79 protein-coding genes (1 of these 79 only partly in view) are annotated in these 84,578 nt (G+C 72.9%); 26 read left to right on the top strand and 53 right to left on the bottom strand.

Going from position 1 to position 84,578, the window contains the following annotated elements; translation table 11 throughout:
- Nucleotides 1-205 precede the first annotated feature (205 nt).
- From ACFYYT_RS05590 to ACFYYT_RS05560, 7 genes are all read right to left on the bottom strand, one after another.
- Complete coding sequence (locus ACFYYT_RS05590) at nucleotides 206-1,825, bottom strand: ABC transporter ATP-binding protein (protein ID WP_351826148.1); 1,620 nt, start codon at nucleotides 1,823-1,825, stop codon at nucleotides 206-208.
- Nucleotides 1,822-2,814 carry an ABC transporter permease gene (locus tag ACFYYT_RS05585; RefSeq protein WP_351826147.1) on the bottom strand — a complete coding sequence of 331 codons (993 nt, stop codon included), beginning with the start codon at nucleotides 2,812-2,814 and terminating at the stop codon, nucleotides 1,822-1,824. The genes ACFYYT_RS05590 and ACFYYT_RS05585 overlap by 4 nt, the downstream gene beginning before the upstream one ends.
- A complete protein-coding gene (locus tag ACFYYT_RS05580) occupies nucleotides 2,811-3,794 on the bottom strand; it encodes an ABC transporter permease (protein WP_385365502.1) in 984 nt (327 codons plus the stop codon). Before ACFYYT_RS05580 ends, ACFYYT_RS05585 begins: the two co-directional genes overlap by 4 nt.
- A complete protein-coding gene (locus ACFYYT_RS05575) occupies nucleotides 3,791-5,527 on the bottom strand; it encodes an ABC transporter substrate-binding protein (protein WP_351826146.1) in 1,737 nt (578 codons plus the stop codon). The genes ACFYYT_RS05580 and ACFYYT_RS05575 overlap by 4 nt, the downstream gene beginning before the upstream one ends.
- 195 nt (nucleotides 5,528-5,722) lie before the next feature.
- Nucleotides 5,723-5,818 carry an Ms4533A family Cys-rich leader peptide gene (locus ACFYYT_RS05570; protein ID WP_351826145.1) on the bottom strand — a complete coding sequence of 32 codons (96 nt, stop codon included), beginning with the start codon at nucleotides 5,816-5,818 and terminating at the stop codon, nucleotides 5,723-5,725.
- A gap of 92 nt (nucleotides 5,819-5,910) precedes the next feature.
- Nucleotides 5,911-7,398 carry a DUF3152 domain-containing protein gene (locus ACFYYT_RS05565; RefSeq protein ID WP_351826144.1) on the bottom strand — a complete coding sequence of 496 codons (1,488 nt, stop codon included), beginning with the start codon at nucleotides 7,396-7,398 and terminating at the stop codon, nucleotides 5,911-5,913.
- Nucleotides 7,399-7,403: 5 nt separating this feature from the next.
- The gene (locus ACFYYT_RS05560) at nucleotides 7,404-8,402 is read right to left on the bottom strand and encodes an alpha/beta hydrolase (protein ID WP_351826143.1); all 999 of its coding nucleotides are present in this window, start codon (nucleotides 8,400-8,402) and stop codon (nucleotides 7,404-7,406) included.
- A gap of 134 nt (nucleotides 8,403-8,536) precedes the next feature.
- Between ACFYYT_RS05560 and ACFYYT_RS05555 the strand changes: the two genes are divergently transcribed.
- The 4 genes from ACFYYT_RS05555 (at nucleotide 8,537) to ACFYYT_RS05540 (ending at nucleotide 10,318) form a co-directional block, all read left to right on the top strand.
- Complete coding sequence (locus ACFYYT_RS05555; RefSeq protein WP_351826142.1) at nucleotides 8,537-8,752, top strand: hypothetical protein; 216 nt, start codon at nucleotides 8,537-8,539, stop codon at nucleotides 8,750-8,752.
- Nucleotides 8,753-8,899: 147 nt separating this feature from the next.
- Nucleotides 8,900-9,547, top strand: a complete 648-nt coding sequence (locus tag ACFYYT_RS05550; protein WP_351826141.1) for a TetR/AcrR family transcriptional regulator — start codon at nucleotides 8,900-8,902, stop codon at nucleotides 9,545-9,547.
- A gap of 124 nt (nucleotides 9,548-9,671) precedes the next feature.
- The gene (locus ACFYYT_RS05545; RefSeq protein WP_030764655.1) at nucleotides 9,672-9,899 is read left to right on the top strand and encodes a DUF3107 domain-containing protein; all 228 of its coding nucleotides are present in this window, start codon (nucleotides 9,672-9,674) and stop codon (nucleotides 9,897-9,899) included.
- A gap of 116 nt (nucleotides 9,900-10,015) precedes the next feature.
- Nucleotides 10,016-10,318, top strand: a complete 303-nt coding sequence (locus ACFYYT_RS05540) for a hypothetical protein (protein ID WP_351826140.1) — start codon at nucleotides 10,016-10,018, stop codon at nucleotides 10,316-10,318.
- Between the two features lie 122 nt (nucleotides 10,319-10,440).
- Here the strand turns inward: ACFYYT_RS05540 and ACFYYT_RS05535 are convergent, their stop codons facing one another.
- A complete protein-coding gene (locus ACFYYT_RS05535) occupies nucleotides 10,441-11,199 on the bottom strand; it encodes a ferritin-like fold-containing protein (RefSeq protein WP_351826139.1) in 759 nt (252 codons plus the stop codon).
- A 459-nt stretch (nucleotides 11,200-11,658) separates the two neighbouring features.
- Here ACFYYT_RS05535 and ACFYYT_RS05530 point away from each other — a divergent pair, with 459 nt between their 5' ends.
- The 3 genes from ACFYYT_RS05530 (at nucleotide 11,659) to ACFYYT_RS05520 (ending at nucleotide 14,862) form a co-directional block, all read left to right on the top strand.
- Nucleotides 11,659-13,656, top strand: coding sequence for a DEAD/DEAH box helicase (locus ACFYYT_RS05530; protein ID WP_388606991.1), 1,998 nt, complete (start codon nucleotides 11,659-11,661; stop codon nucleotides 13,654-13,656).
- Nucleotides 13,657-13,742: 86 nt separating this feature from the next.
- The gene (locus ACFYYT_RS05525; RefSeq protein ID WP_351826138.1) at nucleotides 13,743-14,618 is read left to right on the top strand and encodes an alpha/beta hydrolase; all 876 of its coding nucleotides are present in this window, start codon (nucleotides 13,743-13,745) and stop codon (nucleotides 14,616-14,618) included.
- A 91-nt stretch (nucleotides 14,619-14,709) separates the two neighbouring features.
- Nucleotides 14,710-14,862 (top strand): hypothetical protein, encoded by a 153-nt coding sequence (locus ACFYYT_RS05520; RefSeq protein WP_167456791.1) that lies wholly within the window; start codon nucleotides 14,710-14,712, stop codon nucleotides 14,860-14,862.
- Nucleotides 14,863-14,923: 61 nt separating this feature from the next.
- Here the strand turns inward: ACFYYT_RS05520 and ACFYYT_RS05515 are convergent, their stop codons facing one another.
- The 4 genes from ACFYYT_RS05515 to ACFYYT_RS05500 form a co-directional block, all read right to left on the bottom strand.
- Nucleotides 14,924-15,529, bottom strand: coding sequence for a MarC family protein (locus ACFYYT_RS05515; RefSeq protein ID WP_351826137.1), 606 nt, complete (start codon nucleotides 15,527-15,529; stop codon nucleotides 14,924-14,926).
- A 60-nt stretch (nucleotides 15,530-15,589) separates the two neighbouring features.
- Nucleotides 15,590-16,456, bottom strand: coding sequence for a PHP domain-containing protein (locus ACFYYT_RS05510; protein WP_351826136.1), 867 nt, complete (start codon nucleotides 16,454-16,456; stop codon nucleotides 15,590-15,592).
- Between the two features lie 367 nt (nucleotides 16,457-16,823).
- Entirely contained in the window at nucleotides 16,824-17,462 is a 639-nt protein-coding gene (locus ACFYYT_RS05505; RefSeq protein WP_351826135.1) for a DUF6758 family protein, read from the bottom strand.
- Nucleotides 17,463-17,545: 83 nt separating this feature from the next.
- Nucleotides 17,546-18,130 (bottom strand): suppressor of fused domain protein, encoded by a 585-nt coding sequence (locus ACFYYT_RS05500; RefSeq protein ID WP_351826134.1) that lies wholly within the window; start codon nucleotides 18,128-18,130, stop codon nucleotides 17,546-17,548.
- A 374-nt stretch (nucleotides 18,131-18,504) separates the two neighbouring features.
- On the opposite strand from ACFYYT_RS05500, the gene ACFYYT_RS05495 reads away from it, so the two are divergent.
- Together ACFYYT_RS05495 and ACFYYT_RS05490 are read left to right on the top strand one after the other, a co-directional pair.
- Nucleotides 18,505-19,629 carry a magnesium and cobalt transport protein CorA gene (locus tag ACFYYT_RS05495; protein WP_351826133.1) on the top strand — a complete coding sequence of 375 codons (1,125 nt, stop codon included), beginning with the start codon at nucleotides 18,505-18,507 and terminating at the stop codon, nucleotides 19,627-19,629.
- Between the two features lie 31 nt (nucleotides 19,630-19,660).
- Nucleotides 19,661-20,173, top strand: coding sequence for a hypothetical protein (locus tag ACFYYT_RS05490; RefSeq protein WP_351826132.1), 513 nt, complete (start codon nucleotides 19,661-19,663; stop codon nucleotides 20,171-20,173).
- A gap of 33 nt (nucleotides 20,174-20,206) precedes the next feature.
- Here the strand turns inward: ACFYYT_RS05490 and ACFYYT_RS05485 are convergent, their stop codons facing one another.
- Entirely contained in the window at nucleotides 20,207-21,055 is an 849-nt protein-coding gene (locus tag ACFYYT_RS05485; RefSeq protein ID WP_351826131.1) for a hypothetical protein, read from the bottom strand.
- Nucleotides 21,056-21,223: 168 nt separating this feature from the next.
- Here ACFYYT_RS05485 and ACFYYT_RS05480 point away from each other — a divergent pair, with 168 nt between their 5' ends.
- The 3 genes from ACFYYT_RS05480 to ACFYYT_RS05470 all read left to right on the top strand — a co-directional run bounded on the left by ACFYYT_RS05480 (nucleotide 21,224) and on the right by ACFYYT_RS05470 (nucleotide 24,377).
- Nucleotides 21,224-22,495, top strand: coding sequence for a magnesium transporter MgtE N-terminal domain-containing protein (locus ACFYYT_RS05480; RefSeq protein ID WP_351826130.1), 1,272 nt, complete (start codon nucleotides 21,224-21,226; stop codon nucleotides 22,493-22,495).
- Between the two features lie 97 nt (nucleotides 22,496-22,592).
- The gene (locus tag ACFYYT_RS05475; protein ID WP_351826150.1) at nucleotides 22,593-23,165 is read left to right on the top strand and encodes a DUF1003 domain-containing protein; all 573 of its coding nucleotides are present in this window, start codon (nucleotides 22,593-22,595) and stop codon (nucleotides 23,163-23,165) included.
- 42 nt (nucleotides 23,166-23,207) lie between these two features.
- Nucleotides 23,208-24,377, top strand: coding sequence for an Mrp/NBP35 family ATP-binding protein (locus tag ACFYYT_RS05470; protein ID WP_351826129.1), 1,170 nt, complete (start codon nucleotides 23,208-23,210; stop codon nucleotides 24,375-24,377).
- Between the two features lie 85 nt (nucleotides 24,378-24,462).
- Here ACFYYT_RS05470 and ACFYYT_RS05465 read toward each other — a convergent pair whose 3' ends face one another.
- The 5 genes from ACFYYT_RS05465 to sigE all read right to left on the bottom strand — a co-directional run bounded on the left by ACFYYT_RS05465 (nucleotide 24,463) and on the right by sigE (nucleotide 28,816).
- Nucleotides 24,463-25,176 (bottom strand): hypothetical protein, encoded by a 714-nt coding sequence (locus ACFYYT_RS05465; protein ID WP_351826128.1) that lies wholly within the window; start codon nucleotides 25,174-25,176, stop codon nucleotides 24,463-24,465.
- Nucleotides 25,177-25,288: 112 nt separating this feature from the next.
- On the bottom strand, nucleotides 25,289-25,735 hold the full coding sequence (locus ACFYYT_RS05460; RefSeq protein ID WP_351826127.1) for a sec-independent translocase: 447 nt from the start codon (nucleotides 25,733-25,735) through the stop codon (nucleotides 25,289-25,291).
- Nucleotides 25,736-25,856: 121 nt separating this feature from the next.
- Nucleotides 25,857-27,152, bottom strand: coding sequence for a S1C family serine protease (locus ACFYYT_RS05455; protein WP_388606987.1), 1,296 nt, complete (start codon nucleotides 27,150-27,152; stop codon nucleotides 25,857-25,859).
- Between the two features lie 225 nt (nucleotides 27,153-27,377).
- A complete protein-coding gene (locus ACFYYT_RS05450; RefSeq protein WP_385321473.1) occupies nucleotides 27,378-28,034 on the bottom strand; it encodes a zf-HC2 domain-containing protein in 657 nt (218 codons plus the stop codon).
- Nucleotides 28,031-28,816 (bottom strand): RNA polymerase sigma factor SigE, encoded by a 786-nt coding sequence (gene sigE, locus ACFYYT_RS05445; protein WP_351826126.1) that lies wholly within the window; start codon nucleotides 28,814-28,816, stop codon nucleotides 28,031-28,033. The genes ACFYYT_RS05450 and sigE overlap by 4 nt, the downstream gene beginning before the upstream one ends.
- A 167-nt stretch (nucleotides 28,817-28,983) precedes the next feature.
- Between sigE and ACFYYT_RS05440 the strand changes: the two genes are divergently transcribed.
- Nucleotides 28,984-29,646 carry a class I SAM-dependent methyltransferase gene (locus ACFYYT_RS05440; RefSeq protein ID WP_351826125.1) on the top strand — a complete coding sequence of 221 codons (663 nt, stop codon included), beginning with the start codon at nucleotides 28,984-28,986 and terminating at the stop codon, nucleotides 29,644-29,646.
- Nucleotides 29,647-29,788: 142 nt separating this feature from the next.
- Here the strand turns inward: ACFYYT_RS05440 and ACFYYT_RS05435 are convergent, their stop codons facing one another.
- Complete coding sequence (locus tag ACFYYT_RS05435; RefSeq protein WP_003966491.1) at nucleotides 29,789-29,956, bottom strand: DUF3117 domain-containing protein; 168 nt, start codon at nucleotides 29,954-29,956, stop codon at nucleotides 29,789-29,791.
- A gap of 332 nt (nucleotides 29,957-30,288) precedes the next feature.
- Here ACFYYT_RS05435 and ACFYYT_RS05430 point away from each other — a divergent pair, with 332 nt between their 5' ends.
- Nucleotides 30,289-31,092 carry an enoyl-CoA hydratase-related protein gene (locus ACFYYT_RS05430; RefSeq protein WP_351826124.1) on the top strand — a complete coding sequence of 268 codons (804 nt, stop codon included), beginning with the start codon at nucleotides 30,289-30,291 and terminating at the stop codon, nucleotides 31,090-31,092.
- Nucleotides 31,093-31,110: 18 nt separating this feature from the next.
- Here ACFYYT_RS05430 and ACFYYT_RS05425 read toward each other — a convergent pair whose 3' ends face one another.
- Entirely contained in the window at nucleotides 31,111-31,704 is a 594-nt protein-coding gene (locus tag ACFYYT_RS05425; RefSeq protein WP_351826123.1) for a DNA-3-methyladenine glycosylase I, read from the bottom strand.
- Nucleotides 31,701-32,063, bottom strand: coding sequence for a DivIVA domain-containing protein (locus ACFYYT_RS05420; protein WP_351826122.1), 363 nt, complete (start codon nucleotides 32,061-32,063; stop codon nucleotides 31,701-31,703). The genes ACFYYT_RS05425 and ACFYYT_RS05420 overlap by 4 nt, the downstream gene beginning before the upstream one ends.
- A 76-nt stretch (nucleotides 32,064-32,139) precedes the next feature.
- Here ACFYYT_RS05420 and folP point away from each other — a divergent pair, with 76 nt between their 5' ends.
- A complete protein-coding gene (gene folP / locus ACFYYT_RS05415) occupies nucleotides 32,140-33,000 on the top strand; it encodes a dihydropteroate synthase (RefSeq protein WP_351826121.1) in 861 nt (286 codons plus the stop codon).
- A 34-nt stretch (nucleotides 33,001-33,034) separates the two neighbouring features.
- Here folP and ACFYYT_RS05410 read toward each other — a convergent pair whose 3' ends face one another.
- Together ACFYYT_RS05410 and dapE are read right to left on the bottom strand one after the other, a co-directional pair.
- Nucleotides 33,035-33,793 (bottom strand): TIGR00730 family Rossman fold protein, encoded by a 759-nt coding sequence (locus ACFYYT_RS05410; protein ID WP_351826120.1) that lies wholly within the window; start codon nucleotides 33,791-33,793, stop codon nucleotides 33,035-33,037.
- Nucleotides 33,794-33,857: 64 nt separating this feature from the next.
- Nucleotides 33,858-34,937 (bottom strand): succinyl-diaminopimelate desuccinylase, encoded by a 1,080-nt coding sequence (gene dapE, locus ACFYYT_RS05405; protein WP_351826119.1) that lies wholly within the window; start codon nucleotides 34,935-34,937, stop codon nucleotides 33,858-33,860.
- An 86-nt stretch (nucleotides 34,938-35,023) separates the two neighbouring features.
- Between dapE and ACFYYT_RS05400 the strand changes: the two genes are divergently transcribed.
- Complete coding sequence (locus ACFYYT_RS05400) at nucleotides 35,024-35,992, top strand: hypothetical protein (protein ID WP_351826118.1); 969 nt, start codon at nucleotides 35,024-35,026, stop codon at nucleotides 35,990-35,992.
- 294 nt (nucleotides 35,993-36,286) lie between these two features.
- Complete coding sequence (locus ACFYYT_RS05395; RefSeq protein WP_351826117.1) at nucleotides 36,287-36,682, top strand: ATP-binding protein; 396 nt, start codon at nucleotides 36,287-36,289, stop codon at nucleotides 36,680-36,682.
- 84 nt (nucleotides 36,683-36,766) lie between these two features.
- Here ACFYYT_RS05395 and dapC read toward each other — a convergent pair whose 3' ends face one another.
- Entirely contained in the window at nucleotides 36,767-37,861 is a 1,095-nt protein-coding gene (gene dapC, locus ACFYYT_RS05390; protein WP_351826116.1) for a succinyldiaminopimelate transaminase, read from the bottom strand.
- 96 nt (nucleotides 37,862-37,957) lie between these two features.
- Nucleotides 37,958-38,290, bottom strand: a complete 333-nt coding sequence (fdxA, locus tag ACFYYT_RS05385; RefSeq protein ID WP_007266339.1) for a ferredoxin — start codon at nucleotides 38,288-38,290, stop codon at nucleotides 37,958-37,960.
- 116 nt (nucleotides 38,291-38,406) lie between these two features.
- Between fdxA and ACFYYT_RS05380 the strand changes: the two genes are divergently transcribed.
- On the top strand, nucleotides 38,407-39,405 hold the full coding sequence (locus ACFYYT_RS05380) for a GNAT family N-acetyltransferase (protein WP_351826115.1): 999 nt from the start codon (nucleotides 38,407-38,409) through the stop codon (nucleotides 39,403-39,405).
- A complete protein-coding gene (locus ACFYYT_RS05375; protein ID WP_351826114.1) occupies nucleotides 39,402-40,193 on the top strand; it encodes a transglutaminase-like domain-containing protein in 792 nt (263 codons plus the stop codon). The genes ACFYYT_RS05380 and ACFYYT_RS05375 overlap by 4 nt, the downstream gene beginning before the upstream one ends.
- 519 nt (nucleotides 40,194-40,712) lie before the next feature.
- Here ACFYYT_RS05375 and ACFYYT_RS05370 read toward each other — a convergent pair.
- From ACFYYT_RS05370 to ACFYYT_RS05270, 21 genes are all read right to left on the bottom strand, one after another.
- Entirely contained in the window at nucleotides 40,713-41,333 is a 621-nt protein-coding gene (locus ACFYYT_RS05370; protein WP_351826113.1) for a response regulator transcription factor, read from the bottom strand.
- The gene (locus ACFYYT_RS05365) at nucleotides 41,330-42,481 is read right to left on the bottom strand and encodes a sensor histidine kinase (RefSeq protein ID WP_351826149.1); all 1,152 of its coding nucleotides are present in this window, start codon (nucleotides 42,479-42,481) and stop codon (nucleotides 41,330-41,332) included. Before ACFYYT_RS05365 ends, ACFYYT_RS05370 begins: the two co-directional genes overlap by 4 nt.
- Before the next feature lie 29 nt (nucleotides 42,482-42,510).
- On the bottom strand, nucleotides 42,511-43,263 hold the full coding sequence (locus tag ACFYYT_RS05360) for an ABC transporter permease (protein WP_351826112.1): 753 nt from the start codon (nucleotides 43,261-43,263) through the stop codon (nucleotides 42,511-42,513).
- Complete coding sequence (locus ACFYYT_RS05355; protein WP_351826111.1) at nucleotides 43,260-44,210, bottom strand: ABC transporter ATP-binding protein; 951 nt, start codon at nucleotides 44,208-44,210, stop codon at nucleotides 43,260-43,262. Before ACFYYT_RS05355 ends, ACFYYT_RS05360 begins: the two co-directional genes overlap by 4 nt.
- 162 nt (nucleotides 44,211-44,372) lie before the next feature.
- On the bottom strand, nucleotides 44,373-46,208 hold the full coding sequence (locus tag ACFYYT_RS05350) for a hypothetical protein (protein ID WP_388606982.1): 1,836 nt from the start codon (nucleotides 46,206-46,208) through the stop codon (nucleotides 44,373-44,375).
- 358 nt (nucleotides 46,209-46,566) lie between these two features.
- On the bottom strand, nucleotides 46,567-46,950 hold the full coding sequence (locus ACFYYT_RS05345) for a DUF6113 family protein (protein ID WP_351828624.1): 384 nt from the start codon (nucleotides 46,948-46,950) through the stop codon (nucleotides 46,567-46,569).
- Nucleotides 46,947-47,843 (bottom strand): N-acetyl-1-D-myo-inositol-2-amino-2-deoxy-alpha-D-glucopyranoside deacetylase, encoded by an 897-nt coding sequence (gene mshB / locus ACFYYT_RS05340; RefSeq protein ID WP_351828621.1) that lies wholly within the window; start codon nucleotides 47,841-47,843, stop codon nucleotides 46,947-46,949. Before mshB ends, ACFYYT_RS05345 begins: the two co-directional genes overlap by 4 nt.
- Before the next feature lie 22 nt (nucleotides 47,844-47,865).
- The gene (locus tag ACFYYT_RS05335; protein ID WP_136213899.1) at nucleotides 47,866-48,060 is read right to left on the bottom strand and encodes a hypothetical protein; all 195 of its coding nucleotides are present in this window, start codon (nucleotides 48,058-48,060) and stop codon (nucleotides 47,866-47,868) included.
- A gap of 375 nt (nucleotides 48,061-48,435) precedes the next feature.
- Nucleotides 48,436-49,518: a dipeptide ABC transporter ATP-binding protein gene (locus tag ACFYYT_RS05330; RefSeq protein ID WP_351828618.1), complete on the bottom strand. Its 1,083-nt coding sequence runs from the start codon at nucleotides 49,516-49,518 to the stop codon at nucleotides 48,436-48,438.
- The gene (locus ACFYYT_RS05325) at nucleotides 49,511-50,485 is read right to left on the bottom strand and encodes an ABC transporter ATP-binding protein (protein WP_351828615.1); all 975 of its coding nucleotides are present in this window, start codon (nucleotides 50,483-50,485) and stop codon (nucleotides 49,511-49,513) included. Before ACFYYT_RS05325 ends, ACFYYT_RS05330 begins: the two co-directional genes overlap by 8 nt.
- Nucleotides 50,486-50,500: 15 nt before the next feature.
- Nucleotides 50,501-51,511, bottom strand: coding sequence for an ABC transporter permease (locus tag ACFYYT_RS05320; RefSeq protein WP_351828612.1), 1,011 nt, complete (start codon nucleotides 51,509-51,511; stop codon nucleotides 50,501-50,503).
- On the bottom strand, nucleotides 51,504-52,427 hold the full coding sequence (locus ACFYYT_RS05315; protein WP_351828610.1) for an ABC transporter permease: 924 nt from the start codon (nucleotides 52,425-52,427) through the stop codon (nucleotides 51,504-51,506). The genes ACFYYT_RS05320 and ACFYYT_RS05315 overlap by 8 nt, the downstream gene beginning before the upstream one ends.
- 30 nt (nucleotides 52,428-52,457) lie before the next feature.
- A complete protein-coding gene (locus tag ACFYYT_RS05310) occupies nucleotides 52,458-54,098 on the bottom strand; it encodes an ABC transporter substrate-binding protein (RefSeq protein ID WP_351828607.1) in 1,641 nt (546 codons plus the stop codon).
- Between the two features lie 107 nt (nucleotides 54,099-54,205).
- A complete protein-coding gene (locus tag ACFYYT_RS05305; protein WP_351828605.1) occupies nucleotides 54,206-55,144 on the bottom strand; it encodes a GNAT family N-acetyltransferase in 939 nt (312 codons plus the stop codon).
- Between the two features lie 300 nt (nucleotides 55,145-55,444).
- The gene (locus ACFYYT_RS05300; protein WP_351828603.1) at nucleotides 55,445-56,491 is read right to left on the bottom strand and encodes a dipeptide ABC transporter ATP-binding protein; all 1,047 of its coding nucleotides are present in this window, start codon (nucleotides 56,489-56,491) and stop codon (nucleotides 55,445-55,447) included.
- Complete coding sequence (locus ACFYYT_RS05295) at nucleotides 56,484-57,539, bottom strand: ABC transporter ATP-binding protein (protein ID WP_351828601.1); 1,056 nt, start codon at nucleotides 57,537-57,539, stop codon at nucleotides 56,484-56,486. The genes ACFYYT_RS05300 and ACFYYT_RS05295 overlap by 8 nt, the downstream gene beginning before the upstream one ends.
- A 13-nt stretch (nucleotides 57,540-57,552) precedes the next feature.
- The gene (locus ACFYYT_RS05290; RefSeq protein ID WP_388606978.1) at nucleotides 57,553-58,515 is read right to left on the bottom strand and encodes an ABC transporter permease; all 963 of its coding nucleotides are present in this window, start codon (nucleotides 58,513-58,515) and stop codon (nucleotides 57,553-57,555) included.
- Nucleotides 58,508-59,452, bottom strand: a complete 945-nt coding sequence (locus ACFYYT_RS05285) for an ABC transporter permease (protein ID WP_351828597.1) — start codon at nucleotides 59,450-59,452, stop codon at nucleotides 58,508-58,510. The genes ACFYYT_RS05290 and ACFYYT_RS05285 overlap by 8 nt, the downstream gene beginning before the upstream one ends.
- Nucleotides 59,453-59,547: 95 nt before the next feature.
- Nucleotides 59,548-61,170: an ABC transporter substrate-binding protein gene (locus ACFYYT_RS05280; RefSeq protein ID WP_351828594.1), complete on the bottom strand. Its 1,623-nt coding sequence runs from the start codon at nucleotides 61,168-61,170 to the stop codon at nucleotides 59,548-59,550.
- Nucleotides 61,171-61,618: 448 nt separating this feature from the next.
- A complete protein-coding gene (gene typA, locus ACFYYT_RS05275; protein WP_351828593.1) occupies nucleotides 61,619-63,523 on the bottom strand; it encodes a translational GTPase TypA in 1,905 nt (634 codons plus the stop codon).
- Nucleotides 63,524-63,858: 335 nt separating this feature from the next.
- Nucleotides 63,859-66,111 carry an ABC transporter family substrate-binding protein gene (locus ACFYYT_RS05270; RefSeq protein ID WP_351828590.1) on the bottom strand — a complete coding sequence of 751 codons (2,253 nt, stop codon included), beginning with the start codon at nucleotides 66,109-66,111 and terminating at the stop codon, nucleotides 63,859-63,861.
- A gap of 353 nt (nucleotides 66,112-66,464) precedes the next feature.
- On the opposite strand from ACFYYT_RS05270, the gene ACFYYT_RS05265 reads away from it, so the two are divergent.
- The 7 genes from ACFYYT_RS05265 (at nucleotide 66,465) to ACFYYT_RS05235 (ending at nucleotide 76,724) form a co-directional block, all read left to right on the top strand.
- Nucleotides 66,465-66,683, top strand: coding sequence for a hypothetical protein (locus tag ACFYYT_RS05265; RefSeq protein ID WP_351828588.1), 219 nt, complete (start codon nucleotides 66,465-66,467; stop codon nucleotides 66,681-66,683).
- A 100-nt stretch (nucleotides 66,684-66,783) separates the two neighbouring features.
- Nucleotides 66,784-67,608 (top strand): hypothetical protein, encoded by an 825-nt coding sequence (locus ACFYYT_RS05260; RefSeq protein ID WP_351828585.1) that lies wholly within the window; start codon nucleotides 66,784-66,786, stop codon nucleotides 67,606-67,608.
- A 1-nt stretch (nucleotide 67,609) separates the two neighbouring features.
- Nucleotides 67,610-69,514, top strand: a complete 1,905-nt coding sequence (locus ACFYYT_RS05255) for a fumarate reductase/succinate dehydrogenase flavoprotein subunit (protein WP_351828584.1) — start codon at nucleotides 67,610-67,612, stop codon at nucleotides 69,512-69,514.
- Complete coding sequence (locus ACFYYT_RS05250; protein WP_351828581.1) at nucleotides 69,511-70,287, top strand: succinate dehydrogenase/fumarate reductase iron-sulfur subunit; 777 nt, start codon at nucleotides 69,511-69,513, stop codon at nucleotides 70,285-70,287. Before ACFYYT_RS05255 ends, ACFYYT_RS05250 begins: the two co-directional genes overlap by 4 nt.
- 71 nt (nucleotides 70,288-70,358) lie before the next feature.
- Nucleotides 70,359-73,694 (top strand): protein kinase, encoded by a 3,336-nt coding sequence (locus ACFYYT_RS05245; protein WP_388606976.1) that lies wholly within the window; start codon nucleotides 70,359-70,361, stop codon nucleotides 73,692-73,694.
- 54 nt (nucleotides 73,695-73,748) lie between these two features.
- On the top strand, nucleotides 73,749-75,890 hold the full coding sequence (locus ACFYYT_RS05240) for a TPM domain-containing protein (protein WP_388606974.1): 2,142 nt from the start codon (nucleotides 73,749-73,751) through the stop codon (nucleotides 75,888-75,890).
- A gap of 105 nt (nucleotides 75,891-75,995) precedes the next feature.
- The gene (locus ACFYYT_RS05235; RefSeq protein WP_351828892.1) at nucleotides 75,996-76,724 is read left to right on the top strand and encodes a PspA/IM30 family protein; all 729 of its coding nucleotides are present in this window, start codon (nucleotides 75,996-75,998) and stop codon (nucleotides 76,722-76,724) included.
- Nucleotides 76,725-76,869: 145 nt separating this feature from the next.
- Here the strand turns inward: ACFYYT_RS05235 and ACFYYT_RS05230 are convergent, their stop codons facing one another.
- The 7 genes from ACFYYT_RS05230 to ACFYYT_RS05200 form a co-directional block, all read right to left on the bottom strand.
- Entirely contained in the window at nucleotides 76,870-79,485 is a 2,616-nt protein-coding gene (locus ACFYYT_RS05230; protein WP_388607143.1) for a SpoIIE family protein phosphatase, read from the bottom strand.
- 183 nt (nucleotides 79,486-79,668) lie between these two features.
- Entirely contained in the window at nucleotides 79,669-80,097 is a 429-nt protein-coding gene (locus ACFYYT_RS05225) for an ATP-binding protein (protein WP_351828942.1), read from the bottom strand.
- Nucleotides 80,098-80,262: 165 nt separating this feature from the next.
- Complete coding sequence (locus ACFYYT_RS05220) at nucleotides 80,263-80,673, bottom strand: (deoxy)nucleoside triphosphate pyrophosphohydrolase (RefSeq protein ID WP_351828895.1); 411 nt, start codon at nucleotides 80,671-80,673, stop codon at nucleotides 80,263-80,265.
- 27 nt (nucleotides 80,674-80,700) lie between these two features.
- Nucleotides 80,701-80,895: an SPOR domain-containing protein gene (locus ACFYYT_RS05215; RefSeq protein ID WP_351828897.1), complete on the bottom strand. Its 195-nt coding sequence runs from the start codon at nucleotides 80,893-80,895 to the stop codon at nucleotides 80,701-80,703.
- A gap of 160 nt (nucleotides 80,896-81,055) precedes the next feature.
- Complete coding sequence (locus ACFYYT_RS05210) at nucleotides 81,056-82,741, bottom strand: hypothetical protein (RefSeq protein WP_351828899.1); 1,686 nt, start codon at nucleotides 82,739-82,741, stop codon at nucleotides 81,056-81,058.
- Nucleotides 82,742-82,943: 202 nt separating this feature from the next.
- Nucleotides 82,944-83,696, bottom strand: a complete 753-nt coding sequence (locus ACFYYT_RS05205; protein WP_351828902.1) for a GntR family transcriptional regulator — start codon at nucleotides 83,694-83,696, stop codon at nucleotides 82,944-82,946.
- A 137-nt stretch (nucleotides 83,697-83,833) separates the two neighbouring features.
- Nucleotides 83,834-84,578: the 3' portion of a DUF4190 domain-containing protein gene (locus tag ACFYYT_RS05200; RefSeq protein WP_351828905.1), read on the bottom strand. The gene runs 416 nt beyond the window's last position; the window shows 745 of its 1,161 coding nt (coding positions 417-1,161); its start codon lies off the right edge, out of view — the gene reads right to left on this strand; its stop codon occupies nucleotides 83,834-83,836.

Genomic DNA, 84,578 nt, shown 5'->3' with positions numbered 1-84,578 from the left:
CACCCCATGTCTCCCCCCCCCCCCGGCGGGGCCGGGGGGGGGGCGGCCGGCCGGGCGCCCGCGGGCCAATAACTCGCGGGGTGGGGGGGGGGGGGGGGGGGGGGGGTGCCCCCCCCCGCCACCGGAAGGGGTGAAGAGTCGTAACTTTCCCGTACGGTTCGCGTTCGAGCACGCTAGAAAGGGGCTCCCCCGCGCCCGCGCGGGCCTACGCGAACACCTCCCGGCGCGCCGAGCGGCGCTCGGCGGCCAGCTCCGGGTCCAGGGCCGGGACGGCGTCGAGCAGCTGCCGGGTGTAGGGGTGGGCGGGACGGTCGTAGACCTCGTCCACCGGGCCCTCCTCGACGATCCGCCCCTGGCGCATCACGGCGACCCGGTCGCTGACCTGCCGGACCACGGCGAGGTCGTGCGCGATGAAGACGAGCGCGATGCCCGACTCCCGCTGGATCTCCGCGAGCAGGGCGGTGACCTGGGCCTGCGTGGTGACGTCGAGGGCGGACACCGGCTCGTCGCAGACGATCAGCGACGGTCCGGGGGCGAGCGCGCGGGCGATGCCGACGCGCTGGCGCTGGCCGCCGCTGAACTCGTGCGGGTAGCGGTCGTAGTGGGCGGGGTCCAGGCCGACCCGGGTCAGGAGTTCGCCCACCCGGGCCCGGACGGCGGCCTCGTCGCGCTGCCCGGCCGCGCGCAGCGGGTCGGCGATGGACTCGCCGACGCTGCGGCGCGGGTTGAGGGAGGAGACGGGGTCCTGGAAGACCATCTGGGCGCCGGGGGTGATGCCGCTGACCTCCGCGCCGCCCCTGCGGACCTGCCCTTCGCCGGGCTCCAGCAGCCCGACGAGCATCCGGCCCAGGGTGCTCTTGCCGCTGCCGGACTCCCCGACGATCCCCAGCGTCTCCCCGGCGCGCACCGTGAGGCTGACCCCGTCGACGGCGGCGACCCGGCGCCTGCCACGGCCGAACTCCCTGCGCAGCGCGCGGGCTTCGACGACGGGTTCGGAGCCGGTGGGGCGCGGCCGGGGGGTGCGGGGCGCGTCGAGCCGGGGCACGGCCGCGAGGAGCGCCCTGGTGTAGGGGGCGGCGGGCCGTGCGAGCAGCCGGTGCACGGGGCCGCGTTCCACCGCGGCGCCGTCACGCAGCACCAGCAGGTCGTCGACGCTGCCGGCCGCGACGCCGACGTCGTGGGTGACCAGGAGCAGTCCGAGGCCGCGTTCCTCGCGCAGTCCGTGCAGCAGGTCCAGGATCTGGGCCTGGACGGTGACGTCGAGGGCGGTGGTGGGCTCGTCGGCGATGAGCAGCCGCGGTTCGCAGGCCAGCGCCATGGCGATCAGGGCCCGCTGGCGCATGCCGCCGCTGAATTCGTGCGGCCGGGCCCGGGAGCGGCGTACCGCGTCGGGGATGCCGACCCGGTCCAGGACCTGGACGGCGCGGGCCCGGGCGGCCCGCCGGGAGGCGGCGGTGTGGATCCGGTACACCTCGGCGATCTGGTCGCCGATGGCGTGGTACGGGTCGAGGGAGCTGAGCGGGTCCTGGAAGACCATGGCCGCGACTCCCCCGCGCAGCGCGCGCAGTTCGCCCGGCCCGGCGGAGCCCACGTCGGTGCCGCCCACGCGGACGGCGCCGCCGAGCCGGGCGCCGGTGCCGCGGTGCAGTCCGAGCAGGGCGGCGGCCACGGTGGACTTGCCGCTGCCGGATTCGCCGACGAGGCCGAGGGCGCGGCCGGGTTCCAGGGTGAAGGAGACCCCGTCGACGGCGCGCACGTACGCGCCCGGGGCGCCGACGGGGAAGTCGACGGTGAGGCCGTCGACGTCCACGAGCAGGTCGGTCATGCCAGGGTCACCCTTCGGTCCGCTACGGCGTACAGCAGGTCGGCGATCACTCCGGCGATGACGACGGCGGCGCCGATGGTGAGGACGACGCCGACGACCACGGGCAGGTCGACGACGCGCACCCCGTCGATGAGGGTCTTGCCGAGCCCGGGGATCCCGAAGAGGGACTCGGTGAGCACGGCGCCGCCGATCATGGTGCCGAAGTCCACGGCGCTGAGCGCGATCACGGGTGCGACGGCGCCGCGCACGGCGTGCCGGGTGACCAGCGCCCGCTCCCCCACGCCGTAGGCGCGGAAGGTGCGGATGTGGTCCTCGGCGAGGGTTTCCAGGGTGGAACTGCGCGTGAGGCGGGCGTACTTGGCGCTTTCGAAGAAGCCGAGGGTGACCCAGGGCAGGAGCAGGTTCCAGGCCCACTGCTCGGGATCCTCACCGAAGGGCACGTACGTGGGGAACGGCAGCCACTGGAGGTAGGCGCAGACGGCCATGAGCAGCAGCAGCCCGAGGATGAAGACGGGGGTGCCGGTCGCGGCGAGGGTCAGCAGGGTCAGGACGCGCTCGGTGATCCCGCCGCGACGCACCGCCGACAGGAGTCCGGTGCCGACGCCGACGACGAGCCAGATCACGAGGGCGCCCAGTGCCAGCGAGAAGGTGGCGGGCAGCCGCTCCAGGAGCAGCTCGGTGACCTGCCGGTCGTTCTGGTAGGAGAAGCCGAGGCAGGGCGCGTCGCAGTGCAGCACCGTTCCGGCGCCGCCGGACTGGTCCCGGCCGGCCAGCAGCCCCTGGAGGAAGTGCAGGTACTGGGTGACGGTGGAGTCGTCGAGCCCGAGCTGTGCGCGGACCTGGGCGATCTGTTGCGGGTTGCATCGCTCCCCGCAGGCGAGGCGGGCGGGGTCGCCGGGGGCGAGGTAGAAGAGGGCGTAGACGACGACGGACAGGACGAGCAGGACCAGCAGGGCCCCGCCGAGCCGTTTGAGCACGAAGCGGGTCACGCGGAGCGCTCCTTCCTGGTGCCGACCCGCAGGCGCGAGCCCTCGCGCGGGTCGAGGGCCGTACGGACGCCGTCGCCGAGGACGGTGAAGGCGAGCACGGTGGCGAAGAGCAGTCCGGCGGGGAGCAGGACGTAGGCGGGGTCCGCGCGGAACCAGGTCTGCGCGCCGGACAGCATCTGCCCCCAGGACGGGGTGGGCGGCTTGACGCCGACCCCGAGGAAGGAGAGGGAGGCCTCGCCGACGATGTTGGACGGGATCATGATGGCGGCGTACGTGATGACGGGCGCGGCCAGCGAGGGCAGCAGTTCGCGGCGGGCGATGCGCAGGGTCCCGTTGCCCGACAGCCGGGCGGCTTCGACGAAGTCCAGGCCGCGCAGGGCGAGGGTCTGGGCGGCCACCATCCGGGCCGTGCCGCCCCAGCCGAGGAGGCCGAGGACGAGGACCAGCAGCAGTGGCCTGGGGAAGCCCGGCGGGACGACGGCGGTCAGCGCGATGGCGAGCACCAGCATGGGCAGGGCGATCATCACATCGGTGACGCGGCCGACGAGCGGTCCGACGAAGCGGTTGCCGAGGGCGGCGGCCAGTCCGGCGGCGAGGCCGAGGAGGACCTGGACGGCGGTGGCGCCGAGGGCGACGAGCAGGGAGATCCGGGCTCCGTAGAGCAGCCGGATGAACAGGTCGCGGCCGCTGCCGGGTTCGACGCCGAGCCAGTGGCCGGCGGAGATCCCGCCGAAGGGGCCGAGGGGGACCCCGCCGCGCGCGGAGTCGACGAGGTCGTCGTGGTAGGCGTTCGGGTCCTGGCCGGTGAGCTGGGCGAACAGGGGCGCCGCGAGGGCGAGGAGGACGAGGAGGGCCAGGACGGCGGCGGCGCCGACGGCGGAGGGCCGTCGGCGCAGGCGCCGCCAGACCTGGCCTCCGGCGGCCGCGGCCGGGGCGGTGGCCCCGGCCGCGGACACCGGTCGGCTGGTCAGCAGGCTCACTTGACCGAGACCTGCGAGATGTCGAGGACGCCGGTCCAGTCGCTGATGACGACGTTCTTGACGTCCTTGCCGACGAGCCGCTTGTAGACGGGGTGGAACAGCGGCACGTCCAGGGCCTGCTCGCCGATCTTCTTGTCGAGGGCGCCCCAGCGCTTGCCCGCCGCCGCGAGGTCGGTGAGCTTGGCGATCTCGTCGATCTCGGTGTTCACCGCCGGGTCGTTCAGCTGCGCGTGGTTGTAGTTGGAGCCGTTGGTGACGATCTGCCGGCCGTCGAAGATCGGGGCGAGGAAGGGGCCGCCGGAGGGCCAGTCGGCGCCCCAGCGGGAGAGGAAGAAGCCGGGTGTGTTCTTGACGTCCCAGCGCTTCTCGTTGAAGGCGTTGGTCTCCAGGCCCTCCAGCTTGACGGTGATGCCCGCCGCGGCGAGCGCCTGCTGGACGGCGGTGGCGATCTCGGGGCTGGTCTGCCGGTTCTGCGCGTTGGAGTGGGTCAGGGTGACGGTGAGCCCGTCCGGGAAGCCCGCCTCCTTGAGCAGTTCCCTGGCCTTGGCCGGGTTGCCCGTCTTGCCCGCCGGGAAGTGGTCGTAGGCGCTGTACCCGAAGGCCTCGCGCTCGGGCAGGAAGGTGGTGGCCGGCTCGGCGAGCGCGGAGCCGCCGGCCGCGTTGACCACGCTGGTGCGGTTGACCGCGTAGGAGATGGCCTGGCGGACCTTCGGGTTGTCGAAGGGGGCCACCTTCGGGTTGAAGGCCAGGTAGTTGACGTAGCCGAAGTGCCCGGTGCCGACGCGGGAGGCGAGCTCCTTGTTGTCGCCGACCTGGGCGAGTTCGGCCGGCCCCAGGTTGGTGTCGGTGGTGACGGCGGCGGCGTCGGCGCCGGAGCTGGTGGACAGCCGCTGGTTGATGACGGCGGCGTCGAGGCCGGAACGGACGTCGATCCGGTCCGGGTAGGCCTTGCGCTCCTCGTCGGTCCGGGGGTCCCAGTGCTCGTTGCGCTCCAGCAGCAGGGTCTCGCCGTCCCCGGTGTTCTTGACGACCTTGTACGGGCCGGAGGAGACGGGGTGCTCCTCGTACGTGGCGCCGGTGTCCTTGGCCTTGGGGACGGGGGCGAACTGCGTCTGGGTGGCGAGGAAGGGGAACTCGCCCTCGGGCTTGCGGAGTTTGAAGACGATGGTCTTCGCGTCGGGCACCACGATGGAGTCGAGGCCCTTGCCGCCGTCCTTGTACGGGCCCTCGTACGTCTCGCCGCCGACGAGCCAGTCGCGCAGGTAGGGGGCGCCGCCCGACAGCTCGGCGGCGAAGGAGCGCTCGATGCCGTACTTGATGTCGGCGGTGGTGATCGGGCTGCCGTCCTCGTACTTCAGGCCGTCCTTGAGGGTGTACGTCCACTCGGTGGCGTCCGCGTTGGGCTTGCCCAGGTCGGTGGCCAGGTCGGGGACCACCTTGGAGCCGGCCGGGCCGTCCTCGCGGTTGCGGGTGGTGAGCGTGCGGAACACCAGGGAGGGAACGTTTCCGCCGCCCGAGGTGTACAGGCGGGCGGGGTCGAAGTCGCTCTGCGGCTCGTTGTTGAGGACGGTCAGGGTGCCGCCCTTCTGCGGGGCGGAGCCGGGGGCCCCCGGCTTGCCGTCGGCCGAGGCCTTGCCGGCGCCGTCCTTGGGCCCGCACGCCGCGGCGCCCCCGGCCAGTACGAGGCTGACGGCGACCGCGGCCACACGGCGCGATATGTGGGACTGACGCATGGGAAAAGGGACCTCTCGGCGGGCAGCGGGATGCTGGATGCGAAGTGCGGGATACGGAAACGGCCGCGCGGAAGGCGGCGTTCGCCATCACCGGTGGACCTGCGCACCGAGAAGGAAAGGGGGCCGCGCCCGCGGGCGGAGGGGGGCCCGGGCGCGGTGGGACGGTTCGGAAACGGTCGCGCGCTCAGGCGGGCGTCAGCGACAGAAGATGTCGGCCACGCTGTGCGCGGCCACACCGAGGAGCGCCAGCTCTATGGCGGCGCTCGCGGAGGCGGTGTGGCGGTGCGACATGCGGAGAACGATTACCGATCAGCGGACGTGTTGTCAACGCGCGATCCGGCCCCTTGCGCGCACCCTCCGCGCGACCTCCGCGAGCCCTCCGGTCAACTTCCGGGATACACCCAGGGGTTGGGGAGGCAGTGGATGTTGTCGATGTCGAGGGACTTCGTCTGCTGCTGCATGATCGGGGCGAGCGCACCGGGGGTCTGGCAGCTGACGTGACCGTGGCCGAGCCGGTGGCCGACCTCGTGGTTGATGAGCATCTGCCGGTAGGCGAGCATCTGGTCCGGGCCGTAGGTCGGCGAACCCTGCGCCCAGCGGAACGCGTTGATCATCACGCGTTCGGTCGCGGCGGAGTCGCAGGAGACGTTGTCGACGGTGGTGTCCAGGCCGGACCTCGCGCACCAGGCGCCGGTGGTCCCGGGGCTGGCCAGGGTGATCACGAAGTCGACCTCGCCGCCCGGCACCCGTTCGAAGGTCATCGCACCGTTGTGGGCCCAGCTGCGCGGGTCGTTGAGGGTGCGCTGCACCGCCTCGGCGAACAGCTGCGCGTCCAGTCCCAGGCCCTGCTCCACGTCGACCCGGTAACGCACCCGCTTGCCCTGGCCCGGGGCGTTGGCCACGCCGGGCACGGTGTCGAAGAGGCCGGGCCCGGTGAGCTTCGCGTCGATCGGCAGCTGCCGCGCCATCTGCGCCTCGTACGTCTGCGGCACCGCGGGCAGGGCGGGCGGGGAGGCGAGGGCGGGGCGGCCGTCCGAGCGGGCCGCGGCGGACTGCCCGCTCAGGGAGCGGTCGGCGCCCTCGTCACCGGCGGCGCGCGCCCCAGCGGCGCCGGAGTCGCCCTCGGTGGCCACCTGCCCGGCCACGACGACGGCGAGCACGGTGGTGACGGCCGCCGCGGCCATCCCGGTGTACGTACGGATCCGCTTGCCGCGCCCGGCCGGGGGCCCTTCGGGGGCGACCGGGCCGACGGGCTTGCGGGGGCCGGGCACGCGGCGGTGGGAGCCGGTGGAGGTGAGGGCGTCGGCGCGGACGCCGGACGCGGGCCCGGGCCCGGGCGGCGGCGCAGGCGCCGGCGCGACCCGGGGGAAGCCGGCCTCGGGGGCGGGCGGGGCGGCGGTGGCGGTGGCGGTGGCCTTGGGGGCGCCGCGCCAGTCCCCGTAGACGGAGCCGGCTCCGGGGGCCGGGGCCGCTCCCCAGGCTCCGCCGGGCTCGCGCTGCTCGGGGTGCCCGCCGGGACGCTCGCCGCGCGCGCCGGGGCGGACCGGGGGGACGTAACCCCGGTGGACGACGGTGGGTTCGGCGCCGGGACGCGGGCCGGGGGCGCTCTCGCGGGGTCCGGCCGGCCGGGGCCCCTGCGGTGCGGGCCGGCCGGGGTGGGGCCGCACCTCGTACGGCTCGGGCGCGTGCGGCTCGGGCGCCTCCGGGCCGCTCCCGTACGGGCCGTCCCCGTACCGCCGGCCCGCGTACGGCTCGTCCGCGTACCGCTCGTCCGCGTACGGTTCGCCCCCGTACGCCGCCGGTCCGCCGTCGGCCGGCGGGCCGGGTTCCGGGCGGGCGGGGGCGGGGTCCTTGCGACTATGTCGTCCCACGGTCCTCAGCCTTTGCCGTCTTCTGTTCCTGTGCCGGCTTCGGTGTCCCGGCCGGTGTCGTGCAGCAGCTCCCGGAAGGCGGCGGCCACGACCTCGGGGTACTCCATCATCGCCACGTGTCCTGCCTCGGGCAGGCTCAGCAGCCGCGAACCCCGGAAGGCCGCGGCGGCCTTGCGCGCCATACGGTACGAGACCAGTTGGTCCCGGCCACCGTAGACCAACAGCGTGGGCGCGAGCACCCGTTGGGCCTGGCGCCACAGCCCGTGCTGCCCCCCGAGGGTGTACGCGTCGACGATCCCGCGCGAGGAGCGGGTCATCGCCTCCCAGAAGTACGGCAGTTCCATCCGCCGGCGCATCTCCTCGACGGCCTGCCCGAACCCCTCCTCCGTCACCCGTGCGGGGTCCCCGTAACAGAGCTGCGTCACCCCCCGGGTGCGCTGTTCGGCCGTCAGGCCCCGGGTGAGGCGCCCGAACAGAGGAGCCATGCCGGGCACGGCGAGCAGCGCGGTGGGCACGGCCGAGCGCTGCACGCGCAGCTCGGGCAGCGCGGGCGAGACGAGGGTCAGGGTGCGCACCAGGTCGGGCCGGACGGCGGCGATCCGGGTGGAGACGGCGCCGCCGAGGGAATTGCCGAAGAGGTGGACGGGGCCGCGGCCGGCGGCGTCGAGGTGGCGGATGACGGCGCGGGCGAGCCCGGTGACGGAGTAGTCCCGGTCGGCGGGCGGCGCCGACCAGCCGAAGCCGGGCAGGTCCAGGGCCTCGCCGTCGACGGTGTCGGCCAGCACCTCCATGAGGGCCGACCAGTTCTGCGAGGAACCGCCGAGTCCGTGGACGAACAGCGCGGGCGGCATGCCCTCCCGCACCGGTGGCCGGAAACGTACGTTCATCTCCAGGCCCGGCAGCGCGACGGTGCGCAGCTGCTCCCCCTCGGCCACCCGGGCGCCCCCCACCTGGGAGATCGGCTCGACGGTGGTCCGCACACCCGGCAGCTCGGTCGAAGACATGGGCCAATGTTACGAGACGATCACGCCCGCCCCCGGGTCATCGCTTGTGTTGGCGGTCACAAGACCACCTGGCGGCGTGTCCCGGATCCTCCTAGGCTCTTAGTGGGAACACGAGCGAAGGCGAGGGGAGAGGCATGACTGTCGACCCTGCGGAACCGGACAGCTTCCGGGAACGGCTTCGGGAGACGCCCAGCCCGGAGGCGCCGGAGGCGGATGCCGCCGAACAGGACACCGAGATCCAGCCGCTGGAGGACGACGCCCTCGACGGCCTGGAGACGCTCGAAGCCCCCGAGGCGGACGCCGCGGAACAGGCGCGAGTGGTTCCGCTGGACGAGGACGACTACCGCTGACCGCCGCTGACCAGCGGGTCCGCAGTGTCTCCGGGCGGTCCGTACCGCGAGAAAACTCGGCTTGAACCCACCAGATTCGGTTACCGAAAAGTACGATGGCGGCGCGGCGCAGAGCGCACTGTGTTCTTAGAGAAAGTGGGAGGCGGCGTGACAGCCATCGAGCAGACCGAGGCAGCGCGTCCGCGGGGCACGCGACTGCCGCGCCGGGCCCGGCGCAACCAGCTCCTGGGCGCGGCCCAGGAGGTGTTCGTCGCGCAGGGCTACCACGCCGCGGCGATGGACGACATCGCGGAGCGCGCCGGGGTCAGCAAGCCGGTGCTGTACCAGCACTTCCCCGGCAAGCTCGACCTGTACCTCGCGCTGCTGGACCAGCACTGCGAGGCGCTGCTGCTGGCGGTGCGCACGGCGCTGGGGTCCACCAGCGACAACAAGCTGCGCGTGGCCGCGACGATGGACGCCTACTTCGCGTACGTGGAGGACGAGGGCGGCGCGTTCCGGCTGGTCTTCGAATCGGACCTGACGAACGAGCCGGCGGTGCGCGAGCGCGTCGACCGGGTGTCGTTGCAGTGCGCGGAGGCCATCTCGGACGTCATCGCGGAGGACACCGGCCTGTCGAAGGACGAGTCGATGCTGCTGGCCGTGGGCCTGGGCGGGGTCTCCCAGGTGGTGGCCCGCTACTGGCTCTCCAGCGCGAGCCCGGTCGCCCGTGACACGGCGGTGGGCCTGCTGACCTCGCTGGCCTGGCGCGGCATCGCCGGGTTCCCGCTGCACGGCAGCGAGGGCGCCGAAGCGTGACCTGACCGGCGCTGTTCGCTGCGAGCGTGCCCGCCGCGAGCCGATCGTGTCCCCTCACCGGGCTAATGTGGACCGGGTACGGCGCGGCTGATCGCGCGAACCGGACCGTCGGAGGGACAAAGCCGTGGAGGTCAAGATCGGCGTGCAGCACGCACCCCGGGAGATCGTGCTGGAGAGCGACCTGAGCGCCGAGGAGCTGGAGGCCGTCGTCGCCGCCGCGCTGTCCGGCCAGTCGCCGCTGCTGAGCCTGACCGACAACAAGGGCCGCAAGGTCCTCGTGCCGTCGGACCGCCTGTCGTACGTCGACCTGGGCGAGCCGAGCGCGCGGAAGGTCGGTTTCGGCGCTCTCTGAGTCACCGGCAGAACCGAGAAACGGCCCGGCGGTTGTTCCGCCGGGCCGTTTCCGTTTCTTCCGCTTCGGGTAGGACCGCAGTGACCCGGTTTGCCCTGACGTAGGGGAGTGGTGTGATGCTGCTGATGGAGGCGCTCGGCTCCGGCCTGATCGGCCTCGCGCTGGCGGGCGCGGCCGTCCGCGTACTCGCCAAACGACTGCCGTCCACCAGAACAGTGCTGGTCAGCGGTGTGTCAGGGGCGCTCTTCGGGGCGTATCTGACGCATACGGCGCTCGGTCCGGGGCACAACACGCTGGCCGCCACCTTCCTGGGCGGCCTCGGTGTGTCGGCCGTCGTGCTCTCGCTGCTGCTGCGGCCCGCCGCGGGTTCCGGGAGAAGCTCCCGGCGGCCTCCGTTTTCGCTCCCGTCGCGTGGTTGAGCGGCGCTGGAGCGCGGCCCGGAGCGCGGCCTGAGTCCCGGTCGCGCGGCTACGACGACGGCCCCGGCCGCGGAGGGTTCCGCGGCCGGGGCCGTCGTCGTGCGCGAGGAGGCGGGGCGGGCTCAGGCCGCGAGGCCGAGGGCGGCCATCCGCCGGGTGTGGGCCTTGGTGATGCGGGTGAACATCTCGCCGACGGCCGCGAGGTCGAAGCCCGCCGCCATTCCGTCGACGCCGCCGACCAGCATGGTGGAGAGCGCGTCGCGCTCCGCGACCACGCGCTGGGCCTGCGAGAGGGCCTCGCCCATCAGCCGGCGGGCCCACAGCGCGAGCCGGCCGCCGCAGCGCGGGTCGGCCTCGATCGCGGCGCGCACCTTCTCGACGGCGAAGCCGCCGTGGCCGGTGTCGTCGAGGACGCCGACGACCAGGGCGCGGGTGTCGGTGTCGAGGTGGGTGGCGACCTCGCGGTAGAAGTCGCTGGCGATGGAGTCGCCGACGTAGGCCTTGACCAGGCCCTCTAGCCAGTCGGAGGGGGCGGTCTGGCGGTGGAAGTCGTCGACGCCCTTGGCGAAGGGCTCCATCGCGGCGGTCGGGTCGGTGTCGATCTCCGCGAGCCGACCGCGCAGCCGCTCGAAGTGGTGGAACTCGGCGGAGGCCATCTTCGCCAGCTCGGCCTTGTCACCCAGGGTGGGGGCGAGCTTGGCGTCCTCGGCGAGGCGCTCGAAGGCCGCGAGCTCCCCGTACGCGAGCGCGCCGAGCAGGTCCACGACGGCGGCCCGGTACTGGGGCGAGGCCGAGGCGGTCGCCCAGTCCTGGGCGGCGATGCCCTGCGCCCCGTCGGGTGTGCTGTCGTCGGCGGGAGATGCGTTTTCTACGGTCGACATGCTCCGCACAATAGCCCGCCGAAAGGCAGCACGAACCACCTGCTCAGTCCACGTAAACCCGCCTACCCGGTGAATTCACCCGACACACCTGCGCGATTCCGAGGTACAGTGGTAATGCGCCTGCCGAATACTCGGCGGGCGATCAGAATGAGGATGCCCGGTCGGTGGCCCGATCGGCTCCAACCCGACCGCCCTCGGTGCGGTGCGTACGTCCATGCGTACCACCTCCGCACGAGGGGCCCCCTCAGCGGCAGAAGCGCTTGAGCGAAGGCTAGTGGTCCCGCGCAGCTTCGTACGACCCTCCCGAAATCTGGGTGGGCGCAGTACTGCAAGCCCGGCACGGTACGACCCCCCTCGCCGCCTCGCGCCGCGTCTCACAGAAGAGGCAGCACCCTGACTACGTTCCGAGACCTCGGGATCTTTCCCGAGACGGCCGAGGCGCTTGAAGCCGTCGGCATCGTGTCCCCCTTCCCGATCCAGGAGATGACCCTCCCCGTCGCCCTTTCCGGCACGGACGTCATCGGCCAGGCCAAGACCGGCACCGGCAAGACGCTGGGCTTCGGCCTCCCCCTGCTGGAGCGGGTCGTCGTCCCCGCGGACGTCGAGGCCGGCCGGGCAACGCCCGCGCAGCTGACCGACGCGCCGCAGGCCCTCGTGGTGGTTCCGACCCGCGAGCTGTGCACCCAGGTCACCAACGACCTCCTGACCGCGGGCAAGGTCCGCAACGTCCGCGTCCTCGCCATATACGGCGGCCGCGCGTACGAGCCCCAGGTCGAGGCGCTCAAGAAGGGCGTCGACGTGATCGTCGGCACCCCGGGCCGCCTGCTGGACCTGGCCGGGCAGAAGAAGCTCGACCTCTCCCGCGTCAAGGCCCTCGTCCTCGACGAGGCCGACGAGATGCTCGACCTGGGCTTCCTGCCCGACGTCGAGCGGATCATGAGCTACCTGCCGGCCAAGCGCCAGACGATGCTGTTCTCGGCCACCATGCCGGGCGCCGTCATCGGCCTCGCCCGCCGGTACATGACGCAGCCGACGCACATCCGCGCCGTCTCCGAGGACGGCGAGGGCGCGACCGTCGCCAACACCACGCAGCACGTCTTCCGTGCGCACAACATGGACAAGCCGGAGCTCGTCTCCCGCATCCTCCAGGCCGAGGGCCGTGGCCTCGCCATGATCTTCTGCCGCACCAAGCGCACGGCGGCCGACATCGCCGAGCAGCTGGAGAAGCGCGGCTTCGCCTCCGGCGCCGTCCACGGCGACCTGGGCCAGGGCGCCCGCGAGCAGGCGCTGCGCGCCTTCCGCAACGGCAAGGTCGACGTGCTGGTGTGCACCGACGTCGCCGCCCGCGGCATCGACGTCGAGGGCGTGACCCACGTCATCAATTACCAGACGCCGGAGGACGAGAAGACCTTCCTGCACCGCGTGGGCCGCACCGGCCGCGCGGGCAAGAAGGGCATCGCCGTCACCCTGGTCGACTGGGACGACATCCCGCGCTGGCAGCTGATCAACAAGGCGCTGGAGCTGGACTTCCACGACCCGGTCGAGACGTACTCCACGTCCCCGCACCTGTACGAGGAAATGAACATCCCGGCCGGCACCAAGGGCATCCTGCCGCGCGCCGAGCGCACGCGGGCGGGCCTGAAGGCCGAGAACCTGGAAGACCTGGGCGAGACCGGCGGGCGCGGTGGCCGTGGCGGCCGCGGTCCGGCCGCCGCCCCGGTGGCCACCGAGGAGCGCCCCGCGCGCACCCGTACGCCGCGTCAGCGCCGCCGCACCCGTTCCGGTTCGGAGCTGGGCGCCGAGGACGTGGCCGCCGCCCCGGTGGCTCCGGCCGCCGAGGCTCCCGCGGTCCCCGCCGCAGCGCCGGCCGCAGCCCCCGCCGCTCCCGCCGACGACGAGCCGCGCCGCCCGCGCCGCCGCCGCAGCCGGGTGGGCGTCCAGGCCGCCGCCGCGGTCGCCGAGGCCGCCGTGGTCAAGGCCCCGGCCGTCGCCGAGGCGCCCGTCGCGGCCGCCGTCGAGGTCCCGGCTCCCGCCGTGGCCGAGGAGGCCCCGGCCCCGGTCAAGGCCCGCCGCACCCGGACCCGCAAGGCCGCGGAGGCGCCCGTCGCCGCTCCGGTCGCGGAGGCCGCCACCGTGGTGGAGGAGGCGCCGGTCAAGGTGCGTCGTCCCCGCAGGGTCGCCGCGCCCGCCGTGGACGAGCCGGACTTCCAGATGGCCCCGATGGTGGAGCCCGTCCAGGCGCGCCGCGCGCCGCGGGCCCGCAAGGCCGTGGCGGCCCCCGCCGCCGCGCCGGCCGCCGCCGTGGCCGAGGAGGCGCCGGCGAAGCCGAAGCGCACCCGGACCCGCAAGGCCGCCGACGCCGCCCCGGTGGAGGCCGCTGCCACCGCCGAGGCCGCTCCGGCCAAGCCGAAGCGCACCCGCACCCGCAAGGCCGCCGAGGCCGCGCCGGAGGCGTAGGACCCGTACGAGAACGGCCCCGGTCCCCTTTCGAGGGGGCCGGGGCCTTCTCGTTCCCCGGGCGTACGGGCCGGTAACCTCGGGCCATGAGCAAGCCGCCGCGCCTGACCCTGCCGCCCGCCGCCCGCGCGTACCGCCTGACGACCGCGCGCGGCGACTTCGCCGTGCACGAGGCGGGCGCCGCCCTGCGCGGCACCGCCCTGCTGGTCCCCGGGTACACCGGCAGCAAGGAGGACTTCATCGGCCTGCTGGAGCCGCTCGCCGCGGCCGGCTACCGGGTGGTCACCGTCGACGGGCGCGGCCAGTACGAGAGCCCCGGCCCGCGCGAGGAGTCCGCGTACGCCCTGGAGGAGCTCGGCCGGGACGTCCTGGCGCAGGCCGCGGCCCTCGGCGGGGGCCCGGTGCACCTGGTCGGGCACTCGCTGGGCGGTCTCGTCGCCCGCGCGGCCGTGCTGCGCGACGCCGCCCCCTTCGCCTCCCTCACCCTCATGAGCAGCGGGCCCGGCGCCGTCGCCGAGGAGCAGCGGGCGCGGACGAAGCTGCTCGTCGCGGCGCTGGAGGCGCTGCGGGAGACCCCGCCCGCCGACAGCATGCCGGCGGTCTGGGCGGCGATGCGGGCCCAGGACCCCGAGGACGTGGTGCCGGACGGGCCGGAGCTGGCGGAGTTCCTGCGCGAGCGCTGGCTGGTCACCGTACCGGAGCAGCTGATCGCGACAGGCCGGGTGCTGATCGAGGAGCCGGACCGGGTGGCGGAGCTGGCGGCGGTGCCGCTGCCGAAGCTGGTGCTGTCCGGCACGGTCGACTACGCGTGGCCGGTGCCGCAGATGGACGAGATGGCGGTCCGGCTGGGTGCTTCCCGGGTCCTGGTCGAGGGTGCCGAGCACTCCCCCAACGCGGAGAACCCGCAGGTCACGGCCCGTTCTCTAGTGAACTTCTGGGATTCTTCGAGCGTCGGTCGTTAGCTTATGAAAAAATTTCCTTAGCGTAGGGAATGTTTCATGTACCCCCTCCGTTGAACACTGTGCAAGGAGAACACCGACGAAGGGAGAAGCGATGCGCTTCGAGATTCTGCGCCTGAACGACGTCGACGGGTCCGCCGTGGACAGCACCGTCGTGGACGCGGCCTCCGTCAACCGGATCGTGCAGCAGGCCGCCGCGGTGGGCCAGCGCATCCTCATCCGACCGGCCGAGACGGCGTCCTCCTGATGCTTTCGCAGAAACGCCCCCGCACCGATGGTGCGGGGGCGTTCGCATGCGCGCGGCGGGTTCAGGCGCCGCGGATGACCTGGAGCACGCCGTTGATGATCTGCTGGACGGCGATGGCCGACAGCATCATGCCGGCGAGGCGGGTGACGAGGACGACACCGCCGTCCTTGATGATCCGGATGATCACCAGCGAGTAGCGCATGGTCAGCCACAGCACCACGTGCATGGCGATGATCGCGCACCAGACGGAGACCTGGCCGGTGAAGCCGTCGGCCTTCTGCACGGCCAGGATCACGGACACGATCGCGCCGGGGCCGGCCAGCAGCGGCATGCCGAGCGGGACGAGGGCGACGTTCACGTCCTTGGTCTGCTTGGGCTCGTCCGTCTTGCCCGTGAGCAGGTCCAGCGCGATGAGCAGGAGCAGCAGACCGCCCGCGATCATCAGCGCCGGTACGGAGACGTGCAGGTAGTCCAGGATCTGCTGGCCGCAGATGCCGAAGACGGCGATGACGCCGAAGGCCACGCAGACGGCCTGCCAGGCCATGCGGCGCTGGACCTTGGCGGGGCGCCCGGAGGTCAGGGCGAGGAAGATCGGCGTGATCCCCGGGGGGTCCATAATCACAAAAAGCGTGAGAAAAAGGGATCCGAAGACGGCGAAATCAAACACAGAGATGCCTTGCAGGTGAGGGGTGTGGCGAAAAAGGGGGGGAGGGTGTGGAGCGGCGCCTCAGGCGCGGGCGTCTCCACCGGCGCCGGGGACCGGGAAGGCCCCCGTGGCGCGGCGCGTGATCTCGCCGTAGATCTCGGGGTCGGTCGTGTACTCCCCGAGGCCGCAGGTCTTGCGGCTGCCGTGGTAGTCGCTGGAACCGGTCGTCAGCAGCCCGAGGTCGGCGGCCAGGCCGCGCAGCCGGGCGCGGGTGGCGGTGTCGTGGTCCATGTGGTCCACCTCTATGCCGTCCAGACCGGCGGCCGCGAGGGCGGCCAGGGCGCTCTCGGGCACGCACGTGCCGCGCTTGACGGCGGCGGGGTGCGCGAAGACGGTGACGCCACCGGCCGCCTTGACCAGGCGGATGGCCTCGAAGGGGTCCAGCTCGTGCTTGCCGGCGTAGGCCCGGCCGCCGTCGGCGAGCCAGTCGGCGGTGAACGCGTCGGACACCGTCGGGACGACGCCCAGCTCGACCATGGCGGTGGCGATGTGCGGGCGTCCCACGGAGCCGGCCCCGGCGATCCGGGCCACCTGCTCCCAGGTGATGTCCACGCCGAGCGCACGGAGCTTGCCGACCATGGCCTGGGCGCGCGGGGTCCGGTCGTCGCGTACGAGTTCCCGCTCGCGGGAGAGCTCGGGCTCCTCGGGGTCGAAGAGGTACGCGAGCAGGTGCATCCCGACGCCGTCGAGCCGGCAGGACAGCTCGGCGCCGGTCACGAGCGTGAGCCCGGCCGGGAGCGCGGCGATGGCCTCGGCGTATCCCCCGACGGTGTCGTGGTCGGTCAGCGCGACCACGTCCAGCCCCGCGGAAGCCGCGGCCCGCACCAGTTCGGCGGGGGTGTCGGTGCCGTCGGAAGCCGTGGAGTGGGTGTGCAGGTCGATGCGCACAGCCGGGCTCCAGGATTTCGAACGGACGAGGGGGACACTCCAGGATACCCACGCCCCACCCACCCCCGGCGCCCACGCTCCGCCCCCGCCGGGGTGGGACGCGGGGGCGGAGGCAGCCGTGCGGTGCGCCGTACCGGCGGAGGGGCTTCGAGGGGCGAGCCCCCGCAAACGCCCCGCAGGGGCCGGGCGGGCCCGCCCGCCGGACGCAGCGGCCACGCGGCCCGCAGGCAACGGCCGGGCCCGGGCCCTGGCCGGCGGCCCCGCCCGGCGGCCCCGCCGGACGGAGTCCGGCGCAGCGACGCGAAGCCCGGGAAGCGCGCCGGCGCTGAGCGGTGCGAGCGGCGCGTCAGAAAGGGAGGCGGCGCGTTCAGGAAAGAATGCGGGGGGTCAGGGCGCCGCAGGGGAGGAGTTCGACTTCGGAGCCCGCGTCGCGCAGGTCGGTGAGGACGAGTTCGTCGTACATCAGGAGCCCGGACTGCTCCGGCCAGACGATGGCCCACAGCCACAGCCCCCGGGCCTCGCCCGCGAACACGGCCCGGTCGTCCGGCGCCCCGCTGACGTGCCACAGCGGCGTCGGCCGACCCGCCGCGACGACCTTGGCGTGCGGCGGGGCGGAGACGTTGATGTAGGGGCCCGGGTCGGGGGCGTCGATGCCCGCGAAGCGGGAGCCGAGGCCGACGCCGAGTTCCTCGGCGACGAGCAGGAGCTCGCCGAGGCCGCCCAGCGGCCCGGGGCCCGAGCAGGCCACGGCGGTGGCGCGGCCCCCGCTGCGGTCGTCCCCGGCGGAGGCGACCCCGGTGAACAGCCATCCCACCGGCAGGGGCCACGGCATCCAGACGGGCACCTGGGCCCGGTTCACGACCACGCTGAGGCCCTCGACGCTGGGCGGGATGACCGGCTGCAGCGGATGGACGGCGCCGTGCACCGCGCACTGCCAGGAGTCGGCGAAAAGACCGGGCGCTCGGACCCGGCCACCGCACTTCGGGCAACTCGGTTCGCCCCTCATAGGAAGCACGCTCCTCCCCGCCCGGCGCCCCGTCAAGACACGATCACCCGTCCGGATGTCATCCGTACCCGCGGGCGCGGCGCTCAGTCCAGTGCGACGGCCGTACGCAGAGGGTCCCGCAGATCGGTGCCGCGCGCGAGCCAGCGTTCCTGGAGGGCCGCCGCGCCGTGCACCCGCTTCCAGGCGGCCTCGTTCGCCGTCATGGGGAGCAGGGGGAGGAAGCGGACCGGGTCCATGGGGTCGTCCAGCTCCAGGTCTTCGACGAGGCCGCCGGGCTCGGCGACGAGCACCGAGCTGAACGGCGCCCCCTCCCAGAGCGGTTCGCCCACGTCGAGCGAGGCGCCGGGGGCCACGATCAGCCCCTCCACCATCGGCGAGGCCGCCAGTACCGCCAGCGGCCGCAGCAGCTTGTCGGTCGGCGCCAGGCCCGCCCGGACGGTGAGCACCAGCTCGGCGCGCGGGCCGCGCACCGGGTCGGCGACGACGGCGGTCGGGTCGGTCATCGGATGTGCGGACATCCCGAGGGTCGCGTACCGGACGAGGTCGCCCTCGGCGAAACGGAGTACCTCGATGCGGTCGGTGCCCAGGAAGGTGACGGCGGCGCGGGCGTCGGGTTCACCGAACGCGCTGCGCAGCCGGGCCTCGACGAGGGCCAGAATTTCTGCCATGAAGTGAGCATAGAACTCGTATCAGCCGGGTAAAGGGCGGGTCTTGACCATCCGTCGGCTGATACTGTTGACAGCTGGTCGGGGCGACACGCAGAAGCGTTGGTTCAGTGCCCCGGCGACAGGACGTCCCCCACGGGGGACCGGCCGGAGGAGGTGGGGCTGCAATGGATCGAAGTCGATCGTGCAGTACCGATCGCTCTTCCGCTTCTGTGCAGGGCGTTTCGCGCCCCCTTTGATCTTCCGATCAGCAGAAGGGCGACGGCAGAACTTCGTCCTCCCGTCCTTTTCCCCCCGCCGCCCGGGCCTGCCCGCCCGCGCTCCCGGAGGGCCTCCCACCCGTACGGCCCGCAGCCGTGCGTGCGAAGGAGCCTGCCATGTCGATGCTGCCCTACCTCCGTGCCGCCGTCCGCCCGGCCCTGCGCCGGTCCACGCCCGTACAGCCCGGCTACGACACCACCCGTGACCCGTCCGCGAGCAGCGCGGTCGTCGACTGCGCCGTGTACCGCGACGGCCGGCGGGACGCCCGGGACCCGGGGCGCGGCTGTCTGACCCCGCGTGAGGCGATGCGCCGGGTGCGCGAGGACGGCGGCTTCGCCTGGATCGGCCTGCACGAGCCGACGGAGGCGGAATTCGCCGGGATCGCGGCCGAGTTCGGGCTGCACCCGCTCGCCGTGGAGGACGCGGTGCACGCGCACCAGCGGCCGAAGCTGGAGCGCTACGACGACACGCTGTTCACCGTCTTCAAGACGATCCACTACGTCGAGCACGCCGAACTCACCGCGACCAGCGAGGTCGTGGAGACCGGCGAGGTGATGTGCTTCACCGGCCCCGACTTCGTCATCACCGTCCGGCACGGCGGCCAGGGGTCCCTGCGGAACCTGCGCCACCGCCTCCAGGAGGATCCCGAGCTGCTCTCGCGCGGCCCGTCCTCGGTCCTGCACTCGATCGCCGACCACGTCGTCGACGGCTACATCGCGGTGGCCGCCGCCGTACAGGACGACATCGACGAGGTGGAGAGCGCCGTATTCGCCGCTCCCGCCAAGGGCGTCGGCCGGGGCGGCGACGCGGGCCGGATCTACCAGCTCAAGCGCGAGGTGCTGGAGTTCAAGCGGGCGGTCTCCCCGCTGCTGCGGCCGATGGAGCTGCTGAGCGAGCGGCCCATGCGGCTGGTCGACCCGGGCATCCAGAAGTACTTCCGCGACGTGGCCGACCACCTGGCCCGGGTGCACGAGCAGGTCGTCGGCTTCGACGAGCTGCTGAACTCGATCCTCCAGGCCAACCTCGCCCAGGCCTCCGTCGCCCAGAACGAGGACATGCGCAAGATCACCTCGTGGGCGGCGATCATCGCCGTGCCGACGATGATCTGCGGGGTGTACGGGATGAACTTCGAGCACATGCCCGAGCTGCACTGGCGCTACGGCTATCCGACGGTGATGGCCGCCATCGTCGGCAGCTGCTTCGTCATCCACCGGACGCTCCGGCGCAACGGGTGGCTGTAGCGGCGGGGGGCCGAGCCCCTAACCTGTCCGCATGACTCTCAGCACGCTCGATCTGGCCCTCGTCGAGGAGGCCTCCAAGAAGTCCGGCCTGATCTGGGTCCGGGGCGAAGGCGCCGACCGGGCCCTGTGGCACGCCTGGGTGGACGGCGCGGCGCACGTGCTCGGGGACGGGCCCGGTGAGCAGCCGTTCCCCGGTCTCACCGACGGCGCCGCCGCCGAGGTGACGGTGCGCAGCAAGGACAAGGGTGGCCGGCTCGTCGCCTGGACGGCTGCCGTGCGCGAGCTCGTGCCCGGCAGCGCGTCGTGGGAGGCCGCCGTCGCCGAGCTCAAGGGCAAGCGGCTGAACGCGCCCGACTCGGAGCGGATGACGGAGCGCTGGGCCCGCGAGTGCCGTCTGCTGCGCCTGGAGCCCGTCGCGGTGGCCGGTGAGCTGCCGGGCGGTTCGCTGGCCGCGGCCCCGCTGCCCTCCCCCGCGACCACCCGCAGGCCCGCTCCGGCGGGTCTGCCGAAGCTGCTGCTGAAGCGGAAGCGGGCCAAGGGCTGACGCGGGCCAAGGGCCAGAGCGGGCCGGGGGGCGTCAGCCGCTGCCCGGGTCGGCGCCCGATCCGGAGCCGGGGCCCGAACCGGCGCCCGATCCGGAGCCCGTGCCCTTCGACGGGGCCGGGGAGCCCGTACCGGTACCGGTGTCCTTGCCGTCCTTGGTGGTCGGCAGCTGGGAGCCGTAGTCCACGGTCTGGTCCTGCGCGGGCGCCTCCAGCGGGAAGGGCTTGCCCCATTCGGAGAGTTCCACCCGGCCCGCGCCGCCCGCGCGCTCCATCAGCAGCGGGTACGGGGTCCCCTCCAGGGACACCGTCAGCTTGCCGCTCTTGCCCGCGTCGGCCGTGACCGGCACCGCGCGCACGTGCCCGACGGTGGTGTAGGGGCCCTTGGTCAGCTTGCCCTGGAGCCCGAGCAGCCCGTCCAGCAGCACGTGCATGTCGGTGAACCCGCGGAACTGCTTGTACGAGGGATCGTTCTCGGGGACCTTCACGTACTTGTCGCCGAGCTTGCCCGCCGAGTCCGACTTCCCCCAGAAGGCCGCACTGGCCTTCAGGTAGAGCTGTTCGCCGACCCGCAGCAGCTGGAAGGTGTCGTGCTGGGACTTCACCTCGCCGGAGCCGCCGTCCGCCTTCAGGCGCATGTCGAGGGTGAAGGTCTTGCCGCCGGTGACCAGGGTGCCGGACAGGTGGACCGAGTTCGCCGCCGTCGCGGCCGCCTTCGCCTGGCCCTCGATCTTGTCCGCGCCGAGCTTGCCGACCCCGTTCGTGCCCTTGTCGGGGTCCTCCGCAGTGCCGCCGCAGCCCGTCGCGGTCACGGTGAGGCCCGCGCACAGGACGCCGATGAAGGCGGCCCGGCGCAGCCGTGCGGCAGGGGTGTAGGCGGTCACGGGCAGGTGCCTCTCTTCGGACGTCTGCGGGCAGCAGGCAGCGTACCCGCCCCCTTACGGGCTCCCGAGGGACCCCCGGGCGGACGGCCCCACCAGGACGCTTGCCCACGGCACGGGCTAGCCTGAGGCACGGCAGGACTGGTGATGGACGCTCTAGGAGGCGCTCGGATGGCTGCAGGCGCCCCGCGGATCTTCGTCTCGCATCTGTCGGGTGTGCCCGTCTTCGATCCCAACGGCGATCAGGTGGGCCGCGTCCGCGACCTCGTCGCGATGCTGCGCGTGGGCGGGCGGCCGCCCCGGCTGCTGGGTCTGGTGGTCGAGGTCGTCAGCCGGCGCCGGATCTTCCTGCCGATGACCCGGGTGACGGGCGTGGAGTCCGGACAGGTCATCACCACCGGTGTCGTCAACATGCGGCGCTTCGAACAGCGTCCGACCGAGCGGCTGGTCCTCGGCGAGCTGCTGGACCGCCGGGTGACGCTCGTGAGCACGGGCGAGGAGGCCACCGTCCTGGACGTGGCCATCCAGCAGCTCCCGGCCCGCCGCGACTGGGAGATCGACCGGATCTTCGTGCGCAAGGGCAAGGGGGGCGCGCTGCGCCGCCGGGGCGAGACCCTGACCGTCGAGTGGTCGGCGGTGACCGGGTTCTCGCTGGAGGAGCACGGGCAGGGCGCCGAGAACCTGGTCGCCACCTTCGAGACGATGCGTCCGGCCGACCTCGCCAACGTCCTGCACCACCTGACGCCGAAGCGGCGCGCCGAAGTGGCCAACGCCCTCGACGACGACCGCCTCGCGGACGTGCTGGAGGAGCTCCCCGAGGACGACCAGGTGGAGATCCTCGGCAAGCTGAAGGAGGAGCGCGCCGCCGACGTCCTGGAGGCGATGGACCCGGACGACGCGGCCGACCTGCTCTCCGAGCTGCCGGAGGAGGAGAAGGAACGGCTGCTGACCCTGATGCAGCCCGACGACGCCGCCGACGTGCGGCGCCTGCTGTCCTACGAGGAGAACACCGCGGGCGGCCTGATGACCACCGAGCCGATCGTGCTGCGCCCCGACGCCACGGTCGCCGACGCGCTGGCCCGCGTGCGCAAGTCGGACCTGTCCCCGGCGCTGGCGGCGCAGGTGTACGTGTGCCGCCCGCCGGACGAGACGCCGACGGGCAAGTACCTGGGAACGGTGCACTTCCAGCGGCTGCTGCGGGACCCGCCGTTCACCCTGGTCAGCTCGATCGTGGACACCGACCTGCCGCCGCTGCGGCCGGACGCCTCGCTGCCCGCGGTGACCAGCTACCTGGCCGCGTACAACATGGTCGCGGCGCCGGTCGTCGACGAGAGCGGCTCGCTGCTGGGCGCGGTCACCGTCGACGACGTGCTCGACCACCTGCTGCCGGACGACTGGCGGGAGACGGACTTCCATTCCGAGGAGGCCGTGAGTGGCCACTGAGCGGGGCCGCGGGGACGCGGCGCGCGAACGGCGCCGGGAGCGGCGCGAGCATGCCCGGGAGGGGCTCTCGGACCGGCTGGAGGAGGCGGCGGAACGGCTGCGCAACGAACGGCCGGAACGTTCCTCCGACCGGTCGAAGGGCGGCTCCGGCACGGCGGGCGCGTTCGCCCGTTCCCGCGTACGGCTGGACCAGCCGCGCCCGGCCCGCCGCAAACTGCTGCCCGAGTACGACCCGGAGGCCTTCGGCCGGCTGTCGGAGCGGGTCGCCCGCTTCCTCGGCACGGGCCGGTTCATCGTCTGGATGACCCTGGTCATCGTGCTGTGGGTGCTGTGGAACATCTTCGCGCCCGACCGGCTGCGCTTCGACCAGTACCCCTTCATCTTCCTGACGCTGATGCTGTCCCTCCAGGCCTCCTACGCCGCTCCGCTGATCCTGCTCGCGCAGAACCGTCAGGACGACCGCGACCGCGTCACCCACGAGCAGGACCGCAAGCAGAACGAGCGTTCCATCGCGGACACCGAGTACCTGACGCGGGAGATCGCGGCGCTGCGCATGGGCCTGGGCGAGGTGGCCACCCGCGACTGGATCAGGTCGGAGTTCCAGGACCTGATCAAGGAGATGGAGGAGCGGCGGCTGTTCTCCGGCGAAAGTGACGAAGGCGACCGCTGACGGGCTTTCCTGAGCCGAGCTACCGAGCCGTACCATCGGTGCATGGCTACCGACACAAGCTCCGCCGCCGACGCCGCCGCGCCCGAGCAGGACGCGATCCTGGACGCGCTGTCGACGGTGAACGACCCCGAGATCCACCGGCCGATCACCGAGCTCGGCATGGTCAAATCGGTGGAGATCGGCGAGGGCGGCGCCGTCGCCGTCACGGTCTACCTCACGGTGTCGGGCTGCCCCATGCGCGAGACCATCACCAAGAACGTCACCGAGGCCGTCGAGGGGGTCGCGGGCGTCACCTCCGTCGCCGTCACCCTCGACGTGATGAGCGACGAGCAGCGCAAGGAGCTGGCGACCACGCTGCGCGGCGGCACCGCCGAGCGCGAGGTCCCCTTCGCCAAGCCCGGCTCCCTGACCCGCGTCTACGCGGTCGCGTCCGGCAAGGGCGGCGTCGGCAAGTCCTCCGTCACGGTCAACCTCGCCGCGGCGATGGCGGCCGACGGTCTGAAGGTCGGCGTGGTCGACGCGGACATCTACGGCCACAGCGTGCCGCGCATGCTCGGCGTCGAGGGCCGCCCCACCCAGGTCGAGAACATGATCATGCCGCCGTCCGCGCACGGCGTGAAGGTCATCTCGATCGGCATGTTCACCCCGGGCAACGCGCCGGTGGTGTGGCGCGGCCCGATGCTGCACCGCGCGCTCCAGCAGTTCCTCGCGGACGTCTTCTGGGGCGACCTGGACGTGCTCCTGCTGGACCTGCCCCCGGGCACCGGCGACATCGCGATCTCCGTGGCGCAGCTGGTGCCGAACGCCGAGATCCTCGTCGTGACCACCCCGCAGCAGGCGGCCGCCGAGGTGGCCGAGCGGGCCGGCTCGATCGCCGTCCAGACCCACCAGAAGATCGTCGGCGTCGTCGAGAACATGTCGGGCCTGCCGTGCCCGCACTGCGACGAGATGGTGGACGTCTTCGGCTCCGGCGGCGGCCAGAAGGTCGCCGACGGCCTGACCAAGACGGTCGGCGCGTCCGTGCCGGTGCTCGGCTCGATCCCGATCGACGTACGGCTGCGCGAGGGCGGCGACGACGGCAAGCCGGTCGTCCTCTCCGACCCCGACTCCCCGGCCGGTGCGGCGCTGCGCGCCATCGCGGGCAAGCTGGGCGGCCGCGCCCGCGGCCTGTCGGGCATGTCCCTGGGCATCACCCCGCGCAACAAGTTCTGACGCGCAGCCGCGGGAAGCGGCCGCGACACGGAAGGGCACCGCCGGCCGGCGGTGCCCTTTCCCGTACCGGTCCGCCCGTGCGGGCCTACTCGTACGTGCCCAGGTCCTCGATCGCCGAGAACCCCAGCCCGTACGCGCTCATCCCGCGCCCGTACGCGCCCAGGTGGACCCCGCTCCCGGTGGAGCCGGCGAGCACCCAGCCGAACTCCGACTCGCGGTAGTGGAACGTCGTCGGCTCCCCGTCCACCGGCAGGGACAGCGTCGACCAGTCGGAGCCCGCGAGGTCGTCGGCGAGTTCCCAGGCGGCCTCGGTCTGCTGGTCCAGCCAGTCGTCGCGCAGGGTGTGGTCCATCTGCTGCGGCCAGCTGTAGGCCAGCAGGCCGGAGCCGGCCAGCCAGGCGGCCGAGGAGACCGAGGTGGCCTCCAGGACGCCGGTGCCGTCACCGCTGCGGCGCAGCGGATTGCTGGCCACCGTGATCACCACCGCGAAGCGTTCCTTCTCCCCCGTCGCGATCTCGCCGCGCACGGACGGCTCGTCGCCGTGGCCGGTCGAGCCGTGCTCCACGGTGCCGTCGGCGCCCGTGCCGACCTGCATGAGCCAGCGGGAGCCGGTGAAGGCCCCGTCCAGCCCGTACCAGGGGAAGTCCGCCTTCAGGTACCCCTCCGCCGCCCGGCGGGCCGCCGGGACGGGCGCGGTGGCCTCCTGGGCCTGCCCCGGGGGCTGCTGCTCGGTTTGCGGGGGTGCGTCAGGGGCGTCGGCGGGCTGTGCACCCACCCGGCTGCTGCGCGTCGTCTCCATCTGGCGGCCTCTCGTTCCGTGGGGTCCGGAACGGCCGGCCCCCCTCGGGCGTCCTGGGTCCGGACAGATGGAGGATAGCCATCCGAGTGCGGATCGCCGGGCAGGCGGTGGCTCAGGTGGCGTCGGCGTCGAAGGGGGTGCGCTGCTCCGGGGCCGGGGCGGCGGGCTTCTTCAGCAGGTCGGGACCGGTGGCGGCGGGCGCGGGGCCGGCGGAGGCGGCGGAGGCGGCGGAGGCGGCCTCCTTGCTGTTGACGGCGTCGGTGACGTCGTTCAGCTCCTTGCGGAGGTCGAAGCTGCTGCGGATCTCCTTGAGGTCCTCGTTCTCCGTGAGCTGCTTGCGGATGAAGTTCTTCGGGTTCAGGTCCTCGAACTCGAAGTCCTTGAACTCGGGGCCGAGTTCGGAGCGGATGTCCTGCTTGGCGCTGTCGGAGAACGAGCGGATCTTCCGGATCATGCCGGAGACGTCCTGGATCACCTTCGGCAGCTTGTCCGGGCCGAAGATGAGAATGGCGAGCACCACGATCGTGACCAGCTCGAGTGCGCCTATGTCGTTGAACACCTTGCCGCTCCTCGGCTCTTTCCACGTCCGGCCCGGACAACGGTACCCGGCGTTCCTTGCGGGCTCCTACGCCGGTGCGGGCCTCTTCCCGGATTCACCCGGGCGTCATGCGGTATTCGGGTCAGGAGCCGCTCGCCGAGCCGAGCACCACTTCCAGCGTGCGCTCCCTGCCGTCGCGCAGCGCGGTCAGGGTCAGGCGGTCTCCCGGACGGTGCGCCCTGATCTTGATGATCAGCTCGTCGCCGCCGTGCACGCGTACGCCGTCCACCTTGGTGATCACGTCCCCGGCCTTGAGCCCGGCCCGCGCGCCGGGGCCGTCGGCGACCACGGAGGGCTTGTTGTCCTCGCCCTTGGAGTCCACCCGGGCGCCGTCGCCCGCGTACTGCATGTCCAGGGTGACGCCGATGACGGGGTGGGTGGCGCGGCCGGTGCGGATGAGCTCCTCGGCGACCCGCTTGCCCTGGTTGACGGGGATGGCGAAGCCGAGGCCGATGCTGCCGCTCTGGCGGGTGGGGTCGGCGCCGTCGGCGCCCTTGTCGGCGCCGCGGATCGCGCTGTTGATGCCGATGACGTGGGCGCGGGAGTCCAGGAGCGGGCCGCCGGAGTTGCCGGGGTTGATGGGGGCGTCGGTCTGGAGGGCGTCGACGTAGCTGACGTCGCTGCCGTCGCCCTTGTCGCCGCCCGCCGTGATGGGCCGGCCGGTGGCGCTGATGATGCCCGCCGTGACCGTGTTGGAGAGGTCGAAGGGGGCGCCGATGGCCACCACCGGGTCGCCGACGCGGACGTTCTCCGAATTGCCGAGGGCCAGGGGGCGCAGCCCGCGGACGCCGGTGACCTTCACGACCGCCAGGTCGTAGCCGCCGTCGCGGCCGACCAGCTCGGCGGTGACGCTCTCGCCGGTGCTGAAGGTGACCGTTATGTCCTTGGCGTCGGCGACGACGTGGTTGTTCGTCAGGATGTGGCCCTGCTCGTCCAGGACGAAGCCGGTGCCGGTGCCGCCTCCGCCGCTCCCGTTGACGTGCAGGGTGACCACGCCGGGCAGGGCGGTGGCGGCGATGCCGGCCACGCTCTCGGGCGCCCGGCCCTTGCCGTCCACGGCGGCCTGCGGGAGCTCCAGGCGGGTGTTGCCGCGCCGTTCCGCGAGGATGCCCAGATAGCCGCCGACGCCTCCGGCGAGCAGGGCGATCAGGACGGCGAAGACCGCCGTCCGCAGGAGTCCGGGGGCGCGGCGGGGCCGGCCGAGGTCGACCACCTGGAGCGGGCGGTCGGCCCAGGGGTCGTAGCGCGGTCCCGCTCCGGCGTCCTCGGGTGCGGGCGCCCCCTCGGCGGCGGCCCCGGGGGACACGCCGGCCGGCGCCGGACCGTCGGGCCGGCTCCACCAGGTCGGGGCCGGACCGCTCTGCTGACTGTCGGACATGGACGCTCCCCGCGGGCCTGTCGCACCGCACGGCGGCGCATCTGCCGCAGATTCAACCAGGTGCCGAGCCCCGTCGGAGGCCAGGGGTGAGCGGAGCTCCCGGACCGCGCACGCCCTCCCGGGCCGGCCCGGGACGGCGGATCGCCGGGATCCGCCGGTCACCGGGCCCGGCCGGGGCCGGAGCCCCGGGTCCCGGGGGAAGTCCAGGGGACTCCGGGGGGCCGTTCAGCGGGCGAGCGAGACCGGCAGGGCGGTCGCGGGCACGGAGGGCGTCGCCGTGGGGAACGGCCCGGACGGGCCGAGGCTGGGCACCCCTCCGGGGCTGGGCAGCCGGTCGCGCACGACCGCGTCGGTCAGCGGGACCGAGGGCCCGGGCCGGGAGGCCGGAGCATCCCCCCGCGCGTTCGGCTCGACCCCGTCCATCGGCAGCGGGCCGCCGAGCGCGATCGCGGCCAGCGACACGGCTCCCGCCGCGACGAAGGCGAAGCGGCGCCGGGGACGGCCCACCTCATGGATGCGGAAACCCTCGCGCGGGGCGGCCGCGGCCGCGTACCCGAAGGAGGCGAAGGGATCGGCGCCCGGAGCTCCGGCACCCAGCGGCGGTCCGCCAGGGGGGCCCGGCGGGCCGACGGGCCCCTCGGGTCCGGCGCCCGGCAGGCCCTGGAGGCGCGCCAGCAGCCCCGCGGACAGCGGCGGCGGGGCGCTTTCGACGAACATGGTCTTCAGCCGGCGCTGCGCGTCGGCCTCGGCCTTGCACTTGGCGCAGGTCGCCAGGTGCGCCAGCACCCGCTCGCGAGCGTCGTGCTTCAGCTCCCCGTCCACCAGGGCGGCGAGCCGGTCGCCCAGGTGCTGTTCGGCGGGGGACGGACTGACTCCGCTCACTCGGCTCCGCCCTCTCCCCCGGCGCCCGGGGCGCCCACCGCCACGCCCGCCAGGGCGCGCTGCTCGGCGCGGGCCTCGGGGGACCGGTGCTTGAGCGCCTTGCGCAGGTGCGAGCGGCCGCGGTGGATGCGGCTGCGGACGGTACCGAGCTTCACGCCGAGGGTGGCGGCGATCTCCTCGTAGGACAGGCCCTCGATGTCGCACAGGACCACGGCGGCCCGGAACTCGGGCGCGAGGGTGTCCAGCGCCTGCTGCACGTCCGCGTCGAAGTGGGTGTCGTGCAGCACCTGCTGGGGGGACGGCTCACGGCTCGGCAGCCGCTCGGCGGCGTCGTCACCGAGGGCGTCGAAGCGGATCCGCTGCTTGCGGCGCACCATGTCCAGGAACAGGTTCGTGGTGATGCGGTGCAGCCAGCCCTCGAAGGTGCCCGGCGTGTACGTGGACAGCGAGCGGAAGACGCGGACGAAGACCTCCTGCGTCAGGTCCTCGGCGTCGTGCTGGTTGCCCGTGAGGCGGTAGGCGAGACGGTAGACCCGCGCGCTGTGCGTGCTGACGATCTCCTCCCATGTGGGAGGGGTCCACGCCTGAGCACCCGCATCGGCGGCAAAGGTCGCGGTGGTCGCGGTCGCGGTGTGGGCGGTGTGGAAGCGGTCAGCAATGTCGGTCACGGATTTCGGCTCACCAGCCGACCAGAAGAGACGTCTCAGAACGCCTCCACGATCCACAGGCGCAGCCGCACCTCCCCTGTCGGCTCTGGTGGTGTCCAGCGGAGCCCCTACCATAGCCACCCCTCCCGTCAGCTCTGGATAAGCCTTTTTGCAGTAACTTTGCACGGGTGTCGGGTCACCGGCCGCCGATCTGCCCGCTGCCGTCCCCTCTATCCCGCCTCTACCCCTCCCAACGCCCGGTCCCATCTGCGGGTTCCCGACGTCAGCGGATACAGTCACCGTTGCGCCAACTATGGGGACAGGAGAGGGTCATTAGCGGCAACCGGCAGACGAGCTGGGCGTTCGCCGACGCGTTTGTCGCCGAGGACGACGCTCTGCGATGGGCCCGCGACCGGTCCAGGGAAGCGGGCCTGCGGTCCGTCTCCCCCGGAACCGGGGCCGCGCTGCGCCTGCTGGCCGCCACCGCGGACGCCAAGGCGGTCGCCGAGATCGGCACCGGCACCGGGGTGTCCGGCATCCACCTGCTCCACGGAATGCGCCCCGACGGGGTCCTGACCACGGTGGATCCCGAGCCCGACCGGCAGGCCTTCGCCCGGCAGGCCTTCCGCGCGGCGGGCTTCGCCGGAAACCGCGCCCGCTTCATCCCCGGCCGCGCCCTGGACGTGCTGCCGCGGCTCGCCGACGGCGGCTACGACCTCGTCTTCTGCGACGGCGACCCGGCCGAGTCCCTGGACTACCTCGCGGAATCGTTGCGTCTGCTGAGACCCGGCGGCCTGGTGTGCTTCGAGGGGGTCTTCTCCGACGGCCGTACGGTCGACTCCGCGGCCCAGCCGGTGGAAGTGATCCGGGTCCGCGAACTGCTGCGCAGCGTCCGCGAGAGCCCGGCCCTGGAGGCGGCGCTGCTCCCGGTCGGCGACGGCCTGCTCTGCGCCGTCCGCCGTTAGGCCGTCCGCTGCCGGGCCCCGCGCCGCCGGCCGGTGCGGCCGTCCTCCGGGGCGGGGCGCCCCGGCCCCGGGCCCGGACGCAACACCGCCCCGGACGCTGGGAGCGGCCGGGGCGGTGCAGAGATCAGATGGTGCCGACGCTTCAGCCGACGACCTTCTTCAGGGCGTCACCCAGGGCGTCCGCTTCGTCGGGAGTCAGCTCGACGACGAGCCGACCGCCGCCCTCAAGCGGTACGCGCATGACGATGCCCCGCCCCTCCTTGGTGACCTCGAGCGGGCCGTCGCCCGTCCGCGGCTTCATGGCCGCCATGCTCGTTCCCCTTCCTGAAACCAGCTCATCGTCAGCCGACGGCCCCGTTCAGGCGCCTAGTACCCGGCATCGAACACATTGCTTCCCAGCCATTATCCCGCATGTCAGGACCCGATGACCAACATCGGCCGGGAACGCTTGCGCAACGCGCTCGGCCAAAACCACTCATTTCGGGGATCCGCCTGCGATACTTCGCCGCCGCTCCCGGGGCCCGGGCTCCGGTTCGTTTGACGCACATCACACACCCGCCCCCGGTCCCGTCCGCCATGCTGACCCTTGGACCGGCCGGTACCGGCCGGTAGCCAAGCCCGCGACGAAGGGGGACCCCCGCCATGGCCGACAGCGTGCTCTACGAAGTGACCGACGGACTCGCGACCGTCACGATCAACCGGCCCGACGCGATGAACGCCATGAACACGGAGGCCAAGGCAGCCCTGCGCGACGCGGTCACGGCGGCGGCCGCCGACACCGCCGTACGGGCCGTGCTGCTGACGGCGGCGGGCGACCGCGCCTTCTGCGTGGGCCAGGACCTCAAGGAGCACATCGGCAACCTCGCGGCCGACCGCGAGAACGGCTCCTCCCTGACCATGGACACCGTCGCCGACCACTACAACCCGATCGTCCGGGCGCTCACCGAGATGCCGAAGCCGGTGGTCGCCGCCGTGAACGGGGTCGCGGCCGGGGCCGGCTTCGGCTTCGCGCTGGCGGCGGACTTCCGCGTGGTCGCGGAGACGGCCTCCTTCAACACCTCCTTCGCGGGGGTGGCGCTGACCGCAGACTCCGGCGTCTCCTGGACGCTGCCCCGCCTGATCGGTGCCTCCCGCGCGAGCGACCTGCTCCTCTTCCCGCGCTCGCTGAAGGCCCGTGAGGCGTACGAGCTGGGCATCGCGAACCGCCTGGTGCCCGCGGAGTCGCTGCGCGCGGAGGCGGAGTCGGTGGCCCGCACCCTCGCCGAGGGTCCCACGGTGGCCTACGCGGCCCTCAAGGAGTCCCTGGCCTACGGGGCCTCCCGCACGCTCCCGGAGGCCCTGGAGCGCGAGGAGGAGCTCCAGGCCCGCGCGGGCGCCTCCGAGGACCACGCCATCGCCGTCCAGGCCTTCCTCGCGAAGCAGCCGCCGCGCTACCTCGGCCGCTGACCGCGGCCCGGCCCTCGCCTACGCCGCCGCCTGCGCCGTACGGGAGACGCAGCCCGCGAGGTGGTCGTTGACCAGCCCGCAGGCCTGCATCAGGGCGTAGGCGGTGGTCGGCCCGACGAAGCGGATGCCCGCCTTCTTCAGGGCCTTGGCCAGGGCCGTGGACTCCGGGGTCACCGCCGGGACGTCGGCGGTGGTCCTCGGGGCCCGGCCGGGCCGCTTCGGGGCGTGGGACCAGATCAGCTCGTCCAGCTCCCCGGGCCGCCAGCCCGCCAGCACCCTGGCGTTGGCGAGGGTGGCCTCGATCTTGGCCCGGTTGCGGATGATCCCCTCGTCCGCGAGGAGCCGTTCGGCGTCCGCCGGGCCGAAGGCGGCGACCTTCGCGATCTCGAAGGAGGCGAAGGCGCTGCGGAAGCCCTCGCGCCGGCGCAGGATCGTCAGCCAGGACAGCCCGGACTGGAAGGCCTCCAGGCAGAGCCGCTCGTAGAGCGCGTCGTCCCCGTGGACCGGCCTGCCCCACTCGGTGTCGTGATAGGCGACGTAGTCCGGCGTGGAGAGCCCCCACGGGCAGCGCGGCGCGCCGTCGGGTCCGGCGAGGAGCCCGGCGCCGCTCACCGCTCGTCCTTGCCGAGGTCGATCCCGTCGGCCGGCTCGGGGGCGGCGGCGGGCCGGGCGGCCTGCGGCGCGGCCGCGGCGGTCAGTTCGGCGATCCGCGCGTCGCGCTCGGCGAGCTCCGCGGCCAGCCGGTCGAGCACGTCGTCCACCTCGGCCATCCGGTAGCCGCGCGGCGCGAGCGGCAGCCGCAGGCCGTCGATGTCCGCCTGGACCACCGGGCGGCTCTCCGGCAGCGCGTCGGCCACCCGGTCCGGCTCGGCGTCGGGCAGGACGGCCTCCGTGCCCGCGCCGATCACCGCGAGGGTGACCGCGGCCACGACCACGACCAGCGCGATCAGCAAGAACCAGAACACGATCAACTCCCCTGAGAGACTCCGGCCACCAGGTTAAGGTCGCAGACGAGGCGAGCGGGTCGCCGAAGGAGGAAAGAGCGGGATGCTGCGACTGGGCAGGCGCGAGTTCGACACCCACGAGCCGGTGATCATGGCCATCGTGAACCGGACTCCGGACTCCTTCTACGACCAGGGCGCGACGTTCCGTGACGAACCCGCGCTGGACCGGGTCGAGCGGGCGGTGGCCGAGGGCGCGGCGATCATCGACATCGGCGGGGTCAAGGCGGGCCCGGGCGAGCACGTCGACGCGGCGGAAGAGGCCCGGCGCACGGTCGGCTTCGTGGCGGAGGTCCGCCGCCGCCACCCGGACGTGGTCATCAGCGTGGACACCTGGCGGCACGAGGTCGGCGAGGCCGTCTGCGAGGCCGGGGCGGACGTGCTGAACGACGCGTGGGGCGGGGTGGACCCCCGGCTCGCGGAAGTCGCCGCGCGCTTCGGGGCGGGCATCGTCTGCACCCACGCGGGCGGGGTCGAACCGCGCACCCGGCCGCACCGGACCTCGTACGAGGACGTGATGGAGGACATCCTGCGCGTCACGGTCGGGCTGGCGGAGCGGGCGGCGGCCCTGGGCGTCCCCCGGGAGTCGATCATGATCGACCCGGGGCACGACTTCGGGAAGAACACCCGCCACTCGCTGGAGGCCACCCGCCGCCTGGCGGAGATGACGGACACCGGCTGGCCGGTGCTGGTCTCCCTGTCCAACAAGGACTTCGTCGGCGAGACCCTCGACAAGCCGGTCAAGGAGCGCCTGCTGGGCACCCTGGCGACGACGGCCGTCTCGGCCTGGCTCGGAGCCCGGGTCTACCGCGTCCACGAGGTCGCGGAGACGAAGCAGGTCCTCGACATGGTGGCCTCGATCCAGGGCCACCGGCCCCCGGCGGTCGCCCGCCGGGGACTGGCCTAGGCCTGCTCCTCCGGATCCGGCCGGGCCGCTCGCCCTACTTGCCGACTTCCTTCGTCACCAGGGCGATGGCCTCGTCGACGTCGTCCGTGACGTGGAAGAGGTAGAGGTCCTTCTCCGAGGCCTTGCCCTGGGCGATGACCGTGTCGCGCAGCCAGTCGATCAGGCCCTTCCAGTACTCCGTGCCGAACAGCACGATCGGGAAGCGGGTGATCTTCTGCGTCTGTACGAGGGTCAGCGCCTCGAACATCTCGTCCAGCGTGCCGAGGCCGCCCGGCAGCACCACGAACCCCTGGCTGTACTTCACGAACATCGTCTTGCGGACGAAGAAGTAACGGAAGTTCAGCCCGAGGTCGACGTGCTGGTTGAGCCCCTGTTCGAAGGGGAGCTCGATGCCCAGGCCGACGGAGATCCCGTTCGCCTCGCGGGCGCCCTTGTTCGCGGCCTCCATCGCGCCCGGGCCGCCGCCGGTGATGACGGCGAAGCCGGCGTCGACGAGCGCGTGCCCGATCCGTACGCCCGCCTCGTACTCCGGCGAGTCCACCGGGGTGCGGGCCGATCCGAACACGCTGATCGCGGGCGGCAGCTCCGCGAGCGTGCCGAAGCCCTCGATGAACTCCGACTGGATGCGCAGGACCCGCCAGGGATCGGTGTGCACCCACTCGGAGGGCCCCGCCGAATCCAGCAGCCGCTGATCCGTCGTACTGCCCGCCTGCACCTGGCCCCGCCTGCGCAACACCGGCCCGAGCTGCTGCTCCTCGGGCCGACGGCCTGCCGAACCTCCGGGGTTGCCCATGATGTGCTCCCTCCTGCTGATCGTTGGATCAGGTTAGGCGCACGAAGGTGGCCGGAAGGGGAATTTACGAGGTCAGCCAGGCACGGAGTCGTTCTTCGCAGTGCAGGATGGCCTTCGTCTCGACGCGTTCGTCGACCTTGTGGGCCAGCAGGGCGTCGCCCGGACCGTAGTTGACCGCCGGCACGCCGAGGGCGCTGAAGCGGGACACGTCCGTCCAGCCGAACTTCGGCATGGCGCGGCCGCCGACCGCCTCCATGAAGGCCGCGGCCGCCGGGTGCGAGAGGCCGGGCAGGGCCCCGCCGGAGGAGTCGTCGACCTCGAACGCGTCGATGTCGCAGTCCGCGAAGACCTCCCGCACGTGCGCCAGCGCCCCGGCCTCGTCGCGGTCGGGGGCGTAGCGGAAGTTCACCGTCACCGTGCAGGCGTCGGGGATGACGTTGTTGGCGACGCCCCCCTCGATGCGGACGGCGTTGAGGCCCTCGTGGTACTCCAGGCCGTCGATGACGGGCTTGCGGGGCTCGTAGGCGGCGAGCTTCGCCAGGATGGGGCCCGCCGTGTGGATGGCGTTGGAGCCCATCCAGCTGCGCGCGGAGTGGGCGCGCTCGCCTCGGGTGCGCAGCAGGACGCGCAGGGTGCCCTGGCAGCCGCCCTCGACCTCGGCGTTGGAGGGCTCCAGCAGGACGGCGAAGTCGCCGGTCAGCCAGTCGGGGTGGGCTTCGGCGACCTTGCCGAGGCCGTTGAGGTCCGCGGCGACCTCTTCCTGGTCGTAGAAGACGAAGGTGAGGTCGCGGTTGGGCTCGGGGACCGTCGCGGCGATCTTCAGCTGTACGGCGACCCCGGACTTCATGTCCGTCGTGCCGCAGCCCCACAGGACGTCGTTCTCGTCCAGGCGGGAGGGGACGTTGTCGGCGATCGGCACGGTGTCGAGGTGGCCGGCGAGCACGACGCGCTCGGCGCGGCCGAGGTGCGTACGGGCGACGACGTTGTTGCCGTGGCGGTCGACGGTGAGGTGCGGCAGGCCGCGCAGCGCGTCTTCCACGAGGTCGGCGAGTACCTTCTCGTCGCCGCTCACGGAGGGGATGTCGACGAGCCGGGCGGTCAGCTCGGCAGCGTCCAGGGTGAGGTCCAGCTCGGATTCGGGCATGGAACCGACCCTAACCCCAGGGGTGCGCCGGGCCCGTGTCCGTCCGGACGATGGACGCGTCGTACGCCTCAAGTACGGTGGGCCGCGTGTCCGAGACCGATCGCTCCCGTCCCCGCCGCCGCAGGCCGCTCCGCGCGGTCCTGGCGCTGGCCGTCCTGCTCGCGGTGATCGGGTACTGCGTCGTGCAGCGCGCGTCCAACGGCGGTGGCACTCCGTACTGCACCGTCACGGCGACCGGCGCCGGAGCCGCGTCGGCGGGCACGGTGCAGTCGTACGAGATGACGCCCGAGCAGGCCTCCAACGCGGCGACGATAGCCGCGGTCGGGATCTCCAAGGGGCTCCCGGACCGGGCGGTGACCATCGCGCTGGCGACGGCGATGCAGGAGTCGGCGCTGCGCAACCTGGACCACGGCGACCGGGATTCGCTGGGCCTGTTCCAGCAGCGGCCGTCCCAGGGCTGGGGCACGCCGGCGCAGATCATGGACCCGGTGTACTCGGCGGGGATCTTCTACGACCGGCTCGCCGAGATCAAGGGCTATACGCGGCTCCCGCTGACGGTGGCCGCCCAGCGGGTGCAGCTGAGCGGCTTTCCGCAGGCCTACGCGAAGCACGAGCCGGACGCGACGGTCCTGACGGCCGCCTTCGGCGAGAGCGGCACCGCGGCCACCCTGACCTGCTCGGGCCCGGCCCCGGCGGCCGGGGACCCCGAGCGGGTCCGGGCGGAGCTGGCCCGGGCCTTCGGCAAGGAGGCGCTGGGCGGGGTCCGTGCCGGGTCGACGGCCGGCCGCTCCGGTGCGGGGGTCGCCACGGAGGCCGAGATCACCCTCCGGCTGAAGAAGGACGGCGGGCCGGTCGAGGCGCGCCGGGCCCGGGCGATGGCGCACTGGGCGGTGGCCCGCTCGGCGGACCTGGGGATCGGCCGGGTCTCGTACGGCACGTCGGGCTGGGTCGCGGGCGGCGAGGGGGGCCGCTGGCAGCCCCGCACCCCCGGCGGCCGGGACCCGCACGACGCGGCGCCGGACGAGGTCCGGATCTTCGTGACCCGCCGGGGCTGAGCCGGGCGGAGCCGACCCCGGCTGGGCTGCCGCGCGCGGGAGCTGCCGCGCGCGGCCCGGAGGCGGAGGAGGACCGCTCGCGCGTACGGGTCCTCACCCGTACGGGGGTGGCGGGCCGGCCGCGCGGGGGCGCCGGACACGGACAGAAGGCCTGGTGGGCGCACATCCGGTGCGTTTGTCGCGGAAGCCGATTAAACGATGCGTTGCCGATCCTTTACCCACCGGGTCCGCAACTCCACCCACCCCGGGAGCGGTTGTACACGGCGTACTCAGCCGCTACCGCTTAGGAGCATCATGTCCCTCCCCCTGACCCGCCGGATCGCCCGCGCCGCGCTTCTCCTCGCAGCCGGTACCGCTCCCGTGGTCGGTGCGGCCGGCGCGGCCAGCGCCGCGGGCCTGGAATCCGTACCGCTGCTGGGCGCCGTCACCGCACCGGACGCCTCCTCCGCCACCCAGGCCGTGGGTGCCGTCACGGAAGCCGTCCCGGCCGGCGCGACCCAGGCCGTCCCCGCCGCCGCTCCCGCCGCCGCGGTGGCGGGCGACGCGGGCGGCATGCTGGGCGGCCTGCCGGTCGCCGGGCAGCTGCCGGTGAAGGACCTGCCCGTGAAGGACCTGCCGGTGAAGGACCTGCCCGTCGGCCAGCTGCCGGTGAGCACCCTGCCCGTGGGCGGGCTGCCGCTCGGCGGCTGACCGCCGCGGAACACGCCGAAGGGGCCGGGAGCGCGAACTCCCGGCCCCTTCGGCCCGTTCGGGGCCGGCGGCCTCGTCGAGGCCTCAGCCCAGGCGCTTGACCGCCGCCGCGACCCGCTCGTCGGTGGCGGTGAAGGCGACCCGGACGAACCGCGCGCCGGCCTCGCCGTAGAAGTCGCCCGGCGCGACCAGGATCCCGAGGGAGGCCAGGTGCGCGACGGTGTCCCAGCAGGGCTCGTCCCGGGTCACCCACAGGTAGAGGCTGGCCTCGCTGTGCTCGACGCGGAAGCCGTGCGCCTCCAGGGCCGTGCGCAGCGCCTCGCGGCGGGCGGCGTAGCGGCCGCGCTGCTCCTGGACGTGGGCGTCGTCGCCGAGGGCGGCGACGACGGCGGCCTGGACGGGGGCGGCGGTCATCATGCCGCCGTGCTTGCGGATCTCCAGCAGCTCGCCGAGGACGTCGGCGTCACCGGCGATGAACGCGGCCCGGTAGCCCGCCAGGTTGGACCGCTTGGAGAGCGAGTGGACGGCCACGATGCCCTCGTAGGAGCCGCCGCAGACCTCGTCGTGCAGGACGGAGACGGGCTCGGCCTCCCAGCCGAGTTCGAGGTAGCACTCGTCGCTGAAGAGCAGGACGCCGTGCTCGCGCGCCCAGGCCACGATCCGGATCAGCTCCTCCTTGGGGAGGACCTTCCCGGTCGGGTTGGACGGGGAGTTGAGCCACAGCAGCTTCACGCCGGCCGGGTCGAGCTCGGTGGGATCGTCGTAGACCACGGCCTCGGCGCCGCACAGGCGTGCGCCGACCTCGTAGGTCGGGTAGGCGAGGCGGGGGTAGGCCACCTTGTCGCCGGCGCCCAGGCCCAGCTGGGTGGGCAGCCAGGCCACGAGTTCCTTGGAGCCGACCACGGGCAGCACGTTGCGGTGTCCGGCCGCGCTCGCGCCGAGCCGGCCGCGCAGCCAGCCGGTGATCGCGTCGCGCAGGGCGGGCGTCCCCCAGACCGTCGGGTAGCCCGGGGAGTCCGCGGCGCCGGTGAGGGCGCGCTGGATCAGCTCGGGGACCGGATCCACCGGCGTGCCCACGGAGAGGTCGACGATGCCGTCCGCATGGGCCGCCGCCGTGGCCTTGTACGGCTCCAGCTTGTCCCAGGGGAAGGCGGGAAGACGGTCGGAAACTGCGGCCACGGTGGTCTCTGCTCTCTCTGGGTGGCGGGTGAAACGGCTCGGTCCCGTGCGGCGTGGGTGCCGTACGGGACCGAAGGGCGCGTCTGCCGTGAACGGTCAGTGCTCGCCGGCGTTGATGTCGGCGGGCAGTGCGGCGACGAAGGGGTGGTCGCGCTCGATCAGACCGAGCTTGGAGGCGCCACCGGGCGAACCGAGCTCGTCGAAGAACTCGACGTTCGCCTTGTAGTAGTCCTTCCACTCCTCCGGGGTGTCATCCTCGTAGAAGATGGCCTCGACCGGACAGACCGGCTCACACGCGCCGCAGTCGACGCACTCGTCCGGGTGGATGTACAAGGACCGCTGGCCCTCGTAGATGCAGTCGACGGGGCACTCTTCGATGCATGCCTTGTCCTTGACGTCGACACAAGGCTCCGCGATGACGTAGGTCACGCTCTCGTTCCTCCTCGGTAGGGCTGTCCATTCGCGCGGGAGCGCGGCGTCGTCGATGCCCGCACCTAGTATCTCCGTTCCCGGGCACGATCCGAACAGGAGGGGCGGACAGAGCTGTGGAAATCACTGCCGGAGGACTGCTGGAGATCCGTATCACCAAGGCTGACGTGGGGAAACGAGTCTCTGTACGACGGGTGGAGGAGGGGGGTCGGGTACCCCCCGTCTTCATGGACACCGTCGGGGTTCTCACATCCTGGAACGAGGGTGTGCTCACGATCACACGCAAGGACGGCGTGTCCGTCCGCATCGCGGAATCCTTGCTGGTGGCGGGCAAGACCGTGCCCCCGGCACCGGCCCGGCGCAGGGGTCCCGCGGCCTCCTTCGAGGAGCTCGCGCGGATCACGGCGCGGGCCTGGCAGCCGCTGGAGAGCGAGGCCCTGGGCGGCTGGACCCTGCGGGCGGCCGACGGGTTCACCCGGCGGGCCAACTCGGTGCTCCCGCTCGGCGACCCGGGGATACCCCTGGACGAGGCGCTCGCGCGGGTGAGCGCCTGGTACGCGGAGCGCGGCCTGCCCGCGTACGTCCAGGCGGCGACGGGCGCCGTCGGCACGCAGGAGCTGCTCTGCGCGGAGCTGGAGCGGCGCGGCTGGGTCAACGAGGTCTCCGCGGAGGTCCGTACCGGGGCGCTCGCGCCGGTCGGCGAAGCGGCGGACCGGGCGGACGAGGCGGCGGTGTCGGCCGTGGCGCTGACCCGGGCGCCGGACGAGGACTGGCTGGCCCGCTACGGGAAGGTCCGGGATCCGGAACTGGCCCGGCGGATGCTGGTCGAGGGGCCGTCGGTGTGGTTCGCCTCCCTCGACGGCGGCCGGGCGATCGGACGCTGCGTGGTGGACGGGCGCTGGGCCGGCTTCGCGGCGGTGACGGTCGATCCCGCGCGGCGGCGGCAGGGGCTCGCCACGGTCGTGATGACGGCGCTGGCGCGGCGGGCGCTGGAGGAGGGCGCGTCGGCCGGGTGGCTCCAGGTGGAGACCGGCAACCCGGGCGCGCGGGCCCTGTACGACGGGATGGGCTTCGCCACGCACCACGCCTACCACCACTTCCGGGCCGCCCGGTGAGCGCGGCGACGCGGGAGCTGTTCGCGGCGGAGGCCCGCTCCGAGCGGCCCGACCTCGCGCGGCTGTGCCTGCTGCTGGCCGCGGAGGCCGACCCGGGGCTCGACGAGCGGGCCATGGACTGGGCGCAGATCGAGCTGGACCGGCTGGCGGGGATGCTGCCGTACGGGCTGCGGGGCGCGCGGGCGTGGGCCTCGGCGGTGACCGAGCTGTTGGGGGGCCGGATGGGCTTCCACGGCACGCCGGCCGACTACGACCGGCTGTCGTCCTCCCTGCTGCACGAGGTGCTGCGGCGCCGGCGGGGGCTGCCGATCCTGCTGTCGGTGGTGTGGCTGGAGGTGGCCCGGCGGGCCGGGGCGCCGGTGTACGGGCTGGGGCTGCCGGGGCACTTCGTGATCGGTTTCGGGGACCCGGAGGAAGGGGTCGTCGCGGACCCGTTCGCGGGCGGGGCCTCCTTGGGGGCCGGGCCGGCGGAACTGGCGGCGGGGCCGCGGACGCCCGCCCGGACCCTGGACATCGTGCTGCGGATCCTGAACAACATCCGGGTGTGGGCCTCCTCGCGGCCCGAGCAGTCGGGGGTCGCGCTGTGGGCGCTGGACCTGTCGCTGCTGCTGCCGTCGCATCCGGCGGCGCTGCGGTACGAGCGGGCGCGGCTGCTGGTGGAACGCGGGGCGTTCCGGGAGGGGGCGGGGGAGATGGAGGCGTACGCGGAGGTCATGGACGCGGTCGACGCGGACGCGGCGGCCCGCATCCGCGCGGAAGCCGTCTCGGCCCGCGCCCTCCTGAACTGACCCCCTCCTCCGGACGCGGGGGCCGTCTCCGGGGCCCCGCCCGCGCGGCCGGCCCTGACGGGCCGCACGGCCTCGGGCCGGGGCCCGGCCGGCGGGCGCGGGTGGGGTGCCGCTGCGCGGAGCCGTCCCCTACCCGCCCTTCCCCCGTTCCCGCCTCAAACGCCGGCGCGGCTGCAAACGGGGCGGCGCCCCCAGCTCAGAAAGCCGGGCCCGGGGCCGTGGCCCGGGCCCGGCCCAGGACCCGGAGCACGTGGAGCGGGCCCGGGGCGCAGGCCCGGGGCGCAGGCCAAGGGCGCAGGCCAAGGGCGCAGGCCAAGGGCGCAGGCCAAGGGCCCGGGCCAGGGGCGCGGATCGGGGGCCCGGACCAGGGGCGCGGATCGGGGCGCGGATCGGGGCGCAGGCCAGGGGCCCGGGCCAGGGGCCCGGGCCAGGACCAGGGCCCGGGGTGCGGATCGGGGCTGCGGCCCCGGCCCGGGGCGGGGGGCTACCCCCGCCCCGGGTATGGGGCGGGGGTGGGGGTCAGAGCCAGCCTTTTTCGCGGGCCACGCGGATCGCCTCCGCGCGGTTGCGCGAGGCGAGTTTCTGGATCGCCGTCGAGAGGTAGTTGCGGACCGTGCCCTGCGAGAGGTGCAGGCGGGCCGCCAGTTCGGCGTTGGTCGCGCCGAACTCCGCCGCCCGCAGCACCTCCCGCTCCCGGTCCGTCAGCGGGTTCGCGCCCTCCGCCAGGGCCGCCGCCGCGAGCGTGGGGTCGATGACGCGCTCCCCCGCCAGGACCTTGCGCACCGCCGCCGCGAGCTGCGCGGCCGGCGCGTCCTTGACCAGGAACGCGGAGGCACCCGCCTCCATCGCGCCGCGGAGGTAGCCGGGCCGGCCGAAGGTGGTCAGGATGACGATCTTGAGGGAGGGTTCGGCCCTGCGGAGCTCCGCCGCGGCTTCGATGCCCGTCATGCCCGGCATCTCGATGTCCAGGAGGGCCACGTTCACGTCGTGGCTCCGGGCCGCGGCCAGGACCTCGTCGCCCCGCGCGACCTGCGCCAGCACCTCGATGTCGGGCTCCAGCCCCAGCAGCGCGGCGAGGGCCTCGCGGACCATCGACTGGTCCTCGGCCAGCAGGATGCGGATCGGGGTGGCTTCGGTCATGAGGGCGATCCTAGGGGGACTCGGGCCAGTACGCGGAAGCCCGTCTTGCCCGCCGGGCCCGCCGACAGGCTGCCGCCGACCGCTTCCAGCCGTTCGGTGAGACCGGTCAGACCGTTGCCGGGGACGGCCCCGCCGCCCGCGCCGTCGTCGGTCACGGCCAGCTCCATCACCGGGCCGGCCAGCGTCTGGCTGGACGTCAGGGTGACGGTGCAGCGCTTGGCGCCGCTGTGCCGGACCACGTTCGTCACGGCCTCGCGCAGCGACCAGGCGAGGGCGGACTCCGTCTCCTCCGGCAGTTCCGCCGGGGTCCCGGCCGGCAGGTCGGCCACGACCCCGGCCGCGGTCAGCGCCGTCCGGGCGCCCGCCAGTTCGCCGGGCAGGGTCGGCCGCCGGTAGCCGCTCACGGCCTCCCGTACGTCGACCAGCGCCTGCCGGCAGACCTTCTCGATGTCGGCCACCTGGAGGGCGGCCCGGTCGGGGTGCTCCGGCAGCATCCGGCCCGCGAGCTCGCTCTTCAGCGTGATCAGCGACAGCGAGTGGCCCAGCAGGTCGTGCAGGTCCCGGGCCATCCTCAGGCGTTCCTCGTTCGCGGCGAGCTGCGCCACCGTGGCCCGGGCCTCGCGCAGCTCCATGGTGGTGCGGATCATCGCGCGGACCCCGACCATCGCGAAGCCGCCCATCAGGGCCGGGATCAGCAGCCCGGCCAGGTACTGGTCGCCGCCGGGCACGGCCAGGGCCGTCGCGGTGAGCAGGGCGGTGGCCCCGGGGACCGTCCAGCGGGAGTACTCCCCCGGCAGCGCGGCCCCGGAGGAGATGGACACGTAGACGAAGAGGACGAGCCACTCCCGGCCCAGGGTCAGGGACAGGACGGTGGCCTGCGCGGCGAGGACGGCCAGCGAGAGCAGCACCTTCGGGACGGCCACCTGGCGTCCCGTCCGCAGGACGAGGATCAGGTACCAGGCCACGAAGGCCGCGAGGCCGAGGGCGCCCAGGAGCCGGGCCCCGGTGCTGTGGCCGCCGCTGACCAGGTCGGCGACCGGGGCGCTGAGGTAGAAGAGCCACAGGCCCGTCCAGGTGAGCTTCACGATCTGGTGGCGCCGGGTCTCGGGGCGCACCCCGATGCGGACGCCGCCCGTCGCCCGGCCCATGTACTCGTCCTCGTGCACCGACACTGCCGTCACGCCTTCAGTGAGTCCTTGCGGTACAGCCAGGCGGCCGCACCGGTGAAGAGTACGAAGTACCCGGCGAGGATCGCCACGTCCCCGGCGTGCGGCGCACCGCCCAGCTCGATGGCCTGGCCGAGGCCCGCGTAGGCGTGGGTCGGCAGCCACTCGCAGATGTTCTGGAGCCACTGCGGGAAGTTCGCGGTGGGCATCCACAGGCCGCCGAGGATCGAGAGGCCGAAGTAGAACAGCATCGTGATCGGGCGGACGGTGTCCCCGCTGGCCAGGTAGCCGATGGCCACGCCCAGCGCGGCGAAGACGAGACTGCCGGCCCAGATCGAGCCGGTGAGGGCGAGCCACTGCCAGACCTCGAAGCGCACGCCCTTGGCCCCGGCGGCTACGGCGAAGACGACCAGGATGGCCGGAAGCGACAGCACGCCCGCGCTGGCGGTCTTCGCGAGGACGTAGCCGCGGCCGGGCAGGGCGGTCAGGCGCAGCTGGCGGACCCAGCCCTGCTCCCGCTCCTTGGCGATGCGTTCGCTGTTGCCCATCAGGACGGCGGTCAGGGCGCCGAAGGAGGCCATGGCGACCATGTAGAAGGCGGGCATCGTCAGTTCGGTGCCCATGACCTTCGTCTTGCCGGGCAGGGTGCCGCCCAGCATCAGGAAGAGGGCCGCCGGGTAGAGCACGGTGAAGAACAGGTACTTCTTGTTGCGCAGCGCGCGGGTGATCTCCAGCTTGACCAGCTGGTACGTTCCGGCGTTCATCGGGTGGCCTCCTCGGCCTCGGTGAGGGCGATGAAGGCCTGCTCCAGGCCGAGGCCCGCGACCTCCAGGTTCCGGGGGTACAGGCCGAGCGCGTACACGGCGTGGACGGTCGCGTCGGCGTCGCTCGACTGGAGCTTGACGGTGGCGCCGTGCCGTTCGAAGGCGGTCAGGCCCGGCAGGGCGCGCAGGGTCTGCTCGTCGGTGTCCGCGTCGAGGTCGTCGAGGTCGAAGGAGACCTTGCGGGCTCCGGCCTTCGCCTTGATCTCGGCGGCGGTGCCGTCGGCGAGGAGCCGGCCCTTGTTGAGGACGAGCACCCGGTCGGCGATGGCGTCCGCCTCTTCCAGGTAGTGGGTGGCGAACAGGACCGTGCGGCCCTGGGCGGCCTGCTCGCGCATCGTGGCCCAGAAGGCCTGGCGGGAGGTGACGTCCATGCCGGTGGTGGGCTCGTCGAGGACGATCAGGTCGTTGTGGCCCGCGGTGGCGAGGGCGAAGCGGACCCGCTGCTCCTGGCCGCCGGAGAGCTTGTTGACCTTCCGCCCGGCGATGTCGGCGACCCCGGCGCGGGTGAGGACCTCGTCCACGGGGAGCGGACGGGGGTGCAGGGCGCAGCCGAGCGCGACCAGCTCGCGTACGGTCACCTCCTCCATCAGGCCGCCGCTCTGGAGCATCGCGCCGACCCGGCCGGCCGCGAGGGCCTCGCGGGGGCTGGTGCCGAAGAGGCGGACCTCGCCGGAGTCGGCGGGGCGCAGGCCCAGCAGGAGGTCGAGGGTGGAGGATTTGCCCGCGCCGTTGGGGCCGAGGAGTGCGACGGTCTCGCCCGGGTGGAGTTCGAGGGTGAGGCCGTCGACCGCACGCACCTTGCCGTAGCTCTTGGTCACGTTCTGGAAGCTCACCACCGGGTCGTCGGTGGTGGCCGGGGCGGCGGGGTGCGCCGTCGTCGTCGTCATGTCCCAAGGTTCGCCCGTACGGGGGTGGGCCCGGCAGTGTCCTCGGTCGTGACTGCGGCATGACGGATGTCATGCCGTGGACATGACGCGAACACGCCGCGGCCCCTCCCGGATTCCGGGGAGGGGCCGCGGCGGGGGTGCGGGCGGCGCGAGCGCGGCGCGTCAGCTGGCGTTGGTGTCGATCGTCGCGGTCCGCTCGGCGGGGGTCTTGCCGAGGAGCGCCTTGCCGAGGGCGCCGACGACGTCCTGCGGGGTGACGGCGGTCTTCGCGCCGGTGCCCCGCGTGATCATGATCCCGTCGAAGGTGTTGCCGTAGGTCGCCTTCAGGGCCTCCAGGTCGTACTTCTCGACGAGGTGGCCGTTGACCGGGGTCATGCTGAGGATCTTGGGCAGGGACTTGGCGCCGAAGGGCAGGGACTTGGTGCCCGCCTTGACGATCGCGGGGCCGGACATCGCCGGTTCGGCGAACTCCTTCATCGCCCGGTCCAGTTCCGCCTGGGTGATGGTGGGTTCCCTGGTGGCGGTGGGCAGTTCGACGGGCGCCGCCTTGCCGGTGGCGACCAGCTCGCGGAAGGCCTCGGTGACCTTGGCGACGGAACCGTCGACGTCGAGGCTGGTGCCCGCCTTGCCGGGGACGGCGACGGGCTTGCCGGAGTCGAACTTGATGGTGCCCTCGGTGGCGGAGCCGGCGGTGCCGGCCAGTTCCTGGAGGGCGACGCGCAGCTTCTCCTCGTCGACGGGCATGACGGCGGTGGCCGTGCGCTCGACGCCGAAGAGCGAGCCGATGACGGTGACGGGGTTGTAGTCGCTGCCCGCCGCGTTGCGGACCGTGGTCTGGCTGTCGAGGGTCAGGCCGGCCTTCTCGGGCTTCAGCTCGACCTGCTTGCCGCCGACGCTGAGCTGGAGCGGGGCCGCGGCGCGGGCGCCGAAGGCGGCCTGGACCTTGGCGACGGCCTCGTCGCGGCTGCCGCCGATGTCCTGTCCGAGGACGGTGGTGCCCTTGGGGACGTCGGAGTGGTTCAGCAGCAGGCCGGCGCCGTAGGTCACGCCGCCGAGGAAGACGAGGGCGCCGCCGAGCAGGACCAGCTTGGAGCGGCCCTTCTTCTTGGCGGGCTGGGCGGACGTGGCGGGCTTGGCGGGCTTGGCGGGCTTGGCGGGCTTGGCGGGCTTGGCGGCCGCGGGCCGGGCGGCCTTGGCGGCCTTCTTGCCCGCCGGGGCCGGGGCGGGCACGGGGACGGTCTGCCGCGGCGGCTGCGGGCCGGGGGGCGGCGAGACCGGGCCGGGCACGGGGCCCGGGGTGTCCGGGGCCTCGGGTCCGGGCCAGCGCGGGGGCTCGTCGGCCCGTACGGGGACGGTCCCCATCGCGGGTCCGCCGGTCGGCCCGTCGGGTTCCGCGAAGGCCGGGAAGGCCTCCGTGACGGGGCCGCCGTCGTACGCCGGGTACGCGGGCGCGCCGACGCCGGGGCCACCGGGCACGGGGGCGGGCGCGAACCCGCCGCCGCTGCCGTGCGGGGCCGGGGCCGGGGGCTGCGGGTTCCCGGGCACGGGGGCGGGCGGTGCGAAGCCCGCGCCGGGGCCCGCCGGGGAGCCGTAGCCCGCGCCGGGCGGTGCGGGGGCCGGGGCCGGCGCGGGAGCCGGTGCCGGGGCGGGCTCGGGGGCCGGGGCCGAGGACTTGCGCGGGGCGAACCAGTTGCTGGCCGGCTCCGGCGCGCCGCCCTGGCCGGCCGGTGCGCCCGGCGCGGGCGGCCGGCCCGCTCCGGCCGGGGCCGGCGGGAGGGCCGGGGCCGGCGCGGCGGGCGGGGCCTGGCGCGCCGGGGCGGGGGCGGGTGCCTGCGCGGCGCCGTCCCGCTCCGGGGCGGGGGCGCCGCCCTTGACGGGCTTGCGCACGACCACGGGCGGGATCGGCCGCGAACCCGGGATGTTGATCCGGATCCGGGTCGTCAGGGTGGTCTCGGTCTTCGGCCCGTCGTTGTCGGGCGTGGACGGGTTCGACGTCACAGGGTTCTCCTCCGGGGCGGTCGTCGCGCCGGGCCCGGTCGGCACAGTCGTGGACGGCGGGCGGCCGGTTCCGTACGGCGGTGTACCCGAGGGGTAGGCGGCTCCACCGTGCCCGTGGGGCCCGGGGGACGAACTGTCAGTTTCACGACTCAAGGCAGGTTCTCCCGGTTGGCTCCGCCGCCCGTCATACCGTGCGCGGGCAGCTCGGCGGCCCGTCCACCATACTGGCCGCCGCCCGCGCGCAACTGTCCACCGGGAATCAAGGGTTCCTCTTCGCTCGCCGAGCCCCCGCTCCCGAGGGTGCGTCAAACCCCCGCAACCCGTCCCCGATCGGGGAACGGCGGAGTTCGGCCGGGCCTCAGCCGCGGGGCCGGGAGGCCGGAACCGGCCCCTCTAGGGCGCCGCGCATCGTGGCACAGATCACAGCGACCACACATCCCCCCAAAAGGTATGCGTACATACCGATTCCGGAGGAACCGAGCAGGAAGTCCCCTTCGGGGCGCGGGAGGCTGAGCAGGACGTAGGACAGGAACCAGCCGGCCGCCGCCGCCCCCACCCCGAGCCCCGTGCCGAGCGCGATGCGGGCGCCGAGGAAGAGGCCGGCCAGGGCCAGCAGTCCGAGCAGCAGCCCGGCCGGGAACCAGAGGTCCACCACGAGCCAGCCGGCCGCGCCGGTGAGCACGCCCAGGACGAACAGGCCGAGCAGCGCGGCGATCCGGCCGGGGGTCCAGGACGCGTTCACGCCTCCACCCCCGCGAAGAGGTCGCGCTCGCGGGTGCCGGCCGGCGCTCCCGGCCGGCCCGCGGCGAGTTCGTAGTACTCCCGGACGAACAGCGGCTGGGCCAGGTCGTTGGAGAGGGCGAAGAAGGGTCCGTCGACGGCGATCTGGGTGGCGTGCGCGCGCATCGCGGCCTCCTTGGCCCCGACCAGGCGGCCGCCCTCGTCGTCGCCGATCTCGGCGGTGATCCGCTCGTCGTCGACCACGCCGGGGACGTCGTCCAGGCTCGCGGTGCCGGGGAAGGCGGCCCCGGTGGCACGCAGGTGCGCGAAGCCCTCCTCCGCCACCGAGCGCGGGACCCGGTTCCAGTACAGCTTCGCGACCGCGTGCGGGGCGCCGAGCCCGGGGCGGTACGCGGCCTCGGCGGCCAGCTCCGCGCCGCGGGTGGCGACGCGGTGGGCCTGGATGTGGTCGGGGTGGCCGTAGCCGCCGTCGGGGTCGTAGGTGACGAGCACCTGCGGGCGCAGCTCCCGGATCACCTCGGCGAGGTACCCGGCGGCCTCGTCCAGGTCGGCGGACCAGAAGGCGCCGGGCCGGGTGTTCTGCGGGGCGCCCATCATCCCGGAGTCCCGGTAGCGCCCGGCGCCGCCGAGGAAGCGGTGGTCGGCGACCCCGAGCTCCTTCATGGCGGCGGCGAGTTCGCCGGCCCGGAAGGGGCCGAGCGCGTCGTCGCGGTCCGGCGCCAGGTGCGCCAGCTCCGCCGGGATGACCTCGCCCTCCTCGCCGAGCGTGCAGGTCACCAGCGCGACGTGGGCACCCTCGGCCGCGTACTTGGCCATGGTGACGCCGTTGTTGATCGACTCGTCGTCCGGGTGCGCGTGCACGAGGAGCAGACGACGGGCGGGAAGACCGTTCATGGGCCCAGCCTACGATCAGCGGCTACAGCTTGAGGCCACTGATCATGCTCGCCACGTTGGACGTGAGCTGGCTGAGCGTCGGAGCGATCGTCGAGCTCGCCAGGTAGAACCCGAGCAGCACGCAGACAAAGGCGTGCCCCGCCTTCAGTCCCGACTTCCGGACCAGAAGGAAGACGACGATCGCCAGCAGCACCACGGCCGAGATCGAGAGTGCCACGGCGTTTCACCTCCACGTCGAGCGGACATCGGTACGCGTACTCGTGCTCGGCGAAGTCATACCCACCGTGCGCTACGGATCATAACTATCCGTACCAGCGCATCGATCGAATTCCGGCAGCACGAGGGGCGCATGCCGCGCACGTACGGGGGCATACGGGGCCGTTCGGCGGGGCGCCGCGGCTCCCGGGAGCGCCGGAGGGGCCCCTACGGACGTTTCCCGGCCAGTCCGGCCGGTTCCGAACTCGGGGCAGAATCGGTCAAGTCACCCTAGCCCGAAGCGCGTTGAGGTGGCCGGAACCCGATCGGGGGCTCCCGGGCACGGTGGCGCAAAATAGCCGGTCGGCCGGCCGGGCTCCGGCACGCTCCCCCGGCCCTAGGCCCCCGCGTCCCGGGGCGGCGCACCCGCCGGCGGCGCGGGCGCACCCGGGGGCGGGGGCGCGGGCGGCACCACCTGCTTCTCGGCCGCGAAGTGACAGGCCGACGGATGGGCGGCCGGGCCCGAGGTGAAGACGGCCGGCACCGCCAGCAGCGGCACCTCGGTGGCGCAGCGCGCCTCCGCCTTCCAGCACCGGGTGCGGAAGCGGCAGCCCGAGGGCGGGTTCGCCGGGGAGGGGACGTCCCCGGACAGGATGATCCGCTCGCGGTGGGCGCGCGCCCCGGGGTCCGGGACGGGCACGGCGGAGAGCAGCGCCTGGGTGTACGGGTGGGTGGGGTGGTCGTAGATCTGGGTGTCGGTGCCGATCTCGGCGAGCCGGCCGAGGTACATGACGCCGACCCGGTCGGAGATGTGCCGGACGATCGAGAGGTCGTGCGCGATGAACACGTAGGAGAGGTCGAACTCGTCCTGGAGGCGGGCCAGCAGGTTGACCACCTGGGCCTGGACGGAGACGTCGAGGGCGGAGACGGGCTCGTCCGCGACGATGACCTCGGGGCGCAGGGCGAGGCCGCGGGCGATGCCGATGCGCTGGCGCTGGCCGCCGGAGAACTGGTGCGGGTAGCGGTTGATGTACTCGGGGTTGAGGCCGACCACGTCGAGCAGGTCCTGGACCTTGCGGCGCCGGTCGCCCTTGGGGGCCACCTCGGGGTGGATCTCGTACGGCTCCCCGATGATGTCGCCGACCGTCATGCGCGGGTTCAGCGAGGTGTACGGGTCCTGGAAGACCATCTGGATGTTGCGCCGGACGGCCTTCAGGGCCCGGCCGGACAGCTTGGTGATGTCCTGGCCCTTGTACGAGATCGAGCCGGCGGTCGGGCGTTCCAGGTTCACCAGCATCTTGGCGACGGTGGACTTGCCGCAGCCGGACTCGCCGACGATGCCGAGGGTCTCGCCCTGCGCGAGGTCGAAGGAGACCCCGTCGACGGCCTTGACCGCGCCGATCTGCTTGCGGAAGAGAATGCCCTGGGTGAGCGGGTAGTGCTTGACCAGGTCGCGGACCTCCAGGATGGGCTCAGCCACCGAGGCACTCCTTCCAGAAGAAGCAGGCGCTGGCCCGGTCCGGGGCGACCTCCGCCAGCGGCGGGACCTCGGCGCGGCAGGCGGCCCGGGCCATCGGGCAGCGCGGGTTGAAGGCGCAGCCGGGCGGGATGTGCAGCAGGTTGGGCGGCAGGCCCTTGATGGCGTACAGCTCTTGGCCCTTCTGGTCCAGGCGCGGGATGGAGTCGAGCAGGCCGCGGGTGTAGGGGTGGGCGGGGGCCCCGTAGATGGCGTGCACGGGCGCCGACTCGACGATGCGTCCGGCGTACATGACGGCGATCTTGTCGGCGACGTCGGCGACGACGCCGAGGTCGTGGGTGATCAGGATCAGGCCCATGTTGAGTTCGCGCTGGAGCTCGGCGAGCAGGTCCATGACCTGGGCCTGGACGGTGACGTCGAGGGCGGTGGTGGGCTCGTCGGCGATGATCAGGGAGGGTTCCAGGGCGAGCGCCATGGCGATCATGATGCGCTGGCGCATGCCCCCGGAGAACTGGTGCGGGTAGTCCCCCACCCGCTCCTTCGCCGCCGGGATCCTGACCCGGTCCATCAGCTCGACGGCCTTGGCCCGGGCGTCCTTGCGGGACATCCCGCGGTGGACCTCGTACATCTCGCCCAGCTGGGCGCCCACGCTGAGCACGGGGTTGAGGGAGGAGAGGGCGTCCTGGAAGATCATCGCCATCTCGGCGCCGCGGATCTTGCGGCGCTCGTCCTCCTTCATCTTCAGGAGGTCCTTGCCCTTGAAGAGGATCTCGCCGCCCGCGATCCGGCCCGGCGGCACCTCCAGGATGCCCATCACGGCCTGGGCGGTGACGGACTTGCCGGAGCCGGACTCGCCCAGCACGGCGAGGGTCTCGCCCTCGGCGACCGAGTAGTTCACTCCGTTGACGGCCTTGGCGACGCCGTCGCGGGTCTTGAACTCCACGTGCAGGTCGCGGACTTCGAGCAGCATCTCCCGACTCACTCCTCAGCGCAGCTTGGGGTCGAGGGCGTCGCGCACCGCGTCGCCGAGCATGATGAAGGCGAGCACGGTGATGCTCAGCGCACCGGCGGGATAGAGCAGCATGTGCGGGGCGTTGCGGATCTGGGAGGCGGCGTTGGAGATGTCGATGCCCCAGGAGACGGTGGGCGGGCGCAGGCCCACGCCGAGGAACGACAGGGTCGCCTCCAGCGCGATGTAGGTGCCCAGGGCGATGGTGGCGACGACGATGACGGGGGCGACGGCGTTGGGCGCCACGTGCCGCAGCATCATGCGGGCGTTGCCGGCGCCGAGGGCGCGGGCGGCCTGGACGTAGTCGTTCTGCTTGGCGGTGATCACCGAGCCGCGGGCGATGCGCGCGAGCTGCGGCCAGCCGAGCAGCACGATGAAGCCGACGACGGGCCACACGGTGGTGCTGGTGACCACGGAGAGGAAGACCAGGCCGCCGAGGATGACGGGGATGCCGAAGAAGATGTCGGCGACCCGGGAGAGCAGGGCGTCGCCCCACCCGCCGAAGAACCCGGCGAGCCCGCCGAGCAGCGAGCCGAGCAGCGTGGCGCCGAGCGTGGCGCAGACGCCGACGGTGATGGAGGCGCGGGCCCCGTAGACCGTACGGGTGTAGACGTCGCAGCCCTGGGTGTCGTAGCCGAAGGGGTGGCCGGGCTCGGGGCCCTGCTGGGACTTGGACAGTTCGCAGTGCAGGGGGTCGCCGCTCGCGATGAGCTGGGGCCAGATCGCGATGACGACGAGGAAGAGGATCAGCAGCGAGGAGATGAGGAAGACGGGGTTGCGGCGCAGCTGGTGCCAGGCGTCGGACCAGAGGCTGCGCGCCTTCTCGCGGGGGCCGCTGCCGGGCCCGGGTACCTTCTCCAGGCTCTCGGCCTCCTCCAGGGCGAGGTCTATGGCCCCTCCCTGGCCGGTGGGCGAGACCGCCTCGCGCGGGCGGGGGCCCACGGGGTCGTACCCGCCGGGGCCTTCGGGACGCTCAGGGTCAGGCATACCGGATCCTCGGGTCCAGGACCGCGTAGAGCAGGTCGACGAGCAGGTTCGCCAGCAGGAAGACGATCACGAGGATGGTCACGAAGCCGACCACCGTGGGGGCGTTGTTGCGCAGGATGCCCTGGTAGAGCTGGTAGCCGACGCCGTGGATGTTGAAGATCCGCTCGGTGACGATGGCCCCGCCCATCAGGGCGCCGATGTCGGTGCCGATGAAGGTGACGACGGGGATCAGGGAATTGCGCAGCAGGTGGCGGGTGACGACCCGGTGGCGCGGCAGGCCCTTGGCGGTGGCGGTGCGGACGTAGTCGGCCTTCACGTTCTCGGCGATGGAGGTCCGCGAGAGCCGGGTGACGTACGCGAGGGAGACGAGGGCGAGGACGATACCGGGCAGGATCAGCTCGCTGAAGGGGGCCTCCGGGGAGACGGTGGGCCGCACCCAGCCCCATTTGACGCCGAAGAGGTACTGGAGCAGGTAGCCGGTGACGAAGGTGGGCACGGAGATCACGACGAGGGTGAGGACGAGCACGGAGGTGTCGACGGACTTGCCCCGGCGCAGCCCGCTGACCACGCCGAGGGTGATGCCGACGACGATCTCGATGAGGATCGCGACGATGGTCAGGCGCAGGGTGACGGGGAAGGCCGAGGCCATCAGATCGGTGACGCTCTGCCCGTTGAAGGCCGTGCCGAAGTCCCCCTGGAAGATCTGCCCCATGTAGTGCAGGTACTGCTTCCACAGCGGCTGGTCGAGGTACAGGTCCTTGCGGATCCGGGCCGCGGTGGCGGGGTCGGGGGCCTTGTCCCCGAAGAGGGCCGCGACGGGGTCGCCGAGCGCGTACACCATGAAGAAGATCAGGAAGGTGCTGCCGATGAACACCGGGATCATCTGGAGCAGCCGCCGGATCACATAACGTCCCATGGACTGCTCCAGGATCGATCCGGTGGGGGGTCAGCTGACCTTGATCTGGTTGTAGACGGGGACGCTGAACTGGTTCAGGGCGACTTCGGAGATCCGCTCGGAGTGCCCGGCGCTGCCGTTCTGGTACCAGAGGGGGATGGACGGCATCTGCTCGGCGAGGATCTTCTCCGCGTCCTGGAACTTCCCGACCGCCTTGGCGGCGTCGCTCTCCTGGTTGGCCTCGTCGACGAGCTTGTCGAACTCCGGGCTGCTGAACTTGCCGTAGTTCGAGGAGGCGCCGGTGTAGTACAGCGGCTGGAGGAAGTTCTGGATCAGCGGGTAGTCGGCCTGCCAGCCCGAGCGGAAGGGGCCGGTGAGCTTGAAGGCGCTCTGCTGGTTGCGGAAGTCCGCGAACGTGCCGACGGGGTTGACGGTGCAGACCGGTCCCTCGCCGAGCGCGTTGTTGACGCTGTTGCAGACGGCGTCCATCCAGTCGCGGTGCGAGCCGGTGTCCACGTTGGAGGTCAGCGTGACCTTGCCGCCGGGCAGGCCGCCGGCCTCCTGGATGAGCTTCTTGGCGGCCACGGGGTCGAACTTGCAGGCGTCCCCGCAGGCGGTGGCACTGAAGCCGCCCTTGGCGCCGAGGGCCGGGGAGGTCCAGTCCTTGGCGGGGGTGCGGGTCTCGCGGAAGATCTGCTGGGTGATCTCGTCGCGGTTGATGGCCATCGAGATGCCCCGGCGGACCTTCTCCATGCCCTCCTTGGCCCACTGCGGGTCGTACAGCGGGAAGGTGAGGGTCTGGATGATGAGGGCGGGCTGGTTGATGTACCGGTCGCCGAGGTCGTTCTTGACGTTCTTCAGCTGCTGCGCCGGGATGTCGTCGACCAGGTCGAGGTTGCCGGAGATCAGGTCCGTGTACGCGGTGTTGTTGTCGGTGTAGACCTTGAGGTCGACGCCGCCGTTCTGCGCCTTGTCCTCGCCCGTGTAGCCGTCCCAGGCGCGCAGCTTCATCCCGGTGCCCTTGGTGTACGAGTCCACCGTGTACGGGCCGTTGCCGACGGGCTTGTTCAGCCAGGCGGCGTGGTCGGTGAAGAAGGCCTTGGGCAGCGGCGAGAAGGCCTGGTAGCCGAGGGTCTCGGGCCAGGTGGAGAACTTCGACTTCAGGGCGACGGTGAAGGTCCGGGCGTCCTTGACGACCAGCCCGGACATGGTCTTGGCCTTGGGCTCACCGGAGGCCGGGTGCAGGTCCGCGTAGCCGACGATGTCGGAGAAGAACGGCGAGTTGTTCTGCTTGTTGCGCACGTCCGCGCCGTAGTTCCAGGCGTCCACGAAGGACTGCGCGGTGACCGGCTCGCCGTTGCTGAACTTCCAGCCGTCCTTCAATGTGATGGTGAAGTTCTGGCTGTCCGTGGTGTCGATCTTCTCGGCGAGCATGTTCCTGGCCTCGCCGGTCTTCGGGTCGTAGCGCTTGAGGCCCCGGAAGAGCATGTCGAGGACCTTGCCGCCCTGCACCTCGTTGGTGTTGGAGGGCTCCAGCGGGTTCTGGGGGTCGCCCCAGGAGGAGCTGATGATCCCATCGGCACCGCCACCGCCACCGCCACCGCCGCTGTCGCTTCCGCCGCCGCAGGCCGTCGCCGCGAGGGCGACGGCCACCGCACATGCGGCCCACTTGGCGTGGGTGGCTCCGCGCATGGAGTGCCTCCTAGGGGTACCGGGACTCGCTTCGGGGCCAATGTCACCCCATGGGAGTCCCGGCACACCCCCGGTTCGACCGATTGCACCCCCGCGCCCCCCGGCTGTCACCCCTGCGAGTGCAAAGCCAGCTCCCAGGTGTCCACGGCGTAGTGCGGCCGCATGCCGTGCGCCTCGTAGAGCGCGAGCGCGCCGGTTTCGTTGGCGGTGTCCACCCCCAGGCCCACCGTGTCCCGGCCGCGGGCCGCGTAGGCGGCGAAGCCGTGGCGCAGCAGGAAGCCGCCGATGCCGCGGCCGCGCAGGCCCTCCCGTACGCCGAGGTGGCTGAGCCAGCCCATGCTGGTGCGGTCGTCGCGGGTCAGGAGCACGGCCGCGTCGCCCTCGCCGGGCAGGCTCGCGATCCACACCAGGGACCAGTCGAGGGCGCGGGCGTCGAGGTGGTCCAGCCAGGGCCCGTACGCGCGCGGGGCGTGGCCGAAGTGAGCGGCGAAGGTCTCCTCGACCAGGGCGTGGGCCCGGCGGCGGTCGGCCTCGTCGGCCCCGCAATGGCGCAGGACGAGGCCCGGGGGCGTGGCGGGCGCCGCGGCGTCGGCGGGGGTGAGCCGACGGGTCATCACCTGGTGGCGGCGCACGGTGCGGTAGCCGCGGCCGGTGAGGAGGGCGGGGTCGAGGGTGGGGGCGACGCCCAGCTGGATCCGCAGCCGCGGCCGGGCGGCCCCGGCGGCCATCGCCCGGGCGCGGGCCTCCATCAGCTCCAGCAGCCGCACGGCCGCCCCGGGCCGGCCGGGCAGGACGTAGTGGTCGCCGTCGATCCGGCCGGGCCCGGAGTCGTTCCAGACGAGGGCGTATGCGACGGGCCGGCCGCCCTGGAGGGCGAGCCAGGAGTCGGTGGCCAGGTCCACGCCGGGGTGGTTGAGATCGGCCTCCACGGTGCCGAGGTCGGTTTCGGGTCTGCCGATCTCGATGACGTCGACGGCGTTGAGCAGTGCGCAGATGTCCAAGGCGTCCCCGGGGCCGGCGGGCCGGACGGTCAGCGTGTCGGTCATCGGCCCACTCTCGGCCGCGCCCGGGGGCGCCCGCAAGCCGCGTTCGCGGCAGGCAGGGGGGGGGAACGCGCCGGGGGGGGCCCGGGGGGGGGGGGGCGCCCCCGCGGCCCCGGGGGGGGGGGGGGGCGGGGCGCCCCGCCCGGCCCGCGCGGGCGCCCGCCCGCGGGGGCCCGCCCCCGCGCGGGGGGGCGGGGGGGGCCGCGCGCGGGGGGGGCGGGGGGCGGGGGGGGGGGCCCCGGCGGGGGGGGCCCGGGGGGGGGGGGCCCCGGCCCGGGCGCCCCGGGATGCGTACGGAGGGGGTCAGACGGCCAGGACCGCCTTCTCCTCCGCGAAGTGGCACGCCGACTCGTGGGCGGCCGGGGTGTTCACGCCCTGGAAGCGCGTCGGGATCGCCAGCAGGGGCTCCTCCGTGGCGCACTTCTCCTCGGCCTTCCAGCAGCGGGTGCGGAAGCGGCAGCCCGAGGGCGGGTTGGCGGGCGAGGGGACGTCACCGGTGAGGATGATGCGCTCGCGGGCGTCGCGGACCTCGGGGTCCGGCACCGGCACGGCGGAGAGCAGCGCCTGCGTGTACGGGTGGGTCGGGTGCTCGTAGATCTCGGCGTCGGAGCCGATCTCGGCCATCTTGCCCAGGTACATGACGCCGACGCGGTCCGAGATGTGCCGGACGATCGAGAGGTCGTGCGCGATGAAGAGGTAGGACAGGTTGAACTCGTCCTGGAGCTTCCCCATCAGGTTGATGACCTGCGCCTGCACCGACACGTCGAGCGCGGAGACCGGCTCGTCGCAGATGATGATCTCCGGGTTGAGCGCGAGGCCGCGGGCGATGCCGATGCGCTGGCGCTGGCCGCCGGAGAACTGGTGCGGGTAGCGGTTGATGTACTCGGGGTTGAGGCCCACGACGTCCAGGAGTTCCTGGACCTTGCGGCGCCGGTCGCCCTTGGGAGCCACCTCGGGGTGGATCTCGAAGGGCTCCCCGATGATGTCGCCGACCGTCATGCGCGGGTTCAGCGAGGTGTACGGGTCCTGGAAGACCATCTGGATGTTGCGGCGGACGGCCTTCAGGGCGCGGCCGGACAGCTTGGTGATGTCCTGGCCCTTGTAGAAGACCTCGCCGGCGGTGGCCCGCTCCAGGTTCATCAGCAGCTTGGCGACGGTGGACTTGCCACAGCCGGACTCGCCGACGATGCCGAGGGTCTCGCCCTGGTACAGGTCGAAGGAGATCCCGTCGACGGCCTTGACCGCGCCGACCTGCTTCTTGAACAGGATGCCCTGGGTCAGCGGGAAGTGCTTGACGAGGTTGCGGACCTGGAGGATCGGCTCGCCCTTGGGCTTGGTGACCTCAGCCATGGATCTGCTCCTTCCAGAAGTGGCACGCGCTGCTGCGGCCGGGCAGCTCGCCGCCGTCGCGCTCGGTCACCTGGTGCAGGACCGGCACGTCCGTACGGCAGATGTCCTGCGCCTTGGGGCAGCGCGGGTTGAAGGCGCAGCCCGTGGGGATGTTCAGCAGGTTGGGCGGGAGGCCCTTGATCGCGTAGAGCTCCTGGCCCTTCTGGTCCAGGCGCGGGATCGAGTCCAGCAGGCCCCGCGTGTACGGGTGCGCCGGGCGCTTGTAGATCTCGTGGACCGGGGCGTTCTCGACGATCCGGCCGCCGTACATGACGGCGATCTTGTCCGCGACGTCGGCGACGACGCCGAGGTCGTGGGTGATCAGGATCAGGCCCATGTTCATCTCGCGCTGGAGCTCCGCGAGCAGGTCCATGACCTGGGCCTGGACCGTCACGTCGAGAGCCGTGGTGGGCTCGTCGGCGATGATCAGGTCCGGCTCCAGGGCCATCGCCATGGCGATCATGATGCGCTGGCGCATACCGCCGGAGAACTGGTGCGGGTAGTCACCCACGCGCGCCTTGGCGGCGGGGATCTTCACCCGGTCCATGAGCTCGACGGCCTTGGCCGTGGCGTCCTTCTTGGACATCCCGCGGTGCACGCGGAACATCTCGCCGAGCTGGGCGCCGACGGTGTGCACCGGGTTCAGCGAGGACAGCGCGTCCTGGAAGATCATGGCGATCTTCTGGCCGCGGATCTTGCGGAAGTCCTCGGCCGGGAGCTTCAGCAGGTCCTGGCCCTGGAACAGGATCTCGCCGTGCGGGATCCTGCCGGGCGGCATGTCGAGGATGCCCATGATGGCCTGCGCCGTCACGGACTTGCCCGAGCCGGACTCGCCGAGGACGGCGAGGGTCTCGCCGGCGTTCACGGAGTACGAGACTCCGTTGACGGCCTTGGCGACTCCGTCGCGGGTGTGGAACTCGACGTGCAGGTCGCGCACTTCGAGCAGGGGGGTCCCCTCCGGCGCCGAACGGGGCGCGGGGACGTTCGAGGTCTTGTCGATGATGGTCAACGTACGCCCTTCCTCAGCGCAGCTTCGGGTCGAGGGCGTCGCGCACCGCGTCGCCGACCATGATGAACGCGAGCACGGTGATGCTCAGCGCGGCGGCCGGGAAGAGGAGCACGTGCGGTGCCTGGAGCCAGCGCACGGAGGCGTCGCTGACCATCAGGCCCCAGGAGATGCCGGGGGGCTGGACGCCGATGCCGAGGTACGACAGGGCCGCCTCCGCACCGATGTACACGCCGAGGCTGATCGCGCCGACGACGATCACGGGGGCGATGGCGTTCGGCAGGATGTGGCGCATGGTGATGCGCATCGTGCCGGCACCGAGGGCGCGCGCCGCGACCACGTAGTCGTTGTTCTTGTTCTGCAGTACCGAGGACCGCATGATGCGGAAGATCTGCGGCCAGCCCAGGGTGGCGAGCACGACGGACACGGTCCAGGCGTTGCCCTTGCCCAGGCCCGACATGATCAGCATGCCACCGAGGAGCAGCGGGATGGCGAAGAAGATCTCGGTGAAGCGGGACAGGAGGCTGTCGACGATGCCGCCGACCCAGCCGGCCAGCAGACCGAGCGCGCCGCCGACGACGACCACCAGGGTGGTGGTGACGATGCCGACGATGATCGAGTTGCGGGCCGCCCACACCGTACGCGTGTAGACGTCGCAGCCCTGGACGTCGAAGCCGAACCAGTGGTCGGCGCTCGGCTTCTTCAGGGAGTCCTGGAGCTGGCAGGCCCCGGCGGTGAACGGGCTGTCCGGGGTGAACCACTGCGGAACGGCGGACAGCACGATCAGCAGCAGCACCAGCGCGGAGCCGATCAGGAAGATCGGGTTGCGGCGAAGGTCCGCGACGGCGTCCGACCAGAGGCTGGCCTCGCGCTCCTTCTTGGGCTTCTTGCCGGAGGGGGCGGCCGGTGCGCTCGTCGAGGGCGCGCCGGCGGTCGTGGTCTCGGTCAACTCATCCCCCACCGTAGTTGTCTCACGCATAGCGGATCCTCGGGTCGAGCACGGCGTACAGCATGTCCACGATCAGGTTGGCGACGAGGTAGACGATGATCAGGAGCGAGACGACGCCCACGATCACGGTGCCTTCCTTGCGGTAGACCGACTCGGCCAGCAGACCGCCGACGCCGTGGATGTTGAAGATCTTCTCCGTGATGACCGCGCCACCCATCAGCGAGCCGAGGTCGGCGCCGAGGAAGGTGACGATCGGGATGAGCGCGTTGCGCAGCGCGTGACGGGTCACGACACGGCGGCGGGGCAGGCCCTTGGCCGTGGCGGTGCGGACGTAGTCGGCGCGCATCGTCTCCATGAGGCTGGTGCGGGTCAGCCGCGCCACGTACGCCAGCGAGGTCGAGGCGAGCACCAGCGCCGGGAGCAGATAGGCGCGGATCCCGTCGTTCTCGTTGAAGGAGACGGGGAAGAAGTCGATGCCCCAGCTGTTCTTCAGCTGCACGCCGAGCGTCAGCTGGAGGATGAAGCCGCTCACGAAGACCGGGATCGAGATGACCAGGAGCGTGGAGAGGAGCACGAGCTGGTCGAGGAACTTGCCGCGGCGCAGGGCGGCCATGATGCCCGCCAGGACGCCGACGCCGGCCTCGATCAGGAAGGCCACGATCGCCAGGTTCATCGTGTAGGGGAACGCTTCGGTGATCTTGTCCCAGACGGAGCGTCCGGTCAGGGTCTCGCCGAAGTTGCCCTGCACCAGGTTGGAAATGTAGTTCCAGTACTGGGACAGGAAGGAGTCGTCGAGGTGGTACTTCTCCCGAAGCATCGCCGCGACGAGCGGGTCTGCCTTCTTCTCTCCGGCCAGTGCCTGAATGGGGTCACCGGGGAGCTTGAAGGACAGCCAGTAAATGAGGAACGTTGCACCGATCAGGACAGGGATCGCCTGTATGAGTCGGCGGATGAGGTAGCGGCCCATCAGACCTCCAGCAGAAGAACAGGGGGAAGGGGGCAGGCAGACGGAAACCTGATTCCGTCTGCCCGCCCCCGGGGTCCCCTAGTGAAGAGGGGGTGTTAGTTGAGCTCGACGTTCGCCAGGTCCATGCGGCCCTGGGCGTCGACCTCGACGTTCTTCACGGACTTGGAGTAGGCCGAAGAAGACATGTACGTGAACACCGGGATGTACGGAAGGTCGTGGATGACGATGTCATCGGCCTTCTGGTACAGCTTCAGACCCTCGGCGGGGTCGGTCGCCCTGTCGGCGTCCGCCATGGCCTTCTCGAACTCTTCGTTCTTGTAGTGGCCGTAGTTGGAGCCGTTCTCGATCGCGACCTTCGAGAAGATCGGACGGAGGTAGTTCTCCGCCGCCGGGTAGTCCATGGACCACGCCATGCGGAACGCACCCTTGTACTTCGAGGCGCCCAGGTCGTCGAGCAGCTCGCCGAACTTGGCGAACGGCTTGGCGGTGACCTCGATGCCGAGGTTCGCCTTCAGCTGGTTGGCGACGGCCTCGATCCACTCCTTGTGGCCACCGTCGGCGTTGTAGCCGAGCTCGATCTTGTTGCCGGGAACACCGCCGGCCTTGTCGAAGAGCTCCTTGGCCTTGGTCGGGTTGTACGTCCCGAACTCGCCCAGCGCGCCCTTGCGGTAGCCCGGGATGATCGGGCTGATGAAGTCGTCGGCCGGCTTGCGGGTGCCGTTGAAGATGGTCTTCGTGATGGCTTCCCGGTCGATGGCCATGGAGATGGCCTGACGGATCTCCAGCTTGCCGAAGGTCTCCGGGTTCTGCTCCAGCGGCAGGCCGAGGTAGCCGACGCCCGACTCGGGCTTGTAGATGTAGCGGTCGCCGAACTCCTGGGAGACGGAGGCCATCGCCGAGACGGGGAGCTTGTCGACGATCTGGATGTTGTCCGAACGCAGGTCGTTGTACGCCGTGTCCAGGTTGTCGTAGATCTTGAAGGTGACGCCGGCGAGCTTGGCGCGGCCCTCGGTCGGGTACTTGTCGTACCGCTTGACCTTGATCTGCTTGTTGTGGTCCCAGGCGCCGTCCATCTGGAAGGGGCCGTTGCCGATCGGGCTCTCGCCGAACTTCTTGGCGCCGTCGGTCTCGAAGGCCTTCGGCAGCGGGTAGAAGGCGTTGTAGCCCAGCATGGTCTTGAACTGGGAGAACGGCTCCTTCAGCGTGACGGTGAAGGTGCGCTCGTCCACGACCTTGAGGCCCTTGAGCTCCTTGGCGGTGGGCTTCTTGTCCTTGCCCGGGGCCAGCTCGTCGGCGCCGTCGATCTTCGAGAAGAACGGCATGCCCTCGGCGGCGTTCTCCTGGTTGGCACCCCAGTTCCAGGCGCGGACGAAGGACTGGGCGTCGACCTTCTCACCGTTGTGGAAGGTGAGGCCGTCCTTGACCTTGATGGTCCAGGTCTTCGAGTCCGTGGTCTCGATGGACTCGGCGGCGGCGAGCTTCGGCTCATTGGTCTTGTTGTCGTAGTCCACCAGACCGGTGAAGAGCGCGTGGAGAACCTCCGCGCCCTCCGACTCGGCGGTGTTCTGACCGATCAGGCCGTGCTGCGGCTCGCCGAGCACCACCGTGATGTTGCCGCCCTTGCCGCCGGCGTCGTCCTTGCTGGTGCTGCAAGCCGTGGCAGCCATCGCCACGATGACGGCACCCGCGACCCACTTGGCGCTCGTTGCTCCGCGCATGGGTATTTGCCTCCTCAGGAGTCACTGTCGATTCGTGAAGGACCCGGCTCCCGCTGACACCCCTGACAGCGAAATCCGGTCCCATCGTGTGTGCTCGTGAGTCGACGCTCCCCACAGCGTGTGACCCATTGACCCGAGCTCAATGGAGCCATCCTCAGGGACTCACAGACCGTAAACCACACTTAAGTGGTCTCGTTTTCACAACATCACCGCATGGCGAAAACCCGAAATCCGGACAAACGGATAGGAGACAGACACGTGCGAAACGGACGGTTAGCTCACCTTCCGGAGTGTCACGGTCGGAATGCGGACACTCGAGCACAACAATCCGCTTGACAAAAGCGAACAGCCCCTCCCACACCGGACCGGTGTGGGAGGGGCTGCTCTCGGACCTACGGCTCTCGGCCAGTGTCCGGTCGGAGTACGGCTCGCGTACCCGACTCGTCCGTTACTTGCCGGACTTGGCGCGCGACGCGGTGCGCGAGCGCTCCTTCTGGTCCAGGACGACCTTGCGGATGCGGACGGCCTCCGGGGTCACCTCGACGCACTCGTCGTCGCGGCAGAACTCCAGGGACTGCTCCAGGGAGAGCCTGCGGGGCGGCACCACGTTCTCGGTGTTGTCCGCGGAAGCCGCACGCATGTTGGTGAGCTTCTTCTCCTTGGTGATGTTCACGTCCATGTCGTCGGAGCGCGAGTTCTCGCCGACGATCATGCCCTCGTACACCTCGGTGCCGGGCTCGGTGAACAGGACGCCGCGCTCCTGGAGGTTGATCATCGCGAACGGCGTGACCGAACCGGCGCGGTCGGCGACCAGCGAACCGTTGTTACGGGTCACCAGCGGGCCGAACCACGGCTCGTGGCCCTCGTGGATCGAGTGGGCGATGCCCGTACCGCGGGTGTTCGTCAGGAACTCCGTACGGAAGCCGATCAGGCCGCGCGACGGGACGACGAACTCCATGCGGACCCAGCCGGAGCCGTGGTTCGACATGTTGTCCATGCGGCCCTTGCGGACGCCCATGAGCTGCGTGACCGCGCCCATGTGCTCCTCGGGGACGTCGACCGTCATGCGCTCGACCGGCTCGTGCACCTTGCCGTCGACGATCTGGGTGACGACCTGCGGCTTGCCGATGGTCAGCTCGAAGCCCTCGCGGCGCATCTGCTCGACCAGGATGGCGAGCGCGAGCTCACCGCGGCCCTGGACCTCCCAGGCGTCGGGGCGCTCGGTGTCGAGGACGCGCAGCGAGACGTTACCGATCAGCTCGCGGTCCAGACGGTCCTTGACCTGGCGGGCGGTGACCTTGCGGTCCTTGACCGCGGACTTGGCGTCCGCGCCCTTGCCGCTGCCGCCGCGGCCGACCATCGGGGAGGTGTTCGTACCGATGGTCATGGAGATCGCCGGCTCGTCGACCGAGATCAGCGGGAGCGCGATCGGGTTCTCCGGGTCGGCCAGGGTCTCGCCGATCATGATGTCGGGGAAACCGGCGACCGCGCAGATGTCACCCGGGCCGGCCACCTCGGCCGGCTTGCGGGTGAGCGCCTCGGTCATCATCAGCTCGGTGATGCGGACGTTGGAGATCGTGCCGTCACGCTTGATCCAGGCGACGGTCTGACCCTTGCGGAGCTCACCCTGCTCGACGCGCACCAGGGCGATGCGGCCGAGGAAGTTGTCGGCGTCCAGGTTGGTGACGTGGGCCTGGAGCGGCGCCTCGTCGTCGTACACCGGGGCGGGGACGTGCGCCAGGATGGTGGAGAAGAACGGCTCCAGGCTGTCGCTGTCCGCGGGGACGGTGCCGTCCTCGGGCTTGGTCAGCGAGGCGACGCCGTCACGGCCACAGGCGTAGACGATCGGGAACTCGATCTGCTCCTCGGTGGCGTCCAGGTCCAGGAACAGGTCGTACGTGTCGTTGACGACCTCGTCGATCCGGGAGTCCGGGCGGTCCGTCTTGTTGATGCAGAGGATGACCGGCATGTTCGCCTGCAGGGCCTTGCGCAGGACGAAGCGGGTCTGGGGCAGCGGACCCTCGGAGGCGTCCACCAGCAGGACGACGGCGTCCACCATCGACAGACCGCGCTCGACCTCACCACCGAAGTCGGCGTGGCCGGGGGTGTCGATGATGTTGATCGTGATGGGCGCCCCGCCGTCCTTGGGGTGGTACTTCACCGCCGTGTTCTTGGCGAGGATCGTGATGCCCTTCTCACGCTCCAGGTCGTTCGAGTCCATCATGCGGTCGTCGAGGTGCTGGTGGGCGGCGAAGGCACCGGCCTGCTTGAGCATGGCATCGACGATGGTCGTCTTGCCATGGTCGACGTGGGCGACGATGGCGACGTTACGGATGTCGTGGCGCGTGGGCACTTCGGCGCTTCTCCCGGGATCGTGGATGGCGTCGCGTACGGTCCGGCACGCGCGCCTCGACCGGGCGGAAAACCTGCCACGGCCTTACCCCATCCTACGTCGGTTGGCGGGAACCGCCTGCCGGGGGGTCTGTCAAGGGGCCGGACGACTGAGCGGGGCCGGGTTCGGGGTGGGGGTACCCGGCCGTGGACGGAGCCTGTGTTCATGCGGGTCAATGGGTGTTCACGACCTTGCCCGCCGGGGATCCGGCGGGCAAGGGACTTGAGTCACTTCTGAGGTAGTGACCCGCGGGTCAACCTGACAGGAGCCGCTTTTTCACCACATGTTCTCCGTGGCTACTTCTTCTTCTCGTCCTTCGCCGTGGGCGGCTTCTTCCAGCCGATGTCCTGGTAGCGGGGCGCTCCGAGGCCGAAGGCGCCGGCGTTGGCCAGGCCCGGCTTGGCGGCGACGAGCTCGGGGCGCTGGTAGAGCGGGATGGAGCCGGCCGCGGCCCAGATCCGGGCGTCCGCCTTGCGCATCAGCTCCCGGGCCTGCGCCTCGTCGAGCTCCCCGGCCGCCTGGTCGAAGAGCTGGTCGATGTGGTCGGTCCCGACCCGGGTGTAGTTCTGTTCGACCACGAGCGAGCCGTCCGCCGCCGGCTCCGGCTTGGCGAAGATGGGCCGGGCGTCGGTGGCCGGGAAGGCCGTGGCCGGCCAGGAGTAGAGCGCGAGGTCGTACTGGCCCGAGGCGACGTGGTCCTTGAAGAAGCTCTCGTCCGCGACCTTCTTCAGCTCGGTGGCGACCCCGATCTTCTGGAGCATCCGGGAGATCCGCTCGCCGACCGTGCGCAGCGCCTCCGAGCCGGGACCGGACGGCAGGACGAAGCGCAGGGTGAGCGGCTTGCCGTCCTTGGCGAGGACGGCGCCGGAGGTGCGGCCCGTCTGCTTGGCGGGGGCCGGGGCCGGAGTGGCGCGGGCCGGTTCCTTGTCGTCGGCGCCCTCCCCGTCGACGCGGCGCGCGGGGCCCTCGGGCAGGCCCTCCGGCAGGCCCTCCGGCAGGGCCGCGGCCGGCTGCGCGCCGTGGTCGGCCGGGGCGCCCGGACGCGCGGCGGTCTTGTGGGCGGTGGTGCGCAGGTCGCCGTTGCGGCCGTCGTCCTGGCCCACGATGTAGAGGCCGTCGTTGCCGGTGCCGGGGCCCGAGGGGGTCTTCGAGTCGTCCTTCTTCGTGCTCTCGTCGCTCTCGGAGCCCGCCTTGGCGCCCGGGTCGGTGAGCTTGCCGTTCTTGCGCCAGCCCGCGTCCGCGAGGAGGGCCTGCGCCGCCTGGGTGTCCTGACCGCCGAGGGCGTCGCTGTTGTCCGCGTACGCCTGCTGCCCGGCCAGCGCCAGGTGGCTGCCGACCGGCTGGGCGGGCAGGCCGAGCGGCTTGAGGACGATCTCCGCCAGCTCCTTGCGGTCCAGGGCCCGGGCCACCGCGCGCCGGACCCGCTCGTCGGTGAGCGGGCCGGAGGCCCCGTTCATGGCCAGCTGGGTGTACGCGGGCTCCAGCGACTTGCGGACGTCGAAGGAGCGCAGCGCCGACTGCTCCTCGGCGTACTTCTTCACGGCGTCCGCGTTCTTGTCGCGGCGCTCCTGCTCCTCCCGGGCCTTCGTCTCGTCGGCGCCGTGGGCCAGTGCCCAGGACAGGGTGGCCTGCGCGGGGGTCAGCGCGGCGGCCGGTCCGTGGGCTCCGTTGACCTGTCCGGCGTCGCGGTGGGCGAGGGCGATGCGGTCGGCGCCCGCGCGGTCGATCTCGGCCAGGTCGAGCTTCCCCTCGGCCAGCGCCGCCGGGCGGGCCGCGCGGGGCACCGCCGTCAGGACGAGGGTGTCGAGCTTCGCGGCCCGGCCCCACCAGCGCGGGTTGCGCGTCAGGGCCGCGGTGCCGGTCTTCTTGTCGATGGCGCCGAGTCCGAAGGGGCCGGCGGTGACCTTGAGGGTGCCGCGGGCGCCCTCGTTGAAGGCCTCCGGGGTGCCCATGACCTGCTTGGGGTAGAGCGGGCTGAACAGGGAGCGCCAGTCGGCGTACGGCTTGGCGAAGGTGACCTTGACCTCCAGGTCGTTCTTGCCGCGCTCGATCTTCTCGATCCGGTCGTACCCGGCGTTGCGGGCCGTCCAGTACGCCGAGTCCTTGCCGTTCAGCGCCCGCCACTGGGCGACGAAGTCGGCGGCGCCGATCTCCCGGCCGTCGCTCCACACCGCCTTCTGGTTCAGCTTGTACAGGACGACCTGCTTGGGCTCCCGCTCGACGACCTCGGCCTTCTCCAGGTAGTCGGGGTTCGCCACCGGCCGGCCCTTGGCGTCCAGCACGAACAGCTGCGGCAGGACCGCCCCCGCGATGCGGGAGGTGGTGGCGTCCGCGTCGGCCTGGAAGGTGTTCAGCGTCTCGGGGAGGGCGTCGACCGCCCAGCGCAGGACGCCGCCGTCGGCGACGCGGTCGCGGGCCGTCACCGCGATGTCCGGGCCCGCCGCGGCCGGCCCGCCCTCCTCGTCACCCGCCCCGCAGCCCGCGAGCAGCGGCAGCGCGAGGACTCCCGAGGTGAGGAGCGCCAAGGACCTGCGCGTTCTCTGGGTCATGGGTGGTACCTCCGGGGCGGGGCGTGGGCCGTGAAAGTGGGGGACTTGATCACGTTCGGCGGTATATGGAGCTGATCACACTGGTGCCGGGACCCACTGAAATAGACAGCCCGCCAAGCGCTCCGCAGCGGGAGCTCGCCACGCCGCGAACCCCACCCGTGCGGACCAATCCGGCTTGCGGACGGGCGGGAGTTCCCCCGGACGAGGGACGCGAGCGGGTCGGGAAGGGGCGCACGGTTCAAGCCCGCGCGCCCGCAATCGCTGCACGTCCCTTCACAACCGGGGACGGGAGGCGCGACACTGCCAGGCGCCCGTGAGCGTTGCCATCGCACCCGCGGAAGTGAGGTCATGTCATGTCCCTGCACGACGATCTGACGGCCGTACGACGCAATCTGAACGAGCTGGTCCGCTCGGTGGAGCGGCTGGAGCGGGACGTCGCCCGGCAGTCGCCGGCCGTCCCCGAGGCCGATCCGGCCCGGATGGTCTCCGTACCGGACACCCCGTACGACAGCTCCCTGTGGACGGACTCCGACGACGAGGGCCTCGGCGCGCGCGACCGGCGCGCCCCCTGACCCCGCCCGGCAGCGCCCGTCCGCGCACTCCCCATCGGGCCCGGCCGTCCGGCGGCCGCGCCTCCTGGGCCACCCCTCATCACTCCACCCGGAGTCCCCTTTGGCCACAGGCACGGAACCACCCCAGCAGCGGCCCGGCGGGGTCCACGGCCCCTCCCGGGCCGCCATCGCGGCCCGGCACCTGCGCACCGACCGGTGGTGGCTGTCGCCCGCCGGCACCGCGGCCGGGCTGCTCGCCTTCATCGCCTACTCGACGTGGCGGGCCTTCTCGAACGCCGACTACTACGCGGCCCCGTACGTCTCGCCCTTCTACTCGCCCTGCCTGGCGGAGAACTGCGCGACCATGCGCGGCGGCCCCAACCTCGACCTCTTCGGCAGCTGGTGGGGCCTGTCCCCCGCGCTGCTGGTCCTGGTCTTCCCGCTCGGCTTCCGGCTGACCTGCTACTACTACCGCAAGGCCTACTACCGGGGCTTCTGGGCCTCGCCGCCCGCCTGCGCCGTAGCCGAGCCGCACGCCTCGTACTCGGGCGAGACCCGCTTCCCGCTGATCCTCCAGAACGCGCACCGGTACTTCTTCTACGCGGCGCTGCCGGTCGCCGGGATCCTGACCTACGACACCGTGCTGACCTTCCGCGACGGGCACTACGCCTGGGGCCACATGGGCCTGGGCACCCTGCTCTTCCTCGTCAACATCGTGCTGATCTGGGCCTACACCCTGTCCTGCCACTCCTGCCGGCACATCATGGGCGGCCGGCTCAGGCACTTCTCCAGGCATCCGGTGCGCTACCGGCTGTGGGGCTGGGTGAGCCGGCTCAACACCCGGCACATGCAGCTGGCCTGGGCCTCCCTGATCAGCGTGGCCGCCTGCGACTTCTACGTGTACCTGCTGGCCACCGGCGCTTTCACCGACCCGAGGATCTTCTGACATGGCACAGGTGGAACGGCAGGGGTGGGACGTGGTCGTGGTCGGCGCGGGCGGCGCCGGGCTGCGGGCCGCGATCGAGGCCCGCGAGCGGGGCGCCCGTACGGCGGTGATCTGCAAGTCCCTCTTCGGCAAGGCCCACACGGTGATGGCGGAGGGCGGCATCGCCGCCTCCATGGGCAACGTCAACGAGGGCGACAACTGGCAGGTGCACTTCCGCGACACCATGCGCGGCGGCAAGTTCCTCAACCAGTGGCGGATGGCCGAACTGCACGCGAAGGAGGCCCCGGACCGGGTCTGGGAGCTGGAGACCTGGGGGGCGCTCTTCGACCGCACCCCCGACGGGAGGATCTCCCAGCGCAACTTCGGCGGCCACGAGTACCCGCGCCTGGCGCACGTCGGCGACCGTACGGGCCTGGAGCTGATCCGCACCCTCCAGCAGAAGATCGTCCAGCTCCAGCAGGAGGACTTCAAGGAGTACGGGGACCACGAGGCCCGGCTCAAGGTCTTCCAGGAGTGCACGGTGACGCGGGTCCTGAAGGACGGGGGGCGGGTCTCGGGCACCTTCTGCTACGAACGCGAGAGCGGCCGGTTCTTCGTCCTGGAGGCCCCGGCGGTGGTGCTGGCCACCGGCGGCATCGGGAAGTCCTTCAAGACCACCTCCAACTCGTGGGAGTACACGGGCGACGGCCACGCGCTGGCCCTGCTGGCCGGGGCCCCGCTGCTGAACATGGAGTTCGTGCAGTTCCACCCGACCGGCATGGTCTGGCCGCCCTCCGTGAAGGGCATCCTGGTCACGGAGTCCGTCCGCGGCGACGGCGGCGTGCTGCGCAACTCCGAGGGCAAGCGGTTCATGTTCGACTACGTCCCGGACGTGTTCAAGGAGAAGTACGCCGAGTCCGAGGAGGAGGGCGACCGCTGGTACGAGGACCCGGACCACAACCGGCGTCCCCCCGAGCTGCTGCCGCGCGACGAGGTGGCCCGGGCCATCAACTCCGAGGTCAAGGCGGGCCGCGGCTCGCCGCACGGCGGGGTGTTCCTCGACGTGTCGACCCGGATGCCGGCGGAGCGGATCAAGCGGCGGCTGCCGTCCATGTACCACCAGTTCAAGGAGCTGGCGGACGTGGACATCACCGCCGAGCCGATGGAGGTCGGCCCGACCTGCCACTACGTGATGGGCGGGATCGCCGTCGACTCGGACACCGCCGCCACCGCCGGCGTACCGGGGCTGTTCGCCGCCGGTGAGGTCGCGGGCGGGATGCACGGCTCGAACCGGCTCGGCGGCAACTCCCTCTCCGACCTGCTGGTCTTCGGCCGCCGGGCGGGGATGCACGCGGCGGAGCACGCCGCGGCCTGCGACGTCGCCCGCCCCGCGGTCTCCCAGGCGCAGATCGACGCGGCCGCCGCCGAGGCGCTGGCCCCCTTCCACGCCGCCGAGGGCGCGGAGAACCCGTACACGCTCCACCAGGAACTCCAGACCACCATGAACGACCTGGTCGGGATCATCCGCCGGGAGGGCGAGATGGCCGAGGCCCTGGAGAGGCTGGCCGCCCTGCGCGTGCGCGCCGCCCGGGCCGGGGTCGAGGGGCACCGGCAGTTCAACCCGGGCTGGCACCTGGCGCTGGACCTGCGCAACATGCTGCTGGTCAGCGAGTGCGTGGCCCGCGCCGCGCTGGAACGCACCGAGAGCCGGGGCGGGCACACGCGCGAGGACTGGCCGGCGATGGACCGGGAGTGGCGGCCGGTGAACCTGCTGTGCCGTCCGGCGGATCCGGCCCCCGCCGATCCGGCGGCCGGCCGGATCGTCCTCGTACGCACCCGTACCGAACCCATCCGCCCGGACCTGCTCGCGCTGTTCGAGAAGGACGAGCTGGCCAAGTACCTCGCCGAAGAGGAGATGTACGAGTGACGAGCTACGACGCACGCTTCCGGGTCTGGCGGGGCGACGCGGAGGGCGGGGAACTGCGGGACTTCACCGTCGAGGTGCACGACGGCGAGGTGGTCCTGGACATCGTGCACCGGCTCCAGGCGACACAGGCGTCCGACCTCGCGGTGCGGTGGAACTGCAAGGCGGGCAAGTGCGGTTCGTGCAGCGCGGAGGTCAACGGCCGCCCCCGGCTGATGTGCATGACGCGGATGTCCGTCTTCGCGCGGGACGAGACGGTCACGATCACCCCGCTGCGGGCCTTCCCCGTGGTCCGGGACCTGGTCACGGACGTGTCGTTCAACTACGCGAAGGCGCGGGAGGTTCCGGCGTTCGTCCCGCCGGAAGGGCTCGCGGCGGGCGAGTACCGGATGCAGCAGGTGGACGTGGAGCGCTCGCAGGAGTTCCGCAAGTGCATCGAGTGCTTCCTGTGCCAGGACACCTGCCACGTGGTGCGCGACCACGAGGAGAACAAGGGCGCCTTCGCCGGCCCCCGGTTCCTGATGCGGGTCGCCGAGCTGGACATGCACCCCCTGGACGCGGCCGCCGAAACCGGCCTCGACCGCAAGCGCGCGGCCCAGGATGAGCACGGCCTCGGCTACTGCAACATCACCAAGTGCTGTACGGAGGTCTGCCCGGAGGGCATCAAGATCACCGACAACGCGCTGATCCCGCTGAAGGAGCGGGCCGTGGACCGCAAGTACGACCCGCTGGTGTGGCTGGGCAGCAGGATCCGGCGGCGTTCCGGCCCCGAGTAGTTCCCTTCGCGGTACACAATGCCCCCTGGTGAGCGTCGACCGACGCGACGTCAGGGGGCTTCGCGGTGCGGGTGGGGGATCTACTGGCGGGCCGGTACCGGCTGGACCGGCGGCTCGGCGCGGGGGGCATGGGCGAGGTGTGGCGCGGCCACGACCTGGCCCTGGACCGGGCGGTGGCCGTGAAGGTGCTGCTGGACGCGGTGACGAACGAGGAGGTGATCGCCCGGTTCCGGCGGGAGGCCACCATCGGGGCGCGGCTCCAGCACCCGGGCATCACCGTCGTGCACGACGTGGGGCAGCACGAGGGCCGGCTGTTCATCGTGATGGAGCTGCTGTCCGGCGAGGACCTGGCGGCCGTGCTGGACCGGGAGCGGGGCGGGCTGGCGCCGGACCTCGCCGTGGAGCTGGCGGCGCAGACCGCCGAGGCGCTGGCCGCCGCGCACGAGCGGTCCGTGGTGCACCGCGACCTCAAGCCCCCGAACCTCTTCCTGCTGCCGGGCGGCCGCCTGAAGATCTGCGACTTCGGCATCGCGTACTCCGCGGACGCGACGGCCGGCTGGACGGTCACGGGACGGATCTTCGGCACGCCGCCGTACATGGCGCCGGAGCAGTGGCGGGGCGAGCGCGTGGACGCCCGGTGCGATCTGTACGCGCTGGGGTGCGTGCTGTACGCCCTGCTGAGCGGGGCGCCGCCGTTCGGATCGTCCGAGCCGCTGTACGTACTGATGCGGCGGCACGTCGAGGACGTCCCGCTGTCGCTGCGCGAGGCGGGGGTGGCGGTGGCGCCGGACCTGGACCGGCTGGTGCTGGCGCTGCTGGCGAAGGACCCGGCGGACCGGCCGGAGTCGGCGGCAGCCGTCGCCGAGGCGCTGCGCGCCCTGGTGGCCCCGCCGGGCGGCGCCGAGGAGTCCGGCCCGGGGGCTGCGCCGGGCCGGGAGCCCGCACCTCCGGGAACTCCGACGGACCGGGAGCGGCCCGCGACGGGCGGGACGCGGGGGCCGGGCGCCCCGGCGGGCGGCGAGCAGGGTCCGGGCACTCCGCCGGGCGGGACGCCGGATGCGGGTGCACCGGCGGGGGCCGCGGCGGACCGGGAGGCGGCCACGCCGCGCCCGGAGCAGCCCGCCACGGGCGGGGAGCAGGGCCCGGAGGCGTCGGTGGGCGGGGGGATAGCGGTAGGGGTGGGGGAGTTCGTGCGGGGGTTGCTGCGGGAGGCCGAGGGGGACCTCCGGGAGGCACCGCCCTCACCGGCGGCCCGCGTGGAGGTGCTGGCCGTCGCCGCCGACGCCGCCGCCCGCTTCGACGCCGGCCTCGCGCACCGGCTGCTCGCGGACGCCGAGCTCGCCGCCCGCAGCGACGGCGACAACGACGGGGCCCGGGCGGCGCGGCTGCTGACCGGGCTGGCCAGGGACGTCGCCCCGCACGCCCCGGCGCGGGCCGTACGGCTGCTGACCGAAGCCCACCAGGCCCTGTTCACGGTGTCCGCCGCCGACCGGCAGGCCCCGCTGCGGGCGGTGGCGGAGGAACTGGCCCGGCTGGCCCCCGAGCGGGCCGCCCAGCTCACCGGCTACCACTTCGCCGACGGCCCGGCGGAGAACCGGCTCCGGGCGCTGATCGCGACGGCCGTGGCCGCGGCCCGTCCCGAGGAGGCCGAGCGCCGGCTGGCCCGGATCCAGGACGCAGGGGCGCGCGCGGCGGCCACCTACGACCTGGTGCTCGCCCTCGCCCCCCGGGACCTGGACGCCGCGCTGCGGCTGAGCGAGCGGACCGGCTCCGCCGGGGCCCGGCTGCTGGTGCTGTGCCAGGTGGCCCGGGACCGCGCCGCGGCCGGGGACCCGGCGGGCGGGGCCCGGGCCCTGGAGCAGGCCGAGGCCGAACTCCCCGAGGTACTGGAGGAACGGGCGGCCTGGCTGCACGAGGAGGCCGCCCGCGAGGACGTCGCCGGGCGGCTCGGCGGGGCCGGGGCGGAGCGGCTGCGCACCCGCGCCGTCGCCCTGCTCGGACGCCGTCCCGGAACGGCGGGCGACGAGAAGGCCGACCACGCCCTGGCCTCCCTCGCCGCCGCCCGGGACCTGGTGGAGCAGGGCGCCCGGCCCGCGCTGGACCCCGTACGGGCCCGTACGCGGGCCGGGCGGGCCCGGGAGCTGCCCGATCCGGCCGACCGGGCGCGGGCGCTGGCCCGGATCGCTCGGGACTGCGTGGCCGCCGCGGACGCGCCCTGGCTGGCCGCGGTGGCGGACGACCCGGGCCGGGCCGGTGCGAACGCGGAGCAGGCGACGGCGACGGCGACGGCCGCGGCCGCGGACCGCCCGGCGCGGCCCCCGCGCGCGGCGGCGGACGGGCGCCGCTGGCGGACGGCGGCCCGCCCCGACGCCCTCTGCCCCGCCGGGGACGCCGTGCTCTGGCGGGCGGGGGCCGAGGTGGGGTGCGTCGCGGCGGACACCGGGGCGGCCCGCTGGAGCGCCTTCGCCGACGAGGGGGTGCCCGCGGCCCCCTTCACCGGCCGGCTCGCCGTGGACTGCGCGGCCGACGCCGCGTCGGTGTACGTGAGCGTGGCCGGGGCGGAGCCGCCCGCCGCCCGGCTGCTGGCGCGGGAGCCGCGCGACGGGCGGGTGCGCTGGTGGCGGGACTGGCCCGCGGCTCCCCGGCTCTACCCGGCCGGGGAACTGCTGCTGGCCGCCGTACCGGGCCGGCTGGCGGCGCTGCGCGCGGACAGCGGCGAGGAGCTGTGGGTCCGGCCCCTGGACGGGGACCCCGCCGATCCCGCCCGGTCCCTGACGGTGGCCGCCGACCGGCTGGTGCTCGGCGACGCGGCCGGGCTCCGGGGGCTGCGCCTGCGCGACGCTGCGCCGCTGTGGGCTTGGGCCCGTTCCGGCGAGGGCTTCACCGAGCGGGAGGTGCCGGGCGGCCCGGCCCGCACCGGCCCCGGCTTCGGCGGCGGTCTGGTCCACCTGCTGGACGCCGGGACCGTACGGGCCGTGCGCGGCGGCACCGGCGAGGAGGTCTGGAGCTTCGCGGCGGGCGTCCCGGCGCCCCGGCTGCTGGTCACGGGCGGGGCCGCGTACGTGGCCGGGCACCGCCGCGACCAGGGCGCCGACGTCGTGTGGGCGCTGGACGCGCGCAGCGGGGCGGTGCTCTGGCAGCGGCCGCTGGTGCGCCGCGAGGGGACGGACCCCGCCCTCGGGCTGCTCGGCGTCCGGGCGGGCGGGCTGACCGTGCTCGCCTCCCTGGGGGGCCGGCGCGGGCTGCTGGGCAAGGCGCTGCCGCCGTACGTGGCGGTGCTGGACCTGAAGACCGGCAAGGTGCGCGGGCAGTGGGAGGAGCCGGCCCTGGGGGCGGGGGACGTCCTGCTGGCGGGGGAGCTCCTGGTCCTGGCACGCCCCGAGCTGGCGGCGTACGCCCGACCCTGAGGGGGGCGCCGCCTCCGGGTGCGGGGCCCGATGTGCGCCCATACCCTCCGAAATGTGTACCCGCCGAGAAGCGAGACCACCAGAGGGCCCCGGGCCGCGCGCGGCGGACTGGCCCTCGCCGCCGTGCTGCTGGCGTTCGGCGGATGGGGCGTGGCGGCCGCGCCGCCCGCCCGGGCCGAGGATCCTGTCACCCTGTCCCGGCAGGGGCAGATCACCGACCGGGTGGGGGCGCTGGGCGACCGGAAGGCCGCCGTCACGGCCGCGTTGGACAAGCTCTACGCCGACCACAGGATCCAGCTGTTCGTCACCTACGTGCACGACTTCTCCGGCCGCTCCGCCCAGAGCTGGGCGGACGCCACCGCGCAGAAGAACGGGCTGGGCCAGAACGACGTGCTGCTGGCGGTGGCGACCGGGGCCCGCCAGTACGCCTATTCGGCCGATGTGGACTCCGGTTTCACCGAGGAGCAGCTCGCGACGGTCGCCCGTACCGCCATCGAGCCCGCCCTGAGGGAGAACGACTGGGCGGGCGCGGCGATCGGCGCGGCCAACGGCTACGGCGCGGTGCTGGGCGGGCTGCCCGTGCCGGTGCCCACGATCACCCCCGGGGAGAGCGATCCCGGCGGCGGGGGGAGCGGGGGGAGCGGGGCCGGGGACTTCGTCCTGCCGGTGGTCGCCGTCGGCGCGGCCGGGGCGCTCGGGGCGTACGCGTACACCCGCCGCAAGCGCGGCCGGGGCGGCGGTGGCGGTGGCGGTGGCGGGCGGGGCACGACGACCGCCCACCCGGGCTGGGACGGGCGGAGGGCGGAGCCGACGCCGCTGCCGGAGCTGGACGCGCGGGCCAAGGCGCTGCTGGTGGAGACCGACGACGCGGTCCGCACCAGCACCGAGGAACTCGGCTTCGCCTCGGCCCAGTTCGGCGACGAGGCGGTCGCCGGCTTCACGCAGGCCCTGGCGTCCGCCAAGGACGGGCTCACCCGCGCCTTCCGGCTGCGCCAGCAGCTGGACGACGCCTACCCGGAGGACGACGCGACCAGGCGCCGGATGCTGGACGAGATCGTGGCCCGCTGCACCGAGGCCGGCCGGCGGCTCGACGCCGAGTCGGCGGCCTTCGACCGGCTGCGGGACCTGGAGAAGAACGCCCCGCAGGCGCTGGCCACGGTGGAGGCGCACTTCCGGACGCTGACCGGCCGGACGACGACGGCGGAGGCGACCCTGACGGACCTGGCCGGCCGGTACGCGGACTCCGCGTCCGCCCCGGTGGCGTCCAACCCCGAACAGGCCAAGGACCGGCTGCTGTTCGCGACCACCCACCTCGGCGAGGCCCGGGCGGCCATCGACGCCGGGGACAACGGCAGGGCGGCCGTGCACGTCCGGGCCGCCGAGGGAGCGGTGGACCAGGCCGCGACCCTGGTCGACGCGGTGGAGCGGCGGGCCCGGGAGCTGGCGGAGGCCGCCGGGAAACTGACGGGCGCCCTCAACGAGACGGAGACCGACCTCGCCGACGCCCGGGGCCTGCTCACCGGCACCGCCGAGGGCTCCTCCACCGCCGACCTGCGCGGCCGGATCGGCCGGGCCGAGTCCGTACTGGCCGACGTGCGCCGGGAGGAGGCGGCCGGGCGCTACGACCCGATCGACGCCCTGCGCCGCATCGAGGAGGCCGACGCGGCCCTGGACCAGGCCCTGACCGGGGCGCGCGAGCGGGAATCGGGGCGGCAGCGGGCGGCGGCGCTGCTGGACCAGGCCCTGCTGTCGGCCCGCAGCGCGATCGGCGCGGCGACGGACTACGTCACCACCAGCCGGGGCGCCGTCGGCAGCCAGGCCCGTACCCGGCTGGCGGAGGCGCAGCGGCACCTGGAGCGCTCGCTGTCGCTGGCCGCGGCCGATCCGTCGGGCGCGCTGGCGGAGGCCCAGCAGGCCGACTCGCTCGCCCGGCAGGCGCAGCAGCTGGCGGAACAGGACGTACGGGCGTACCAGAACCCGTACGCCGGGCAGCGCTCCGGCGGCGGCCGGGGCGGGGCGGTGCTGGGCGGGATCATCCTCGGCGAGATCCTCCGGAACGGCGGGGGCGGCTTCGGCGGGGGCCGGGGCGGCGGCTTCGGGGGCGGGGGCGGGGGCTTCGGCGGTGGCGGCAGCGGCCCCGGCTCCTTCGGCGGGGGCGGCACCCGGGGCCGGATGGGCGGTGGCGGCCGCTTCTGACCCGCGCGCGGCGGCCCCGGCGCGCGCCCCCTCCCGTCCCCGTGAACCCGTGAACCCGTGAACCCCTCGACCTCTTGCCCTGTTGACCGTCAGGAGAGCCCCGTCATGAGCAAGCAGACCATCCTCGGCCGTGTCACCCAGCTCGCGAAGGCGAACATCAACGCGCTGCTGGACCAGGCCGAGGATCCGCAGAAGATGCTCGACCAGCTGATCCGCGACTACACGAACAACATCTCGGAAGCCGAGCAGGCGGTGGCGACCACCATCGGCAACCTGCGGATGCTGGAGGCCGACCACAAGGAGGACGTGGACGCGGCCGCCGAGTGGGGCGACAAGGCCTTCGCGGCCAGCCGGAAGGCGGACGAGCTGCGGGCGGCGGGTTCGGCGGCGGACGCCGACAAGTTCGACAACCTCGCGAAGGTGGCCCTCGGCCGGCAGATGCAGTCGGAGAAGGAGGCGAAGACGGCGGAGCCGACGATCGCCGCCCAGAGCGAGGTGGTGGACACGCTCAAGTCGGGCCTGGCCTCGATGCGCGACAAGCTGACGGAGCTCCAGGCCAAGCGGGACGAGCTGGTCGCCCGCGCCAAGACCGCGCAGGCGCAGAACACGATGCTGGACGCGGTGAAGAACATCGACGTCCTGGACCCGACCAGCGATCTGAACCGCTTCGAGGAGAAGGTCCGCCGCCAGGAGGCCCTGGCGATGGGCAAGCAGGAACTGGCCGCGTCCTCCCTGGACGCCCAGTTCGAGTCCCTGGAAGACCTCGGCAAGAGCGCGGAGATCGAGGACCGGCTGGCCGCCCTGAAGGCCGGCGGCCGGAACCGGGCGGCCTAGAGCAGGTCAGGGCGGCCCGGCGCCGCCGCCAAGCCGCCGCCGTCACAGTCCGGCGAGGAAGGTCCTCGGCCAGGTGTGCGAAGGAGGCCCCTTCGGACAGGTGCCCACGCTTGTATGGATCGGCGGGCCCCGGTCCCGTACGAGGTCATCCGTACATGCTCAGCAGTTGCTCCGCCGAGAGTTCGGTGACCACCACGTCCGGGCCGCCGGGCATCGGCAGGGGCAGCTCGAACCAGACCGTCTTGCCGCGGTGGGTGCGCCGGGTGCCCCAGCCGGCCGAGAGCAGGCCGACGAGCTGGAGGCCGCGGCCGCCCTCGTCGGTGTCCCGGGCACGGCGGCGCCGGGGCTGGGCCAGGTTCGCGTCCCACACCTCGCACACCAGGGTGCGGTCCAGCAGCAGCCGCAGCCGGATCTCCCCCTCCCCGTACCGCAGGGCGTTCGTGACCAGCTCGCTGACCAGCAGTTCCGTGGTGTCGAGCAGCCCCTCCAGACCCCACGCCGGCAGCTTCGCCCGGGCCAGTTCCCGGGCCCGGCCCACCGAGCGGGCCTCGCGCGGCAGCTGCCAGTCGCCGACGGCGTCCACGGGCAGGCCCTGCACCCGGGCCATCAGCAGGGCGATGTCGTCCTCCCCATGCCGGGTGTGAAGGGTGTTCAGCACGTGGTCGCAGACCTCCTCCAGCGGCCGGCCCGGATCGGCCACCGCCTGCCGCAGTCCGCGCAGCCCCTCCTCCAGGGGGTGGTCGCGGGATTCGACGAGCCCGTCGGTGTAGAGCGCGAGCAGCGCGCCCTCGGGCAGTTCCACCTCGACCTCCTCGAAGGGTTCGCCGCCCACCCCGAGCGGCATCCCGGTCGGGATCTCCAGCAGCAGGCCGGGGCGCGGCGCGGCGCCCTCCTCGGCCGGTTCGACCAGCACGGGCGGCATGTGGCCCGCGTTGGCGATCGTGCAGCGCCGGGTCACCGGGTCGTAGACGGCGTACACGCAGGTGGCGAGGTAGACCTCGGAGCGGTCGGCATCGCGCGAGTGCAGGGCCGCGCGCGAGGCCTGCTGAGAGCCGCCGGGTGCGCCGAGGCCGCGCGCGACCTCGTCGAGGGCGGTGAGCACCTCCGCCGGTTCCAGGTCCAGCAGTGCCAGGGTCCGTACGGCGGTCCGCAGTTCGCCCATGGCGACGGCGGCCCGCAGCCCGCGGCCCATGACGTCGCCGACGACCAGGGCCGTGCGGTGCCCGGGCAGTTCGATGACGTCGAACCAGTCCCCGCCCACCTCGGTGGCCGCGTTGCCCGGCAGGTAGCGGCAGGCGATGTCGAGCCCGGCCGCCTCCGGATCGCCGGGGGGCAGCAGGCTGCGCTGGAGTATCAGGGCCCGTTCGTGCTCGCGCCGGTAGAGGCGGGCGTTGTCGATGCAGACGGCGGCGCGCGCCGCGAGTTCCACGGCGACGGCCCGGTCGCGCTCGCCGAAGGGCTCGCTGCCCTTCGTACGGGAGAACTGGGCCAGGCCCACCACCGTGTCGTGGGCGACCATCGGCACGATCAGCGTGGACTGTACGAGCGCGTCCGGCGGGCCCCCCTCGATCAGCCGGGGCCGCGCCGTGCGCAGGGCCAGCGCCCCGGGCGAGGCGGCCGGATAGCGGTGGGTCTCCCCCACGGCGACCGGTGCGCCGGACCCCGACAGCGGGGCGTCGGACACGGCCGAGGCGAAGGCCACCCGGCGCAGCGGGGCGGACGGCGCCCGCCCGGCCCCCTGCCCGGGCAGCGAGGGCACTCCGGGGCCCTGCGGGCGGGCGGGCCGGTCGTCGTCTCCGAGGAGGAGGCCCTGGTAGAGGTCGACGGCGGCCAGGTCGCAGAACCCGGGGACGGTGACGTCGAGGAGTTCGCGGGCGGTGGTCTCCAGGTCGAGGGAGGTCCCGATCCGGTGCCCGGCCTCGTTGAGAAGTGCCAGGTTGCGCCGGACCCCGGCGGCCTCGCGGGCGGCGAGGTGGCGGCGGGTGACGTCGGTGCCGAGTCCGGCGATACCGATCGGACGGCCGGTGCCGCCGTGCACGCGGTAGAGGTTGATCGACCAGTGGCGGTCGTCGCGGCTGCCCGGGGCCGCTCCGGTGATCCGCAGGTCCGTGACGGACTCGCCGGTCTCCAGCACCCGGCGCAGCGCTTCGGCCATCTTGTCGGCCTCGTGGGGCGGCAGGTAGTCGTGCACGGTCCGGCCGCGGTGCTCCTCGACCGCGCCGCCGAAGACCTTCGCGAAGCGGCGGTTGGCGCGCTGGACGGTCAGGTCCGTACCGAAGAGCAGGAAGCCGAAGGGAGATTGGCCGAATATGGCCTGCGAGGCGGCGAGATCGGATTCGATGCGGCGCAGCGCGCGCACGTCGACGACGACGCACAGCGCGGCCCGCTCGGCGGCCTCGGTCTGGGTCGGCATCACATAGATCTCGGCCACCCCGTGCGCCCCGTCCCCCCCGGGGATCCGGAAGGGGATCAGGCCCGTCCATTCCTTGCCGTCGAGGATCTCGGCGACCCGGCGGTGCCCTCCTGCGCGCAGCTCGGGCGGCATGAAGGCGTCGACCGGATCGCGCCCCACCGCCTGGGCCGCCGTGAGCCCGAACAGCTCTTCGGCGCGCAGGCTCCACTGATCGATGAGCCCGTCGGGCCCGATCGAGAAGGATGCGACCTTTATGTAGTCATATATCGAGCCAGGCGGGCTGCTGTGCCACAAGGAGTCGTGCCACGTCTCCCCGGACAACCGGGCCTGATGTGCCTGCGCAGGTATCTCGCTCACGCGACCGTCCCCTCCAGCTCACCGCAACCGGACCGGCCATGACCGAAGTATTCAGCACCACGGCCCCGTACGGCACGGCGTTCACGATCACAAAAGGGTCCCGTTGTTTTCCGGCCACGTCCGACGGTCTCCACCGGACGCCTTCCGGGAGACCCCCTGCCACCCTTCCCCTTGTTACTCACCAGGAAGAGCCAACTCGAACCACACGGTCTTGCCCGACTTCCCGTGCCGGGTCCCCCAGCGCTGCGCCGAGACGGCGACCAGATGCAGCCCCCGCCCACCCTCGTCGTCCGGTTGCGCGACCCGCTCGCGGGGCGGATCCGGAAGCGGATCGGAGACCTCCACCAGCAGGGCGGGGACGCCCGCCGGGGCGTCGGCGTCCGGATGGCGCCGTACCAGGCGGACCCCGATGGGACCGGAGGCGTAGCGCAGGGAGTTGGTCACCAGTTCGCTGACCAGCAGGACGGTCACGTCACCGACGGAGTCCAGGCCCCAGGAGCGCAGGGTGCCGCGCACGGCGTGGCGGGCGGTGCGGACGGCACCGGGCTCGGCGGGAAAGGCCCACTCGGCGCACTCACCGTCTGTGTCGATCACGCCGATCACTTCCCGGGCCACCAGCGACCCCTGTCAGGTTCGTCGGGGACGAAAGGGGGGACGAGATAGGGACTAATAGCGACATACCCCCTATTTGGGGCGTCGTACCACCCGATCCGCCCCGATCCCCCACGCACCGGCGCACTGTGGCGCAGACGGCCTACCGCGTGCGCTTCACGCGCCCCGGTGCGCCCCGTCGCGCAGCCGCCGGCCGGCCTCCGCGACGGCCGGCCGGTCCTGGTCGAGCCAGTCCACCGAGTCCAGCTCGTGCGGCCCGAGCCAGCGCAGCTCGTCGTGGTCCTCCAGCGGCTCGGGCTCGCCCGAGAGCAGCCGCGCGGTCCACACGTGCAGCACGAAACCCGGCTTGAGGGGCCACTCCCCCGGGATCCGCTCCAGCGCCTCGGCCTCGACGCCGAGCTCCTCGCGCAGCTCGCGCACGAGCGCCTCGGGTACGGTTTCGCCCGCTTCGGCCTTGCCGCCCGGGAGCTCCCACCGGCGGGCCACCTCGGGGGGCGCACTGCGCCGGGCGGCCAGCAGCCGCCCGTCACGACAAAGGGCTCCGCCCACGACCACTCGTACAGTCATGGGCGGAGCCTATGCCAGCGCCGGCCGTCAGTTCGTCGTGGCGGTCTGGCTTCCCTGTCCGATCCGCTCGACCCAGTACAGCTGCTTGTGTCCCCGGTCGTCGAGGCTGTCGACGACCTTCTGGGCCTCGGCCCGGGTGGAGTACCGGCCCACCCGGTAGCGGTTGCCGTTGTCGTCCTGACGTATGACCAGCCATGGGAGCAGGGAACCGCTGTCGTTCATCGCGCTCCACCCTCCGCCGATGTACCTGCCCAGGAAACCGCATTGCGCATATGCCGGAGCTTACGCCCGACCTTTACTCAGCGGATACGGTTTTTCACGAAGAGGTACCTCGGGGGCGTACGCATCCGGCCAGGCGTACGAACGGGCCGTGCGCGCCGGTTCAGACGGGGCGCACCGTGGGCGTCGGCAGGGCCACGGGACCTGCGCCGGGAACCTTCCGGCAGACGTCCCCGCAGGTGGCGTCGAGGGAGCAACAGAGCGAACACACCGGCCCGGACCGCACGGGACAGTCGGCGATGTCCGGCAGCTCGTACGCCGTCTCACACTCGGCGCAGGTGTGGGTCGCGGTGACGTCCGCGACGTCCGCGTCCGGTCCGCTCACGGTGTTCGGCCTGGCCAGGTAGTACTTCCCGCCCGTCGCCCAGGCGATCAACGGGCACAGCAGCAGGGCGAGTCCGGCGGCGATGAAGGTGGAGAAGGCCTCGGCGTAGGTGCCGAAGAGCCCGAAGAAGGCGAGGATCGAGACGGTGGAGGCGATCACCATCGCGCCGAAACCCGCCGGGTTGACGGCGTACAGGTACGCGCGCTTGAACTCGATGTAGGGCGGGCTGAGTCCGAGCCGCTTGTTGATCACGAGGTCGGCCGCCACGGCGGCGATCCAGGCGATCCCGACGTTGGAGTAGAAGCCCAGCAGCTTGCCGAGCATCGCGAACATGTCCAGCTCCATCAGCGTCAGCGCGATGGCGAGGTTGAGGAAGATGTACCAGACCCGGCCGGGGTGGCGGTGGGTCACGCGGGAGAAGAAGTTGGACCAGGACAGGGAACCGCTGTAGGCGTTGGTGACGTTGATCTTGATCTGGGACACGATCACGAAGAGGGCGGCGGCGGGCAGGGCGAAGCCGCCGAGCCACGGGCGCAGCGCCTCGACCTGCGGGGCGATCGGCTCCAGCGCGTGGGTCTTGCCGACGGCCTCCAGGGCCACGAAGGCGAGGAAGGCGCCGCCGAGCTGCTTGGCCGCGCCGATGACCACCCAGCCGGGGCCCGCGGCGAGGACGGCCAGGGCGCGGCGGCGGCGGTTGGCGGGGGTCTCGGCCGGCATGAACCGCAGGTAGTCGGCCTGTTCGCCGATCTGGGCGATGAGGGACAGCGCGATGCCGGTCCCGAAGCCGAAGCCGAGCCAGGAGAACCCGGAGCCCGCGCCGTCGGTGCCCCCGAAGTGCGTGAAGGCGCCCCAGGTGCCGGGGGCCTCGACGGCCAGCACCAGGAAGGGGAGCGCGAGCCCGATCAGCCAGACGGGCTGCGTCCAGGCCTGCACCTTGGCGAGGGCGCCCATCCCGCGGAAGACGACGGGGATCACGATCAGCGTGGTGAGGAGGTAGCCGAGCTGGACGGGGAGCCCGAAGGCCTGGTGCATGGCCTGCGCCATGATCGAGCCTTCGAGGGCAAAGAAGATGAAGGTGAAGGAGGCGTAGATCAGCGAGGTCAGCGTCGATCCGAAGTACCCGAAGCCGGCCCCGCGGGTCACCAGGTCCATGTCCAGTCCGTACCTGGCGCACGCGCGGGCGATGGGAATGCCGGTCAGGAAGATCACCGCGGCGGCGGCGAGGATCGCGGCGGCGCCGCTGGTGAAGCCGTAGGCGAAGACGATGGAGGCGCCGATGGCGAAGTCGGCGAGGTAGGCGATCCCGCCGAGCGCGGTGCCGGCGACGGCGCCGGGGCTCCAGCGGCGGAAGGAGTGCGGGGCGTACCGCAGCGAGTAGTCCTCGCGGCTCTCGTCGGCAGCGAGCTTGGCGTAGCTCCGGCGGGGGCGGGCCGGGGGCGCGGGGCTGGTGGCGGTCTCGGTCATACCGCCGGAAGGTAGGCCCGCCCTGTGACGCCCCGTCACACCCCGGCGTTGCGCGCCGGTTACGCGCCCCCGCCCCACGTCACGCCGGCGTGAACCCCGCCGCGCGCCACCGTCCGCTCACCGGTACGCCGGCGCCGGGGCGGCGGCGGGCCGGTGGACGGGGCGGTGGCGGCGGGTCAGCCGACGGCGGGGTGGCGGCGGGTCAGCGGACGGGGAGGTGGTACGAGAGGCGGTAGCGGTCGGCCGGGACGACGACGTCAGCCGTTTCCACGGCGCGGCCGGACGCGAAGTACGTCCGGGTCACGACGAGGACCACGTGTCCCGGGACCCCGCCCAGCGACATGATCTCCTCCGCCAGCCCCGGCCGCGCGCCGACCTCCTCGACCACGTTGTCCACCACCACGTCGATCGCCGCCATCCGGTCCACCACCCCCGAACCGCCCAGCGGCCCCTCCTCCGGCAGCATCACCGGGGTCCGGCCCGTCACGGCGAGCGGCTCCCAGGAGGTGGACAGCATCATCGCCTCGCCCGCGTCCCGGTAGACGTACCGGGTGCGCATGACCCGGTCCCCCGGCTCGATGCCGAGGCGCCGCGCGATCTCCGCCGGTGCGCCCGTCTGCTCGCTGGCGGAGTCCCACGTCCCGCGGGCCCCCGAATCACCCTGCTCCTGGCGGAACGGCGTCGACGCCCCGCCCGTGCGGTAGCCGGAGCGCGCGACCCGCCGGGGCACCGGCTGCTCGCGCACGTACGTACCGGATCCGGAGCGGCCCTCGACGAGACCCTCCGCCATGAGGACCTTGCGGGCCTCCAGCGCCACGGTGTCGGAGACCCCGTACTCCTCGCGGATCCGGGCCTGGGAAGGGAGCCGGGCGTGCGGGGGCAGGGACCCATCGACGATCTTCCGTCGCAGATCCCCGGCGACGCGCAGATAGGCCGGCTGCTCACCGAAAGTCACGGGCCACTCCCATCAGGTTGACAGACAGCCACACCCTGGCAACCGACGGTTGAAATGCGCAAGCACGGGCCAGAGTTTCACCCGAAGTGATGAAGCCTGGTCACTCAAACCCGTGACCACCCGTTACCCCCAGGGCCTCAGACCGATTCCGACGACGGTCCGCCCCCGGCGCTCCCGCCCTCGCCCTGCGAAGACCCCTCCAGCCACTCCGGAACCCGGGTGGACAGTCCGTACGCGCCCCGCAGTTGCTTCTCCACGTCCACCGACACCGCGCCCAGCGCCGCGTCCCGCGCCTGCTCGAACTCCGCCGTCGTCGCCGCGCGGGAGGCCCGCTGCCACTCCTTGCGCGCCGCCTCCACCTCCCGGAGCCGGGCGGCCGCCGCCGGGCCCACGTCCGTCCGGGCGGTCATGCCCCGCAGCAGCCGCTCCTGCGCGCCCAGCGCCGCGTCGGCCTCGCCCGCCCACCGCCGGTACTCCGGCAGCGGCCCGCCGGGCCGCACGTCCGGGGCGGCGCCCGTCACCTCGTCGGCCTCGTTCAGCACCTTCAGCAGTGCCGCCTGGTCGGGCGTCAGCGTCCCGGCGTCCTTGCGCAGGCTGCCCCGGTGCTCCCGCTCGGAGGTGCCGATGACGCACACCAGGCCGCGGTCGCCGGAGCGCCAGGCCTCGCGCGTGGGGGCGAAGAAGTACATCTCCGCGTACCCGGGCAGCGCCCAGGTGTCCATCGCGTACGCGTCCTGCGCCTTCCAGCAGGCCCGCTCCGCGTCCTCCTTGACCTTCGACGCCCCGGGGAAGGGATCGGGCGGGAAGCCCGCGGACCCGAGGGCGCTCACCGCCGACACCTCGGCGTCGTGCACCCGCTCGCAGCCGATCCGGTAGATGAAA

This window comes from Streptomyces sp. NPDC002032, assembly GCF_042890765.1.
Classification (GTDB): domain Bacteria; phylum Actinomycetota; class Actinomycetes; order Streptomycetales; family Streptomycetaceae; genus Streptomyces.
Note: the sequence above shows the minus strand (reverse complement) of the source record. Positions and strands in the feature narration are given on the sequence as shown.

Coding starts and splice junctions, on each gene's coding strand:
- ACFYYT_RS05455 (WP_388606987.1), bottom strand. CDS start 27,152: ATGTCCGACAGTCAGCAGAGCGGTCCGGCCCCGACCTGGTGGAGCCGG.
- ACFYYT_RS05430 (WP_351826124.1), top strand. CDS start 30,289: ATGGCCGACAGCGTGCTCTACGAAGTGACCGACGGACTCGCGACCGTC.
- ACFYYT_RS05210 (WP_351828899.1), bottom strand. CDS start 82,741: ATGACCGAGACCGCCACCAGCCCCGCGCCCCCGGCCCGCCCCCGCCGG.
- ACFYYT_RS05285 (WP_351828597.1), bottom strand. CDS start 59,452: ATGGGCCGCTACCTCATCCGCCGACTCATACAGGCGATCCCTGTCCTG.
- ACFYYT_RS05465 (WP_351826128.1), bottom strand. CDS start 25,176: ATGGAGACGACGCGCAGCAGCCGGGTGGGTGCACAGCCCGCCGACGCC.
- ACFYYT_RS05265 (WP_351828588.1), top strand. CDS start 66,465: ATGTCCCTGCACGACGATCTGACGGCCGTACGACGCAATCTGAACGAG.
- folP (WP_351826121.1), top strand. CDS start 32,140: ATGCTGCGACTGGGCAGGCGCGAGTTCGACACCCACGAGCCGGTGATC.
- ACFYYT_RS05310 (WP_351828607.1), bottom strand. CDS start 54,098: ATGCGCGGAGCCACCCACGCCAAGTGGGCCGCATGTGCGGTGGCCGTC.
- ACFYYT_RS05490 (WP_351826132.1), top strand. CDS start 19,661: ATGACTCTCAGCACGCTCGATCTGGCCCTCGTCGAGGAGGCCTCCAAG.
- ACFYYT_RS05215 (WP_351828897.1), bottom strand. CDS start 80,895: ATGAACGACAGCGGTTCCCTGCTCCCATGGCTGGTCATACGTCAGGAC.
- ACFYYT_RS05500 (WP_351826134.1), bottom strand. CDS start 18,130: ATGGCAGAAATTCTGGCCCTCGTCGAGGCCCGGCTGCGCAGCGCGTTC.
- ACFYYT_RS05355 (WP_351826111.1), bottom strand. CDS start 44,210: ATGACGACGACGACGGCGCACCCCGCCGCCCCGGCCACCACCGACGAC.
- ACFYYT_RS05535 (WP_351826139.1), bottom strand. CDS start 11,199: ATGTCGACCGTAGAAAACGCATCTCCCGCCGACGACAGCACACCCGAC.
- ACFYYT_RS05395 (WP_351826117.1), top strand. CDS start 36,287: ATGTCCCTCCCCCTGACCCGCCGGATCGCCCGCGCCGCGCTTCTCCTC.
- mshB (WP_351828621.1), bottom strand. CDS start 47,843: ATGAACGGTCTTCCCGCCCGTCGTCTGCTCCTCGTGCACGCGCACCCG.
- ACFYYT_RS05255 (WP_351828584.1), top strand. CDS start 67,610: ATGGCACAGGTGGAACGGCAGGGGTGGGACGTGGTCGTGGTCGGCGCG.
- ACFYYT_RS05290 (WP_388606978.1), bottom strand. CDS start 58,515: ATGCGTGAGACAACTACGGTGGGGGATGAGTTGACCGAGACCACGACC.
- ACFYYT_RS05495 (WP_351826133.1), top strand. CDS start 18,505: ATGTCGATGCTGCCCTACCTCCGTGCCGCCGTCCGCCCGGCCCTGCGC.
- ACFYYT_RS05575 (WP_351826146.1), bottom strand. CDS start 5,527: ATGCGTCAGTCCCACATATCGCGCCGTGTGGCCGCGGTCGCCGTCAGC.
- ACFYYT_RS05305 (WP_351828605.1), bottom strand. CDS start 55,144: ATGACCGACACGCTGACCGTCCGGCCCGCCGGCCCCGGGGACGCCTTG.
- ACFYYT_RS05480 (WP_351826130.1), top strand. CDS start 21,224: ATGGCTGCAGGCGCCCCGCGGATCTTCGTCTCGCATCTGTCGGGTGTG.
- sigE (WP_351826126.1), bottom strand. CDS start 28,816: ATGGTAGGGGCTCCGCTGGACACCACCAGAGCCGACAGGGGAGGTGCG.
- dapE (WP_351826119.1), bottom strand. CDS start 34,937: ATGCCCGAATCCGAGCTGGACCTCACCCTGGACGCTGCCGAGCTGACC.
- ACFYYT_RS05410 (WP_351826120.1), bottom strand. CDS start 33,793: ATGGGCAACCCCGGAGGTTCGGCAGGCCGTCGGCCCGAGGAGCAGCAG.
- ACFYYT_RS05525 (WP_351826138.1), top strand. CDS start 13,743: ATGAGCAAGCCGCCGCGCCTGACCCTGCCGCCCGCCGCCCGCGCGTAC.
- ACFYYT_RS05560 (WP_351826143.1), bottom strand. CDS start 8,402: ATGTCTTCGACCGAGCTGCCGGGTGTGCGGACCACCGTCGAGCCGATC.
- ACFYYT_RS05590 (WP_351826148.1), bottom strand. CDS start 1,825: ATGACCGACCTGCTCGTGGACGTCGACGGCCTCACCGTCGACTTCCCC.
- ACFYYT_RS05570 (WP_351826145.1), bottom strand. CDS start 5,818: ATGTCGCACCGCCACACCGCCTCCGCGAGCGCCGCCATAGAGCTGGCG.
- ACFYYT_RS05555 (WP_351826142.1), top strand. CDS start 8,537: ATGACTGTCGACCCTGCGGAACCGGACAGCTTCCGGGAACGGCTTCGG.
- ACFYYT_RS05360 (WP_351826112.1), bottom strand. CDS start 43,263: ATGAACGCCGGAACGTACCAGCTGGTCAAGCTGGAGATCACCCGCGCG.
- ACFYYT_RS05325 (WP_351828615.1), bottom strand. CDS start 50,485: ATGCTGCTCGAAGTCCGCGACCTGCACGTGGAGTTCAAGACCCGCGAC.
- ACFYYT_RS05320 (WP_351828612.1), bottom strand. CDS start 51,511: ATGCCTGACCCTGAGCGTCCCGAAGGCCCCGGCGGGTACGACCCCGTG.
- ACFYYT_RS05280 (WP_351828594.1), bottom strand. CDS start 61,170: ATGCGCGGAGCAACGAGCGCCAAGTGGGTCGCGGGTGCCGTCATCGTG.
- ACFYYT_RS05520 (WP_167456791.1), top strand. CDS start 14,710: ATGCGCTTCGAGATTCTGCGCCTGAACGACGTCGACGGGTCCGCCGTG.
- ACFYYT_RS05370 (WP_351826113.1), bottom strand. CDS start 41,333: ATGACCGAAGCCACCCCGATCCGCATCCTGCTGGCCGAGGACCAGTCG.
- ACFYYT_RS05270 (WP_351828590.1), bottom strand. CDS start 66,111: ATGACCCAGAGAACGCGCAGGTCCTTGGCGCTCCTCACCTCGGGAGTC.
- ACFYYT_RS05235 (WP_351828892.1), top strand. CDS start 75,996: ATGAGCAAGCAGACCATCCTCGGCCGTGTCACCCAGCTCGCGAAGGCG.
- ACFYYT_RS05435 (WP_003966491.1), bottom strand. CDS start 29,956: ATGGCGGCCATGAAGCCGCGGACGGGCGACGGCCCGCTCGAGGTCACC.
- ACFYYT_RS05505 (WP_351826135.1), bottom strand. CDS start 17,462: ATGAGGGGCGAACCGAGTTGCCCGAAGTGCGGTGGCCGGGTCCGAGCG.
- ACFYYT_RS05300 (WP_351828603.1), bottom strand. CDS start 56,491: ATGGCTGAGGTCACCAAGCCCAAGGGCGAGCCGATCCTCCAGGTCCGC.
- ACFYYT_RS05315 (WP_351828610.1), bottom strand. CDS start 52,427: ATGGGACGTTATGTGATCCGGCGGCTGCTCCAGATGATCCCGGTGTTC.
- ACFYYT_RS05470 (WP_351826129.1), top strand. CDS start 23,208: ATGGCTACCGACACAAGCTCCGCCGCCGACGCCGCCGCGCCCGAGCAG.
- ACFYYT_RS05220 (WP_351828895.1), bottom strand. CDS start 80,673: ATGACTGTACGAGTGGTCGTGGGCGGAGCCCTTTGTCGTGACGGGCGG.
- ACFYYT_RS05540 (WP_351826140.1), top strand. CDS start 10,016: ATGCTGCTGATGGAGGCGCTCGGCTCCGGCCTGATCGGCCTCGCGCTG.
- ACFYYT_RS05365 (WP_351826149.1), bottom strand. CDS start 42,481: ATGGGCCGGGCGACGGGCGGCGTCCGCATCGGGGTGCGCCCCGAGACC.